Source organism: Mariniphaga sediminis, from assembly GCF_003573545.1.
Lineage (GTDB): Bacteria > Bacteroidota > Bacteroidia > Bacteroidales > Prolixibacteraceae > Mariniphaga > Mariniphaga sediminis.
This window is the reverse complement of sequence record NZ_QWET01000005.1, coordinates 230687-346029: the sequence shown is the minus strand read 5'-3', so window position 1 is coordinate 346029 and position 115343 is coordinate 230687. Positions and strand designations below refer to the sequence as shown.

Genomic DNA, 115343 nt, shown 5'->3' with positions numbered 1-115343 from the left:
CTGTTCCATAAACATGTACCTTCTTCTCTCCGTTCTCCATTATTACATTTCCATCTTCATCACGTGCGTACAAGGGAATTAACTGGTTTTGACCATTAATAAAACGGAATATATTTGCTACTGCCGATCCCGGGTTACGTCCCCAGCGTGTGGCAGGAGATTGAGTTTCGCGGTATGAATACGCAACATTGGTTCCTACCTTTATCCATTTGTATAATTGCGCATTTAATGTAGTACGTCCGTTATAACGTTTAAACTGGGAGCCACGTATATAAGATGGATCTTCCAGCAACCCTAATGAAACAAAATAATCGGATTTTTCAGTACCCCCACTGGCCGAAACATTATACTCCTGCCGCAGGTTACTTTCCATTAAATACTTATCGTAGTTATCCTCGTACAACAATTGAGCTTCGGGGTTCAACTTCCCATCTGTGTTTATCAGATAGGCACCCGACATGGTTGCGCTTGCAGTGGCTCCGGAACCTGTTGGAGTATATACAGCCCCAGGAACGTAATATGCCATCCAGTTTCCAAGATTATTTCGCTGAAAGGCGTCTGTTGCAGAGCCATTGTAATCAAATAAATGGGCGCTTGCAAATTCAGCCGCTTCCTCATGGCTCATGTTTGGGTTCTGTACATTTGTAGTGTAATTTTTAGCTGTACCTGAACCATTCACTCCATAACGTACCGAATTGTAAACCGTTTGCCATGCATACTCATAAATATCTTTGGGAGCTGAGATTTTATCGTATTTATACGGGCCTACCTGATTGACGCCCCAGCGTCCTTCAAACGAAATTCTTGTTTTGCCGGTATCCCCTTTCTTAGTAGTAATCAGGACTACACCGTTAGCTCCGCGCGATCCGTACAAGGCAGTAGATGCCGCATCTTTTAAAATAGTGATATTGGCAATATCCCTAGAATTAATAGTTGACAGAGGATTTGCATGTTGTGCAGGCACACCATCAATTACCACAAGCGCATTTGAGTTGTTTTGGCTGGCAGAGCCAACACCACGCAAACGGATACCCATATCTAATCCAGGTTGCCCGTCAATAGCAGCGACCTGCAACCCGGCAACAGCACCTTCCAGGGCACGCGAAACAGTTGAATTTGCCTGAGTAGTCATCAATTGGGCATCTACCGTACTGATAGAACCTGTTAAATCCTTCTTCTTAACCGTACCGTAGGCTACAACAACAACCTCATCAATACCTACGGCATCCTCTGCTAATACAATATCTATCCGGTTTTTGCCTTCGGTGCTTATTTCCTGACTTTTCATCCCCACAAAAGAAAATTGTAAAATGGCATTTTCGGGGATATTGTTCAGAAAATATTCTCCGTCTGCATTGGTCACTGTTCCCTGCGTAGTTCCTTTTACCACTACGGTTACACCGGGCAGGGGTTGACCACCGGAATCAGATACTTTCCCGGAAACGGTTTTTTGCTGAGTTCCGTCAGAATTAATTTGCAAACCAAACTCTTTCTCCTTATGAATAACAATCAAACGGTTATCCAATGTGTATGTGATGTTGCTGCCTTCTAAAACATGATTGAGTATTTTTTCAACCTGCTCGTTTTCAAAATCAACATCTACTTCTTTACTAAGATCAACCTGTTTGAGATTGTAGAGAAATGAAAACTCCGATTGATCTTCAATCAGTTCAAACACCTTCTCCAGCGTTAAGTTCTTACCAACAAGGGTTAGTTTCTTCGTTTGAGAATAGCTGTTGGCCGAAACCTGCAGCAAAGCGACAAACATGAACAGACAAATTAGCTTCATAGTTCGATAAAGTTTTGGAATGTTGCCAAACGGGCAACAACTCCCCGTAATTCGTTTTTTTTTCATAATTTTGAAATGTTAATACGATGATTAATATTATGTTGATCGTCGAAGGTGGTTTGTCCTGCCCGACAGCCACCTTTCTCTTTATTTACATAGGCTTATATATTATTTCAAACTTTCGGAACCCCAGTCTCTTGTAATCTATTGGAGTAGTTAACTTTAAACCGTCCAGCACCTGCCATATCGTTTCATGGTTCCTGAAATTACCGCTGTACAACATTTCCTTCAGCTCCGGCGCTGAATAAGAAAGCCGAACATCGTACCACCGCTCCAGGCGTTTCATTAAATCAGGGAAAGCAATTTCTTTAAACCGGAATTCACCATCTTTCCATGAAGATTCCATGTCAACATCCCTTTCGGATACCCTATATCTTCGTTTCTCTTTATCTAAATAAAATTGCTGCCCGGGAACAATATCAACCACTTTGTCCTTTTGCCCAAATAAAACCCCTACATGCCCCTCCAAAAGCGACACATTTGAAAAATTGTCGTCGGTGTAAGAACAAACATTAAATTGAGTTCCTGTTACCTGAACATCAAAATAGTTGGTCTTTACAATAAAGGGGTTCGCTTCGTCTGATATGACTTCAAAAAATGCTTCGCCGTTAAGACTTACTTCGCGCTTTCCATCAACAAATGTTACGGGATATTTTAATTCAGAACCGGAATTCAATATAACAGTGGTTCCGTCAGGCAAGTTTACTTCCGACCGGGAACCAAAAGGAACCTTAAACGACATCATCGCAGCCTCACTCCTCACGTTGGGGGTTTCCACTGACAGCATATTCAAAATAAAAATACTGACCAGACCAATGACAAAAACCGCAGCAATACCGGCTACTACTTTCCAGAGGCGGAGAACTTTTGTCGAGGTTTGCTTCTGTAAAGCCCGTTGCTTGTAAAATTGCAGTAAAGCTTCCCTTGTATTATCTTCTTTTTTTAACGATGCGTCCCAGACATCTTTAGTCCTGTAAAATATTTTTTGATTCTCATCTGATTGTGATAACCAATGCTTCAATTCCTGCTGGTCGGTAATACTGCACTCTCCATTCAGATAACGAATGACAAGTTGCTCTATGTCTGTTTTATGGTTCATTTATAATCTTCTCTTCTATTACTATTACACCTTCATCCTAAAAACTACGTCACCCAAATGGAAAAAATTATATTCTTTGTACAAAAAAGAAACAGGGCGAAGACATAAACAACTGTATATTAATGTCATGTCAAACATAAATTGTCTTGTGCTGTCATTTTGAAGTTGACGACACTACAGTATAAAAACACATGCATCACATGACGCATCATTTAAAATTTGGAGTAAATAGTTGAATGTGCTACCTCCTTACAGGTTCCCCTACCAGATTCATCAGAATAAAAATCTGATTTCCGGTTAAGACCTTTCGTAAACCGGACAAAGCCCTGAACAATCGTGTTTCCACCGTTCGCAGCGGAATTTTTAATTTTTCAGAGATCTCTTTATTTTTTAACCCCTCGAACCTGCTCAGCTCAATAATTTCCTTATAATGAACCGGTAATGAATCGATAGCCGAATAGATTTTTCCCAAATCTTCCTTTTCAATCAGCGATGTCTCCCCGCTTTTATAAAAATTCAGTTCGTAAAGTTGCAGGCCCCATTTTTCATTTTCAGCATGCTTATTTATTACAGATTGATGACGGATATAATTTAAGCAGCCATTTCGGACCGAATTAAACAGGTAAGATTTTAGATGTGTTTCTTCCAGTTTATACTTTTGATTCTCCCAAACCGTAGTAAAAACTTCCTGTAAAACATCGCGAACATCATCCTCGTCTTTTATGAATTTGAGGCCATATATTAGTAAAGAGCGGTAATATTTCTGAAATATTTGTTCAAATATAGCCATTCAATGATGTAAATAAATTCAGCGCAGGATTGTTATTTTTATTCCCCTTCATGCTAAAACATATACTTTTTATTACAGCCCAAAAAATAATAGAAATTTTTTAGATTCATTGGTTACATTAGTACTATTTATTTTTTTGGATTCAGCCAAGTTATTTTTAGTTTCACTACAAAGCAAACAAAGATATATATTTCTAAATTTAATCTTAAAATTCCCGAAAAATCATCATTTCCAATTTGTAATATTTCTGGTTTATTCGAATGAATGAGTATACTCACTCCCAAGGCACAAATAATATTACAAGATCCAATTATATAGTTTTAATTTCATTTCAATCCTGAATTTTATCACTTCAGTAAATTTCAGGGGTGATAAAAAAAACGGAGCCCTTACCTTCGATTGATTTTTCAGAAAACATAAAAAATCTCAGTTCAAAGATTAACACATTTTTAGCTATGAAACGAACATGAATTTTAATTCTTTAAATTACAAACAAGAAGAATTAAAATTGACTTAGGTCGAACTTCGTTTCATCGGGAGTTGCATCGAATACAAACGAAATAAACAATTTTAATGAGAAAACTTTTAAAAAACAGTGTGACCTATCTATTTTGTCTGGTCTTGTTGGCGGGTTGTTCCGGCAATAAAAACGGGCAAAACAGAATCGTTCGAAAAGTAAAAATTGAACCAGTCCAACAGGCCGACTCCATTGTGGTAAGGTCTTACCCAGGAATTATCAGGGAAGCCGGTGAGGTAAATTTGGCATTCAGAGTTGCCGGTCCTATCCAAAAAATTTGGGTAAAAGAAGGTGATTATGTAAACGCGGGGCAAGTAATAGCCCAAATGGATACACGCGATTACGAAGTGCAACTGGCAGCGGCACAGGCGCAATACGAACAGGTGAAGGCCGAAGCTGACCGGGTAATTGAATTACACAACCGGCAGAGCGTGGCTGGCAACGACTACGACAAGGCGGTTTCCGGGTTGAAAATGGTAGAGGCCAAACTTAAAAATGCCAAAGACCAACTCAATGATACCAAACTAACGGCACCGGTTTCGGGCTACATTCAAAAGGTAAATTTTGTAGAAAATGAGCTGGTGGATGCCGGCATGCCTTTAGCTTCCATGATTAACGTGGGACACTACCAGGTGGAAGTCGAAATCCCGGTTTCGCTGTATGCAAACCGCGACGCCATTATTTCTTTTTCCGCTGTTCAGCCTACTGTCTCAGAGGAAAATTTCCCATTGCAATTACTGAGTTACAGTAAAAAAGCCAGCAATAACCAATTATATAAAGTGCAACTGTACATAAACCCCGCCAGTCAGCCGAAACTGGCACCGGGAATGGATGTGCAGGTAAACTTGCAGATTAAAAGCAATACCAGCCCGCTGGCCTGTGTGCCATTATCCGCCTTATTCAGCGAGGAGGGTAAAATATACGTATGGGTTTACCAATCGGATGGTACAGTAAAAAAGCGTAAAGTTATTACCGGCAAACTCACCGGCGACGGCAGAATCCGGGTTTTCGACGGACTGCAGGTGAATGAAAAGGTGGTAGTTGCCGGGGTAAACAGCTTAAACGAAAATGAACAGGTACAACCGTTGGCACCGGTTTCTGAAACCAACGTGGGAGGATTGTTGTAATGGTTCTTACAGAATTAACCTTCCGCAGAAAAACCATCATCTGGTTTTTGCTCTTTTGTATGGTGGCCGGTGGTATTCTCGCTTTTCGCTCCATCAGTAAACTGGAAGACCCGGAGCTAAAAGTGATGATGTCACAAATTGTAACGGTGTATCCGGGGGCAACTGCCCACGAGGTAGAAATGCAGGTGACCCATATCATCGAAGAAGAATTGAGTACGCTGGGCGATGTGGAAACCATCCGGTCTAAATCAATGCCGAACCTCTCGATCGTAACAGTGATGCTCGAACTTACAGTACCACAAAAAGAGATTGAACAACGCTGGGATTTTCTGCGCCGCCGGATGAACGAAGTTGTGGCTAAATTACCGGAAGGCGCCCGGACACCTTTAGTTTATGATGATTTTGGCGACGTTTACGGCATGTTTTATGCCATGACAGGCGACGGCTACTCCTACAAGGAGATGAGCAAGATGGCACAATTCATCAAGCGCGAAATGCTGGCGATTAAAGGTGTGGCCCGTGTAGAAATATTCGGGGAACAGCAACCGGTTACCGAGATTGTTTTTAATCCGGCAAAAATGGGTGAACTGGGTGTTTATCCTTTTCAGGTAATTGCTGCATTGCAGGCTGAAAATACGCCGGTTTTTCCAGGGATGCTGCAAACCGGAAACCAACTGCTTGACATTTCGGTAAACGGGAAAATTGCCCGTGCATCCGACGTGGCCAATGTGATGATAAAAGGCCTCGACGGCAGCCTGTTTAAACTTTCGGATATTGCCGAAGTGAATGAAGTTTACGCCGAACCTTCCCGCAATAACATACAACTCAACAATAAAAAAGCCATTGCCATTTCGCTTTCCATGGAATCGGGCGAAAACATAGTGGAAGTAGGCAAGCGCGTGGAAGAACGACTGGCAGAGCTTAAAAAAGATATTCCAACGGGCTACGAGTTTAATAAAGTTTTTTTTCAGCCCGACCTGGTAAGTAATTCCATTGACGGATTTATGTGGAACCTGGTTGCTTCGGTACTTATCGTAATTATTGTACTGATGATTTCCATGGGGTTGCGCAGCGGATTTATTATTGGCGCCGGCCTGGTGCTTACCATTCTGGCCACATTCCCCATTTTACTGGCTGCCGGCGGAACGTTACAGCGTATCTCATTGGGAGCTTTTATTGTAGCCATGGGAATGCTGGTGGACAATGCCATTGTGGTTCTCGATGGTATTCTGGTAGATTTAAAGAAAGGCATAAAACGGGAAAAAGCGCTCACTCTTTCGGCCACGCGAACGGCATGGCCACTTTTTGGAGCGACGTTCATTGCGGTGGCTGCTTTTCTTCCGGTTTACCTTTCTAAAGATGCTGCCGGCACTTACGCCCGCGATTTGTTTGTGGTATTGTGTATCTCACTGTTTATAAGCTGGGCGCTCGCCATGACACAAGTTCCGCTTTTTTCAGAACAACTGTTGAAACGGAAAAAGAAGAAGGAGGTAAAAGAACTTTATGGAAGCTGGGCCTACCGGAAATTCAAAAAAGTTCTGGATTTACTGCTGCACTATAAAACCGCTACACTGATTGTTGCCCTCTTGCTGCTTGCCGTAGCTGCATTCAATTTCGGGAACATCAAAAAAACCTTCTTTCCCGATTTTAATTACAACCAGGTTTATATTGAATACAGGCTTCCGGCCGGATCTGGGCCGCAAAAGGTAAACGAAGATCTGCAACAGATAACAAAACACCTTCTTTCACTTGATGAAGTAAAACAGGTAGTTACCAGCCACGGACAAACGCCTACCCGCTATTGTCTGGTGCGGCCCATGGGCGAAGCGGCTGATAACTACGGAGAGTTGATTGTAGATTTTGAAGATTACGAAACCATGTCCCGGATGAAGCTGGTGCTAAGTGATTACCTGCACAGTCATTTTCCCGACGCCAGCACACGCATTCGGAAATACAACCTTTCCATTAAAGCAACCCACACAGTAGAAGTGGAATTTTCGGGACCCGATCCGGCAGTGTTACGCGATTTAAGTGCCCGCGCCCGGGAAGTTTTCAGAAACAATCCGTTTGCTGACCCTTACACTATCGAAGATGACTGGGAGCCGACAGGGCAGGCCCTTGTCGCAAACTATGTACAACAGGCTGCAACGCGGGCAGGGACTTCCCGATCCGACATTAGCAATGCCATTCTGGCTGCCACCGACGGATTACCCATTGGGGAATATTTTGAAGGACAAACCCGTGTGGGAATAATAATGAAATTGCGCAACAATGATGGTTCAAAAATGGAAAACCTGGAAGATATTCCGGTATGGAGCATGATGCCCAACCTTTCAGGGATGGATGAAAACACCCTGCAAGAGTTACTGACCGGAATAAAATCATTGGACGAACTGACCGGTGAACTGGTGAGTCCGGTGCCGTTAAGTGCCGTAACCCGGGGAATAGAACTCGACTGGCAGGAACAGGTTGTCCGGCGGGTAAATGGGCAGCGGGCTATTCAGGTACAGTGCGAACCATTGGATGGCTACAGCCCGGCCCTGGTGCGTAAAACCATGTTGGAAGAGATTGAAAACATACCGATCCCCAACGGTTACAAGGCCGTGTGGGTAGGAGAACAGGAGCTTCAGGGCGATGCACTGCGTAACATTTTCAGTTACCTGCCCATCTCCATTATGCTCATTATTTTCACACTTATTTTGTTGTTCAACGATTTCAGGAAACCTCTTATCGTACTAAGCTGTATCCCCATGGCTTTCATAGGCATTGTGCCCGGAATGATCTTGGCCGGACAGCCCTTCACTTTTATGGCTATTATTGGCTCCTTCGGACTAATGGGGATGATTGTTAAAAATGCCATCGTACTGCTTGACGAAGCCGAAATGCTTATTTCCGATGGAATGGAAAAATATCATGCGCTAATCAATGCCACTATCTCGCGCACCCGTCCTGTATTACTGGCCTCATTCACCACAATCCTGGGAATGATTCCGCTGCTCACCGACCCGATGTACGCCAGTATGGCTGTGGCCATTATTAGCGGATTGCTGGTGGGAACACTTATTACCCTGGTTTTTGTTCCCATCCTGTATGCAGCATTTTACGGTGTTAAACGAATGAATGAACCTGAAAACAAAACAGAATTACCATCATGAAGACAATCAATTATACCACACTTTTCATTTTTCTGATTTCCTGGATGCATGGCGCAGGACAGGAAAAAATGACGTTAAATCAGGCCAGGGGAATGGCGCTCCATAAAAACGAAAACCTGAAAATGGCCGCCAAACAAATAGAAAAGGCGGAGGCACAAAAAGCAGCTGCCCGCACATTGCGTTTACCTTCCTTTTCGGCAACAGGAATGGGCATTTATCAGGACAAAGATTTTGAAATGGAACTAACCCTGCCCACCCAGAAACCGAATTTGCAAACAGGGGAGTTGGAGCCCAACATTATGATGAACCCTGTAACCGGCGAGCCCGTGGTGGGTCCCGACGGGAATCCGGTATTTAACATGTATGCCTGGTTGCCGTTGAATATCAGTTTAAGCGGGGCTTACCTGGCCGGAGTAACGCTGGAACAACCGGTTTACACCGGCGGAAAAATTGGCGCAGGAAACAAAATGGCCGACATTGGAATTGAAATGGCCGACGAAAACAAAACCCTGCAGGCAATGAATACGATTGCCGAAGCAGATAATGCATACTGGACTTACGTTGCGGTCTTCCAAAAAGTAAAACTGGCAAAGCAGGCAGTCAACATGCTGGACGAACTGGTAAAAAAAGCCCGCAATGCCCACGAGGTGGGAATGGCTAACCGAAACGACCTGCTGAAAGCACAGGTAGAACAGAACAGTGCCAAACTCAATCTGCAAAAAGCGCAAAACGGATTTGAACTCAGTCGGATGAATTTATGCCGCGTGACCGGGTTACCATTCAATACGGCAATAACAGCTGTAGATACCGCTATTTACGTAAAACAGCCTTTACATGGCGAAATGGGAAACGAAATGGTACAACAACGGCCGGAATACCGGTTATTACAAAAAAATGTAGAATTACAGGAACAGCAAATCCGGATGACGAAAGCCGATTTTTTGCCTACGGCAGGTATTCAGGCCGGGTATAACCACATTGGCGGCATTGAGTTCAGCAGTACCGATTTTTCCAATACCAGCCTGAACGTTCTGGCATCAGTAAAAATTCCGGTCTTTCATTGGGGAGAGGGAGTCAAAAAAATCAACGCAGCCAAAATAGACAAGGAAATCAGGGAGCTCGAACTGGAAAAAAATAAACAGCTTCTGCAACTGGAAACGGAGCAAACCCGGTTAAACCTGGAACTGGCCTGGGAACGGATTCAACTTAATGAAACAGCGCTTGAACAGGCCGAAGAAAACCTGCGGGTTACCCGCGACAGTTATGAAGTGGGCATGGAAACCATTACCGAACTGCTAATGGCGCAGACCAACTGGCAACAGGCTTTCAGTAACCTGATTGACTCCAGAACCGATTTCAAAATAAAAGAAACGGCCTGGCTGAAAGCAACGGGAAAGCTGGGTGAGACTGTCAACTGGCAGCCACAATAATCAGGATGTCAAAAAACTTCATTTTGTTTGTTACATTTGATAATTCATTCAGGTAATAACTATGAAAAACAACAAACTCCATTTTCTAAGCGGACTTTCAGCATACACCCTGAAAAGTTTTTTCATCAGAACGGCGTTGGTGAGCAGTGTGGGGTTGTTGTTTCTTTTTCTGTCCATAAAAATTGCAGGAGATTCAAACATAAAAGTTACCGCACTGGAATATTTCCAGGTAGTACTTATTTTCAACTTAATCAGTGAAATCAACGTACTTATAGATCACGTGGCTGAACGATTTTTGCCTATTCCCGAAAAAATAAGTCTGCGCGTGGTGTTGCATTTTTTTATAAGCCTGCTCGTTGCATCCGGAGCTGTTTTCTATTTTTCAAAGGCTGTGAAAGAAGCCCTCTTTTTTTCGCACCCCATAGTACAATTGATGATGCTTCTGGGGCTCATTTACATTTTCATTATCACCATCTTTTCTGTTTCTCTCCGCATTATTGAAAAGTGGATTTTTTCTGTTCGCCAACTGGAAGAGCTAAAAAGCCTGAAACTGAAAAGTGATTACCACTCGCTGCAAACCCAGTTGAACCCGCATTTTCTTTTTAATAACCTAAGTGTGCTGAAATCGATGATTACCTTCGACCCGGAGGCTGCGATCCATTTTACCCAAAACTTTACCGATGTTTACCGCTACGTGCTGCAGAGCAGAGATAAAACTACCGTGAAACTGGCCGATGAGCTGGAGTTCATTGAGGCATACACAGGTATCCACAGAGAGCGTATGGGAAAAGCATTTAAGGTGATTACCGAAGTAAGCGAACTTGCCCTGAAAAAAGAAATTCCGCCGCTTGCCCTGCAGTTGCTGGTTGAAAATGCCATAAAACACAACATTGCCGTAAAAGATGCACCATTGATCGTACATATTAAATCAAACGACAAAATGGTTGTTGTCAGCAATAATCTTAATCTGAAAGAATCCCCCTTTTCAGAAAAAACCGGGCTAAAAAACCTGAAGGAGCGCTATGCCCTGCTAACCGACAAACCAGTGAACATACACCAGGGAAAAGAAAATTTTGAAGTTGAAATTCCTTTGCTATGAACCAAACAGTTAAAATTATTCTGGTAGAAGATGAACTTTACAACCTCCGGTTGCTGGAAGGCATGATTAAAAAGCTGCGGCCCGAATGGGAAATCGTTCAAACTTTTGATAGCGTAAAAGAGAGTGTGGATTGGCTCCGCAATAATGTTCACCCCGATCTCTTTTTTATGGATGTCCAATTGGCAGATGGGCTCTGTTTCTCCATTTTTGACCAGGTGGAGATAAAAAGCATGGTAATTTTTACCACGGCCTACGATAATTACGCCATCCGCGCTTTTAAAGTAAACAGCATCGATTATTTGCTGAAACCATTTAAAGAGAAAGATTTGGTGGCGGCCATCCAAAAATTTGAAAATTTGGTAGCCCTGTCCACGGGGAGGGTTCAAAAACAGGATTATTCGGAAATACTGGAAGCCATTCGAGGCGGAGAGAAAAAATACCGAAAACGGTTCCTGATTTCCAAAGGTGAGGCTTTTTACAAACTTCCGGTAGAAGACATTGCTTATTTTTACAGCGAAAACCGCGTTACCACTGCCGTTACTTTTAACAGGCAAAACCACGTTATCGATTTTTCACTGGAAGCACTGGAAGAACAACTGGAACCAGCGGAATTTTTCCGTGCCAACAGGCAAATAATAGTTAATATCCACGCTACTGAAAAAATTGAAAACTATTTTGGCGGAAAGTTAAAAGTGAAATTAAACCCGCCCATTGAAGAGCCGGTCATTGTAAGCAGGCTAAAAGCAACGGACTTTAAACAATGGATGGGAAGGTAAACGTTCTTCTTTTCAGACGCCCGATTACCTGTTCAATTCAGAGTATAATTGAAAAGTTTTCCTCCTTCGCTCCCCACTATAAGATTAAGGCCGGAAGAACTTTCAGAAAGCCTGCCGATACTAAATTCACTGTTTCCGGCCAAAGGGAATCCATCGTGCAATTTTCCATCGGGATTAAACAGGTAAATGCGGTTGGCCAAAGCATCTGTCACACCTACCTTTTTCAGGTCGGCAGCAAACGTGTAAATATTAGGAGGAAAACGTAACGGGTTATCCAGCTTTTTACTGAATAGTTTTTTGCCGTTCTCGTTCATCACGGTTACTTCATTTTTATCGATAAATACAAAATCAGGAATTTTGTTTCCGTCTAAATCATCCACGGTAAAAAAATGGTTTTCACTGAACCGGCCTGTTTTCTTTTCCTCAAATTTCCCATCGAAGTAAATGTAATAGACTTTCCCGCCGGTATCGGTTGTCACCATTTTGGGGCGTCCGTCAAGATTCAGTACGATCGGATTGTCCGAATTTTCAAACCTTGCCGACACAGAGACACGGGATTCGCCCCTGCGGTCCAGCACATATATTCTCGCTTTATCTTTAAACACGATATAATCTTTTCCGGCTACCCTAAAATGTTGCACGGGCTTTGTTACCTCGTGATCGGTCTGATTAAACACCCAGCCTTTAACCACCTTCCCTTCATAATCGTAAGCATATACTTTCCTATCTTCTCCGGCCACAAAATAGCGGTAATTCCGGTTGTTATCGTAATCGAAAACATTCACCCCATTGGTGGCCGGCGATCGGAGGGGAACCGGGAAATGGGCCACATTATTTCCGTTGCGATCGATAAGATATAATTTCTCTTTGGTGTTGAAAAGGTATTGTAAATTACCATTTTTAAAATAGTCTACCTGATGAATCTCTCCCAGAACAGGCCCGGGCAAGGCAATACTCCATCGTACCCGCCCCGAGTGGGTTACCTGGTGCAGGTTATTTTGCTCATCCTGAAAAATAATTTCACGATTGGCCACATCGCGGTGGTTAACCACTAACTGAGGTTTAAATTGAACGTTACTACCAACAGAACTTTGCCAGGTTGTCTGGGCTTCCTCACTAACATCTGACCGGTAAGCAACAGCCACCGAATTAAAATAGATATCCTTGTCGCGCTGCACTTGCCAGTTAACCATATCAAATTTGCGGAGACTTTCTTCGTTCTTTTCCATATGTTTCAAAACGGAAGGAGAAAAAAGTTCATTCCGGAAACTGTAAGCCTTGTTTACATCCGCAAAAACATTGATGTTGGCCCGGCTTGAACTACTTTGCCGGAATTGCTGGTAACGTATCTCTTTGGTAAGTGTGTTTCCCAGCACCATATTACGTAAATACTCGTGCAGGCCCTCTTCTGAATTGGAAAACACCATAAAGTTGTCATAAAATGAGATATACCTTGCTTCAGCTAAGGCAAAAGGAGTGCCCAGCCAGATTCCGGGGAAGGAAGGATACGGGAACCGGTATATGGTAAAACGTGTCTCATCATCCACAGCAAAGCTTGACTGAAGATCAGTGGCTTTTATCTCAGCCCGTCTGGCATAGTTGGCCAACAGCTTCTTCATTTCATCCTCCGCGGCCGATCTCCCTTCCGTCTGTACAATAAAAAAGGTGGTTTTATTTTCCGGATTTACCGGAATGGTTGTGGCTGCCACAATAACCTCGTTTTTCACTATCCCCTGAAAAACATTTCTTACGCTGGTGCGCAGGCCATTGTCAAAACGTTTAATCCGTTCCTCCCTACGGTAATAGCCTGGCGAATGGGTATAAAAATCTTCCAGTTTTTCAAAGAAGGACTTTTTATCTGAAAAAGAAAAACTGCAAAAAAACGATGTATTGCGGGGTAAAATATTTTCGGCATCAAAACGTACCGGCTGTTGATCGGCAAAAACCGAAAGAAAATGATTGAGCGAATCGTCGGCTACCGAAATACCACTTAAAATCAGGGTCTCATCTCCAAAACGAAAATCGAGTTCACTCCAGCTGGCAAAATCACTGAATTTTTCTGCAATCCCGGAGGTCCGGGTACGCACCGTAGCGCCAAACTCATCTACTCTTTCGGTAGCTTTCCCGTTCAATACATTTTCAAAAAAACCGGGTAGCCAGCTATGATTAATGTACAGTGAAACTCCCTGTGATGCTGCCGTTTTATTTGCTTCCAGAAAATAGGAATCTTTGCGGATACCCGGCGATTGCATTTGCCGGATTACCTTTTCCACCGGAATTGTTTTGGTACTCACAAGGAGTAATCCGTTTACAAAAGAAAAACACAGGAATTCACCGGTGCGATCACCGGAAATTTCTGTAACCCTGTGATTATCGTATTCCTTTTTACTGTAATTATAATTTCCGGGAGGATAAAGCGTATGAAGCAGTTTTTCAAACGCCTCTTTTCGTTTGTTGCTATCGGCCGATTTTATTATCAACGGAACCAACTCACTACGTCCGGTATAATCAAAAGCAAGAATAAACGGGCTGTTTTGTAAATTCCGGGAAAGGCCGTCGGTATGGTCAATCAGTGAGTCGGTTTTATGCAAAAAAGCAAACCATTCACTTCCAATGCCGGCATTGTCAAGTTCCCTGATTAGTGGGTTATCGAAAGGCACCGATTTCGCTGAGCTCAACTCAAAAAAAAAGGGTGAGTTTACGGGAATGGCTTTGTAAAGGGAATTATCTTTCGAAAAAGGCAACTCTTTATTTGGAAAATAAAAATAGAAATACCCGCCAGCCGCCAGTAAGAGAAGAAATAAAATTACAATCAGGTTTCGTTTCATCTTTTCCCGGATTTTCTTGCAAAACTACAAAATTGAAAATGCTGAAACGTTGTTTTTCTGAATATTAATGAAACATCTGATGTTAATAACTTCCTTCTACAACTGTTTGGCCACTTCCACTTCCTGGAAGGCTTCTACATGGTCGCCGACTTTTATGTCGTTAAAGTTTTCAATATTCAGTCCGCATTCGTAACCGTTTTTCACCTCTTTTACATCTTCTTTGAAACGTTTGAGCGAACCAAGGTTGCCGGTATAAATTACAATACCGTCGCGAATAATACGAATCTTCGAATTCCGGTTAATTTTCCCGTCGCGGACAATACAGCCCGCTACAGTACCGACTTTGGTTACTTTGAATATTTCAAGCACCTCTGCCGTACCGGTAATTTCTTCCTTGATATCGGGAGAAAGCATCCCTTCCATCGCCGCCTTAATCTCATTAATCGCATCATAAATAATGGAATACAGCCTGATATCAATCTGTTCCTTTTCCGCCAGTTTACGCGCACTAAGTGACGGACGCACCTGGAACCCAATAACAATGGCTTCGGAAGCTGCGGCCAGCAGGATATCCGATTCGGAAATTTGCCCTACGGCTTTGTGTTTGATATTTACCTGAATTTCTTCGGTAGAAAGTTTTATCAGGGAATCGGAAAGTGCTTCGATAGAGCCATCCACGTCACCCTTCACAATCAGGTTCAACTCCTGGAAGTTGCCAATGGCGATACGGCGGCCAATTTCATCAAGCGTAATATGTTTTTGCGTACGGAGCCCCTGTTCGCGTGCCAGTTGTTCCCGCTTATTTGCAATGTTTCTGGCATCACGTTCAGTCTCCATCACATTGAATTTATCACCTGCCTGCGGTGCGCCGTCAAGACCAAGAATGATGGCTGGTTCTGCCGGGCCGGACGATTCGATGCGCTGGTTTCGTTCGTTGAACATCGCCTTTACGTGACCAAAATACTGACCTGCCAAAACGATATCCCCGGCTTTGAGCGTTCCGGTTTCCACCAGAACAGTAGCAACATAACCTCTGCCCCTGTCGAGTGTTGATTCAATAACTGTTCCCACTGCCCTACGTTTCGGATTGGCTTTCAGCTCCAGCATTTCAGCCTCCAGCAATACTTTTTCAAGCAGTTCCTCAATACCTTGTCCTTGCTTTGCCGAAACATCCTGCGACTGGTATTTCCCGCCCCAGTCTTCTACCAAAAAGTTCATATTAGCCAGCTCTTCCTTAATCCTGTCAGGATTAGCGCCCGGCTTGTCAATTTTGTTGATGGCAAAAACAATGGGAACACCTGCTGCCGTAGCGTGGTTAATGGCCTCAACAGTTTGGGGCATCACGTTATCATCCGCGGCCACAATAATAATAGCAATGTCAGTTACCTGGGCTCCACGTGCACGCATAGCGGTAAAAGCCTCGTGCCCCGGAGTATCCAGAAAAGTAATTTCCCGACCGTCTTCCAGGCTCACATGGTACGCCCCGATATGCTGCGTAATGCCTCCGGCTTCCCCTGCAATAACATTGGTATCCCGTATGTAGTCGAGCAAAGACGTTTTCCCGTGGTCAACGTGTCCCATTACCGTTACAATGGGTGGACGTGGTTTCAAATCCTCTTCCGTGTCTTCTTCAGCTTCAATGGAATCCTGAAGGTCGGCGCTTACAAATTCCACTTCGTAACCAAACTCCTCGGCCACAATGGAAAGTGTTTCAGCATCAAGCCGCTGGTTGATGGAAACGAACAGCCCTAAACTCATACAAGATGAAATAATCTCGTTCACGTTGACATTCATCATGTTGGCCAACTCACTCACCGAAACAAATTCGGTAGCCTTCAGTACTTTTTTCTCCTGATTGTGTTTTTCGATATCAGCTTGCCGTTTCTCACTAATGGCAGCCCTTTTATCCCGACGGTGTTTTGAACCTTTTGACTTTCCTTTTGAAGTCAACCGGGCCAGAGTATCCTTTATCTGTTTTTGAACTTCTACCTCATCTACCTCTTTCTTCAGCGAGATTTTTTTCTTCTTACCCGTCGGCTTTTGCGTTCTCTGGTCGCCTCTGTTTTGATCTCCCGGTTTGTCTTCAAATTTTACACGACCGGTTTCTTTAATCCGCTTTCTGCGCTTTTTGCGCGCAGCCAAATCGGTAGACTCCTTTTGTTTTTTCACTTTTTTCTCCGGAAGCTCAATTTTTCCCAACACGGTTGGTCCGTTGAGCTTCTCAGCCCTCGCCTTAATGATTTCCACTCCGGCTCTTGGCTTTTCTTCCGATGTTCTTTCCTGCTCTTTTCCAGCAGTCTGTTCTTCGGTTCTGACAGAGATAATCTTTTTCTTCCGGCGTTCTTTGCGCTCTTTCTCTTTTTCTTTTCTCGATTTTTTGGCGGGCCGGGTTTTCTGATTCAATGAATCAAGGTCGATTCTTCCGACCACTTTCAATTCTTCCACTTTCGGGACTTCAGTTTCAATAGTTTTTTCTTTAGATTCTTCAGGTTTCTCTACAGGTTCCACCTCTTTTTCAGAAGGCTCTTCAACCGGTATTTTTTCCTCTTCTTTTTTAGTATCAGCAGGCTCGACAGTTTTGACGGGCTTTTCTTCTTTTTCTGATTTTTCTTTTTCAATTTTTTCCTCTGGCTTTTTCTTCTCCGGCTTTGGTGCTGGTTTATTCAAACTCTCAAGATCAACCTTGCCCACCACCTTAACACCGTTTTCTTTTTGAGGTTTCTCTACAGGGGCTTCTTCTACTTCTTTTTCCTTCTTTTTCACCTCCGGAGCAGGTGCTTTTTTCGGCGCCTTGTTCGGGGGGCTTTCTACTTCATCCTCCTCCTCTTCAAACTCATCTTCCTCCAGTTCCTGTTGTGCTTTATCATCAATAGAAATCACCTCCTGCTTTGGTCTGTGACTTTTCAGAATAATTTTTTCCGACTCTTTTTTAAGATTCAAATCGATTTTGTATTCCTTTTCCAGTAAAGCCACGGCTTCTTCAGAGATCTTCGTATTGGGATTTGAGTCATATTCAAAACCTTTCTTATGCAGAAATTCCACAATCGTGTGAATCCCCACATTGAATTCTCTTGCAAGTTTACTAAGCCTTATTGTCTTGCCTGCTACCATATAATCTTTTTTTCTTTTCCGATCTCCATGCTAAAAGTCACTGCAAGTTTAGCCAAAAGCTTTTACAGTCGTTTAAAATTAAATGTATTTTTTATTTATTCAAACTCAGCCTTTAGCACTTTCAATACCTCATCTACAGTTTCTTCCTCCAAGTCGGTACGTTTAATAAGCTCATTACGAGGAATATTCAGTACATTCTTGGCTGTATCACAACCAATAGCTTTCAGAGCATCAATTATCCAGCTTTCAATTTCATCTGCAAACTCTTCAAGAGTCACATCGTCATCGTCTTCTTCCATTTCACGATATACATCAATTTCATAACCGGTAAGCTGGCTTGCCAGTCTGATATTAAGGCCGCCTTTACCAATAGCCAGCGATACTTCCTCCGGCTTCAGAAAAACCTCTGCCTTTTTGCTATCTTCCTTTATTTTGATGTTGCTTATTTTTGCCGGGTTAAGCGCACGCTTGATATACAATTGCGTATTTGACGAGAAATTGATAACATCGATGTTTTCGTTTCTTAGTTCCCGAACAATCCCGTGAATACGTGAGCCCTTCATTCCTACACAGGCGCCTACGGGGTCGATCCGCTCATCATAAGACTCAACGGCAACTTTGGCACGTTCGCCCGGAACCCGTACAATGTTTTTAATTGTAATCAGCCCATCGAAAATCTCGGGAATTTCAAGCTCAAAGAGCCGCTCAAGAAAAACGGGCGCTGTACGCGACAAAATAATCAATGGGTTGTTGTTTCTCAACTCTACCTTATAAACAATGGCGCGAACCGTATCGCCCTTCCTGAAATAATCGGAAGGTATTTGTTCCGACTTGGGAAGAATCAGCTCATTGCCTTCGTCATCGAGTATAAGAATCTCCTTTTTCCAAACCTGGTAAACTTCTCCTGTAACAATATCCCCTATTTTATCTTTATACTTTCCATAAATATGGTCCTTTTCCAGTTCCATAATTTTACTGGCCAGATTTTGGCGTAGGTTCAAGATAGCGCGCCGCCCGAAATCTATGAGTTTCACCTCATCGGTTACCTCTTCACCCACTTCATAATCGCTGTCAATTTTCTGAGCTTCCGTAAGTGAAATCTGAAGGTTAGGGTCTTCCAACTCGGCATCTTCCACCACTGCCCGGTTTCGCCAAATTTCAAAGTCTCCCTTGTCAATGTTGATGATAACATCAAAATTTTCATCCGTGCCGTACTGTTTAATGAGTACGCTGCGAAAAACATCTTCAAGTACACTCATCATAGTCACCCGATCAATGTTTTTTAGCTCTTTGAATTCGGCAAAAGTATCGATAAGGCTAATATTTTCCATCGTAAAATTTTTATTTAATTGAAACAACAACCTTTGCGCTTTTTATATCGCCAAAGTCTATCTGATGCTCTTTTACAATCAATTGTTTTTTCTTATGTCCTTCCACCTTTTCGCGGGTGGAGGTTTCAAGCAAAATATGTCCGGGCTTCACGTCTTTCAACAACCCGGTGCGTTTTATGCCGTCAGCAGTTAAAACTTCTACCTGGCGCCCGGTATTTTTCAGGTACTGCTCTTTCACTTTGAAAGGCTCGGTTAACCCTGGTGAAGAAACCTGCAACTCAAAATCCTCGTTTTCCCTGTCAAGACTGTGTTCAACCTGCCGGCTGATTTCCACACACCGGTCAATGGTGAGGCCTTCGTAATGGTCGACGAATATTTTGATGACATTGGTTGTACTGACCTGAACATCCACTAGATACATTCTTTCGTCAAGCTGTTCATTCACCAATTCCACTATTTTCGTCTTGTTTACCATCATTTGCCTGTAACAAAATAGGGAACCTCCGGCCCCCTATTTCAGGTTTCACAAAAATCTGCGCAAAAATAGTAATTTCTTCCGGAAATACAAAAATTTAAATGCATGATAAATGCCTTAAACCGAATTAATTAAACTTTTGTATTTTTAGCCTCCGAAGTAAAAGAAAACAAGTGAGCGATTATTATTTAAACAAAAAGAAAATCATTAACGACCCGGTGTTTGGCTTTATTAACCTGCAATCGGAATTAATTTTTGATTTGGTTGAACACCCTTTCATGCAACGATTGCGGCGGATTAAACAACTGGGACTTTCATTCCTTGTTTATCCGGGAGCTAATCATTCGCGTTTCGAACATGCCCTGGGAGCAAGCCATCTGATGCGGCAAGCCATTTCGGTATTACGCCTGAAAGGCCATGAAATTACCGAAGAAGAAGCCGATGCAGTAACCGTAGCTATTTTGCTCCACGACATAGGACATGCTCCCTATTCACATGTACTGGAAAACACATTGGTGGAAATACCCCATGAAAAAATTTCACTGTTAATGATGAACGAGCTGGACCGACAATTTAACGGAAAACTCCGGCTTGCAATCGAAATTTTCAAAAATCAATACAAAAAACAATTCTTACACCAACTGGTTGCCAGCCAGTTGGACGTAGACAGGTTGGATTACCTGAGCCGCGACAGCTTTTTTACCGGCGTAGCAGAAGGGATTGTAGGAATTGACCGTATTATTAAAATGCTGACCGTGTGGAACGACCAATTAGCGGTAGATTATAAAGGAATTTACTCCATCGAAAAATTTCTCATTGCCCGCCGGTTAATGTACTGGCAGGTTTACCTTCACAAAACCGTAGTTTCGGCAGAATTTCTGCTTATTCAGGTACTGAAACGTGCACAGGAATTATGGACAGCGGGAACAGCCATTTTTACCACACCCACCCTGAAAATTTTTCTTCATAATAATTTTACAGAAGATGATTTTTTAAAAAACATTGAGGTGGAAGGAAAAAACGTACTTGACTGGTATTCCCTTCTGGACGACAATGATATCATGATTTCGGTAAAAGAATGGCAATCACACTCCGACCCCGTGCTTTCCAAACTGGCGAGAAACCTGATAAACAGACGTTTGTTCAGAATAAAAATAACAGACAAGCCCGTCTCAAAAAAATGGAAAGACCAAATGCTGAAGCAGATAACGGAAAAAGTCACGGGCGATACAGCCCTTTCGCCCTATTTTCTGGTGACAGGCGAAATTACCAACAGTGCTTACAACAGGCACACCGAAAATATTAAGATTCTCTTAAAAGACGGAAAAGTAAAAGATATGGGCAATGCCTCAGATATTAACCTCTCTGTGCTTACTAAAACAGTACGTAAATATTTTGCCTGTTATCCAAAAGAATTGGACATTAATTAGTTTAAACCTATATTTGCATCGCTAAAAAAATGATGAATGGAATTTAAAGCAAAAGACATTGCTTCATTTCTAAAAGGAGAAGTGGTTGGAAATAGCAATGTTAAAGTTTCGGGTGTATCGAAAATTGAGGACGGCCAACCCGGCACACTAGCCTTTCTGGCGAACCCGAAATATGAAAATTATATATACAATACCGGTGCATCCGTTGTTCTGGTGAACCGATCTTTCACCCCAAAATCGGAAATAAAAGCAACCCTTATTAAAGTGGACGATGCTTACCAGGGATTTGCTTCCCTGCTTGATTTATATGTACAGGCAAAAAAGAATTTGCGCCAGGGAATCGAAAACCCAAGTTACATAGACGAGTCGGCCCAATTGGGTGAAGAAATTTATGTGGGGGCATTTGCCAGCATTGGGAGGAATACCCAAATTGGGAAAGGCTCCAAAATCTTTCCCCAGGTTTTTATCGGTGATAATGTAACCATAGGCGATGACTGCATTCTCTACGCAGGAGTTAAAATATATGATGACTGTGAAATAGGGAATAACTGTATCATTCATTCAGGAGCAGTAGTCGGGTCCGACGGTTTTGGCTTTGCGCCACAACCGGATGGAACCTACAATAAAATCCCACAAATTGGCAACGTGATTCTGGAAGATAACGTGGAAATAGGCGCCAACACCGCCATTGACTGCGGTACTTTTGGTTCTACAATTATTCGCAAAGGCGCCAAAATAGACAATCTTGTACAGATTGCACACAATTGTGAAATTGGCGAAAATACGGTGATTGCCGGTCAAACAGGCATGGCAGGCACTACCAAAGTGGGCAAAAACTGTAAATTTGCCGGGCAGGTAGGCCTTGCAGGGCATCTGACCATTGGCGACAATGTGCAGATTGGGGCACAATCAGGTGTCAGCAAATCCATTAAAGACAATGAAATTCTATTATCGTCGCCGGCATTCAACTATAAGGATGCAATAAAAACATATACTATTTTCAGAAACTTACCCAAACTCCGAGAGGAAATCATACAACTTCAAAAAGATGTCAAATCCTTGAAACAGGCTGATTCTGCTGCTTCAAAGTAAAATATGGTATGGTAATACGACAAAAAACATTAGCAAAATCATTCAAAATTGAAGGTAAAGGGCTGCATACCGGCGTTAACGTAACTGTAAACTTTAAGCCCGCGCCCGAAAACCATGGGTTTAAATTTAAAAGAGTCGATTTGGAAGACACCCCCATTATCGATACCGATGTCGATTTAGTGGTGGATACTTCGCGGGGAACTTTGCTCGAAAAGGATGGAGCCCGCATCGGAACCATTGAGCATGCATTGGCAGCTCTTACCGGAATGGACCTCGACAACGTGCTGATTGAAGTAGACAACGAGGAAGTTCCCATCATGGACGGAAGTTCAAGATATTTTGTTGAAGCCATTGAAAAAGCCGGAGTGGTGGAACAGGAAGCTGAAAGAGAATATTTTGAGATTAAGGAAAAAATCGAAATCTTCGATGAAAAATCAGGAGCTCACATCATTGCGCTGCCTGATGACGACTACAGCCTGAATGTGATGATCTCCTTCAAATCAAGGGTTCTGAATAATCAGTTTGCAACGCTCGATTCCATAAGTGACTTCAAAAATGAAATAGCCAATTGCCGCACCTTCGTTTTTCTGCACGAACTGGAATTTTTGCTGAACAACAACCTGATTAAAGGAGGTGAACTAAACAACGCTATTGTCATTATTGACAAAGAGGTAGGACAGTTTGAACTGGACCGTTTGGCCGATCTTTTTCATCACGACCGGGTTGAAGTAAAACCGCAGGGAATACTAAACAACCTCGAATTACATTTCGACAATGAATGCGCTCGCCATAAACTACTTGATGTCATTGGAGATCTGGCGCTTTGCGGCAAACGGATAAAAGGCCGGATCATTGCATCCAAACCGGGACACCGCCCGAACACTATTTTTGCACAGGCACTGAAAGAAGCCTGGAAAAAATCGCAGGCAGAGGCGCCGGATTATGATCCGAATGCAACCCCGTTGCTCGACACCACGCAGATCAAAGAATATCTGCCACACCGGTATCCTTTTTTGATGGTAGATAAAATTTTATCCATCACCGAGAAAGAAGTGATTGGGATTAAAAACGTCACGCACAACGAACCCTTCTTCCAGGGACACTTCCCGGATGAACCCTTAATGCCGGGCGTGTTGTTAATTGAAGCAATGGCACAAACAGGCGGATTGCTTGTACTTTGTAAACTTGAAGGAAAGTATTCAACTTACTTCATCCGTGTTGACAATGTTAAATTCAGGAAAAAAGTTGTTCCGGGAGACACCCTGGTTTTTAAAGTCACCCTGAGTTCTCCTATACGACGAGGCATTGCCACCATGAAAGGGGTTACCTATGTTGGAGACAAGATTGTTGCCGAAGGTGAATTTATGGCCCAGATTGTAAAACAACAAACAGAGGTTGAACCCGGCAAAGTCAAAATAGAATCATAAAATGGATCAAGTCCAAAATATGTACCTAACCTGATGATGAGTAAATCATCCTAGTAACATATCCATTGAAATATTATAATACTTAAATGAGATGAAACAACCACTGGCTTATGTCCACCCTGACGCTAAGGTCGCCGAGAATGTTGTAATCGAACCCTTTGTTTCTATCGACAGAGATGTTGAAATTGGCGAAGGAACCCGCATCGGCTCAAGCGTTACCATTTTATCGGGCACTCGAATCGGCAAAAACTGCAATATTTTTCCCGGCGCTGTAATTGGCGCCATTCCACAAGATTTAAAATTTAAAGGCGAATACACCACTGTTGAAATTGGTGATAACAACACTATCCGGGAGTATGTAACCATTAATCGTGGCACTGCCTCCAAAGGAAAAACAACTGTAGGAAACAACAACCTGATTATGGCTTATGTACACATTGCCCATGACTGCAAAGTGGGAAATGCTGTCATTCTTGGGAATAACACGCAGTTGGCAGGAGAAGTGGTAGTCGACGACTGGGCTATTATTTCAGGCATGACCGGCATCCATCAGTTCTGCCGTATCGGGTCGCATGTAATGATTGGCGGCGGATCCCTGGTGCGGAAAGACGTACCTCCCTTTATCAAGGCCGGGCGTGAGCCGCTTTCTTATGTGGGTATCAACTCCATCGGACTGCGACGCAGAAACTACAACAACGAAAAAATCAGGGAAATACAAGATATCTACCGTTACATTTACCAAAAGGGGCTGAATACTGCCCAGGCGGTAGAAATCATTGAAGCAGAAATGCCTGCTACCCAGGAAAGGGACGAGGTACTTCTTTTTGTAAAAGACTCGAAAAGAGGTATCATCCGGGGATATTATCCGGATTAAAAATACAGAACAGTCATACTTTTTTCTCTCAGAGCTTAAGGTATGACTGTCCTGTTTATTATAACTGAATTAACCTAAATGTTTCCACCCCTGGGCCTGTAACGGAACTTCCGAACCTCCCGTTGTAATCAGGTTAACTCCTTTTCCGGCATCCACTATTTCTCCGATAACCGTAAAATCCGGGTCGTTTTTTATTTTGTCAAAGTCATTGGGAGACAATGTAAAAAGCAACTCATAATCTTCGCCGCCATTCAGCGCTGCCACCAATGGATTAATATGAAGTTCCTCTGCCATATCTTTTGTTTGGCTGTCCATGGGCACCTTCCCCTCATTCAACCGACACCCCACTTTTGAATTTTTACATAAATGCAGAATTTCGGAAGACAGCCCGTCAGAAATATCTATCATGGCTGTAGGTTTCATTTTTAGTTTTTCAAACACCTCAACGATATCAGCCCGCGGTTCCGGTTTTAATTGTCGTTCCAGAATATAATCATACCCCTGCAATTGTGGTTTCATACTCTGATTTACCTTAAATACCTCGTTCTCCCGTTCCAGCAGTTGAAGTCCCATATAAGCACCGCCCAAATCGCCTGACACGCAGAGCCAATCGCCAGGTTGTGCCCCGCTGCGGTAAACCAAATCTTCTGTATTGGCTTCTCCCAAAACACTTACGCTAATAGTCAGCCCGGTAAGCGAACTCGTGGTATCACCGCCCACCAGGTCAATGCCATAATTTTCGCAGGCAAGGTAAATCCCTGAATAGAGCTCCTCCACGGCCTCTACTGAAAACTTGTTCGATAGAGCCAGGTTCACAGTAATTTGTTTTGGACGGGCATTCATGGCATAAATATCCGAAAGGTTCACCACCACAGCTTTATAGCCCAAATGTTTTAACGGGACATACATCAGGTTAAAATGAACGCCTTCTGTAAGTAAATCCGTGGAAAAGACCACACATTTGCTGCCATAATCCAACACAGCAGCATCATCCCCGACCCCCTTTATTGTGCTTCTGTTTTTTAGCTCAATTTTTTTTGTCAGCCGGTCAATCAGACCAAATTCTCCCAGATCTGAGATCTTCGTTTGTTTTCTTTCTTTATTCATTGTTAATAAAAGACAAAGCAGTATTTAATTAATCTTTCAAAAAAACAAATTTACCTATACTTTTATATCTTTGCAATTTATTGAGTAAACAGTCTGGGCAAACGATTGTTGTTAATGGAAAAGAGAAAAAAATGACAGATCAGGATAAAATATTAGCGGAAGTAACGCAAAGCGATTATAAATACGGGTTTTTCACTGACATTGAGACCGAAATCATTGAGAAAGGTTTGAATGAAGATGTTATCCGTACAATTTGGGAGAAAAAAAACGAGCCTGATTTCATGCTGGATTTCAGGCTTGACGCATACCGGAAGTGGCAAAAGATGAAAATGCCCAACTGGGCTTATCTGAAAGTTCCCCCTTTTGATTTTCAGAGTATCAGCTACTATGCAGCGCCAAAGAAAAAACCAAAATACCAAAGCCTCGACGAGGTAGATCCGGAATTACTGGAAACTTTCAAAAAATTAGGTATTCCTTTGGATGAGCAGAAACACCTGGCAGGAGTTGCTGTAGATGCTGTAATCGACAGTGTTTCAGTAAAAACCACCTTTAAGGAAGTACTTGCCGAAAAAGGAATTATTTTCTGCTCCTTCAGTGAGGCGCTCCAGGAACACCCCGAATTGGTGCGAAAATACATCGGACAGTCAGTACCGGTGGCCGACAACTTTTTTGCGGCACTTAATTCGGCCGTTTTTAGCGACGGATCATTTTGCTACATTCCCAAGGGCGTTCGTTGCCCCATGGAATTGTCCACCTATTTCAGAATAAATGCGGCAAACACAGGGCAGTTTGAACGTACGTTGATTGTTGCTGACGACGACAGTTATGTGAGTTATCTCGAAGGTTGTACAGCTCCCATGCGCGACGAAAACCAACTTCATGCAGCCGTAGTCGAAATCATTGCCCTTGACCGGGCAGAGGTGAAATATTCCACGGTACAAAACTGGTATCCCGGCGATAAAAACGGGAAAGGCGGGGTTTATAACTTTGTAACCAAACGGGGAATTTGCCGCGGGGAATCATCGAAAATTAGCTGGACACAGGTAGAAACAGGATCGGCAATTACCTGGAAATACCCCAGTTGCATTTTACTTGGCGACAACTCAATCGGAGAATTTAACTCGGTGGCAGTTACCAACAACCATCAGCAGGCCGACACCGGTTCAAAAATGATTCACATTGGAAAAAATACCAAAAGTACGATTGTTTCCAAAGGGATTTCGGCAGGAAAAAGTGACAACTCCTACCGCGGACTGGTAAAAGTTATGCCCGGTGCCTCCAACTCCCGGAATTTTTCGCAATGCGACTCCCTGCTGCTAAACGATACCTGCGGGGCGCATACCTTCCCGTACATTGAAGTTGGCAACAAATCGTCCATTGTGGAGCATGAGGCCACCACTTCAAAAATTGGGGAAGACCAGATTTTTTATTGCAACCAGCGTGGTATCGATACCGAGAAGGCCATCGGGATGATTGTAAACGGCTATGCCAAAGAAGTGCTGAACAAGCTTCCCATGGAATTTGCAGTGGAGGCACAAAAACTGTTGCAAATCAGCCTCGAAGGCAGTGTAGGATAAAAATCACGGAGTGACATCTCAAAAAAACATTGTTAAATACGAGTAAAAGTGTTTGCACTTACTACTCAAAATCTTTTTACTAAAAATGCTGTCAATTAAAAATTTATATGTTTCCATAGAAGGAAAAGAGATTCTGAAAGGAATCAACCTGGAAATTAAGCCGGGTGAGATCCATGCAATTATGGGTCCGAACGGGTCAGGAAAAAGCACGCTGGCGAATGTGCTGGCAGGGAAAGAGGAGTATGAAGTTACGGAGGGAGAAATTACATTTATGGGAGAAGACCTCCTGGAAATGGCGCCGGAAGAACGCGCCCTGAAAGGAGTTTTTATGAGCTTTCAGTATCCGGTGGAGATACCCGGTGTACCCATGGTCAACTTCCTGAAAACGGCGGTGAACGAACTGCGTAAATACCGCGGAGAAGAAGAACTGACTGCAGGTGAATTCCTTAAACTAATGCGCGAGAAAAAAGAGCTGGTGGAACTTGATACCCAGTTAACCAACCGTTCTGTAAATGAAGGGTTCTCCGGAGGGGAAAAGAAGAAAAATGAAATTTTCCAGATGGCCTTGCTCGAACCCAAGCTGTCTATTTTGGATGAAACAGACTCCGGCCTTGACATCGACGCGCTTAAAAGGGTCGCCCACGGAGTGAATGCTTTACGGAACCCGGAAAATGCTACGATTGTAGTAACCCATTACCAGCGACTTCTGGAATATATTGTTCCCGACTTTGTGCATGTACTGTACCAAGGGAAAATAGTTAAATCGTCAGGCAAAGAGCTGGCATTTGAACTGGAAGAAAAAGGGTACGACTGGATTAAACAAGAAAACGGATTATGACATGAGTGTAGTTGCAGAAAAAGCAGATTTATCGTTAAAATATACGGCACATTATAATGAGGTAAAAGAAGGGTTGCTGGAGGATTCTGCCGATATTCTGAATGCTCCGAGAAATCAAGCTTTCAGAGATTTTGTATCGCAAGGTATCCCCACACGGAAATTTGAGAACTACAAATATACCAACCTGCAGCCGGCATTCATCCCGGAATACTCATTTATGCACCGGCGGGAACCGGTTGAAGTCGACTTGAATAATGCTTTCCGTTGCGATGTTCCCCAGCTGGATACTCACCTGGCCTACATTTTTAACGGATGGTTTTACGATAGAGGCAGCCAGGTTGGGAACCTGCCTGAAGGGGTTATTCTGGAAAGTATTGAAAAGATTGCTCATGAAAAACCGGAACTCCTCGCGAAATATGCCACCCTGGCAAAAACCGGCGACGACCCGCTCGTAGCCCTGAATACCGCCTTTGCCAAAGACGGCTATTTCCTTTACGTTCCCAAAAATACTGTACTTGAAAAACCGATTCAGCTCATAAACTTTTTGCAGGCTGAAAAGGATGCTTTTGTTACTCAACGGAATTTCATTTACGTTGAAGAGGGTGCAAACGTCCAGGTAATTTCATGTGACCACACATTGAATTTAAACACCTACCTGAACAATTCAGTTACCGAGATATTTGTGGGGCCTAATGCCTCTTTCGAGTTTTACACTCTGCAAAACCAACACAACAGTACCACCAACCTAAATTCGGTTTTTATTAGCCAGAGCAGGGATTCAAAGGCCACTACCCATTATGCAACTCTCCACGGGGGATTAATTCGCAATAATCTGAAATATATCCTCGATGGTGAAAATGCCGAAGCCAACCTGTTTGGCATGGCATTTATCGATCGCAAACAGCATGTCGACAATTTTACACAGGTAGTTCATGCAAAGCCACATTGCCAAAGCAACCAGTTTTATAAAAATGTACTGGACGACGAGGCGACCGGCGCTTTTGCGGGACGTATCCATGTGGTGCGTGACGCACAAAAAACCAACGCTTTTCAGCGCAACAACAACCTGTTGCTCACAGACAAGGCCACAATGCAAACCAAGCCTCAGTTAATTATTGATGCTGATGATGTAAAATGCAGTCACGGCGCAACGGTAGGACAGATTGACGAAGAGGCCTTGTTTTACCTGCGTGCACGGGGAATTGAAGAAAGCAAGGCCAGGCTCATGATGATGAATGCGTTTGCTTACGAAGTAGTTCAGCGAATAAATATCGAACCGTTACGCAACCGGATCAACGAACTGGTAGATAAAAGGCTAAAGGGTGAAGTAGCCCGCTGCCATGATTGTGCCTATAATTGTGACTGTTAACATATTATGAATTACGACATTCATAAAATACGAAGCTATTTCCCGGTACTCAAACAAAAAGTGTACAATAAACCGGTTATCTATTTCGACAACGCCGCATCGGCTCAAAAGCCCGTTCAGGTTTTGATGCAGCAGGAACGGCTTCACAATGATTTTTACGGCAATATTCACCGGGCCTCACATTACATGGCTGACAAAGCCACTGAAGAATTTGAAGGTGTGCGTGACAAGGTACAGCAATTTATTCATGCGGAAAACCGGGAAGAAATTATTTTTACAAAAGGTACTACCGAAAGTGTTAACCTGGTGGCGACATCTTTTGGGGAGCAGTTTCTCTCACCCGGTAGTGAAATCATTGTTTCCGAAATGGAACACCATTCCAACATTGTTCCCTGGCAAATTATTGCGCTAAATAAAGGGGCCAAAGTGGTGAAACTCCCTTTTTCTGACTCAGGCGAATTACAAACAGGCCTGTTGCCGGAACTCATCAATTCGAAAACAAAACTTATTGCCGTCGCCCATGTTTCCAATGTGCTTGGAACGATTAATCCGGTGGCGCAGATTATTGAGACAGCTCACCAGAGAGATATTCCCGTTTTTGTGGATGGGGCACAGGCCATACAACATATTCCGGTGGATGTACAGGCACTGGATGCCGACTTTTACGCCTTTTCAGCGCACAAAATGTATGGCCCCAACGGGGTAGGCGTTCTTTACGGAAAGAAAAAATGGCTGGAGCAAATGCCACCCTATCAGGGAGGGGGTGAAATGATTTCTGAAGTTTCTTTTGAGAAAACCACATTTAGTGAAATCCCCTTTAAATTTGAAGCCGGAACTCCCAATATTACAGGAGTTATTGCCTTCGGAGCTGCCATCGATCTATTGCAGGAAACCGGACTTGAAAATATTGCCGGGTGGGAACAGGAACTGTTGACTTATGCCACCCGGAAATTAAAGGAGATACCGGGAATGCAGATTTACGGGGAAGCGCCGCATAAATCTGGTGTTATCTCATTCAATATAGAAGGAATACATGCCTTCGACTTGGGAACGATGATAGATAAAATGGGCGTTGCTTTGCGCACAGGTCATCACTGTGCCGACCCTGTAATGCAACGATACAATATTCAGGGGACCGTACGTATTTCATTTGGCATGTACAATACCATTGAAGAAATAGACCTGTTTATAAAAGCGCTGAATAAGGTAAGGCTTATGTTCGGGCAGGTGGCAACTTAGCTGTCAAAGCAATCAAAAGTCGACAATACAATAATACAAATGAAAAAGTACCGGCCTGACTGGTTCATTTCCGGTTTATTCCTTATGCTGGCCGCCGCCTGGGCAAAGCCAGGTATTGCAATGGATTGGGATCCGGTTAACCTTGGGTTAATTATTGACATCGGCATTGTACTTATTTTTTTCTTTTACGGATTAAAGCTTGATCCTGCCGCGCTGAAAGCAGGAATGCGAAACTGGCAAATGCATACCGCCATTCACCTGACCACATTTCTGGTATTTCCCTTGCTTATTTTACCGTTTTATCCCTTAGTCCGCGGAACCGACCTAGAAATTTTCTGGATGGGCCTGTTTTTTTTGGCCGCCCTTCCGTCTACTGTCTCTTCTTCGGTTGTTATGGTGTCCGTTGCCGGAGGCAATATCCCCGGCGCTATTTTCAATGCCAGTATGTCGGGAATTATCGGCATTGTGATGACTCCGTTCTGGATGGGATTGTTCCTTACAAACCAGAATTCCGGATTCAATTTTTCGCATGTTTTGCTTCAACTCATTGTACAAATCATTTTGCCGGTAGTTGCGGGGCTCTTCCTGCGCCGTTTTGTTGTGCGCTGGACGGTTCGTCACCTCATACAACTGGCCACATTCGATAAAATTATTATCCTGCTCATCGTTTATCAATCGTTCAGTCACTCGTTCAGGACAAATGTTTTTTCAGAGGTAAACTGGCTGGTATTGAGCGGTCTCTTTTTAGTTTCAATCTTACTCTTTTTTGTTATTATGGGGGTTACCCGGTTCCTGGCACAACGAATGCACTTTTCCCTTCCGGACCGCATTACGCTTCAGTTTGTAGGGTCCCAAAAATCACTGATGCATGCCTCGGTTTTTGCAGGCATACTGTTTGGAGGAATTGGCGGTGCCGGAGTGTGGCTGCTCCCGGTAATGATCTACCACAGCTTTCAACTTTTTTTTACCAGTCTGATAGCCCGGAGGCAGCAAAATACATAACAGAAATTTGCTGACGTACAAAAAATTCCGACATTTGTATCCTTTAATTCTGATTCAAAACCATGACAATAGAAGAAATACAAAAAGAGATAATTGAAGAGTTTTCAGTTTACGATGACTGGATGGACAAATATGCCTATTTGATTGAACTGGGCAACCAACTGGGACCATTGGATCCAAAGGACAAAACCGACCAGAATCTCATTAAAGGTTGCCAGTCGCGGGTATGGTTTGTAACGGAGATAAAAGACGGGAAAATCCATTTCAGGGGAGAAAGCGATGCCGTTATAGTAAAGGGACTGGTTGCCCTACTGTTGCGGGTTGTTTCCGGACGGACACCGGAAGAAATTATGAAGAATGACCTGCATTTTATCGACGATCTCGGGCTGAAACAACACCTCTCACCTACCCGCTCAAACGGACTGCTTGCCATGGTGAAACAAATCAGGCTGTACGCTGTTGCTTATAACAGGATTGAAAGTTAAGGAGGAGCAAAAGATGGATAAAAGGATAGATCAGATAATAGCAAACCTGAAAGAAGTTTACGATCCGGAAATTCCGGTGAATATTTACGACCTGGGATTGATCTACAACATTGATGTTGATGAAAATAATAATGCCAACGTTGTAATGACCCTCACAGCCCCGGGATGCCCGGTGGTTGATGTTTTGATTGACGATGTAACCCAGGCAGCACGCGCTGTGGAAGGCGTTGAAAACGTTAATGTGGATCTCACATTCGATCCGCCGTGGGACAAATCAATGATGAGTGAAGAAGCCCGCCTGGAGTTAGGGTTCTTCTAAAAAATCTTATGGCTGAAAAGTCAGTGAATCAGCATAAAATTACCAGGAGCCAGGCAAGCTTCAATACAGTATTTTAACGGGGATTAAATTCCTACAGCCAAATAAAAACAACCACACCACGAACTGTTTAAACCCGATGAGCAGTTGCAAATCTTCTACTACACTCATCGTTTGAGTCAACATTTTTCTTTCGGCTCTTTCTTGTTCCAACCAAAAATATTCTCGCGTGCGTTTATTTTCTGTCATTGAGAGGATCAGAAAATAAGAGCCTGTTCGTACCATCCTGATGTTTCAAAGTATCCTCCAACAGAGAAAAGTACTTTTCCGGTTTGAAAGCCGAAAAAAATTTGTTTATTATTATCGAAGTAATACGAAAAAGATTAATGGGTAACGTTTCATCTCTGATAAAAATAATGGCTTACTTTGGTCGGAACCAAAGGGAACTGTGTGGAGCAAAAATGTATACCGGGATGCTCTGAAGGAAACGCCCAACATTTAGGAAAAATGTCCAAATCGAAAGAGATATCACAACGCATAAAGGAACAAGCGGTATTGCTGGGTTTTCTGGAATGCGCCATCGTACCTGCCGGATTTCTTGTAGAAGAAAAAAGCCGGTTTCAGGAATGGCTTGACGCGGGCATGCACGGTGAAATGGGCTACATGGATCGTAACAAGGAAAAACGGCTTGATCCCCGATTACTCATCGAAAATGCAAAGACCGTAATCGTCGTGCTTCAGAATTATTTCCCTGAAAAAACGCAGGAATCTACTGAGGCGCCGGTACTTTCTAAATATGCTTACGGAACCGACTACCATTTTGTAATGAAAGACAAGCTGAAAAAATTACTTCACTTTATCCAGGAAGAAATTCAGCCATGTAACGGACGTCCGTTTGTTGATTCGGCACCGGTACTGGAGCGGGCCTGGGCACGCCAAGCCGGATTGGGATGGGTGGGAAAAAACAGCAACCTGATTTCGGTTCGCCATGGCAGTTATTTTTTTATTGGCGAACTCATTCTTGATACCGAACTACCCTTTGACACCCCCAGACCTGTTGCCGACCATTGCGGCACATGCACCCGCTGTATTGATGCCTGTCCCACCAAAGCCATTGTAGCCAACCAAGTGGTGGATGCCCGGAAATGTATTTCATACCAAACCATTGAAATAAAAGGCGATTTGGATGAAAACCTGAAAGGACAGTTTGAAAACAGGGTGTTTGGCTGCGACATTTGCCAGGATGTGTGCCCCTGGAACCTGAAAGCACACCCTCACGAAGAACCGGCCTTTACCCCCAACCCAAAATTATTGAAACTCACGCACGAGGATTGGCATAATATGGACAGGCCGTTATTCAACGAACTGTTTAAAAATTCAGCCGTAAAACGCGCCGGGTTTAAAGGACTAAAACGAAACCTTCAATTTCTCCGCCCCGAACAAAATGAATAAAAAGTTTGAATACAAAACCATTCTTATTCATGGGCCGCAGCGGGGCGTATTTGCAGAGTTCCCGTTTGAAAGCGCCAAAAAATTTGGCACACGCAAAGCCATTCCGGTGAAAGCTACTTTCGATGGAAAAATGTACCGGATGAATTTACTTCCACACGGAAACGGAACACACTGGTTGCACCTGAAGCAGGAAATCCGTGAGGCCATTGGCAAAACTGAAGGCGACCTTGTCCACATTATAATTGAAAAGGATGAAGTGCTCCCGGAAGTTAGTATTCCGGAATATTTGCAGTGGTTGCTTGAAGACGATCCTCCAATGAAAAAAGCATTCTATAATCTTACATACCGAAACAAAAAAATCTGGATTGAATTTATTGAAGAGCCAAAATCTGATGACACAAAAGTTCAACGAATAAACCAGCTATTTAACCACCTTCGGGAAAAACAATAAGAGCTTAATCTGAATTCAGATTTGAGAGACGACAAACAGCCGCCAGATAAATCAGGCAAGGGCCTGCTCCATATCGGCAATCAAATCTTCTACATTTTCAATCCCCACCGACAAGCGAATCATCGTATCACGAATATTTGCTTTTGCCCTTTCTTCTTCCGAAAACTCAGCATAAATGGTAGAATACGGATGAATGATCAGCGTTTTATTATCATTGAGGTTAGTAGCCCGGCGAATAACGTTTAACTTGTTCATAAATTCAAAACAGGCTTCTTTTGATTCGAGATCGAAACTCATAATGGTACCGGGCACTCCGCAAAAGTACTTTTTCGCAAGAGGGTAATCCGAATCCGATTTCAACCCGGGGTAACCTACCGCCTTTACCTTGGCATGTGACTGCATAAAAGCGCCCAGTGCCAGGCAATTTTGATAACATTTTTCGACCCGGAGTTCCAGGATGTCCAGCCCCTGAATCATAAACTTTGCGGTTTGCGGCGCCATGCTTCCACCTGTATTCCGGTAAATATTTTTGCGCAGCCGGGCAATAAATGCATTCTGCCCATACTTTTCAATATACTTCGAAAAATTGGGATTTAGTGACCAGTCATAATTTCCATGATCGATAATAACCCCGCCAAATGAAGTGGCCCCACCCGAAAAATATTTTGTAGCGGAAACCACCTCAACATTCACCCCGAATTTTGAAGCCCTGAAAACATTGGGCGGTGTGAGGGTACTGTCAGCAATAAGCAACAGGCCGTGCTTTTGGGCTACCTCCGCAAGCATCTCAATGTCGGCAATTTCCAATTGCGGGTTGGTTACTGTTTCAAAATAAATGGCCCTTGTATTTTCATCCACCAGCATTTCAATTTCCTCTTTCTTTTTTAGGTCAGAGAACCGGGCTTCCAAACCGAATTCGCCCAGGGTTTGCGACAAAAGCGCATACGTGTGGCCAAACAATTGATGTCCCGAAATAATATTGTCGCCCGCTTTTGTGACGGACAGCAACACATCTGCAATGGCAGCCATTCCAGAGCTAACGGCCAGCACACCTTGGCTTTCGGTCAGTGCTTTTAATTTCAATTCAAAATACTCTACCGTTGGACTCGAAGAACGCGAATACACATGGGCTGCATACTCGCCCCTGAAGTTGGCTTCCATTTGCTCTGCCGATTCAAAATCAAAAGCTACAGTCTCATACAAAGGCATTTGGAGACTGTTATGAGGATCATTTTTCGCATAAGGAACGTTTAATGCCAGCGTGGTAAATCCTGTTTTTTTCAAAGCATTCATCATAAAAAGGTTTATTCTTTCAAAAGAACGGATTTCTCGCCAAAAAGATTAAAGAAATACCCGAATCAGTGATTTTTTTAAACTTCACCCATTTTAGAACAAGATTTTTTTTAACCTTTATAACTGAATTATAACAGATCAACCGGAGGAACAAAAAGCTTTCCGGTACTTTTACTCCGAAGCCATAAAAGAAAATACTACAGAAAATGAATTGAAAAATAGAAAATAGCAGGGAAAAATAATTTATCCCCTCTCTTTCGTTTATAAAATATATTTTTGCAATAAACAATATTGAATGTCAAATCGTACCGTAAAAAAGAAAAGCACACCAAAAAGGAAACCGGGCAAAAAAAAGAAACAGCCGCGAAGCACACGCAGGCGCATTTTTATTCTTTTGCTACAGTTTTTTTTAGCCGGACTTATCCTGTTCTCACTCTTTTTTATGGCTGTTTACTTCGGATTTACCGGGCATGTTCCTACCACCGCCCAGCTTTATGAAATAAAAAACCCACAGGCCTCCGAGGTATTTTCGGAAGACGGCAAATTGCTGGGCCGCTATTACATCGAAAACCGCAGCAACGTCAGGTTCAACGAGATTTCCCCCAACGTCATCCATGCTTTAATTGCAACGGAGGATGCCCGGTTTTACGAACACCGGGGCATTGACGAAATTGCGCTGCTGCGCGTATTGGTAAAAACCATTTTGTTAGGGGATCGAAGTGCCGGGGGCGGAAGTACGCTTAGTCAGCAGATTGCCAAAAATCTTTTCCCGCGAAATGATGTAGGCATCCTTTCCCTGCCGGTGAACAAACTACGGGAAGCCATTATCGCTTACCGGCTGGAGCGGATCTATACAAAAGAAGAAATTCTGACACTCTATTTGAATACCGTTCCTTTCGGAGAGAATATTTTTGGAATTGAAGTGGCATCAGAACGGTATTTCGGCAAAAAACCCGGGGATCTTTCTGTTGATCAGGCAGCCGTGCTGGTAGGAATGTTAAAAGCCAACAATGCTTACAACCCACGCCTTTACCCCGAACGGTCAACGGAGCGACGTAACATTGTTATTTCATTGATGGTAACCAACGGCTACCTGACAGAGCAAGAAGGCCAAACGTTGAAAGAAAAACCACTGGGACTCCGGTACACAAAAATTTCGTTTAACGAAGGGCCCGCGCCCTACTTCCTGGAAATGCTGAAACCGGAGTTGCTGGAATGGTGCGCCAATAACACAAAAGAAAACGGGGATCCCTGGAATCTTTATACCGACGGGCTGCGTATCGAAACAACCCTCAATGCCGACTTTCAGTCTTATGCCACCCAAGCGGTTTCGGAACATTTAAAAAACCTACAGGGAGTTTTTGACAGGCACTGGGAAAATGCCGATCCGTGGAGGAAAGACAACAACATATTGCTGCGGGCCATAAAACGCACCGACCGCTACAAAAACATGCATGCCGCCGGAATTTCGCAGGAAGAAATAGAAGAGGCTTTCAACAAAAAAATAACAGCCCAACTGTTTACCTGGAACGGACTCGAACAGGTGGAAACCACTCCACTCGATTCGGTAAAACATTACCTTCGCTTTTTGAATTCCGGTTTTTTGGCGTTGGATCCTGCCACCGGCGATTTAAAAGCCTGGGTGGGTGGTATCGACTTTCGCTTTTATAAATACGACCATGTACTTTCACAGCGACAGGTAGGTTCTACTTTCAAACCGTTTGTTTACCTCTCGGCATTGGAAAACGGACTGAGCCCTTACGACTATTATCCGGCAGAACAAAAGATTTACGAAAAATACGATAACTGGTCGCCCTCCAATTCAGATTACAACCACGAAGGATTTTATTCCATGGAAGGGGCCCTCTCCCAGTCAGTCAACACGGTTGCTGTGGATGTTTTAATGCAAACGGGAATCGAAAATGTCATTCCGACGGTAAGGGAACTGGGACTGAAAACCGATCTTCCCAAAGTTCCTTCACTCGCCCTGGGGGTGGCGTCTATAAGTCTGAAAGATCTTCTTTTTTCCTATGCCACTTTAATAAACAGTGGTACCCGGGTAGAACCCTTTTACCTGAATTCCATTTCCACCGGCGAAGGCGAATTACTTGAAGAGTTTGAACGGCCAAACTCCCGGCCAACTAATTTAAACCCAGTAAACTGCCGTATCATAAGGCATATGATGGAGACAGCCATAAATGAAGGAACCGGGACCAAAATCCGCACGGTTTATAAAATCCCCGGTGACTTTGCCGGAAAAACGGGTACCACTCAAAATCAATCCGATGGCTGGTTTGTGGGCCTTACCCCCAGGCTTGTAACAGGATGTTGGGTAGGGGCCGAGGATCCCGGCATCCATTTTCGTACCATTACCTATGGTCAGGGTTCATTTATGGCCTTGCCCGTTGTGGGTAAGTTTTTCCATAAGCTTTACAACGACCCACGATACAAGGAAATGCGACGGGCGCAATTCCCTGAATTAGACCAACAATTACTGGCCGATTTGGATATTGCCCCTTACAAGCGAATGCTGGAAATGGAAAGGAAAGAGAACTTTATTGATCGCTTGTTTACCGGAAAAACCAAAGAAGAAAAGCTGCGGGAAATTCAAAAGCCGGAAGAGGCTGAAGAGAAAAAAGGCTTGTGGAAGTCAATTAAAGGGATCTTCAAAAAGAAAAAAAGGTAAAAACCCAACGTGCAGAAGCCATAAACTCCGCTCCTGCTTTTTGAACTCCCAACATGCTCAAATACTGAAATAACCGTGCTTTATGGCAAAAATAACCAGGTTGGCTGTATTTTTCGACTGCGTCTTTTGCAGTAAATTTTCGCGATGTTTATCAACAGTACGTTTGCTGATTGAAAGGATATCGGCAATTTCGGCATTCGATAATCCTTTGCAGATGTGATAAAGAATTTCAATCTCCCGCTCCGTCAAATCGTCAAAAGGTTCCCCCTGTGTTTTCCGGTTAAGCCGCAAAAGAATGGATTGCATAATCTCCGTTGAAAAATAATTCTTCCCTTCCCAAACGTCGAGAATGGCTTTCCTTACTTCGGAAAAGTTGGAATTCTTCAATAAAAAGCCGTATGCTCCGGCATCAATCATACTTGAATAATAGTTTTCATCCGAATACATTGACAGGGCAATTATTTTAATATCCGGCCACATTTTCAGGGCCTGTTTGGCAGCATCTATTCCGTTCATCAAAGGCATTTCAATATCGAGCAAAACAATATCCACGGGCTGCTGTTTCAGGGTCGAAATAAACTGCTCCCCGTTTTCGGCCTCATATATTTCATCAATAAAATCGAGATTTGACAACAAAAAGTGCAGCCCTTCCCTAAACAGGGAATGATCGTCCACAAGACATATTTTTAATTTCCTCATCTTAACGGAATATGAATCGTTACAACTACTCCATCTTCCGGTTTTGTATGGATATAAAGCCAACCATTGAGTGACTTAATCCGCGAACGAATATTCTCCAGCCCCATTCCACTAGTACCTTTCTCTGTCTGCTTTTTCTGATCAAAACCACAACCATCATCCCTGTATTCCACGCGGAGTAAATTCCTTTCCTCGCTCATCTTAAGCTTCACACACTGCGGTTTGGCATGTTTCAGACTGTTGTTCATCAATTCGGAAATTACCCGGTAAAGACTGATTTCCAAATCATAGTAATAACGTTTCTCCCCAATGTCCGATTCCATTTCAAAACGAATGAAACTATTTTCAAACAACCGGCCTGCAAATGTTTCCAGAGCCTTCGTTAATCCGTAGTTTTTCAGCAGGTGCGGACTGAGGTTATTGGATATTTCTTTAAGCGTGGCAATCACCTCATCGGTTGCTGTACATGAACGTTCAATAATTTTTTTGTTGGTCTGATCCAGTTTCGTCAAATCCACCGCGCTAACTGTCATCTTAATGGACGATAAAAGGGGACCAAGCCCGTCGTGAAGGTCGCGGGCAAAAACCTGCCGTGCTTTTTCTTCAGCCTGAATAACAGCCGAAAGTGTTTGCATCTCTCCTTCTTTTCTGATTTGCTCAACCCGATCCTGCCAATTAAAAATCTGGCGAATAAATATTAACCCAAAAAAAAGCAACAATGAAATAAAAACCCCAATCCAACTGTTGACATCTTCTTTCGACACCAGCTGCGTTTCCCAAAACAAGGTTGAAAACTCAAATAACCGTCGGGCAGCCATTAAAACAAATCCGGAAGAAATCAGAATCCATGAAACATTATAGCGTGTCCGGCGAATGAGACTTACCGCAATAATGGCAGCCCCCAACTGGATCAGCATGGAAAGCAGCAAGGCAACTTTTAGCAGCATCTTATGGTTTTTGAACAAAACTACAATTTTTTCCTGCGAAATCCATTGAACTTTCCTCCCTGTTTCTCTATCTTTATGAAAAAAGAATATGGTAAAAAAAACACCGAAACTGATTCAGGACGATATATGGCTTCAGCCCTATTCCAACGTAATTTTAAACAGGATAGAAGCAGCTCTTAAAAAGGAAAAGGAACTGGCCGGAAGCAGCTCTCTTTACGAATTTGCCAGCGGACACCTTTATTTCGGATTACATAAAACTGCCGGAGGATGGGTAATGCGCGAGTGGGCGCCCCATGCTACGTTTATTTACCTCACAGGCACATTCAATAACTGGGAAGAACAAAAAAAGTATGCTTTTGAACCTGTCGGAAACGGAGTTTGGGAACTCCATCTGGATGAAAACGAGTTGCATCACGGCGATCTTTACGCGCTTTCCATGCACTGGGCGCTGGACTACGGAAAACGTATTCCCGCCTGGGCTAACTATGTTGTGCAGGATCCGGAAACCCATATTTTTAATGCACAGGTTTGGCGCCCCGAAAAAATTTATACGTGGAAAAACAACGAGTTCAACGGTATAACAGAACCTCCCCTTATTTACGAAGCACACATTGGCATGGCCGGCGAAGAGGAACAAGTACACACCTACGATGAGTTTAGAAAAAACATGCTGCCCCGCATCAAGGCCAATGGGTATAACACCGTGCAACTGATGGCCATTCCGGAACATCCCTACTACGGGAGTTTCGGGTATCATGTTTCCAGCTTTTTCGCTCCCTCGTCGCGGTTTGGAACGCCCGACGATTTGAAGCGCCTTATTGATGATGCACATGGTATGGGACTGGCAGTTATTATGGATATTGTGCATTCCCATGCGGTGAAGAACGAAGTGGAAGGCCTTGGAAAATATGATGGCACCCGTTACCAGTTTTTTCATGAAGGAGGAAAAGGCGAACACCCGGCATGGGACTCCTACTGCTTCAATTATGGAAAAAATGAAGTACTGCATTTCCTGCTATCCAACATTAAATTTTGGCTCGAAGAGTACCGGTTCGACGGATTCCGGTTCGACGGTGTAACCAGCATGCTCTATTTCGATCACGGACTGGAAAAAGCATTTACCAGTTACAACGATTATTTTAACGAAAACGTGGATGGGGAAGCCACCACTTTCCTGACGCTGGCCAACAAGCTGATGAAACAGGTTAAGGTTCACTCGATATCCATTGCCGAAGACATGAGCGGGATGCCGGGATTGGCTGTTCCGCTGGAACATGGCGGAATTGGGTTCGACTACCGCATGGCCATGGGTGTTCCGGATTACTGGATTAAACTCATAAAAGAAAAAGATGATAACGACTGGGAAGTGGGAGACATTTTTCATCAGCTTACATCCAAACGGCTTGATGAAAAGGTGGTGAGTTACGCTGAGTCGCATGACCAGGCGCTGGTTGGCGACAAAACCATCATTTTCCGGCTTATCGATAAAGAGATGTACTTCAGCATGCGGAAAGACCAACCCAATCTAATTGTAGATCGTGGCATTGCCCTGCATAAAATGATCAGACTGATAACTGCCACCACGGCCGGTGGGGCTTACCTCAATTTTATGGGGAATGAATTCGGTCATCCCGAATGGATCGATTTCCCCCGCGAAGGAAATGGATGGTCATATAAATATTGCCGGCGGATTTGGAGTATTTCTGAAAACTCCGATCTGAAATACCACTGGCTGTATGATTTTGACAGAGAAATGATACAGATCATGCGGGAACACAAACTACTCACCATCCCGTCAGTCGATTTGGTGATGGGAAACAAACCCGACAAAGTACTTGCTTATCACCGGGGGCTGTTCCTGTTTGTTTTCAACTTTAATCCCACACAATCATTTACGGACTACGGTATTCCCCTGGGGCCCGGGAAATACCAGGTTGTTTTAAATACCGACTCCGGCCGGTTTGGCGGGCACGACCATGTGGATGAAGACATTCCATACTACACCTTGCCCAGCAGCGGATTAACCAGTCAGCATTTCCTGAAACTTTACCTTCCGGCCCGAACGGCCCTGGTTTTCAAAAAAATCGACTTTCCAAAAGTGAAATAAAATGGGTTCAACGTTTTTTACTAAAGTACAAATACCTTCATTTGAATGGAAAACAGATTACAAAACTCCCTGCCTTTTTACGGGTTCCTGCTTTACTGAAAACGTGGGAGGGAAAATGGCGGGACTGAAATACCCTGTGGACATTAACCCATTTGGCATTTTGTACAATCCGGTATCGGTAGCGAACGGGTTACGTTTTCTTTTGCAAAAAAAGAAGTTTACCGAAAATGATTTAATCCGGCATGACGGACTGTGGCACAGCTTTTTTCACCACAGCCGCTTTTCTTCACCCGATTCAGGGAGCGCACTCCAAACCATTAACAGCCGAATTGAATCATCGGCAGCCCTGCTAAGAAATGCAGGCTTCCTTTTTCTCACCTTTGGCACCGCATGGGTTTACGAATACAAACTTACCGGGCAAACAGTTTCAAACTGCCATAAAATTCCGGCAAAAGAATTCCGGCGTTTCCGGCTTACCCCAGGCGAAATCGTGGAAAAGTATCGTCAATTGCTTTCCGAAATCCGGGAAGTCAATCCCCGGGTGAAAGTAATCTTTACGGTAAGTCCTATCCGCCACTGGAAAGACGGCGCCATAGAAAACCAGCGAAGCAAGGCCACGCTTATTCTCGCCATCGACCAGTTGGTTCGCGATTTTGGAGATGAATTCTGTAACTACTTCCCGGCATACGAAATTGTGATGGATGAACTGCGCGACTACCGTTTTTATGAAGAAGACATGATTCACCTTTCCGGTTCGGGGATAAACCATATTTGGAATGTATTTCAAACCGCATTCATAGAAGAAGAGAGCCTAAAAATTTCAAAAGAAGTACAAAAAATAATGGCGGCAACAAGCCACCGGCCATTCAATAAATTTACAAAAGAGCACCTGCATTTCTTAAGACAAAGTTTACAAAAGACAGAGAGGCTTGAGGAAAAATTTCAGTATCTTACCCTGGCAGTTGAAAAACGGCACCTGCAAAAGCAGATCGCAGAGATAGAGAAACATATAAGAGATTAAAAATCATACAATGAGCTACCTCAAATTTGACAAGGAACATTTAATTAACCTGGAATACTCACTCCACAGGGAGATTTTAAGGTCAAACCGGGCAGGCTCTTACATCAGCACAACACTGAACGGCTGCAACACCCGGAAATATCACGGCTTGCTGGTATGCCCGATTGGCAATTTCGGTGGAGAAAAGCATGTACTGCTCTCGTCGCTCGATGTGTCAGTCGTTCAGGGAGAAGAAGAGTTCAAACTGGGTATTCATCGTTACCGGGGAGGAGTTTACGAACCCAAAGGGCACAAATACATTCAAAATATTGAGTTCAGGCATATTCCCAAAATTACATACAGCATCGGTAACGTTTACCTTACTATGGAAAGGGTGCTCAGTGAAAAGAAGGAACAGGTACTTATTCGTTACACACTTGAAAACTCGCCGACACCAACAACCCTTCGTTTTAAACCTTTTCTGGCATTCAGAAACATCCACAGTCTGAGTAAGGCAAACCTGTTCGTAAATACTAAATTCAAGGCGGCAACCAATGGCATCAGCACGCGGCTTTACGACGGTTACCCGGATCTTTTTATGCAATTCAGCAAAAAAAATGAATTTGTGCCGGTACCCGACTGGTATTATAACCTTGAATATTTAAAAGAACTAAACCGGGGATATGAATACCTGGAAGACTTGTTTGTTCCGGGTTATTTCGAATTGGTGATGAACCCGGGCGAAACCATAATATTTGCCGCAGGTACCGGGGAAGTATCTCCCCTGGCATTAAAACAACGATTTACCAAAGAACAAAACAAACGCATCCGGCATTTCACCTTTATGAGTTCCCTGAAAAATGCCTGCGGGCAATTCATCTTTCAGAAAAAAAGCGGAACGGATATTATTGCCGGCTTTCCCTGGTACGACAGCATTTCAAGACAGTCATTGATTGCATTGCCCGGTCTGGCTCTGGCAACCAACAAAAATACCTTGTTTTCAGAAGTACTGGGGACTTACAAGAAACACTTCCGTAACGGCCTCCTCCCGGATAATATTCACAGCACCAGCCCGGTATATCATTCTGCCGATGCGCCACTGTGGTTTATTTGGGCCGTACAGCAATATGCCGGCACACAGCGTTCTCCGCGGGGAGTCTGGCTGAATTACTACACCACGGTAAAAGAAATCCTTGAAGCTTACCGGAAATCAAATACCGGAGCAATACAAACTACCGAGGACAATTTAGTTTTTGCTGAAAAAGAAAATACTGCGCTCACCTGGATGAATTCTTACGTAGAAGGAAAGCCGGTTGTGCAGCGTGCGGGGTTAGCTGTGGAAATCAACGCCCTCTGGTACAATGCCATCGTATTTGCACTGGAAATGTCGCGGCTTTCGGGAGATAAAGCGTTTATTCAAAGATGGAAAAACATACCGCAACAAGTCGGAAATGCTTTTTTACGCACCTTCTGGAGCGAAGAAAGAGAATATCTTGCTGATGTTGTAAAAGACGGAGTGGCTGATTGGGCAGTCCGTCCTAATATGGTAATTGCTGCAGCACTAAAGCATTCACCCCTTTCAAAAGAACAAAAAAAACTGGTTTTAAGCGCCGCCAAACAGAAACTACTCATCCGGCGCGGATTGCGCACTTTGTCGCCCGACCACCTGCGTTACAAAGGGGTGGTTGAAGGAGACCCAGCCCAGCGGGAGGCTGCCATACACCAGGGAGCAGCCTGGCCCTGGCTGATACAATTTTTTGTGGAAGCCTACCTCGACATTCACGGAAGAGGAGGATTGCCTTTTGTCGGGCAACTACTTGATACGTTTGAAGAAACCATGACAGAGCATTGTGTGGGAACTCTCTCTGAAGTGTACAACGGAGACCCCCCGCACAAAGGGAAAGGAGCCCTTTCGCAGGCATGGAATGTAGCCGGGGTTTTTTATGCGTTGAACAGAATTCATAATTTCAAATAGAAAACAGACGATGATGAAAGTATTAATGTTTGGATGGGAATTTCCTCCCCACATATCAGGAGGGCTTGGCACCGCTTGTTACGGGTTGACCAGGGGTCTTGCCGGGTTAAAAGATGTGGAAGTACTTTTCGTCATTCCGAAAGCTTTTGGTGATGAAGATCAGTCCACTATCCGTCTCATTGGCGCCAATAAAATACCGGTGGCCTGTAAAGAAATCGTATTTGAGGGAAAAGAAAAAAAAATGGATTCCCTTGAAGTCCAATCGGAAATTATTCCTTACGTAAATGAAGAGGAATTCTGGAATTTAAAAAGCAAGCGTTACGCGGCTAAAACACAATTCGTAAAAACCGATGAAGGGATGAAAATCGATTTCAGCGGAACCTACGGCCCCAATCTCATGGAAGAGATAAAAAACTATGCCCTGGTAGCCGAAATCATTGCGAAAGAAAACAATTTTGATCTGATACATGCACACGACTGGCTGGCATATCCGGCAGGAATCGCAGCCAAAAACATTTCAGGAAAACCATTGGTTATTCATGTGCATGCCACCGATTTTGATCGTAGCGGAGGGAATGTGAACCCTACGGTTTACGCAGTGGAACGCGAAGGCATGGAAGCAGCCGATAAAATCATATCTGTCAGCAACTTTACCCGGAAAGCCATCATCGAAAAATATGGCATCCCGCCTCAAAAAATTACAACTGTTTACAATGCAGTAGAACCGGTCTCCGCTGATCAAAAACCGCTATTCAAAAAAGGGGTGAATGAAAAGGTGGTAACCTTTTTAGGAAGAATTACGATGCAGAAGGGGCCCGAATATTTTATCGAGTCGGCCTACCTCGTACTAAAAAAAATGGACAATGTACGTTTTGTCATGGCCGGGAGTGGCGACAAAATGAACGAAATGGTGAGCCGGGTTGCCCAGTTGGGGATGGCCGAAAAGTTTCATTTCACAGGGTTTCTGAAAAGCGGAGATGTGTATCATATGCTGCAAATGACCGACGTTTTTGTGATGCCTTCGGTTTCGGAACCTTTCGGGATTGTACCATTGGAGGCCATGCAGGCCGATGTGCCGGTTATTATTTCAAACCAGTCGGGAGTTTCAGAAATCCTTAACCACGCCATCAAAATTGATTTTTGGGATACCTACGCCATGGCCGACTCCATTTTCGGACTCCTGAATTACCCTGCCCTGGCCGGTTTCCTGAAAAAATCGGGAAAGAAAGAGGTAGGAGGACTAACCTGGCACCATTCCGCCAAACAGGTACTCGAAGTGTACCAGAATTTACTGAATATGTAACCATATCAAAAGCGAAAAAGAATGAAGTCGATATGTTTGTTTTTCCAGGTTCATCAACCGTTCCGGCACCGACGGTACCGGTTTTTCGACATTGGAAACGACCACTATTATTACGATGATTATGCCAACGAAACTATCCTGCGAAAAGTAGCTGAAAAAAGCTACCTGCCTACCAATAAACTGCTGCTGAAACTGATCAAAAAAATGAAAGGGCAATTTAAGGTAGCTTTCTCCATTACCGGCGTTGCGCTGGAACAGTTTGAACTGTATGCACCGGAAGTTATCAAATCATTTCAGGACCTGGCCCAAACAGGTTGTGTGGAATTTCTTTCGGAGACTTATTCCCACTCCCTTCCGTCGTTAAAAAACAAAGCTATTTTTGAACAGCAGGTGAAACTTCATGATCAGCTCATTTTTGAACTTTTCGGGCAACAACCTCAGGTTTTCAGAAACACGGAAATGATTTATTCCGACGAAATCGGGGCCCGGGTTTATCAAATGGGATACAAAGGAATACTCACCGAGGGAGCGCGGCATATCCTGGGATGGAAAAGCCCTAACTTTCTGTATGTAAATGCGCTCAACCCGCGCATGAAAGTACTCATGCGCAATTTCAAGCTGAGCGATGATATTTCGTTTCGTTTTTCCAACTCCAACTGGTCGGAATACCCGCTAACGGCAGAAAAATTTACCGGCTGGCTGAACAAACTCGACCCAAAAGAGGAAGTGGTAAACCTGTTTTTAAGTTATGAATCGCTGGGAGAACGCCAGCCCAGAGAGAGCGGTATTTTCGAGTTTATGGAACATTGGGTGCATAATGTGGTAAATAGCGACACATTAAAATTTGCTACCCCTTCGCATGTGCTGGAGGAGTTGCAGCCAATATCGGCAGTGAGTGTATTGCACCCCATTTCATGGGCTGATGAAGAACGGGACCTGACTGCCTGGCTGGGAAACGAGATGCAAAAAGAGGCCTTTGAAAAACTGTATAAACTGAGTTCACGAATGGAACGATGCAGCGATAGCGAGCTTAATAAGGATTGGAATTACCTTCAGGCGAGCGACCATTTTTACTACATGTCAACCAAATTTTTCTCCGATGGTGAGGTACACAGCTATTTCAACCCTTTTGATTCTCCTTACGAAGCATTTATCAATTTTATGAACGTGTTGAGTGATTTTAAAATACGACTTAATGCCATGGTCCCTCATGAAGAAGAGGATCAGGAACTGGCGGCATTACACAAAATCATTGACGAAAAGGATAAAAAAATAAAAAAAATGGAAGCAGAACTACAGAGGCTCCGAAAGTCAAAACTACAGCAGAAACCGGCAGCAAAAAGAAGATAGTCAGGGATTACTGCGCATGTTATTTCATGGCCGGATAATGAAATTAATATCTAATTTCCGGGCACTTATCAATAGAAAATGTATTTTTGCACACTATCTTTTTAGGCAGGAAAACACATTAGAAAAAAATGAAAACAGAAGGAAAAAAATATATCCATTGGCAGGAAAATGCACAACCGGTTTGGAAAAAAATAGTTGTTGAATCGCACCTCCCGGACAGCCTGGCTCCCTTACGCGAGTTATCGAAAAACCTTTGGTGGGTTTGGAACACCCCGGCAGAAAAACTGTTTGAATACATTGACAAGGAAATGTGGAACGAATGCGCCCACAATCCTGTTGTAATGCTCGACTTAGTAAGTTTTAAACGCTTCAGGGAATTGGAGAACGACTCCCGGTTTATGGCCGACATGAACCATGTTTACGGTCAGTTCATGCAATATCTGGAAGAAAGGAAAGATCCGGGCAATATGCAAATTGCTTATTTCAGCATGGAATACGGACTGCACGATTCCCTGAAAATATACTCTGGCGGATTGGGAATGCTGGCCGGCGACTACCTGAAAGAGGCCAGTGACATGAAAGTAAATCTTGTTGCCGTAGGCCTGCTTTACCGTTTCGGTTACTTCAAACAGGCATTGAACCTCCACGGGGAGCAGATGGCCAATTATGAATTTCAGGATTTCTCAAAAATACCGGTACAACCGGTACTCGACGAAAAAGGCGGATGGCTTAAAATTGAAGTGGACCTTCCCGGTCGCAGGCTGGCCGCCCGTATATGGCAGGTGAATATTGGGGCGATTAAACTTTATCTGCTTGATGCCGACCTCCCGGAGAACCAGGAACAGGATCGCCACATAACACATCACCTTTACGGGGGCGATAATGAAAACCGGCTGAAGCAGGAAATACTGCTGGGAATTGGCGGTATCCGTGCACTGGAAAAACTGGGGCATCATGCCGACCTGTATCATTGCAACGAAGGGCATGCTGCTTTTATTGGTATTGAGCGGCTCGCCGGCATCATGGAAAAACATGGTCTGAATTTTACAGAAGCCAAAGAAGTGGTTCGTTCATCGACCATCTTCACCACTCATACTCCTGTTCCGGCAGGCCACGATTCCTTTCACGACAACCAGTTCAAATATTACATGGAATCATTCCCGGGCAGGTTGGGACTCGATTGGGAAACCTTCAGCAAACTTGGTAAAGCCAAATCCCACGAGGATCATTTCAACATGAGTTACCTGGCATCCAACCTTTCACAGGGAATTAACGGTGTAAGTAAACTTCACGGTGCTGTAAGCAAGACCGTTTTAAAAGAGCTCTACCAGGGCTACCTGAAAGAAGAACTGGAAATTGGCTATGTGACCAACGGTGTTCATTATTCTTCATGGACAGCACAGGAATGGAAAAACATTCACAAAGAATACTTCGGAGAAGAGTTCCCCAAAAACCAGCTCGACTTTGACGTATGGAACCACATTTACCAGGCACCCGAAGAAAAGATATGGGAGCTACGGAAAACATTGAGGGCGAAACTAATCAATTATATCAAAGAACGCTTTTCCGATAGTTGGGTGAAACGGAATGAAAATCCGAAACTTATCACCGAAGTTAAAAACAAACTGGACCCCAATGCCCTGACCATCGGTTTTGCCCGCCGTTTTGCTACTTACAAAAGGGGTTACCTGTTATTCAGAGACCTCGACCGGCTATCGAAAATTGTAAACAATCCGGAACGGCCGGTACAATTCATTTTTGCAGGGAAGGCCCATCCGGCAGACAAGGCAGGACAAGACCTGATAAAATACATTGTTGAAATTTCGAGACGTCCGGAATTTGTCGGGAAAATCTTATTTATTCAGAATTATGACATCAACCTCGCCAAAATGTTGTTGCAGGGAGTGGATGTGTGGCTGAACACCCCAACCCGCCCCCTGGAAGCATCTGGTACCAGCGGAATGAAAGGTGTAATGAACGGCACCCTGCATTTTTCTGTACTCGACGGATGGTGGGTGGAAGGTTACCGCAAGGATGCTGGCTGGGCATTGCCGGCAGAACGCACCTACGATGTGCAGGATTTTCAGGATGAACTGGACGCCGAAACCATTTATAACATCCTGGAAGAAGAGATAGTAGAAACGTTCTACGACCGGAACAAAGAAGGGGTCTCAGCTGAATGGGTAGACATCATAAAAAATACCATCGCTCAGGTAGCGCCACACTTTACCACCGGCAGGATGATGCAGGATTACCATGAACGGTATTACCTCCCGCAGTTTGAACGGAGCCGAAACATGGTAAACGAAAATTTCAAATGGGCAAAAGAACTGGCGGCCTGGAAACTAAAAATAAGTTCCGTTTGGGATCAGATTGAATTGAAAAAAACCGAAGTGGCCGATGGGGCGCATAACGTCATGAAAATAGGCCAGGATTATCCTGTGCGGGTCGAAGTGGATTTGAAAGGATTATCGTGTGACGAAGTAGGACTTGAATTGGTAATTACGGAAAACGGAACCCGGGAAGAACCCCAAATAGTAGAAATACTTCATTTCGAAGCGGATGCGTGTGAAGGTTCTGTTTGTTGTTTCAAACTAAATTACCATCCTGTTCATCCCGGCTCGTTTAATTACGGATTCAGACTTTACCCCAAAAACGAAGGATTACCCCACAGACAGGATTTCAAATACATAAAGTGGTTGTAAAAATTTCAAAAAATGAGCAAAAACAAATTGGGGAAAAAAATCAGGGAGTTTCGTGAATTCAGGCAAATCTCCAGGGAGGATTTGGCCCTGAATGCCAATCTCGACAAAGATCAACTGGAAAAAATCGAAGAAAAAAACGTGATGCCTTCGTTGGGGCACCTCATAAAAATCTCGCGGGCGCTGGGGGTGCGAATAGGCACATTCCTGGACGATCAGGATCAGTTAGGTCCCGCCATTGTGAGAGCCGGGGAGGAAAAATCAAGCCTCAGCTTTTCCACCAAAGATGAAAGCACCCGTGAGCACCTTAACTTTTTTTCGCTGGCCCAGGACAAAGCCGGAAGGCACATGGAACCTTTTATCGTTGAAATTGAACCGTCGAAAGAATCAGATTACAAGCTTTCGTCACACGAAGGAGAAGAATTTATTTATGTTTTGGAAGGCAGTATTGAAATAAATTACGGAAAAGATCTTTACCGGATAGATAAGGGGGACACCATTTATCTGGACTCGGTGGTAGCCCACAATGTACATGCCGCAGACAACAAGCCGGCAAAAATACTGGCCGTTGTTTATACACCGATTTAAACCTGATTTTTTTCTATAACCAAAAACCAGAACGAAAATTTTATGCAGCTACTCGACTATACTTTAGGAGAAATTCTTGAAAAGTGGGCTTTTGAAACGCCCGAGAAGGAATTTATCGTTTATCCCGATCGCAATCTGCGTTTTACTTATAAACAATTTAATGAACGTGTAGATGCACTTGCAAGGGGATTATTGTATACTGGCGTAAAACCCGGCGATAAAGTGGGAATCTGGGCTAAAAATGTGCCGGACTGGACCACCGTAATGTTTGCCACAGCAAAAATCGGGGCCATTCTTGTTACTATCAACACCAGCTACAAACTGGCAGAACTGGAGTTCCTGTTGAAAGATGCCGACATCAACACCCTGTTTCTGATTGACGGTTACCGCGACAGCGATTATGTGCAGATGATATTTGAACTGGTTCCTGAACTGAAAGAACAACCGCGGGGAGAATTAAAAAGCAAAAAATTCCCGGAACTGAATAACGTGGTATTTATAGGTCAGCAAAAACACCGGGGCATGTTTAACACTGCTGAACTGATTCTGCTCGGGAACCACATGGACGATATTGAACTGGAAAACATCCGGGAAAAGCTAAACTGCCATGACGTGGTCAACATGCAATATACATCCGGAACAACCGGTTTCCCGAAAGGAGTGATGCTCTCACACCACAATATTTTAAATAACGGCTATGCAACAGGGCAGTGTATGAAATATACCTCCGATGAGCGATTGCTTGTTTGTGTGCCGATGTTCCATTGCTTTGGATGTGTCCTGGCTCTTTGCGCTGTTATTACACACGGCGCCACCATGGTTTTTACCGAAGAATTTGACCCGCTTACTGTGCTGGCTTCGGTACAAAAAGAAAAATGCACCGCGCTGTATGGGGTACCCACCATGTTTATTGCTGAGCTGAACCACCCCATGTTCGACATGTTCGATCTAAGTTCCCTCAGAACAGGTATAATGGCCGGAGCGCCCTGCCCCATCGAAACCATGAACCAGGTGATGACAAAAATGAACATGAAGGATATTATTATCGTTTATGGACAAACAGAGTCCTCTCCGGGTATGACCGCCACGCGCACACACAATTCACCCGAAGTACGCGCCACCACCGTTGGGTTTGAATACCCGAACGTGGAAGTCAAAATCGTAAACCCGGAAACGGGTAACGAGTGTGCGGTGGGTGAACAGGGCGAAATTTGCTGCCGTGGGTACAATGTAATGAAAGGATATTACAAAAACCCGGAAGCAACAAAAAAAGCCATTGACAACGAAGGCTGGCTCCATTCGGGCGACCTGGCCGTCAAAACCGAAGAGGGATTTTACCGCATAACAGGTCGGATTAAAGACATGATAATTCGGGGTGGCGAAAACATTTACCCACGCGAAATCGAAAATTTCCTTTATAATATGCCACAAATCGAAACAGTGGAAGTGGCCGCAATTCCCAGTCCGAAATACGGGGAGGAAGTGGCGGCTTTTATTAAGCCGAAAGAGGGGCAAACACTTTCTGATGCTGACATTACAGACTTCTGCCGTGGGCAAATAGCGTGGTTCAAAACACCTAAGTATTTTTTCTTTGTAAAAGAATTTCCAATGACTGCCAGTGGGAAAATCCAAAAATATAAACTGAGCGAATTGGGAGCAAAATGGTGTAAGGAGAAAGGGATTGAAGTAAAATAAAAACATTTTTTTTAAGCTAAAATGGTAAAATACAAACGGATACTTTTGAAATTAAGTGGCGAATCGTTAATGGGAAATCAGGGATATGGAATTGATGAGACCCGCCTGAACGAGTACGCCGAACAAATTGCTGAGCTTGTTAAACTCGGAGTACAAACCGGAATCGTTATCGGCGGAGGGAATATCTTCCGCGGACTAAGCGGTACCGGCAAAGGGTTTGACCGGGTGAAAGGGGACCAGATGGGGATGCTGGCCACCGTAATCAACAGCCTGGCGCTAAGCTCGGCGCTTAAAAACCAGAATATTCAAGCAAGAGTATTTACAGCCATTCGGATGGAGCCTGTGGGAGAATACTATTCAAAAGAAAAAGCAATCGAAGCTTTACAAAAAGGTGAGGTTGCCATTATCTCGGCAGGAACCGGAAATCCCTACTTCACTACCGACACAGCCAGCGCCCTGCGGGCAGTTGAAACAGAAGCCGAAATTATGCTCAAGGGAACCCGCGTTGATGGGGTTTACAGCGCTGACCCGGAAAAAGACCCGGACGCGCAGAAATTCGACAAAATAAGTTTTGCCGAAGTATATACCCGCAACCTTCGGATAATGGATCTGACAGCCACTACCTTGTGCCAGGAGAATAACCTGCCGGTTCTGGTCTTCAATATGGATCAGAAAGGGAATCTGAAAAAAGTGCTTACCGGAGAGAATATCGGAACAATCGTGTATTAGCGCAAAATTTTGCCTTCCGGATCATCTCCTTCAGGCCAAAAAATCAGAAGGTAAAAAGACTAAACACTACTTCCCGTTAGCCTTAAAACTTACCATCAGGGTATAGATAAGAATTTTAAAGTCGATATAAAGCGAAATATTTTTCAGGTACATCATGTCATAAGGAAGACGTTCAAGCATTTCCTCCAGATTGGAGGCATACCCGTATTTCACCTGCCCCCAGGAGGTTATACCCGGACGAAGTTTGTGCAAATGGGTATAATGGGGCGCTTTCTTTATAATCTGGTCGATATAAAACTGTCGTTCCGGCCTTGGCCCAACCAATGACATGTCGCCTTTTATCACATTATAAAACTGCGGAATCTCGTCGAGGTGGGTCCTGCGCAAAAAGCGGCCAATCCCGGTAATTCGTTCGTCATTCTCGCTCGACAACTCCGGCGTACCATTTTCGGCCCCCTGCACCATACTGCGCAGTTTGTATATTTTAAACGGTTTCCCAAACCGGCCAATTCGCACCTGATGATAGATTACCGGTCCTTTGGACGATCGTTTTATCATAACAGCCAGCACAATAAATACCGGGAGAAAGATAACCGAGGCAATCGCGGAAAGCACCACATCGATCAAACGTTTCATTTTTGCCTGCCAGGAAGGCATCAGCCCGTTCGAAATTTTAATGAGCGGACTACCGTAAATAGCAGTAGTTTTTACCGTTCCTGAAAGAAAATCATACAAATCCGGAATTCCCCAAATGGTTATTTGTCGGTTTTCCAAAATAGTCAAAATCCCATTTAAGCGCTCATGCTCACGGGTTTCAATTGCTATAATTACCTCTTCAATATTTTCGTGTTCAATAATTTTATTTAACTCATTCAATCTTCCTAACTGTGGCAGGTATTGACCGAGCAACCGGTCATCGTTGTTCTCCACTCCCACAAATCCGGCAAACAGGTTTCCTGCCGGCCTTTTCTGGCTCGACATCTCTTTGTACACTTTTTCTGCCTTTTCATTGCTCCCGATAATCAGGGTGTTAAACCCTATTTTCCGCTTATGAATACGGTGTATCGTCCGGGTAGTTAAAACGAGCCGGAACAGGTAGGTAAATCCAAAATGCAAAAGGAACAAGGTAAAAAACAGCTGATAATAATTTTTGTATGAATGAATATAATCGTCCAGAATCAAGGCAAAAAAGATGACCACCACGCCAACAACCGTTGTAAGAAAAGTTTGTCCCAGTTCCAAAAGGCGGGAACGCCTGTAAATATTATCGTAAAAACCGGTAATGTAATAAAACATTACCCAAAGTATCGGAATAAGGAGGAGCCCGAAAAAGTAACGGTTTGTAAATTCCACAGGAATATCCGTGCCGAATCGCTGCGGTTCAATAACAATTTTTCGGTACACGAAAAAGGCAGTCCAGCTAATGGCGGCTGCTAAAAAATCAAAACACAGATATTTGACTACCTGCCACTTTCTATTCATCTTCTGTCAGTTAAGTCTGGTCTAAAAGTATTGCTATTACGCAAGTGCATACAATAAACGTTCTTCTAAAAAAAATATTGCGGCAAAAGTAACTTTTTCCAATGCTTACATGGATGAAAAGCGATCTAATTTTAGATGAATTTTGTGAAGGGTTTGAAGGACAGACGAATAATCTTCGATGGTAGTAACCGGGAGCTTCTTTTGTGCCAGTGTATTCAGAAAAGTATCGGTTTCAAGTTCTTTTTTGAACGGAGACAAGTCTATGGGTGAATTGTTGCAGGAATAGTGACCTTTTAAAAAATCGAATTCCACAAACTGGTTGTGTGCATAGGTGTTTACTTTAAACACATTCTGCGTCCCCTTTTTCCCATAGTTGATTTGGACAACCGAACCGTCGCCAAATTCAAGTTGAAGATTACTAAAGACAGAATCTGCCAGAGTAGAATCAAAGGATACCGCGCTGGTTTTTTTGGGAATATTCCCGGTTATATTTTTCAACATTAACAGCAACTGAAGAAGCGTATCTGCCCCTACCGGTTCATTTTTAAAATAAGAAACCTCGACAAAAGCCGGCTTTAAAACATTCTGGCCTAACCACTGAATAGCAGGCAGGTAATAAAACGGATTGGCAATCTGAATAATTGTTTGGGCCTCCTGCGCCAGCTTTGTCAACTGTGTACATTCATCTGCGCTCAGTTCAGGATAGGTTGTGGCAAAAAAATGTTTCGATTTTTTCACCATCTCACACAACAATTGAAATGGCAGCAGCGAGAAATGGTTAATCAAAAAAGCATCCGCGCGTTCAATCAATTCTACCCTGTTAAATTCTGTTATCGTCAATCGTGAACCTGCCGGTTGCGGGCGTGTGCCAACCGAAGATTTACCGGCTATATAAACCTCCGGATGCTTCATCGCCTTTTTTATAAAAGGCTCCAGCATTTGAATATCTCCTATTAACCCAAGTTTCAGCATTTCACAAATATAAAACACTAAAGCGCCCTTTTTTGCCTTTTGCCCATGAACTTATCAACTTTAAATGTTAATATTGTAGGGAAAGAATTCTGGCTAAAACGAGCTGGTTCACCTATTTTTGCAGCTAAATTTGGATTAAAACATGGCAGAAAACGATAGCCTGAGACATCAGGGGATGAGAAAGAAGTTGGTGGATGGATTGAAAATAAAGGGGATAAAGGATGAAAGGGTACTGGCGGCCATCGGCAAGGTGCCACGCCATCTTTTTATGGAAAGTTCTTTTCTGAATTTTGCTTACAAAGACCAGGCTTTCCCAATAGGGGCAGGCCAAACCATTTCCCAGCCATACACCGTGGCCTTTCAGTCTCAGCTGTTACAAATCGAAAAAAACGATAAAATTTTGGAAATTGGTACAGGTTCCGGTTACCAGGCAGCCGTGTTGCTTGAAATGGGCGCAAGGGTTTTTACTGTCGAACGGCAAAAAGAACTTTTCCAGAAAGTCCAGTTGTTCCTCCCGGAAATAGGCTACCGTCCCGCCTGTTTTTTTAGTGATGGCAATGAAGGATTGCCTGCGTTTGCACCATTTGACAAAATACTGGTAACAGCCGGGGCTCCCTCCATTCCAGAGGCATTGAAAGAACAACTGAAAATTGGCGGCAGGTTGGTTATCCCGGTGGGAAAGGAAAACAGACAGGAAATGATGACTCTTATTCGGGTTTCGGAAAAAGAGTTCAAAACAGAAAAACATGGCGGGTTTGTTTTTGTTCCCTTACTAAAAGGAACGGTAAATTTTTGATATATGCTAAAAGTTGAAAAATTTGTTGTAAATCCATTGCAGGAAAACACATATGTTATCTCAGATGAAACCGGTGAATGTATTTTTGTAGATCCCGGCTTTTATTTTCGGCAGGAACACCGTGAGATAAAAGAATATGTGACCGATAACCAATTGAAACCGGTAATGATTGCCAACACACACTGTCACTTCGATCATATTATGGGGGTAGAATTTATCCGTGAAGAATACGAAATTCCGTTTTGTGCCCACCCTGACGATGCTTTTTGGGTGGAAAAGGCTGTTGACCAGGGAGAAATGTTTGGGTTTGAAATGAAACCGGTTGGTGCACCCAATTCCTTTTTCCATGAAAACGAAACATTGGAATTTGGGAATACTTCTTTCAGGATCATTCATGTTCCGGGGCATTCACCGGGGCACGTCGTTTTTTATGCCGAGAAGGAAAATGTGCTGATTGGCGGCGATGTACTTTTTTATGGCAGCATTGGCCGCACGGACTTACCCGGCGGCGATCACCAAACTTTGATTTCGAACATAAAAAACAAACTATTCAGCCTTCCTGGTAAAACAAAAGTTTTTTGCGGACATGGTCCTGAAACCACACTGGAATTCGAAAAAACATCCAATCCGTTTTTAACCTGAAAAGCATTCAGAATTTGTTTAAAATCATTTTTTTCAACGAATGTAAATTTTATACTTGCAACCTTTAATTTAAAACAAAAGAAATGTCTCATGATCTTTTTGTAACCCGGCATATCGGCCCACGCGAGGGCGAAATCAGGGAAATGCTTGAAACGATAGGCGTTTCGTCAATAGAAGAATTGATAGAACAAACTGTTCCAAAAAATATAAGACTGAAAGAACCCCTAAAGCTGCAGGAAGGATTGACAGAAAGGCGGTATTTCAGAAAAATTTTAAGCCTTGCCGGAAAAAATAAGGTTTTTAACACATACATTGGTATGGGGTATTACGATACCATTACCCCGGCGGTTATATTGCGAAATGTACTGGAGAACCCGGTTTGGTACACTTCGTACACTCCTTACCAGGCAGAAATCTCACAGGGCCGGCTCGAAGCACTGCTCAATTTCCAAACAATGGTTTGCGAACTCACCGCCATGGAAATTGCCAATGCATCTTTGCTTGACGAGGCAACCGCCGCTGCCGAAGCCATGGTCATGATGTATAACCTGCGTTCCCGCCAAATGGCAAAAGCCGGGGTAAATGTAATGCTGGTAGATGAAAAAGTATGGCAGCAAACCCTCGATGTGCTGGTTACCCGTGCCAACCCGCTGGGAATCGAACTCAGAATTCAGCCCAAAGATTCATTCGAATTTTCAGAGGATGTTTTTGGCGCAATAATTCAGTACCCCAACTCCGATGGAGAAATAACAGATTACGCTGAACTTGTTCAAAAGGCACACGAAAAAGATATTAAAGTGGCAGTAGCAACCGATTTGCTTTCGCTTGCTTTAATAACGCCTCCCGGAGAATGGGGAGCAGATATTGTATTTGGCAACAGCCAGCGGTTTGGGGTGCCAATGGGCTATGGTGGTCCGCATGCTGCATTTTTCACCGCCCGGGAAGAATTTAAACGCTACATGCCGGGCAGGATTATCGGCGTAACAAAAGACGTACATGGCAACCGTGCACTACGCATGGCGCTGCAAACACGGGAGCAACATATTAAACGAGAACGGGCCACCTCCAATATATGTACTGCCCAGGCGCTGCTGGCCACAATGGCAGGATTTTTTGGCGTTTACCACGGCCCGGAAGGAATCAGGATTATAGCCAATCGTGTTCATAATATTGCCGCCTTCCTGGCAGATGAAATTGAAAAACTCGGTTATCACCAACTAAACAAACATTTTTTCGACACCATCCGGTTTGCCATGCCCAGGCATGTAAAACGAGAAGATATTGAATGGCTGTCGCTTGAGCTGGAAATGAACTTCCGGTACTTCGAAAACGGAGATGTCGGTATCAGCATTGATGAAACGACCAACCGCGAAGACATGACCTGGATACTGGAAGTATTTGCCAAAGCAGCCAACAAACGATGGCCGGTTATCCATGAGTATCCCAAAGGATTTCATATTGACAAAAAATTTGCCCGCCAATCTGATTTTATGGCGCAAGAGGTATTTAACCATTACCGGGCTGAAACGGAAATGGTCCGCTACATAAAAAGATTGGAACACAAAGATATTTCACTGACTCAATCGATGATCTCTCTTGGTTCGTGTACCATGAAACTGAATGCTGCCACCGAGATGCTGCCGCTCAGCTGGATTGAATTCAACGGCATCCACCCGTTTGTGCCAAAAAATCAGGCGCGCGGATACCATGAAATGATGGAAGAGTTGCGGCGCGATTTGGCAGAAATTACAGGCATGGAGGATGTCAGCCTGATGCCCAACTCCGGTGCCGCAGGAGAATATGCCGGACTGATGGTTATCAGGGAGTACCACCAAAGCCGGGGAGAAGGGCAGCGAAATGTAGTGCTGATTCCCGAATCGGCACATGGTACCAATCCTGCCAGTGCAGTAATGGCCGGGATGAAGGTAGTAGTAGTAGCCTGCGATAAAAAAGGGAATATCGATCTGGAAGATGTCCGTAAAAGAGCAGAGGAACACAAAGATACCCTGGCGGCATTAATGGTAACCTATCCATCTACCCACGGGGTATTCGAATCATCGATTGTGGAAATGTGCGGAATTATTCATGATAACGGCGGACAGGTATATATGGATGGTGCCAACATGAATGCGCAGGTGGGATTGACCACTCCCGGAATTATTGGCGCCGATGTTTGTCACCTGAATTTGCACAAAACCTTTGCTATTCCGCATGGAGGCGGAGGACCGGGTGTCGGGCCTATTGCTGTAGCTGCGCACCTTGTTAAATTTTTGCCTTCCCATCCTATCATGAATAACGGACATGTGGGAATCAATGCCGTGGCAGCAGCTCCGTGGGGAAGCGCTTCCGTATTGCCCATTACCTATGGTTATATTAAAATGATGGGAGCCGAAGGACTGACAAAGGCCACTCAAATAGCCATTCTGAATGCCAATTATATCGCCAAAGCGCTGGAGAAAAATTTTGGCGTCCTTTACACCGGCGAAACAGGCCGGGTTGGGCACGAGCTAATCCTTGAATGCAGGCACCTGAAGGCTTCGTCCGGAATTAGCGAAGAAGATATTTCCAAGCGACTGATGGATTTTGGTTTTCATGCTCCCACCCTCTCCTTTCCGGTACACGGAACGCTTATGATTGAACCTACCGAAAGTGAATCGAAACAGGAGATCGATCGGTTTATCGAAGCGCTGAATACTATTTTTGATGAGATAAAAGAGGTGGAAAACGGAAGTTCCGATAAAAAAGACAATGTACTAAAAAACGCTCCGCACACGGCGCATGTTGTAACATCCGATAACTGGGAACACCATTATTCCCGGGAAAAAGCTGCCTGGCCACTCCCGTGGATAAAAGAGAATAAATTCTGGGTTCCGGTTGGGCGGGTGGACAATGCATGGGGCGATCGTAACCTGATTTGCACCTGCGGCTCGCCCAAAGAATATGAACTGATGAATGAAGAATAAATATTTCAGGTTCCATTGGCAATTATGATTGTATTTCCTAATGCAAAAATAAATATTGGATTACATGTGGTCTCCCGACGATCCGACGGTTATCACAACCTGGAAACCGTGTTTTACCCGGTACAGCTGACCGATGCTCTCGAGATGGCTGAAAACAAAACAACCGGGATTACATTTTCCGGGTTGCCTGTGGAAGGACCGCCCGGAGAAAACCTGGTTTTAAAAGCTTACCACCTGTTAAAAAATGATTTCGAATTACCACCGGTACAGTTTCATTTACATAAAAAAATTCCTACAGGTGCCGGGTTGGGAGGCGGCTCGTCCGATGCAGCCTTTGCATTGAAAATGCTGAATGAATATTTTCAACTTCGCCTCAGTACTGAAAAACTGAAAAACTATGCCGTAAAGCTGGGAGCTGACTGCCCTTTTTTTATTGAAAACAAACCGATGTTTGCATCAGGTATTGGAGATCTGTTCAGCCCCATGGAACTGAACCTAACCCAATACCGGATAGTCATTTTGAAGCCGGAAGTTTCAGTAAGTACTGTGCTGGCTTACAAAAATGTGGTACCTGTCCCTCCTGAATTCAATCTAAAAAAACTGTCTGGTTTACCCATCGAACAATGGAAAGAGACGGTGGTGAACGATTTCGAAAAAAGTATTTTCCCGCTCTTTCCTGACATTGAAAAATGGAAAAAGAAACTATACGAAGCAGGAGCTCTTTATGCGTCCATGTCGGGCAGCGGTTCAGCTGTTTTTGGCATCTTTCGTCATTTGCCGGCAGATTTCGACAAAATCATACCTGAGGGTGTTTTATTTGTCGGGTAAAATTCGATACTCACCGAGACTTAAGGCCCTCTTACAAACTTTTCATACTTTTTAACAAAAAGATATGTAACCTTTGTGCCCTTAATCAGTCTATCTTACTGAAAACAATTTTTAGAAAACAAGACAATTTTAAACAGAAAACAATGAAAACAAAAATGACTCGATTAAATCAGATTGTTGTTGCAGCATTCCTCGTCTTATTCTTAATGAGTGTGAATGTGGATGCGAAAGAAACACAAATGATTGCTGCCTCAGGCCTTGAAAACATTGCAGAACCCAAACTGGAAATTGAAAACTGGATGATAAACGAAACATACTGGGTTTCAGCGCAGGAAACCAATACTTTTCAGAAAGAGCAGGAAGAAAATCTTTTACTGGAAGATTGGATGGTCAATGACAAAAAATGGGGACTTTCACTTTTTGAATACCCGGGATTGGATTCAGAACCGAAATTAGTATTGGAAAACTGGATGTTGTCCGGAATATATTGGAATTAGTGAGGGAGAAAGATACCGCGATTAGTTTAGTTGAATTTTTAAAGGCTGTTGTTTCCAACAGCCTTTTTTTATGAACGAAAATTGAGTTGAAAATCCTTTTTATTGTCACCCTGAGTGCAGTCCCCGTCTACCAACAGGCAGGGACTACACTCAATATGACAAAATGAATTAAAGCTCTACTTTTGAAGCTTCTTCTTAACAGATTACGGTCATTTTCCCGTAGAATTTATTTTTTTATCCTGACGGGTCTGATTTCCAGCATCAGGAATTTCCTGGGAATAACATCATCCTTTTTCACATGAATCTTTACAATCTCACCGTCGAAAGGCATTCGCACCTGGTTTTGCATTTTCATTGCCTCAAGCAGAAGCAACGTTTGGCCTTCCTTTACCTTTTCCTTCGGTTTAACAAAAATATCGATAATAGTCCCCGGAATAAACGAGTATATATGGTTCGGATCGGGCGCTTCCCAATTCACCCGGTTTTCAAACTTCCAGGTGTAGTGGGTTTTGTAAACGGCTCCCTGAACGACTAACGTTTTAAATTCTTTTTCTTCACTCATACCTGTTTCTTTAAAGGTTTAAAACGGCGGGATGCCATGTTTTTTGTTCGGGAGAAATACGCTTTTATTTTCAGAAACCTGGAGAGCATGCAGGATACGTCCCCGCGTGTCGCGCGGTTCAATTACCTCGTCAATGTAACCCTGTGCCGCCGCCACATAAGGATTGGCAAACTTCTCCTTGTACTCCTGAATCTTCTGCTGCCTCATTTCTTCCGGATTTTCAGCTTCTGCAATCTCCTTGCGAAAAACGATATTCGCCGCCCCTTCAGGTCCCATTACTGCAATCTCGGCAGTTGGCCATGCAAACACAAAATCAGCGCGCAGATGACGTGAATTCATGGCGATATATCCTCCGCCGTAAGCTTTCCTCAGAATAACAGTCACTTTAGGAACCGTTGCTTCACTGTAAGCATACAATATTTTTGCTCCGTGACGAATAACGCCGGCATGCTCCTGATCAACACCGGGAAGGTAACCCGGAAGGTCTTCAAGTGTAACAATCGGAATATTAAAAGCATCGCAATAGCGAATAAAACGGGCCGCTTTGTCTGAACTGTCGGTATCGAGCACTCCGGCCAAAACCATGGGCTGGTTAGCCACAAACCCGACGGTGTCGCCCTCCATGCGTCCAAAACCGATAACAATATTGGGCGCAAAGTTTTCCATCACCTCAAAAAATTCAGAGCTGTCTGTGATACCTCCGATAATATCACGTATATCGTAAGGAATACGTGGGTCGCCCGGAACGATATCTTCGATTTTCCTGCCTTTCTTGGGCAGCTTCGGTGGAAACGGCATTGCTTTGGTGCCATTATTCCGTGGAATGTAACTTATAAGTTTTTTTATCTGTTCAAAACAATCCAGTTCGCTGGTGGCAAAGAAATGGGCATTCCCTGTGAGCTCAGCATGAACCCGGGCCCCACCCAGTTCTTCCATCGAGATTTCTTCTCCCAATACGGATTTAATTACACTGGGTCCCGTAATAAACATTTTTGAAATATTCTCCACCACAAACACGAAATCGGTGAGGGCCGGTGAATAAACCGCGCCTCCGGCACAGGGCCCAAGGATAACTGAAATTTGCGGGATAACCCCTGATGCCAGCGTGTTACGAAAGAAAATCTCGCCATAACCAGCCAAAGAGTTTACCCCTTCCTGAATTCGGGCACCCCCGGAGTCGTTGATACCAATAAGAGGCACACGCATCTTCAGGGCATGGTCCATAATTTTGGTTATTTTACGGGCATGCATCAGCCCCAAAGAACCGCCTGCAACGGTAAAGTCCTGAGCAAAAATACATACCGGCTTGCTGTAGATGGTGCCTGTTCCAATGATTACACCGTCGCCATGAAGAACCTTGGATTCCATACCAAAGTCTTTTGCGCTGTGTTCCACGAACAAGTCATATTCGTGAAAAGAATTTTTGTCCAAAAGGGCAAGGATACGTTCACGGGCAGTAAGTTTCCCCATTTTTGCCTGCTTTTCTATGGCTTTGTCACCACCGCCTTTTTGTACTTCCCTCTTCCTTTTCCGAAGGTCAAGAACGTTACTTCTTAATGACATAAAGTTTGTTTTAAGTTATAAATTCCCTTACTGGAAGGGCTTTCGCTTTTTTAAACCGGGTCAAAATTATAATTTTTTTCACTTGACCCCCTGAATTCCTGTTTTAGGTTACGGAATTTAATGCAGTTTGATTCAGCAGTTTCGAATAATAATATTTTTTGTTTGAATGATCATGTTGTGGCTACCTGGCCGCCCAACGGAATACAAAAAAGGCAATAATACTATACCCAAGGTTGGGAATCCATACAGCTACCAACGGAGAGGCATTACCGCTAATGGCAAAAACCGTTGAAATCTGCATAAACAGGATATAAGAGAAACTAAGCAGCAGTCCTAAGCCGAGATGAAACCCAAGTCCGCCTTTTATTTTTCGGGAAGCCAGTCCGGCGCCAATAATGGTGAGGATGAATGCAGAAAACGGCCCGGCCACCCTTTTATGCCGCTCAAGCTCCCACTCCACTGTATTTACCCCGCGCATTTTCATCAGCCGGATCTCTTTTTTCAATTCGGGCGTAGTATAGTTCTCCATCTGGTTTTTTACGATCTTATAATCTTCGGGAGTCATATTCAGGGTTGTATCCAATCTATACCCTTTTTCTATTTCTTCATAATTGTCATAAAGTGTCCGCTTCCACCAGTTATTTAGAATCCATTTCCCACTCTCCTCATCCCATCGGATATTATCGGCCGTGAGTTTTTCCACCAGCTGATGATCATCAAACCGTTCGAGGGTAAAACGATCACCCACATTGTTGGAGTTAAACCGCCGCATATAAATAAATACACCAGGTTCAATCTGCCGGTGGATGTTGATTTCAGTTGAGACTGTCTGCCGATCATTGTCGATGTAAAACTGCCTGAACTGATTAAGTGTTTCGTTTGCCGGAGGAATAATATAATTCCCTAAAACAAATGAGAAAGCCGCCAGCACCAATGCCGAAACCAAATAAGGACGCATTAGCCGTGCATAGGAAACCCCACTGCTTAAAATGGCTATAATTTCGGTATTGTATGCCATTTTCGATGTAAAATAGATAACGGCAATAAACGTAAAAAGCGGACTGAACAGGTTGGCAAAATATGGGATAAAGTTCAGGTAGTACTCAGAAATAATAGTTCCCCATGAAATCTCTTTAGACAGAAACTCATCTAAGTTTTCCGACATATCGAACACAATGGCAATACTAAGAATAAGTGCAATGGCATAAAAAAATGTACCCAGGAATTTTTTTGTGATGTATATGTCAATGGTTCTGTAAAATTTCATGTGTTTATAATTATTTATTTCTAATGGTAACACATGCCTGCCTGGCTTGCATATTCACACAGTAAAACTGCCAATATAATGCTTTTATCCGGGCAAGACTTTTTTTTATGACCTGATTCATCCCTTTTACAATCTGATTTTTAACTGTTCTACCATGTTGCTTTTCCAGCTTTTAAAATTCCCTTCTGTTATTTTTTGCCGGGCAGTCCTGACCAGCCACAAATAAAAAGCCAGGTTATGCTGACTGGCAATTTGGGCTCCCAGCATTTCATTGGAAATAATCAGGTGCCGGAGATACGCCTTCGAATACCTGTCGACAAAGGAGGCGCCGTTCTCGTCAATAGGAGAATGATCGTTCGCCCATTTTTTGTTCCGGATATTGATTATTCCTTCCGATGTGAATAGCATACCATTGCGTCCGTTACGCGTAGGCATCACACAATCAAGCATATCCACTCCCCTGTCAATCGATTCCAGGATATTTACAGGATTACCCACTCCCATCAGGTAGCGGGGCTTGTTTTCGGGCAGTTCGGCGTTCACCACTTCGGTCATTTCGTACATCACCTCTTCCGGCTCACCTACCGACAAACCTCCAATGGCGTAGCCGTCGGCATCAAACGTTTTAACATGTATCGCCGCTTGTTTGCGTAGTTCAGGATATGTATTCCCCTGCACAATAGGAAAAAGTGTTTGCGGATAGCCGTATTTTGGTTCTGTTTTATCAAACTGTGCAAAACAGCGATCCAACCACCGTTGCGTTAGCTCAAGAGACTTACGGGCATAATCAAAATCGGCATCTCCCGGCGTACATTCGTCAAATGCCATAATAATGTCGGCACCAATAGAGCGCTGGATATCAACAACCTTCTCCGGAGAAAAAAGATGATACGAACCATCAATATGAGACTGAAACCGGGCACCATCTTCTGTAATTTTACGGATATCACCGAGTGAAAACACCTGGTAACCACCACTATCAGTTAAAATGGGGCCGTCCCAGCTATTAAACTTATGCAGCCCTCCCGCTGCCTCAAGAACCGAAACCCCGGGCCTCAGATACAGATGATACGTATTTCCAAGAATAATCTGTGCTCCTATATCTTCTTTCAGGTCGCGGGCATGTATTCCCTTCACCGATCCGGTAGTACCCACCGGCATAAAAATCGGCGTTTCAATCTGCCCGTGCCCGGTCGAAATAATTCCTGCCCGTGCCCGGGATCCACTCTCTGTTGCTGTCAGTTTAAATTCCATTGCCCGCTTTTTCAGGGCGCAAATATAGCCATTAAACTTGAAATGAAAGGAAATCAAATGTCAGTCAACCTGTTAATAAATTCTAATTTGAAGCCGTGTTCTTTTATGGCCGAAAATTTTGAAATTGAGTCGAATGTTTCCATTTTTGGCGCATATTTGTCCTTTAAATCGTTTTCATGCTGAAATCTATCCAAGAAGCTATGGCCCACCTCCAAACAATGGAATGGGCGCTATTGTCCCTTTTTATTTTAATTTTCCTTCTCCGGACAATTTATCTTATTCTGTTTACGGGAAAAGTGGCTTTTTTAAAAATACAACCCGGAGGACAGCAGTCACCTCTGTCACTGATTTTACCTGTTAGAAACGAAGAGGAGAACCTGCGGAAAAATCTATCCCGTGTATTAGCAATAGATAACACAGAATTTGAAGTAATGGCAGTAGATGATTTCTCACAAGATAATTCTCTTCCATTTCTTACTGCGCTGAAAGAACAGGATAGTAGAATAGGGGTTTCAGCCCTGAGTCAGGAAACACGCTACTCAGAGAAAATGGCCCGGAATATTGCATTAAAAGCATCGCGTTACAATTGGGTAATGGTTATCCCTCCATCGGCAACAGGCTTTAGTCCTTCCTGGCTGGCCGATATTGCAGCCCGGTTAGACGATAACAGTGAAGTTGTGGTAAATTACTCAAATGCAAAAGCAAACGGTACTTTTTTCAACCTGCTGTTTCGGGTTGAATCGTTTTTTCAGCAAATTAAAAGTTACGAATTTACACTGAACGGGTTACCTTTTGTTGTTTCTGAAGAAAATGTAGCTTTCCAAAAACAAAAGTATTTTGAGGCAGGCGGATATCACGGAAAAATAACAGAACCTTTTGCCAACCTTGAGCTTGTAATCAACTCCTTTATCCGGAAATCTGCAACCCGCCTGCTTTTATCAAACAAAACCATTGTTCAAAAAGATGAAAACTCATCTAAAAACCGGTTTAAAGAATTATTGGTAAAAGAACTAAGATTAAAGAAAAACCTTTCATTTATCAAAAGATTCTGGTTAACTTTTCTCAACTGGCTTAATCTCTTGCTTCTCCCAGTATCTGCATGCACACTCTTCTTTTTACCATTTCTTTTACCTGTGATTATCACTTCTTTAGTGGTTTACACCCTCGGATACGCGCTTATCATAAAAAAAATACTTTCTCGTTTGGATGAACGTAAATTATTCTTACCTTCGTTATTGTTTGCTTTGCTTTTACCTTATTTAAAGCTGTTTTTCCGCACAAGTTATTCCGATTACGGAAGAGAAAAAAGATGGAAGGGGAAAAAATAAATTTATCAGAAAAGGCCCGTCTGGACTACGAATTAGTACAAAAAGCTCTGATGGGTGATGAAAAAGCTTTTACCCGGCTTCTTTCACGTTATAAGGATGCCATCTATTTTATGTTACTTAAAATGGTGAACAACCGCAACGATGCCGAAGACCTGACCCTTGAAGCTTTTGGCAAAGCATTTAAAAACCTGCACCAATATTCTCCTACTTACGCCTTTAGTACCTGGTTGTTTAAAATCGCATCAAACAATTGTATCGACTTTTTACGACGAAAAAAAGGAACTTACGTTGCCATTGAAAACAACGGTGATTCGGGAGACAACAGTGAGGCAGTGAAGTTAAAATCCAAAGAACCCAATCCCGAAGAAAAACTTATCCGACAGCAAAAAGCCATTCTCCTGCACCGGATTGTGAGACGGTTGAAACCCCGGTATCGCACATTAGTGGAATTGAGATACTTCCGTGAATTCTCCTATGAAGAAATTGCCAAAGAGCTCGACATCCCACTCGGCACAGTAAAAGCCCAACTTTTCAGGGCGCGCGAAATGCTGTTCAAATTGATTGAAAATACTGAAATGAGAAAAGAAGACTGACCGGAAGATGGAGATAATTCAAAAATATTTTCCGGGGCTGACTCCGGAACAAACAGCACAATTCAAACAAATGATGCCGGCTTATGCCGAATGGAACGCCAAAATAAACGTGATCTCACGAAAAGATATTGAAGCGTTGCACGAACGGCATGTTCTGCACTCCCTAAGCATCGCCAAATTTATCCGTTTCAGGCCCGGCACTAAAATTCTGGACGTGGGAACCGGCGGTGGATTTCCTGGCATTCCGCTGGCCGTTCTTTTTCCGGAAACTCGATTTCACCTGATTGATTCCATCGGGAAAAAGATAAAGGTGGTAAATGCCGTAGCCGAGAGCCTTGGCCTAAAAAATGTGACTTCGGACCAAATTCGTGCGGAGCAGTTAAAAGAAAAATATGATTTTGTGGTAAGCCGGGCTGTTACCCGCCTTCCCGAGTTTGTGGGATGGGTGCAAAAAAATATTTCGCCGAAACAACAAAATACAGTTCCAAATGGCGTGATCTATTTAAAAGGAGGTAACTTGGCTGAAGAAATAAAGCCCTTCCGGAAAAAAGCCTATATCCAAAACCTATCTGAATATTTTGAGGAGGAATTTTATCAAACCAAAAAGCTGGTGTATCTGTCGCTATAGTTTTACAGGTATTCATCCCCAAAAGAAACCCCCATCTTGCGGGCCTTTTGGATAAGAGGATCATCGGTGTCCACCAGCCGCAGCTTCCCTCCCACTTCACTGAGCGGAACTGTTGTCAGTTCGTTCTGTCTCATAGCCACCATTGTACCAAAACACCCTTCGGCAATACACTGGGCTGCAAAAGCACCGTAACGTGTAGCCAGAATACGATCCATAGGAGTTGGGCTTCCACCACGCTGAATATACCCCAACACCGTTTTCCTCGTTTCAATCTCTGTGTACGTTTCAATGGCCTCAGCAATATGAGACGCCGCCGACCTGTTTTTAGGGTGGTCAATTCCTTCTGCCACTACCACAATAGAATAGGGTTTCTTCTCCTCATAACGCTTTTCGATTTTTTTACACACCGACCGGATGTTGTAAGGCAATTCAGGCAACAGGATAATGTCTCCTCCACCTGCCATTCCGGAATATAATGCCAGCCAACCGGCATGGTGCCCCATTACCTCAATAATCATTACCCGTTGGTGCGAGTTGGCTGTGGTATGAAGCCGGTCGATTGCGTCGGTGGCTATTTGCACTGCCGACTCAAATCCAAAAGTAACGTCCGTTCCCCACACGTCATTGTCAATGGTTTTAGGAATACCGATTACATTCAGGCCTTCTTTTGCCAGCATGTGGGCGGTTTTCATGGTTCCGTTACCGCCAATACAAACTACGCAATCCAGTTCAAGGTCAGTATAAGTCTGCTTAATCATTTCAGGCTTATCCGTTTTTTCCGCCTCGCTGGATCCATTCTTTACAATTTTATAGGGTTTCTCACGGGAGGTACCGAGGATGGTGCCCCCTACTGTTAATATCCCTGAAAGCTGGGATTCCTTCAATACAATATAATCTTTATTGATCAACCCAAGATAACCGGCATTAAAACCATACACCTCCATGCCATACTCAACAATAGCGGTTTTCCCCACTCCCCTGATGGCAGCATTCAAACCGGGGCAATCCCCGCCTGCTGTTAAAATTCCTATTCTCCTGGGTTTGGCTGATTTGTCCATAGAATTTTGAATTATTTAAATCCTTCCATTCGGAAAGAAATTCATTTCCGAAATTACAAAAGAATATCCAGAAAACTTCCTTTTGCCGGGAGCAATTCCTCAATGTCTGTCATAAATTAAGGATTTTTTTAAATGTTTGGCATGTCGCAATTTTCAACTATTTTTGTATAAAGAAGATTCAAAATAATTATTATTTAACCAACTACTAAAAGAAAAAAAATGAAAAAAATTCTTTCGTTCCTTTTCGCAGGTGCCTTGATTTTTGGGATTTCATGTACCGGTGGCCAGAAAAAATCGGCACAAGAAACTACCGAAGAAAAGTCGGCCACAGTGGAAGAAATCGGTCCTAACGAATTATCCCAGCAAGAAAAAGAGGAAGGCTGGACATTACTATTTAATGGCCAAACCAGCGAAGGCTGGCTTGGAGTAAACAAAAGTCATTTCCCGGCCGGATGGGAAGTGGCAGAAGGAACATTGCATTGTAAAGGTTCCGGAATGGGGGAAGCAGGTTCTGAAGATGGAGGTGACATTCTTTACAACAAAGAGTTCTCGAATTTTCATCTGAAAATTGACTGGAAAATAGGTGAAGGCGGAAATTCAGGGATTTTCTATCTTGGACAGCAAGTGGAAGACTGGCCAATCTGGAAAACAGCGCCCGAGTTTCAGGTTCTGGATAATGATAAACATCCCGATGCCCTGCTCGGAAAAGATGGCAACCGCAAGGCAGCCTCTCTGTACGATCTGATTCCAGCCGACCCACAAAATACGAAACCGGCCGGAGAATGGAATTCTGCTGAAATCCTGGTTTACAACGGAACAGTGGTTCATAAACAAAATGGTGAAACAGTTCTGGAATACCACCTTTGGACAGACGACTGGAATGAACTGGTTGCCGGCTCCAAATTTCCGGGATTAAATCCTGACTGGGCAAATGTGGCAAAATCGGGTTACATTGCGTTGCAGGATCACGGCGACGACGTGTGGTATCGGAATATTAAAATCAGGGAATTGTAAAAAATTCAATCATATTTTTGGAAATGGGGTATCTCTTTAAGATTTACCCCATTTTATTTTTCTTAACCTTTCTAAAACTTTTTTAAAGACTTTTTCTCTTAGGTTTGCATAAAATAAATTAATCCAAAAACTCAATTTGTTAATATTCCAAATCGAATGCAAAAACTAATTATTATCAGCCTCATTTCATTTATTGGTTTTTATGCAAACGCGCAAACTCATACCATAAGTGGCTATGTCAGGGACAAGAACACCGGAGAGAGTTTGATAAATGCCAATGTTTATGAAAAAGAAACCATGAAAGGTACAATTACCAATGAATATGGTTTTTTTAGCCTCACCCTCGATTCCGGTAAAAATCATCTTGTCTTTTCTTATGTTGGTTACACCAAAATAGAATCTGAATTGATTTTGACCCGTGACACAAATCTTGTGATTGAACTGGAACAGATGACTGCGCTGGGGGAAGTAAAAATTTATGGAACCGAAGCATCAAAAGTAACTCGCACCCAAATGAGTATGGTGGAAATCCCGACTGCTACGCTATCGAAAGTTCCGCTTTTACTTGGTGAACCCGATGTACTGAAAGTGATTCAGCTACTTCCGGGTGTGCAGTCAGGAACCGAAGGCACAAGCGGTATTTATGTTCGTGGTGGCGGCCCCGATCAAAACCTGTTTTTGCTCGATGGCGTTCCTGTTTACAATGCCAATCATCTTTTTGGTTTTTTCTCTGTTTTTAATCCCGCTGCGGTTAAAACAGTTAAGCTGTATAAAGGAGGGTTTCCGGCCCGGTTTGGCGGGAGACTTTCTTCGGTAATTGATATTCGAATGAAAGAGGGAAACATGAAAGAGCTGAAAGGTGAATTTTCCATTGGTCTGATTTCGTCCCGGTTTTCGCTGGAAGGCCCCATTGTAAAAGACAAAACATCTTTTATTGTTTCCGGAAGAAGAACTTACCTTGATTTGCTGGCACGCCCGATTATCGGGATCGTCAACCGCTCAACCGACGGATACGATTACAAAGGGGGCTATTATTTTTATGATTTGAATGCCAAAATAAACCATATCTTTTCAGACAAAAGCAGGCTCTACTTTTCGTCGTACCTGGGCCTTGACAAGGCTTATACCATTGAAGAAGGATATTTTGTTGAAGATCATATCCGCTACAACGACAAATTTGAATCGGGACTCAAATGGGGAAATGTGACCAATGCCTTAAGGTGGAATTATGTCTATAACCAGAAACTTTTCAGCAATGTTACGCTTACGTACAGCAAGTACAATTTTAATGTGGGGAGCGAATCACTTAAACTAAATACCCGTGACAATAAAAAAATAGAAGACATTTTTGATTACGATTCCGGAATTGAGGATTTTGCCGCCCGCATTGACTTTGATTATTTTCCCTCGGCACGCCATTCCGTAAAATTTGGAGTCGGTAATATTTACCACACTTTTACTCCCGGTGTGAATCACTTCAAATTTGTTGATGAAGAAGATGTTGTGGCTCCGCGAGACACCACATTTGGGAATAATGACGTGGCGGCCAATGAAATCAGGATTTTCGGAGAGGATATTTTTGATATTTCAAAAAAAATCCAGGTAAATATTGGAGCACATTTTTCTCTTTTTACAGTGCAGGGCAGAAATTACACCTCCTTTGAGCCCCGTGCTTCACTCCGTTTTCTGGGATCCGAAAACTGGTCGGTAAAAGCATCGTATGCCAAAATGAGCCAGTATATTCATTTGCTTTCCACATCAACCATAAGCCTGCCTACCGATTTGTGGCTACCCGTTACCAAAAAAGTTGAACCGCAAATTTCGCATCAGGTAGCGCTGGGGGCATTTTATAAATTACCCAAAGGTTTTGATTTATCTGCCGAACTGTTTTACAAAACCATGGACAACCTGATTGAATACAAAGAAGGCGCCTCATTTACCGGAATTGGCGAGGGTTGGGAATCAAAAATTGAAACGGGCAAAGGTTGGTCTTACGGACTGGAACTACTACTTGAAAAAAACGTTGGAAAAACCACGGGGTGGCTGGGTTACACCTGGTCGAAAGCTGACCGGCAATTTGAAAACCTGAATTTTGGAAAAATTTTCCCGGCGAAATATGACCGCCGGCACGACATTAGTTTTGTACTGACACATCAATTTTCGGAGAACGTAGATGTGGGAATAACCTGGGTTTTTGGTACAGGAAACGCCACTACCCTGGGACAGCAAAAATATTCGTCCAACAATGTGAATATCTCCAGATGGGGAGGAAATACAATCGAATATTATGGGGGAAGGAACAATTACCGGATGCCTTCCTACCACCGGCTGGACTTGGGAGTGAACTTTCACCGGCAAAAAAAATGGGGCATTCGCACCTGGTCAGTCGGTGTGTACAATGCATACAACCGACAAAATCCATTTTATCTGTTCTGGGGGCACAATACAACTTCCGGATACAATGAAGACGGCATGTATTACGAAGAGTCCAAACCTGCATTAAAACAATTGAGTTTATTTCCTCTAATTCCATCCATTTCATACACCTTTAAATTCTGAAAGATGAGAACCATTATTAAAATAATATCCCTGCTATTTTTGCCGGTATTCTTCTTTTCCTGCGAAAAAACCATCGAGTTTAAAGAGAAGTATGTTCAGCCTAAAATTGTTGTGAATGCGATAATCCGTCCGGGTAGTCATTTTATTATAAAGATAGAATCCAGCAGGCATATTTTGGATGAATCAACTTATTTTGAGTCATTAACCGGGGCTAAAGTATTGCTTTATGAAAATGGAGAGTTCGTATCGGAACTGGACTATATCGGCCGGATAGATACCGCCTATCGCTACCTCGCTTATGGTGTGGAGAAAAAAGTACCTTTTGAAAACGGATATTATCGGGACACCAGCCGGGTTGCCAAAGCTGGCTCCACCTACCGGTTGGAAGTTTCAAAGGAAGGTTTTGAACCTGTGTGGTGTGAAACTACCGTTCCGGAACCGGTTCAACTGGGAGATTTTACGTGTGAAATGGAAAAGGAACTTCATGACTACTATGATGACTATTACCTTCTAAACATGAACCTGGAAATTCTGGATGATAGAAGCGAAGACAACTTTTACCGGTTAATGGTTTATAAATACAGGGGAACAGAGCTTGATACAAGACGAAAAGGGGGTTACTACAGCCCATATGGTGGTCATAGTTATTATAGTTCCAGCGATTCGGATTCCATTGTACCGACAGATACTATTGTTTATGAATTAGAATACAGAAATGATGTTTTCTCAAACGATCCGGCATTAACCCTCTATGGAAACTCCGAAATTCTTGAAACAGATGAATCAACCGTAGAGTTATTTACCGATGAACTTTTGAATCGTGACGTGTATAATCTCTCCTTTTGGGGGCAGACCTATCGAAATATAAATTATGAATATGGCGAATACCTGGACGTAATAGCAGTGGTTGAAACGCTGTCAAAAGAATTTTTCCTCTTTAACCGGTCACTCGAGCAGCATGATTTGGCTCAGGACAATCCGTTTGCCGAGCCAGTTCCTGTCTATTCCAACGTGAAAGGAGGGCTGGGAATTTTCGGTTCTGTATCCATGAAAGGTATTGGTCATCTTTTTGGAGAGTATCCTTTGGAAGACAAAACGTATATCGACATAGCAACTTACCAGCAACTATATCAACCTTACTCTTACTAAATACTATTCAGGATAATAACCGGAGTCATTTAAAATTTGCTGGTAGTTGGTATTTTTCATTAACTCCGCCATTGTCACTTCCTCATGCTTTTTCATGTACTGACGTACAATCTGCCAGCCAATCCAGGTCCCGGTACGCGCCGGCGATTCAGTAGGAAAGCCGGTAGTGTATGGTCCGTCGTTGATAAAGCGTAAAATATCCATCCGTTTGGTTGAGTACAACATTTTTTGTTCGACCAGAAAATTCCACATTTGTGGTTCGTTGTTCCGGCACCATTGCAATTGTCCGGCTGTGTAGCCAATTTTCAGCGAATCGTGCATTTCGGGTAGAAGGGCGTCAGCAAAGTACATCAGTTTCCCCTGGTGCACAATGTTATCGAGCACTGACGTAGCCTTTCCCTGATCGTTAAACTCCGTCAACCCCCAGGCATAAACCACATCTGAAACCAATTTTTGTGGGTGCATGTTTTTTATTTTGTATAATGGCACATTCCTGAGCTGCCTGTAATATCCGCAATCCTCCCCCAAATATTTATCGAGGCCGATCCCAATAATATTTTCGGCAGTCACTACCGACTGGTTAAAACCGGAAATCATGGTAAATATGGTTGGAAGGTCTTTATCCGGAAAATGATATCTGTAATACTTAAAAGCCGTAATTAAATGCTCTTCCGTTTCATCAAAGTCTGCAAATTTTTCGTCTGCCAACGATTTCACATTTACAATTAGGGTATCGGTAAAAAAATCTCCCATAATCTCCGGGAAATGTTCCTCTTCAATTCCGCCCACTCCAATAACTTTCCAGGTGAACAGATCAAAAAATTCAGGATATTCATTCCTCAATTGTTTTAATTCGGAAAGTGTATCCTGCATGGGCAATGCAAAAAGCTCCTTCTCAAAACGTACAATCGTAACTTCTTCTTTAATTTCGGAAATGTCCACTTTCAGCGGGTTTCTGCTACAGGAGAAAAAGGTGATAATTGTTATTAGTATCAAAAAGTATGTTTTCTTGTTCATTTCATTTATTTATCAATTCAATACGTGCCGCAATAAATTTTATTGCGAAATTGCCCCAAAAATAAGACATTTGCACTTTAAACTTTCACATAAACATTAAACACTGACTATGAAAGTTGCACTGGCACAGTTAAACTACATCATCGGTGATTTTGAAGGAAATGCCGCAAAGATTATCGGAAGTATCGAAAAAGCAAAAAATGCAGGAGCTGATTTGGTTATCTTCTCAGAGTTGTCCGTAACAGGATACTACCCGCACGATTTACTGGAAAAGAAAGAATTTATACACAAGGCGGAAGAAACGGTAAAAAAAATTGCAGCATCCTGTCGGGGAATTGCGGCAGTTGTGGGTGCTCCGCGCATCAATAAAAACGAACGGGGCAAAACACTCTTCAACTCGGCATTTTTTCTTACAGATGGTAAAATACATTCGGCACATAATAAAACGCTGCTGCCCACCTACGACATTTTTGATGAATACCGCCACTTTGAACCCAACCGCGATTTCGGAGTTGTGGAGTACAAAGGAAAGCGTATTGCCATTACAATATGTGAGGATTTGTGGGACGAACAGCCCACGGCCAACGAATTTGGCAAAAATAAGCTCTACCAGGTTTCTCCTATGGAAGAGCTTGCAAAATTTCAGCCGGACTTTGTTGTAAACATTTCAGCCTCCCCTTTTTCTTACAACCAAAAAAACTGGCGGAAAGATGTGCTGGCTACCAAAGCCCAAAAGTACAAGCTCCCCATTTTTTACGTAAATCAGACAGGGGCGCAAACCGAATTAATTTTTGACGGAGGTTCGGTTTTTATTGACGAGCAAGGTGAAACTGTAAAAGAAATGAAATATTTCGAAGAAGACTTTCTGGTTCTTGATACCCGGAATATAGGAGAAAAAAGTCTTCAGCGGGAGACCGACCACATTGAAAAGATTCATGATGCCCTGGTTTTGGGTATTCGCGATTACTTTAGGAAAATGGGTTTCAGACAGGCTACGTTGGGACTCTCCGGAGGAATTGACTCAGCAATTACCGCCGCCCTTGCGGTTCAGGCATTGGGGGCAGAAAATGTAAGGGGATTGCTGATGCCTTCCAAGTATTCATCGGACCACAGCGTGGAAGATGCCCGTCAGCTGGCAGAAAACCTGGGCATTCGCTCCGACATCATAAAAATTCATAACGTAGTAGATGCCTTTGAAAAAGAGCTGGCCCCCCTTTTTAATGGTACACCTCCCGGAATTGCAGAGGAAAATATCCAGGCACGGGCAAGGGGCATTTACCTGATGGCCCTTTCCAATAAATTTGGTCACATTCTTCTGAATACCACAAATAAAAGCGAATGTGCCGTCGGATACGGTACCTTGTATGGCGATATGAACGGTGGGTTGGCCGTGTTGGGAGATGTTTATAAAAGCGATGTATTTTCGATGGCACGATTTATAAACCGAAACCGGGAAATCATTCCTGAAAATACCATTATCAAACCCCCTTCTGCTGAACTCAGGCCCGATCAGAAAGATACCGATTCGCTACCCGATTATGCTATCCTTGATGAGATTCTGTTCAGCTTTATTGAACAAAACCTGTCGCCCCGCGAAATAGCAGCCAAAGGCTTCGACCCCCAGATGGTTGAGAAGGTAATCCGGATGGTGAACACCAACGAATACAAGCGGTTTCAGGCAGCTCCTATTCTTCGTGTCAGCTCCAAGGCATTTGGATTCGGAAGAAAAATGCCGTTGGTAGCGAGGTACTGAAATATTTTCTACTTTTACGCAATGTCTGTCATCAAGGGGATAGAGGAAGAATTTTTGATACAGCGTCTCATTAACGGCGACCAAACGGCCTTTGAGTTGCTTTTCCGGTTTTATTATCCCGGCTTGGTAACCTATGCTTCGCAAATAGTTCTAAATCCAGTTGAAGCCGAAGAAATCGTTCAGAATTTTTTTGTACAATTATGGCAGGGACGCAAAGGAATCAAAAAATCAAAATCACTCAAAAGTTATTTTTTTACGGCTGTTAAAAACCAAGCCATTAACTATCTCAAAAAGGAAAAAATCAGCTCAAAAGTCCGGGAAGAAATCCGGAATATGACCGAAAACGATCTGCTTTACGATCCCGACTTACTCGTTGTTTCCGAGCTGCAAACGCGCATAAAAAAAGCTTTCAACAAACTTCCTCCCCGAACCAACGAGATTTTTACCCTCAGCCGTTTCAAAGGTTTCTCTAACGAACAAATTGCAAAAAAACTAAACCTCTCGAAACGTACGGTGGAAACACAGATTTCAAATGCACTTAAAATATTGCGGGAAGAGTTAAAAGACTATCTTTTTTTGATGATGCTGTTTTGAATGCCTGGCATACTCTCATTCTTACCGCATTCTGAAAACACTTTCCGTCAGGAAGTACGCCGGATAAAAATTTTTCCTTTTCCCAGAGTCATCAGCACCACACCACCTATGGTAACAAATCCGCCAATAACCTGATGTGTGAGAGGGAAAGTACCGAAAAACAGGTAAGCGCCCAGCAGCACAAAAATACCTTTCAGGCTTTGTACTATAGACGATCGGGAAGCCTCAAGGTAGCTAAATGAATAATAGACCGAAAGGATTGCCAGAAAAGGCCCCAATAACGCACCGATGGCAATGTTTTTCAGCGCGGAAACAGGAATTTCCAACGACTGACGGTAAACAAAAAACATAACAATGGAAAAAGCCAGCAGCCAGGCTGAACGATTGAGTCCCAGCAATTCGGGACTCATCTTTTTTACATGTACTTTTACAACCAGCGAGGCAACAGTAGCAAAAAAGGCATTTAACAAAACGATGCCCGTACCGGGAATAAAAAGTTTCGACAACGAAGTTTCACCGGTATAGCTGATAATAAAAGTCCCGCTAAAAGCCAAAACAGCTCCTGCTGTCTCGAAAGGGCTAAATTTTTCCCCGAGAATAAAAACGCCACCCATAGCCAGCATTACAGGAAACATATTTCCCAAAAACGAAGTAACGGCAGGATCCGGAATGGTATGAATCGATAAAAAAAATGCAGTAGTGGTAAGAATTTCGAGTAATCCGAGCGTAATTAGAATTATTATCTGCCTTTTTGTAAGAAACTTTACTTGCGACAGCTTCCTTTTGTATAGGGTATAAAGCAGGATTAACAGGGTACTAACAGAGAACCAGTAAATTCCAAACTGTGCCAGATGAACCTCGTTGAGCGCTGCCTTACTGAAAATATAAACATTTGAAAAAGCAATGGTGGCAACCAATGCAAAAGAATAACCTTTAACTGTATCTGACTTCATGTAGTCTATTCAAAATACGACAACAAATGTATAAAAATTTAATTCCAAAATACGGGAGAATAGAATAGCCATGCCAACGGAAAACATGCCGTAAGTCGCAAAAAAAACGCCCCTGGAAACCAGAGACGTTCATTTTATCACTTATATCTTTTTACCTTAAATACTGTTTACTGCATTTAAGTCCTCAAATGCTTTTTGCAAACGGGCAATCATTGCCTCTTCTCCTTTACGCAACCAAACCCTCGGATCGTAAAATTTCTTGTTTGGCTTGTCATCCCCTTCCGGATTTCCGATTTGCGCCTGCAGATAATCATGCTTTTCAGCTTCATATTTTCTTATGCCATCCCAGAAAGCCCATTGGGTATCGGTATCGATATTCATTTTAATCACACCATATCCAATAGCTTCTTTGATTTCTTCTTCTGAAGAACCGGAACCTCCGTGAAATACGAAGTCAACCGGGAAGTCATCACTAAAGTTGTGTTTCTTTTTAATATATTCCTGTGAGTTTTTCAGGATAACGGGTTGAAGCTTCACATTCCCTGGTTTATAAACACCATGTACGTTACCAAATGAAGCGGCAATAGTGAAATTAGGGCTCACTTTGCTCAACTCTTCGTAAGCATAACAAACTTCTTCGGGCTGAGTATAAAGTTTAGAGCTGTCAACATCAGTATTGTCAACACCGTCTTCTTCTCCACCGGTAATTCCCAGTTCAATCTCAAGTGTCATTCCTATTTTACTCATCCGCTCAAGATATTTTTTACATATCTCGATGTTCTCCTCAAGCGACTCTTCCGAAAGGTCGAGCATGTGAGAGCTGAACAACGGTTTACCTGTTTCTTCAAAATGTTTTTCACCGGCGTCGAGAAGTCCGTCAATCCAGGGCAACAGTTTTTTTGCTGCATGGTCGGTATGAAGAACAACCCTTACACCATAGGCTTCCGCCAGGGTGTGTATATGTTTTGCACCGGCAATACCACCCAGTACAGCAGCTTGCAGTCCGTCCAGCTTCAAGCCTTTGCCTGCGTTAAAAGCGGCTCCACCGTTAGAAAATTGAATGATTACCGGGGCATTGGCTGCCTTCGCTGATTCCATAACAGCATTGACAGAAGACGACCCAACCACATTTACTGCAGGAAGAGCAAATTTATTTTTCTGGGCTACCTTAAAAATATATTGCAAGTCGGAACCCGTTACAACACCCGGCTTAACAACATCAACTATCCTTTCCATAATTGTTCTTTTTAATATATTGATTTGATAACGATTACATGTTATGCACAAATTTACAACTTTGAAGATGTGTCCTACAAAAACCAGATGTTAATGAAGACTAAATTCTTCATTTTTTAATATTGGGTGAACATACTGGCAGTTGTGCGTCATGCTAATGCGCGCTAATTAACGCTTCCAGTAACTTTAACGATAGTTCTTTGTTATTGTATAAGTCTAAACCATTATGAAGACAAAACTTTAACAAATCAGTAATATGAAAACAAATGAAAAAATTTTCAGAATTTTAATTGAGGAGGGATTCAGTAAAGGCAACGTATCCGTTTTTGACGCATATTCCTCACCAGACTTTGTTGAAAATCAATATGGATTCTTTCCACCTAATGTTGAAGGAGTTAAAAAGGCAATTAATAGTCTCCACTACGCATTTCCAGATTTTTCATTGACCATAGAAGATTTGATTGCGGACAGTTCCAAGGTTTGGGGGCGAATGACAGGACGGGGGACTCATAAAAACAAATTTGGACCTATGTATCCAACAGGTAAAAAATTTGAGATTACTGTAATAGATATTATGCGATTCGAAACTGGAAAACTAATTGAACACTGGGGTGTCCCGGATAAATTGGCTCTCATGGAACAACTTGGAATGAAACCACCGCCAAAACTTATTATGAAAATAATGAGCTTGGTTAACAAATGAAAAGAAAAAATTTTATTTTATCAGCATTAGCGATAATACCTACACTTGTATTTGCTAAAATTGAATCAATAATTCCAATGAGAACGAAAGCCGGGTTTAAAGTTATTGCAGGCGAAGCCAGATTTGGCAAGCACTACAAAATGAAAGGTGTTACACAAAACATTTTGGACATCAAAATATCTGGAAATGATACCGAAAATGATTTAGCTGTATTTGAACAAACTGGTCTCAGCCCAAATGGTGGGCCACCTTTGCATATTCATCCATACCAGGATGAATGGTTCTATGTGATTGATGGTGAATATTTGTTCCAGGTTGGTGAGGATAAATATCAAATAAAGTCAGGCGACACAATTTTTCTTCCACGAAAAGTTCAACATGCATTTATTCAACTTACCGATAAAGGTAAAATGATTGTTTCGTATTTGCCCGCAGGTAAAATGGAAGAGTTCTTTGCTGTTACTGACAAATGGACATCTCCTCCATCGAAAGAAGAAATTGCAAAGGTTTTCGAAGACCACGATATGATAGTAGTTGGGGCACCATTGAAAACAGACTAGGAAATAAAATTATAAAAGCACGAACGCACAACAATTTGCAAATTGCATTACGGGTGCAGTGGTGTGCGTTGTCTCTGCTCCTTTCTTGACCGTCATGTCCTGTCGGACACTGACGCTCTTCGAAATCCGCAACGACAACTTGCAAGTGAACGACAAATGTAACAATACCATTTTTCATGTAAAGAATATTTATCATGTCATCTTTTTCTTTTCTTATTTAGAACTATTATAAATTAACATTTTTTTCCTGTATTCCTCCCTAAACATTATTGTTTAATCTCCCCCTTGGCTGGATTGAATCTATATTTTCCAGTCAAAAATTATTAGAATTTTATACATTATTTTTAAAAATATCTATCCATGCGAAATATAAGACTTTTTCACATCGGCCCCATTCAACTCCATCTCGATCTAACCTGAATATTTGTCAAAATTGTTGTTGAAATGAACAGAACTTAAGTACATCATCAGAGCAGTTATTTCTTATAATATTTCTAAAAAAAAAATGTAATTCTAATTATTCCAACAAACAAAACAAAAATCTTTATTTTTTTACATTATGTTTATTTTACAATAATTTTTTTTCACATTCAAGTCTGGGTAAACACCTGGTAGAAAACCAATAAAAAGAACTTTTGTATATTTGGCGCCGAGTAGAGGAATCATTATTTTTTTTTATAAACACCAGTAATAAGTTTTATTTTTATGGGGAGTTGTGAGTTGTATTTAAACCAGGCATATAAATCAAAGAGAAACTATTTTAAATATATTTTGGCAATCATCTTACTACTTTTTGCGGTAAGAGGTTACACTACCATTTACTATGTAAGTTCTGCGGGTAATGATTCCAACTCAGGGACCAGCCCGGACAAGCCATGGAAATCGCTGGCAAAGGTGAACAGTTTTAATCCGGCTCCCGGAGACCAGATATTATTCAACCGTGGCGACGAATGGGTTGGCACTATTAAGGCAAATGCTTCCGGAACCTCGGGGAGCCCCATTGTTTACGGAGCTTACGGAACGGGTTCAATGCCAAAAATATATGGTTCGCAGGAAATAACAGGATGGGAAGTACACTCCGGAAATATTTACAAAGCCAAATTCAGCACCAAGGTTGAGCAGGTATTTATCAACAACAAAAGAGCGACCCTGGCCAGGTATCCCAATTCAGGGTATTTTACTATTTCTAAAAAACACAGTTCCACGCAATTTACAAGTATTGAACTGAGCGGAGGAATCAACTATACCGGTGCCAGCTGGGTAGGGAGGACTTCTGCTTATACCATGTTTTCCAGAACAATCACCTCCTCCAGTTCGCAAACCCTCACCATCAGTTCAGCTCCTTCCGACGGCGGACTACTGGCAGGAAGGGGATTCTTCCTTTGCGATAAAAAAGAATTTATTGATAAGCCGGGAGAATGGTATTACGACGCCGCGGAAAAAGTGCTTTATCTGTGGGCGCCAAACGGGGATTCGCCTGCCAATTATTCGGTAAGGGGAGCAACGGCTGAGTACGGGGTAACTATCTCAGAAAAGGACTATGTGACCATAAAAGACCTGGAAATACTCCATAGCTCGGTAGACGGAATTCTCATTGACAACGGCAGTTATATTGCGGTGCAAAACAACCGGATTATCAGTCCCGATATAGTGGGTATTCATATAACTTCAGGAAATTCGAGTAATACAGAAATTACCGGCAACTATATTTATCAGGCAAACGGCGGGGGAATCAGAACCTACAGCCACTCGGCAAACATTTCTGATAACACGGTGGAAGATACCGGGCAACTGGAAAACATTAACAAATCAACGTATGCTAAATCGGATAATTTCGGTACGGGAATATTCTCACGTGGCAGACACCTTTCTATAAAATACAATCGTGTAATCAACTCCGGCTATTGCGGAATTAACTGGAAGGGACCTTACGGCGATATCAGCTACAACTACATTAACGGCGCTTGCCAGGTGCTTGATGACGGAGGCGGAATTTATACTTACAACGGGTATGACTATAAGCAAGTGGCTTCTGCCGGCTCTGTTGTAAAAAACAATATTGTGCTGAATGTATTTGGGAATCCTGAAGGACGCGAGAATGATTATTTCAGTGGATTCGGGATATATATGGATAACGCTGTACACCGTGTTACCATTGAGAACAACACCATTGCGGGGGCATCCGGTTCAATCCTGCTAAATCATAACGGGCTTATCGATGTCAGGAACAATACCATTATGGACGCGACCCTGCTTTTACACATCCACGACGAATTTGAGAACAGTAAAATAACAGGCAATATTTTTTACACCACCGACAGGGGTGGTTATTTTAAATGGTGGGGAGAAAATGCCGACCAGAGGATTGTTTACCAGGAAGCAGGTGCCACTGCTCTCTTCGACTACAATAACTATGTCTCTCATTACAGAACAGATGGTATCTTTGTTAATGCAGATTCTTTTACTAAATGGAAATCGCTGACAGGTCAGGATTCCCACTCCACGCTCGATATATCCCCCATGGCTGAAGGAGAAACAGAACGTTTGTTTTACAACGATACGAAAAAGACAAAAACCATTGACCTTGGCAATGAAGTGTACAAAGACATATACGGGAACAAAGTATCAGAAAAATTTTCACTGGAACCTTTTACCTCTAAAATACTTATCGGAACAAATTTCGACAATATCGAAACCGGAAATCAACCACCCGTGATTTTAGATCAATTTTTTGATATTACCTCCCCGAAAATCGGCGGTGAGTTAATCGGGCAGGTTGAGGCTACTGATCCCGACACCGAACAGTCGCTCAGCTATACCATTATTGAAGGAAATGAAGCCGGACTTTTCGACCTTGATTTCTCGACCGGCGAACTCCGGGCGAAATCAGACATTGCAGCCTCTCCGTTAGAAACGGTTACGCTTGTGGTTGAAGTAACCGACAATGCAGAAAATCCTTTGTCCGCCAATTCCAACATTACAATTAATATAAGCATTTTAGACACAGGAGAAGGGAATCAAAACGAGGATACAACAGCACCGGTCATCTCTTCGTTCAGCATTCCATCGACATCAGAATCACTGACAGTGGCTGTTACTGATTTTACAGCATCAGATGATATAGCGGTTGAAGCTTTCTGCCTTACAGAAACATCAGCGGCCCCATCAGTAAACGACTTACGTTGGGTGTCCACTGCTCCGGATTCTTACACTTTTGCAAAATCTGGTACCTACACAATTTATGCCTGGACAAAAGATGCTTCCGGGAATATTTCAAATCCTCTCTCGGCATCAGTTACCATCACACTTATTGATTCCGGCAACTCCGGATTAGTAGAGTATGTTACCATTTGCGAAGGGGAAAATTACCTGGGGTGGACCGAAGAAGGTGTCTATCAGCGTACCGTTTCCGAAGATACCCCGCAAACAGATAGCAACCTGATTGAAAACGGTGATTTTTCATCCGGGACCGACACCTGGAAAACCTGGGGAGCCTACGGCTACAATCTCAACCTGATTTCGAACAAGCAAGATTTTATCTCTTCTCCAACAAGCCTCCAGGCTAACTGTACGGAAAACGACACAAAAATCTCTTCCCTGCATTTAATTGCCGGTGAAAATATTGCTATTGAAGAAGGGAAAGAATATGAACTCTCTTTTTATGCCAAAGCTTCCATCGAATTTAATATTGGCAGATTGTACGTTAACAAGGCCACTTTCCCTTGGACAAAATTCGGGGCTTTTGAAATAATTAATCCCATTATTACAGAAGACTGGTCGCAGTACAAAATCAGGTTTACTGCCACACATACAGCAAGCGATGGCCAGTTACGTTTTTACCTTGGAAACAATCTCCCGTCGGGTCAAGCACTTCTTCTGGACGACGTCGTTTTTAGTGAAAAGACAGCAGAAAAAAGTGCAGAAGACCAAATTATTACAACGTACTTAACTGTTAACCCTGTTCAGTACGCAACAGAAGAAATTACCATTACCGAAGGAGAAAATTATTTGGGATGGACAGAATCCGGTCAATATGAACGTACCCTGCTCTCTGCAGCCGGTTGCGACAGTATTGTTACTACCATCTTGTGGGTGAACCCGGAAAGCAATAAAAACTTAGCAAAAATTATCCCGTTGAAATCAGGAACAATACCAGAAAATATTTCGGATAGTGTGGCTATAAAAAGCGCAAACGTTGATCATACACTGGATGGTTCTCTTTTCAGGGAAACAGATTCAGATGATTTTATTTTATACCCCAATCCTGCTTTCTCCTATGTGAACATTGCATACTACGTTTTACCTGAAGAAGAGACGTGGATCGAAATATTAAATGGAAACGGACAGATGGTATATCAGCAAAAAGTTACCTCTGTCACGCATCAAATTGACATCAATCATTTATTACCCGGAATTTATTATCTCATTTCAAAAAGAACGCAAGGAAGAACCGTGAAAAAATTTATAATCAGCAAATAAGTCCCCCGTCATACTTCTCATTTCCCCTTTTATACCCCTGTAAATCTTACTGTTATTCAATGGTAGGAGTATTTACAGGTATAGCCACAATCAACTAAACATAATCATTCAGCCTAGAGAAATAAAAGAGCTTTATGTCTTTTATTTTATATAATTATTTTTATAAGTACTTGTGGTATTCTCATCTCAGGAAAGCTGAATAGAATTCCATAATTCACATAGTCAAATAGGTGCTTTACAACCTATTTAGGGGCCATTAAAAAAGGTACAATCAGCACTTTACCTATGCCACAATCAGCATTTATTTTTATCTGATGAGATAAACATTGTAATACTTTTGTCCTCGTACAGAGAGATCAAAATTGGACATTTACTAAATTTTTTTCAAATGAATTTATCAGGGAAATACTACACCCGTGTGGTGAGAAATGGAACTTTTTATATAAAAGAACATTTATTGAAAGGAAAGGGAATTTATTTTCTCCTGTTGACGATTCTTCTAATATTCACGTATACAGGGAATTCTGCCGTATATTATGTGAGCGCATCGGGCAACGATTCCAACTCGGGAATCAGCCCGGACCAGCCATGGAAATCGCTGGCAAAGGTGAACAGTTTTATACCTGCACCCGGAGATCAGATATTATTCAACCGCGGCGATGAATGGGTTGGCACTATTAAGGCAAATGCTTCCGGCACCTCGGGAAGCCCTGTTATTTACGGAGCTTACGGAACCGGCTCAATGCCAAAAATATATGGTTCTCAGGAAATAACCGGATGGGAAGTACACTCCGGGAACATCTACAAAGCCAAATTCGATGCTAAAGTAGGACAGCTATTTATCAACGATAAAAGAGCGACCCTGGCCAGGTATCCAAATTCCGGATATTTTACTATTACGAATGCGCTTAGTTCCACTCAATTTACAAGCACCGAGTTGAACGGGGGAATCAACTATACCGGCGCCAGCTGGGTAGGGAGAACCTCTGCCTATACCATGTTTTCCAAAACAATCACCTCCTCCAGTTCGCAAACCCTCACCATCAGCTCCACACCTTTCGACGGTAGTCTGCAGGCAGGAAAGGGATTCTTCCTTTGCGATAAAAAAGAATTCATTGACAAGCCAGGAGAATGGTACTACGACGCTGCGGAGAAAATGCTTTACCTGTGGGCGCCAAACGGGGATTCGCCTGCCAATTATTCGGTGAGAGGGGCAACTTTTGACTACGGGGTAGCTATTTCAGGGAAAAACTATGTAACAGTGAAAGACCTGGAAATACTCCACAGCTCAGTGGACGGAATTCTCATCGCCAACAGCAGCTATATTACAGCACAAAACAACCGGATTATCAGCCCCGATTTAGTGGGAGTTCACGTACCTTCCGGAAATTCGAATGCTACGGTAATTACCGGCAACTACATTTACCAGGCAAACGGCGGGGGAATCAGGTGCTACAGCCACTCGGCAACCATTTCAGACAACATATTGGAAGACACCGGGTTACTCGAAAACATCAACAAATCAACCTATGCTTCATCCGATAATTTCGGCACTGCAATATTCTCCCGGGGCGACAACCCAGACATCAGGTACAACCGAATTATTAATTCAGGCTACTGCGGAATTAACTGGAAAGGCCAAAATGGAGATATCAGCTACAACTACGTTAACGGCGCATGCCAGGTGCTTGACGACGGAGGCGGAATTTATACCTACAATGGGTATGACTACAAGCAAGTTGCTTCTGCCGGTTCTGTCGTAAAAAATAATATTGTACTGAATGTGTTTGGAAACAGGGAAGGTTACACCAACACATACGATGGTGGATTTGGAATTTATATGGATAACAACAGCCACGACATTCTGATTGAAGGGAATACTGTTGCTTATACATCCTCTGCCATTTACCTCCACCAAAACGGCAAAATCAAAATAAACAACAACACTTTGATGGATGCAATCCTGCTTATCCGTTCAGGACAGGAAGTGGAAGATAATACCATCACAAACAACACCTTTTACCTGACCGGTAGAAGCGGGGATTTCGTATGGTGGAAAAATACGTATCAACGAATGATATATGAAGAATCTGCTGAGTCCTTGTTAGATCAAAACAAATATGTCAGCCGTTATAATTCAAATGTATTCAGACACAGTGGCAAAGACCGGATATTCAGTGAATGGAAATCGCTCACGAAACAGGATGCCAATTCAACCATAAACAATGAACCAATGGCTGAAGGGGAAACAGAGCACTTGTTTTACAACGATACCAAAAAGATAAAAACCATTGACCTGGGAAATGCAACGTACAAAGATGTACTCGGAAACCCGGTATCAGGAAAATTCACACTGGAACCTTTTACCTCCAAAATACTTATCGGAACCAATTTCGATAATGTCGAAACAGGGAACCAACCTCCGGTGATTCCGGATCAGTTTTTCGATATTACATCTCCGAAAACTGCAGGGGAGTTAATCGGGCAGGTGGAAGCCAATGATCCTGATGTAGGACAAAACCTTACCTACGCCATTGTTCAGGGCAATGAAGCCGGGCTTTTCAGCCTTGATTTCTCAACCGGCGAACTGCGGGCCAAAGCAGATATTACAGCCACTCCCGTAGAAACCGTTATTCTTGTGGTAGAGGTAACCGACAATGCTGAAAATCCTTTATCTGCAAACGCTAACGTTACAATTAACCTCAACATTATAGAAGCAGGGGGAGGAAACCAAATCCCGGACATGGCAGCTCCTGTCATTTCTTCTTTCAGCATCCCTCCCACGGCTGAATCTCTGACAGTGGCTGTAATTGACTTCACAGCATCAGATGATGTAGCTGTTGCAGGTTATTGCTTGACGCAAACATCAACTACTCCTGCTGCCAACGATCCGTACTGGCTGTCCACCGTTCCCGATTCTTATACCTTTGAACTATGCGGTGACCAAACGTTATATGCCTGGACAAAAGATGCTTCCGGAAATATTTCAACTCCCTCACAGGCTTCGACAATCATCACATTGCCTGATTCCGCCGACATCGTAACATCGGTTGAGCATGTTGCGATTTGTGAAGGAGAAAGTTACCTGGGCTGGACTGAGGGAGGTGTATACCAAAGAACCGTTCCCGGAGATACCATTCAAACAGGCAGTAACCTGATTGAAAACAGCGACTTTTCAACCGGGACCGACACCTGGAAAACCTGGGGAGCTACCGGATACAACATCGATCTGGTTACAAACTCACAGGATTTTATCTCTTCTCCGGCAAGCCTTCAGGCTAACTGTACCGCAAACGGAGATAATGTTTCTTCATTGCACTTAATTACCGGGGGAAACATTGCACTGGAAGCCGGGAAAGAATACGAATTCTCCTTTTATGCAAAGGGCTCTGTCGATTTTACCGTTGGAAAATTGTACCTCAACAAAGCCACTTATCCCTGGACAAAGTTCGGTTCTTTTGAAATACTTAGCCCGGTTATTACAAAAAGCTGGGACCAGTATAAAATAAAGTTTACTGCCACACATACCGCCAACGATGCCCAGCTGCGTATTTATCTTGGCAACAGCCTGCCGGCTGGTCAGTCACTGTTTCTCGACGATGTTGTTTTTGCTGAAATAATACCGGGGGGAAATGCCGAAAATCAAATTATTACAACCTATTTAACCGTTAATCCCGTTCAGTATGCGACGGAAGAAGTTACCATCATGGAAGGGGAAAATTATCTGGGGTGGACAGAAGCAGGACAATACCAGCGGACTCTAACCGCTATTACCGGGTGTGACAGTATTGTAACGACCAATCTACAGGTAACTGCCGCCGCTGTTCATACGGTGGAGAATATTACCATTTATGAAGGAGAAAATTACCTGGGATGGACTGAGCCGGGGCAATATGAGCGTGTACTTACCTCATCTGCCGGGGGAGACAGCATTGTAACAACTAATTTGTTCGTAACTGTTGAGACTCCGACATCTGCAGAGTATATTACCATTTGCGAAGGAGAAAGCTACCTGGGGTGGACGGAAGCCGGGGAATATCAACACACGATTCCCGGAGATACTATTCAAACAGGCAGTAACCTGATTGAGAACAGCGACTTTTCAACCGGAACCAACACCTGGGAAACCTGGGGAGCTACCGGATACAACATCGATCTGGTTACAAACTCACAGGATTTTATCTCTTCTCCGGCAAGCCTTCAGGCAAACTGTACGGCAAACGGGGTTGAAGTTTCTTCTCTGCACCTGATCACCGGGGAAAACATTGCACTGGAAGCCGGGAAAGAATACGAACTCTCCTTTTATGCAAAGGGCTCTGTCGATTTTACTGTTGGTAAGTTGTACCTCAACAAAGCCACTTATCCCTGGACAAAGTTCGGTTCTTTTGAAATACTTAGCCCGGCTATTACAAAAAGCTGGGACCAGTATAAAATAAAGTTTACTTCCACGCATACTGCAAACGATGCCCAACTGCGCATTTATCTTGGCAACAGCCTGCCGGCTGGTCAGTCACTGTTTCTGGACGATGTTGTTTTTGCTGAAATGATACCGGGGGGAAATGCCGAAAATCAAATTATTACAACCTATTTAACCGTAAATCCCGTTCAGTACGCAACGGAAGAAGTTACCATCAAAGAAGGGGAAAATTATCTGGGGTGGACAGAAGCCGGACAATACCAGCGGACTCTTACCGCTATTACCGGGTGCGACAGTATTGTGACGACCAACCTACAGGTAACTGCAGCCGTCGTCTATTCGGTAGAAGATGTTACCATTTGTGAAGGAGATAATTACCTGGGATGGACTGAGCCGGGACAATATGAGCGTACGCTGACCTCATCAACCGGAGGAGACAGTATTGTAACCACTGTTTTATCAGTAAATCCCATTCAGTATACTACCGAAGAAGTGACCATCGTCAAAGGAGAAGATTACATGGGATGGAAAAAAGAAGGGTACTACGAACGTACCCTCACCTCCGCAACAGGTTGCGACAGTATTGTAACGACTGTATTAACTATTGAGAACAAAACAGCAAATAATAATTCCTCGACGAAATCAGAAAATGTTACCACATCGTCGTCAGAAACGGAATATGTGGCCAATGAGTTTATACTCTATCCCAACCCGGCAAAATCATCCATCAATATTGAATATAGTTACTTGCCGGAGATGGACACCACTATAGAAATTTTAAACGGAAACGGGCAGACTGTTTACAGTGAACGAGTTGAGTCAGTTGCCATACGCATTGATATAGATCATTTAATATCCGGTATGTATTTCATTCGGTCAGTAAGTAACAATCAGTCTACTGTAAAGAAACTAATAGTGAGGTAGCTCTAATACTCACTCTATTAGTAGTCCAATTTTGAATCTCACAGGGTCGTTGGGCCCTGTGGGTATTCAATGGGATTCAGCCCGATTTCGGGCTTTTCTCTTGTTCTTCATTTTCAACAAACATTTTATAAATCTTTTCCCATTCCGGAATACCTAAAATGTTTCTGTCGTCAATATATAAATCGGCATAAATTTTTCTGCTGTAGGTATTATCAAACTCCTCCCCTTCAAAATTATTATTGACAGCATGAAAATGTAATCCTCTCTTTTCACAAAACTTAACGGCTTTATCCAGCTCTTTTCCGGACCGGTATGTCCATAAAATTAATTTATGGCCTTTTTTCTGAAACAACTTCAATGTTTCTATTGCATAGGGTATTTCTTTCCCTATGGCCGGATATTTATGCTTTACTATGGTACCGTCAAAGTCAACAGCAATTACCATAAATCACAATTTTTCAATGTTTTTATTCCTTTTGGAAAGCTCAACGATTAAGAAAGCATCAGGCAATACTCATTTTGTTCCTGTATTCACCATATCCTTTCTTCCAGTATTTATTTCCATAGCCATATCCCCGATCGGGAGCTTCGTTTATAATAATGGCAGCACGCTTTATTTTATTAAAATCTACCATTTTATTGATCTGTTTTATTTGCTCTTTGTGGCTGTAATTCACTCGCAAAACAAACAGGCTTACGTCTGAAATCCGGCTGGTTAGTATGGAATCAGGCACTAATAATAACGGAGCTGTGTCAATTACAATATAATCAAACATTTTCCGGGTGTGCTCAATCAGGAGCTCAAACTTTACAGGGTCTATTAAATCGGAAGGATTTTGCGGGATAGGCCCTGCCTGAATGAAGGACAAGTTAGGCACTGAAGTGGGCGAAATTATTTCGTCTATGCCAATTTCATCCAGGAGGAAGTTACTTAGCCCGAACGACTCTTTTACTCCCAAATAATGGTGCAGGGTTGGCTTATGTAAGTCGGCTCCTACCAGCAACACTTTTTGGTTGGCCTTTGTGAGAATGGCAGAAAAATTTGACGAAATGAATGATTTGCCTTCTCCCGGTATCAACGAATTTATTGATATCACTTTAGAACCGGGTTCTTCCAAAATGGCATTCAGATTGGATTTCATTCCCCTGAACGATTCGGTAATTCCGGAGCGGGGATGAAGAATCACCGGTAACTTGGTCTTGTACTTATGCTGAACAATACCTTCCAAAACAGGGATAGTACTCCACTTTTCAATTTCTTCCCGTGTTTCAATTTTATTATTGAAGAAATTGATTAGTGTGATAAAAATAAATGGTATCATTACCCCGAGTACCGTTCCGGCTCCCAGACTTTTCACCATGCTGGGGCCGACTTTTGCGGCAGCTTCCACAATGGCCGAATCGATTACCTGCACCTGTGGCGCAATCGATGCTTTTGTGATGGAAGCCTCGGCTTTCTTTTGAAGCATATAAGTATAAAGATCATTGTTCAAGTCAAATTCGCGCTCAATCCCGATAAGGTTTTTTTCAGTCTCAGGTAACTTTCTTACCCGCGCCTGAATTTCATTGTAGCGTTCCTCCAGACTTTCCAGTTTCGACTTGGTAATTTTCAACTGATTTTTTAACGTCTCCTCCAGCCCGTCTCTTGTAATCTTAATTTCCTGTTCCAGCATTATAAAACTCGGATTTTTCTCCTGCACGCTCATCGAAAGCTGTTCACGTCTTGAATAAAGTTCCGTTATTTTTGACAGCAATCCGTTTAAATCAGAGTCATTGATTCCAATAACAGAAGGATTGACCATTTCCCCAATTTTATCTGAGTCGTAGAGATATTGCTGGAGTTCAGTATAGTAGTCGACCTGCAACTGGGTCAGATACTGATCATTTTCAATCTCTTCCAGTTTCTGATAAATAACCTGGGCTTCTTCTCCGAGATTCATTACCTGGTGTTCTTTTCGGAAGTCACTGTATTTTTCCTCAGCAGTACCCAAAGATTGTTCAATCCTGGCCAGTTGCGAATCAATGAACACCATCGATTTCTCTGAATTTTGGTATTTGTTTTCCATTCCAAACTGAATAAAAACATTGTTGAGTTCATTGATAAAATCTGCTTCTTTATGAGGGTTCTCGCCAGTTATCTGAATAGAAATCAGATCCGAATTTATCTCTTCCAGGCCTATCTTCGTCTTATTCATATACTGACTGGTTAATGCATGCAGATTATTAAACCTCAGAAGATAAGTTTGACCCGTTTCTCCATTTCGCATGTTTAATGTAAAATTGAAAAATTCATTTGCAAAGGGCTGACCAAATTTTGCAACCTGCTCAAAATTAACTTCCTGCAAATAGCCATTCATTCGCGTTTCTCCACTCGCCTCAATCCTGTATGTTTTATTATCTAATGCCACAATCTCAAGAAGAACACTTTCTGCATTTTTTGCAGTCGGTGGAACAACTAAATCAAAAGGCTCATTATTATACAGTTCTGCATCGTATAAAAGTTCCTTCCTGAACCAGGAGTACTTCCAGTCAAGATTTTCAAGCGCTTTTCTGAACAAAGTATACGATTGAAGTATTCCCAATTGATTTTCAATGGCAGCTCTCCGCCCCATATTCAGCACGGAGTTTTTCATATCGAAAACAGAACCAAAAGCATTTTCTTCATTCTCGATCAAAATCCGGCTCTTCACCTGGAAAATATTGGGTGAGTTTTTGTAGTAAAAAAAACCAATACCTCCGCCAAGCATACAGAATATCAGGAACAATGGCCACTTCCTCAAATATTTAAGAAAAATATTCTTGGCCTCCTTTTTCTCGTGTGATTCTATCAAACTGATAATTTCGTCCATCTTTTCCATAAAATTGCTTTTAAAATTTTAGAAGAAATTATTGTTGATTACGGTTCCGGCAACCAGCAACGTTGAAATTGTTGAGAGTATCAGAGAATAAATATTGGTGTTTTCACGTGTTCTTTTAAACCGGTTGGGCTGAATATAGACAATATCGTTGGGTTGAAGATAAAAAACATCAGAGTAGTACACGCTTTTGTCGCTAAAGTTTATGCTATATGTTTTGGTTTCGTTCTCGTTGTGCCGTATCACCAAAACATTTTTTATGTCTGCAAATTCCGTAATGCCATTTGCCATGCTAATAGCATCTATAATATTTAAACTGCCTTCATAGTTGTAATATAAACCCGGACTTTTCACTTCTCCGGTAACATTCACTTTAAAATTCAGCACTTTCACTTTTATATTGGGGTCTTTCAGGTACACTTCTGCCTGTTCTCTCACCTGGGCCTGGGCCTCAGATAAGTTCAAACCGGCCACCTTAACTTTTCCGATAACAGGTAAGTTTACGGTACCATCTTCCGCTACCATATAGCCGTTGATATACTGGCTTGCCCGGTCGCCAAACAATTGTTGCGTTCCGGAGCCATAACCATTCCCCATGGTAGGATTAAAAAGCTGATTAATTTCTTCATCGAGAGTTAGCACATTTAAGTAGAGATTGTCAAATGGTTTTATAATGTATTCGGGAGCATCTCCGGGAATTTCAAAAAGACTCTTTTCGTCATGCATATCAGCAAACATCGTGAGTTCTTTTGAGCTTCGGCAGGATGTTTGAACTACTATAAAACCCATTAATAAAAAATAAATTACATAAGACCTTTTCATCATTGTTAATTTTTAAAATTATCTTCCCGTGTTCATAATTTTTTGGTTGTTTGTTTTATTCGATGAAACATGCCTGCCATAATCAGATTCCTGCTTTTCGATAATTTATTTCGGGCTTGTTTCATTGTATATATTATTGTCCGTCCCTGGCGAACAGGACTTTAAATGTTTTCAGCATAATCATAAAATCCAGCATAAGCGACCAGTTATCGATATACTCCATATCCATTTCCATCCACTTATCGAATGGTATATTGTTCCGCCCCGAAACCTGCCAGGTACAGGTAATTCCGGGATTAATGCTCAAACGCCGGTTGAGTTCCCGCTTATATTGTTTCACTTCAGAAGGAACTGGCGGCCTTGGTCCAACAATCGACATGTCACCTATCAAAACATTAATAAACTGAGGAAGTTCATCCAGCGAAGTTTTACGAAGGAAACGACCCACCCGTGTAATGCGCGGATCATTCTTAATTTTGAAAACGGGTCCCTCTTGCTCATTCAAATCCATCAACTTCTCTTTTAACTCTTCAGCATTCGCAACCATCGTCCTGAATTTAAGACACTTAAACAACCTCCCGTGCCTTCCTACACGTACCTGTTTGAAGAATACCGGCCCCCTGTCGTCCAATTTTATGGCAAGCGCAATTCCCAGCATCAGTGGCGATATTAAAATGAGAATGAATATGGACAAAAAGAAATCGATGGTCCCCTTTACTTTTAAGGCAAAGTAGTTCTCGGGTGTATTTCTGAATGAAATAAAAAACTGATGATTCAGGAAAAATAACTTAGGGTTTAACCCGCTAAACGTTAAAACCTTGTTGTGGATATGGAAACTGACACCTACTTCGCGGCATTCCCTCACAAGCTTTTTTATCGTTCGTGTATTAAACTCCTGCTTGCAGTAGAATACCTCATCAAACACTTTCTCATCAATAAGTTGTGCAAAGTTTTCCTCTCCGGAGTATACCGGGATTCTATCCTCGAATTCCCACTTTATTTTTTCCGAATCGGTCATAATTCCCCAGATCTTGTATCCCCAATCACCGGTTTCAAGTATCTGATTGATAAAATCAGATGATGAGTCATCAGCAATTATCAGAATCTGCCTCGTATTATACCCTTTTCGGCGAAAATAACGCAACATCATTCTGCTGGCCAGTTTTTCAGAGGTCAGCACAACAAAGGTTAACACAGAAAACTTCAAGGTCATTAGAGGTGTAAGCCACTCATATCCGAGCACTTCTGCGAGCAATGTAATGGAAATTGCACTGAGCGATACAACCATTGCATATTGTTTTATCAGGTTCAGGTATTTTTGAATCCTGGCCATTGAGCCCAACTCGAAAAGCTCGAGTAATCCGAACCATATGGGTATTATCAGAATGGCAATTACCAATGGTTCTTTGTTTTCTGCAACAGACCCGGAATTAATAATATCCGAGTACCATAAGGTAAACAGAAAACACAATAATGTTATACCTACCTGGAACAGGACGCTCATTCTTTCCAGTGCAGGTTCTCTTTCTTTGATCATAATAGTTGCTTTTAAAAGGTTATTGAATTTTTTTAAATAATATTTGTTATTGACGACGCTTTTGTAGAATACAAACTATGAGACAGGCTCTATTTTATTAAAATAAGTGTTTGAAATGAGGAAGTATATTCCACTGCAGCAATGGAATATACGGTAGTACATGGCTCTTTCTGTAAAAATGAATCGGAATACCAACCCAGAATCTGTGGTTTACTCTGACCTTTTACAATCTTGGTTTTCAACTTCTTATCAAGAATAAGATATAAAAGGTTTCCTTCTTCATCATTTATCTGAAAATTTATCGGGTTGTTTTGTTTCAACACTGCTTTAGGGTGCAGATGAAAGGGAAGCTCCACAAAATAAAACCCTGCATTCAGGCATTTAATGGTGTCATTTATCCGAATCAGCTTTTTCGATTTCTCAAAAATTACTTCCCGAATATGTGTGACTCCCTGCTTTTTGTATCCGTCATGCTGAGCTTTTACCACCATCCGGTCTTCTTCCAAAACAGTATCCAGAATGGTTGTTTGGTATGGATTCTGCCATTGAGCGGGACCGGCAATTTCTGCCTGGTCTTTTAAATTAACTTTCACGGTGTTGTGTGCCAATGTCCCCATAAAATATTTCCGCCAGTCGTAATCCGTATGAAAGGAATAGGTGCCAGGGTCAACAAAAATCGGGTTCCCGTCAATGTGAAGTACAAACGAAAGCGCATCGGCGTGCCCGTGAGAGGCGGAAGAAAGAAATCCCAACGGCGCCGCATTAAAATGCATGTAAATTTCTCTCCCGGAATTATAAGAGCGAAATACAAAATGTCCTTCTTCTTCATAAAAGGCAGGCCCTGGTTTAATTTCGGACCCCCCGGTTTTTTCAAAGTTTTTAATCATCCTGTTTCCCATAAGAATCTTGTTTTTTATATCCATTTCTTCTTCGGAAGGAAGTGCGGGGTCTTTAAACAGAACAGCTCCTGAGGCTACAATGGATTTAAAATTGTTAAAATCCTCATCTTCTGTAAAAAGAAGGCACCTGCTATCGTCTTCATCTCCATACTTCGGGAAGTTCCCTTTCACATCCAAAAAATGATGGATATAATGAACTATTTTCCGGAGCCTGCTACCATATTCTTTGCTAAAAACACAATTTATCCTTTTACCGATAATAAAGGGGATTAAAAAGAGATCGGCCGTAAACTGGACGTATCCGGCAGCTTCTTCTTTATTTATCCCATTGGGGGAGTTTTGTCTTGTAATTTCCTCTTCCAGTCCCTCTTTGGCATACTGAAACCACATTTCTGATTTCGGAAATTTCCAAAGGGAACTGGCCAAAAACAATGCAGTGTACTCCGAAATCAAATGATTGTTGGATGAAGAATACTTCGATTTGCTTTGAAAAGAATAATAACAATGCTGGTAGATACAAGGCAACCACTTTTTCTCCACAAACTGCTTGAAATCATCGTCTTCTTCCATCAATTTTTCAACGTCAAGAATATTCCAGCAAAAAAACCACACTATCAGCCTAATGTTTACTTCAAGATTACTGTACCAGTTAATGCCCACCATATAAGGGTTTTGGGCAATCCATGAGGTAATAGTACTTTTAAAGATTTCCAAATCCTTCGGATTCTTCTTCAATTTATAATTTATGGCCAGAATAGTTAAAAACTGCATCCGGTTCTTTCTCCAGACAGCCTTAGCCGAAATATTGTTTTTATTTCTGAGCTTAATCGATCTGGAAAACTCCTTTGGGAACTGTTTCTGTGTAAAAACATCGGCATGCCAGTTAATATTCTTCTTGTAATATTGAAAAGGCTTCCCAAATATTTTTATCTCTCCACTGACTTTGTAGTCCTTGATCTTCGGAATTCGGATCGGGATACTGTTGAAGCTTACCTCCGGCATTTTCGGAGGATAATTCCTCAAAAAGACTTTCTCGTAATATTCCTGAAACATTCGTTCTTTCGGGATAAATTCTTTTAAAAAATCCATAACATTAACCTGATGTGTTGTTGGTGTGTCTGGTAAAGCAAGGTCAATGAGTTTACAATAATCCTTTTAAAGGCAGGATTCAATCAGTGACTTGGTTTCCTGAATGTGCGGCTTAGAAGAAGCGCCGAAAAGTACCGACTCAATTTTAGGGAACTGCCCAAGATATTCAATGGCTTCTTTGGGCCTGAGAGCCCCGGCTGCCAGAACCTGCATGGCAATCGGCCTGAATTCACGCTCTTTCAGGTATTTCTCATACATCTCTTTGCCTCCCGACATCCTGAACCCTATTTTGTTGATAGAGGAGCAGATGATAGGGTTTTCAATTCCTACCGAGTTAAGGGCATCGAGCAGCGCCGGCATGTTCATGGTAATGTACCCTGGTTCACTGTTATATTTTTTCCGGATATAGGCATCGAACTCTGCAAAAACCCGGTACATTTTCAACCCGAGAATCATATCCACCAACACGTTCTGGATAAAAATTACAGGCGTCTGAATACCGGCAAACATTTTCATTTCGGCATCAATGAGCAGTTGCATCAGCTTTATAAAATCTTTGTTCAGGTAAGCCAACCCTCCTTTGGCAAATGTGCCGAAAATATTACCGGGAACATATTGTTTTATGGTTCCTACAATCCCCAGTTCGGTAACTGCATTTGCATATTTATGGGCATAAGGCATACAAGGATATATTTTAAACCCATTGTAATCAGCCGGATTTTTACGAATGTGGTCGCAAATATTGGCTATACGGTCGTGCGTGGTGCACATAAACGTGTCAATTCCAAGCGATATCGCCTGATCCAGGACCCGAATAATAGACGCATCGTCTTTAAAACGGATTGATTGCGCCCTTGACTTCTCGTCAGAAAGGTGGTTTACAGCAAAAAACTGATTATCTCCAAAAAGTACTTTCTCCATGTTAATTCGTTTTCGAGTGGTTAACTATCATTTCAATCACTTTGTCAGTGTAAGCCGCTTGTTCAAATGTATTGTATTCCGACTTCCTTCCGTTACTTATACAATCAACAAAATAGTCGATCTGTGCGCTGTACTCTTCTCCGCGCAGGTAAAAGCCAACAGGCAAGGCCAAATCAGTAATATACTTTATTGTCCAGCCCTTTTCCAGTTTTTCGGATGGAACGGCCTTTTTGAGGTATATTTTTACCTCGGTAGCATCGCAAATAATTTTTCCGTTTTTCCCCTGAACAGTCAGGGAAGTTGACATTTTCCGGTAGGTTTCGTCGCTCCAGTTTACCAGAAGTGTTCCTGACAAACCATTATCCAGTCTTAGCAACGAATAAACAGCATCTTCCACTCCTTTGGAATAAAAACTCTTTAAAAGCGCCCCGTCAATTTTCTCCGGTCTCCCGATAATTTCCTGAATGAGATTGATAACGTGCGAGGCATAATCATAAAGACAACCGCCCCCTTCTTCAGGATTGGACCGCCAGGTACCTCCTTTTTCCTTTGTTACAACCGGGCCGTAGCTTTCGCCGCTAAAATGGAAAACTTCGCCTAACACATTTTGGGAGAGTAGCCGTTTCAGTTCCCTGAACGTACCAATAAAATGGTTATGAAAACCAACCTGATTTACCAGTCCTTTTTGGTTGGCAAGTTCTGTCAATTCTTCTCCCTGACTGGCAGTAAGTGTGAACGGTTTTTCACAAAACACGTGCACTCCTCTTTCCAGTGCATATTTCACCATGGGATAATGGTACTTGGTTGGCGTTGCAATCACAACAAACTCCGGCTTTTCACTTTCCACCATTTTCTCGAAGTCGGTATACGTTTTTACACTGCTGAATTTATTGAAGGCATTCAGCACTAACGAAGAAGCATCGCAAACGGCTACCATTTCTACTTCCGGGTGTGCGCCCAATATGGCTGCATGCGAAATTCCCATTTTCCCTAGGCCTGTAATCGCTCCTTTAATCATGAATTACTGTTTGAGATTAACAATTAAATTTTTGATTGTTCTATACGATTCAATCCCTTCATTAAGTACGGACGAATCATTTTTTATCGATGTTTTATCTTCCATTTTTGCTTTGATTTCTTCATAAGAAATTGTTGGGTTTATTACCAAACAACCTCTTTCTACCAAATAGTTGTCTACCATCAGCATTTCTTCCTGGTAAATTGAAATTACCGGAATTCCCAGAACAGCCAGTTCCCGTGTCATTGATCCGCCCGCCCCGATAAAAAGTTTACAGGTATTGACAATTTCTTTTAGGGTAAGCGGTTTTTCGGCCACTGTAAGCTTCCCAAATTTCTGCTGGTTATAGTGGTCTGTCTGGTTTTTATCGCGAGGCAAAACCACCACCTTATATTCGGAAGCCAGCTGAAGCAAAATGTCATCGAAAAAATTCAACGGCCCTTTGTAATATTGCGCCGACCACGGTTCCGGCCTGAAATAAACAACATCCCTGACAGTCCCGTTCATTGACAACAAACTGCTTTGCTGCGAAAGATAAATGGCTTCTTTTACGCTGGGATAAAACGAAACTTTCGATTTCAGCATCCGTTTTTTCACAAACGTTTCATGTTGAAAAGCCACTGGCAGGATAACCTTACTTGCAAACCAAAAACCAAACAAGTTGCCTTTTGCATGCTCGTTGTCGTTGGTATATAAGCAGGGAATTCCCAGAACCCGGCTAACTATCGGCTGGTAAAAACTGCTTTGACTGGCTGCCATATCGGGCCTGTTTTTACGCATAAAAGCGTACAGTTTGAACAACCTTTTTGGAAACAACAACATTTTTTGCCACCTCCCTTTCCCGGCGCCCTCGCCTATCACATGGAACTTTAACCCGTTCAAGCGGAGTAAAGCCACTGTATTGCCCGAATCGCGGCAGGTAAGGATAAGCTGGTGGTTTTCCTTTTCAAACTCCCTGATAAAAGGAATCCAAAAAGAAACCTGTGGTGTATTAATAAAATCAATCCAAATCTTCATCTTCCCTTTGTTTCATTGTGTTTGCTGAAGTACCATGAATAGGCATAAAACATCCATGCCTGTGCCCACCTCATATACGGTATTTTAGACGATATGCCTTGTTTCATCTGGTAATAAAAAAAGCCTTTTGCATGTTGCATGTTGGCTACGGTCCAGTTTAAAACCCGGTTGGTTAAATCAACCCGTGACTCCAGCAACCCTGTTCTTGCCAATGTTACTGCCAGTTGGGCAGGCGAATGAATATCTACCGGATAGGTTTTGTTGTGGAAATATTTTGAGACCCCGTTTTCAAGAAAAAAATTATCGAGATAAAACTCCATTCCTTTCCGGAAAGAATTTAGGGGAGAATTATCGCCGGTATATTGCATATATTCCCAAATACATTCAAGGTTAAAACCGGTATGAAAACTGTCGACCCACTGCTGATTCCAGGCAGCACCATACACCCACGAACCCTCTGGCTGCTGAACATCGAGGCATGCATTTACCACCTGCCCAGCCAGCTCCCGGTAATCCTCATTCTTATCATACTGGTAACAACGCGCCAGCAGCCGGGCTCCCAAAAGGGAGGCATTGTAAACCTGGGAATGATCCAGGGGTGAGTAGGAAAAAAGAAAATTCCCTCCACGCCCTGTTCTGTTCAAATCATTCATCAGGAAACTGGCAGATGACAGTGCGGTTTCAAGGTACTTTTCCTCTCCGGTAATATCATAGGCATTAAATAAAGCATCGGCACAAAACGAGGTGGCCACTACCGTAGGAGTGTACCGGGGCTGAAAAAATACCCGGTTCTGCCAGTCGAAATTGTACCCCCAACAAGCGCCGGAATACCCCCTGGATTGAATATGTATTAACAACTCTGCCAATTCTTTAATTTTTGCCTTAATTTCTTCACTTGTTCCGAACCGGTTGTCTCCTTTTTCCGCCATTTTGTGCAAGTTACAGTAGCCTGTAAGAAACAACCCAATACCTTTTGAATTGTAGTCTTTATTAATTAAAACCAGCTTCCGCAGATTTACCGGATTACGTTTAAATACCTGAATCCAGGCCAGCCTGGCAAGGCTCCAACGCTTCAGTGGCGTAGACTGAAAAATCTCTGAGTTAAGCCCGTCGTAAGGATCCCAGCCTTTATAATTTTCATTTTCGCAATACTTTTTTAGTTGAAGGAATGAATCCAACAGTTCAAACTTCGGCTGGTTCTTCATATTCTTGAAACGATTTTACAGCTTTTACAGATTCTATATAATTTTTTGCTACTTTCCCGTCAGTTAATTCTGATGCGGTGTGAATGGCGTTGTTTGAAAGTGTCAATAACTCATTGGCAGATAAACCAGAAATCTTCCTTAAAAGTTCTGCCAGTTCACCATGATCTCCCGCTTTAGAAAGAAACCCATTCTCTCCGTGCCGGATTACCCCGTCGATTCCTTCCCCTTTTGAGCCGATGGTGATACATCCCATGCTCATGGCTTCGAGGTAAACCAACCCAAATGTTTCGGGCTTGCTTACCATGATAAAGCAGTCGGAATCTTTCATCATTTCAAACACTTCTTCACGGGATAAACGCCCCGGCAACGATACTTTCTCTTTAATGCCTAATCTCCCTGCCAGGCTTTCAATATTTCGTTTTTCTCTTCCCTCCCCTACAAAAGTGATGTGGAAGTTTTCTCCCGGGAAAGCATTGTTTACAGCTTTAACCAACGTTTCAGGGTGCTTACGTGGAATAAGAAACCCCACGAAAAGAAATTTTTTAATCCCATTTTCAAATGTCCTTTGCGGCGGCTTTGTATTACGTTCCGGGATACCGGAATAACAGAGAAACGATTTGTTTACTTTTCCATATTCACTTTCAAACCTGTTCTTTATTTCAACAGAACGAAATCCCCATATATCAATCGTATCGATCATTTCTTTCGCCTTTTTCCCATACATCTTGTCAATGGTTTCAACATCAGTGTGCATCACCATACAGGCAGGTACCCGGTAAATTTTCGCCAATTCGCTCACCAAAAACAGTTGCGGATTGGGCCAGTGGCCAATAATAACATCAGGAGAAAAATGCTGAGACTCAACAAGCCTTATAATTTTTTCAAGTTGTCTCTTTTGCCTCTTCTGCGTGTACAACGATTTGGGGAACCTTTTGAGAATAGGTAGCCGGTGTACCTTTACATTGTCTAATGTGTAGTGCCTTTCCTCTATTTGCCCTTTTGTATTGAAGATAAACTTATAATATTTTGATATGATATTTTTAAATAAGTTGATCAGAAAATATACAATGCGCGGATAATATTTATGGTTATGAATAACCTGCACATTATATCCCTGAAGAACCCATTCCTTTGCAAAATAGTGGACAACAGGCGTTGAGTCCTTGGAAAAGTCTTCTACAGGATAAACAGAAGTTAAAAGTAAAATGTTTTTCATATACCTTTTATCAATGGTTGTTTTGGGGATTCATTTCAGTATAGCAACGGGCCATTGTTTTAAAACTCCCGTTTCGTTTATTAACCCTTTTTATCAGGTTTTTAAATGCCTTTTCGTTAAAAGGGCTTTTAGGATGAGCTATTAAAACAACGTAATTTCTTTCTTTAGAGAGTTTATTATCGATATAGTTAAAAAAACGATGGTGTAAGCCAGTACCGTAAAGAAAAAAGTCCCAGGTGAACGACTCCTTCTCCCAAAGAAATTTAATCTTCTCGCCATACGACATTTTTCCCGTTTTCGATTTAGACAATGAACTGGTTGCCGGTTTTGTACTTAAAAACATGGACTTGAGCCGGTGATAATTGAATACTTTTCTCCAACGCCGGTCTTTCATTGCAAAAATGGGAACCTCAAGTATTTCCCGATGATTGCCTGACATTTGGGTCATATCTTCAGGATTGGCCCACCAGTAATCGAGTTTGTCCGACACAAAACGGTAATCATAATTCGACAGTTCTCCTTCTTCATAACCACCCGGAAATACAGAACTATCAAGTTTTAATCCGGTCTTTTTCATGGCCTTGTAAACAGTATCGGAAGGCATAATATTATATCCGCCTGCCCTCAACGCAATACATTCGTAATCAGGCAAGACCGGACAAATAATGCTCTCAATGGTTCTTTTACCCTCTTCCAGCAAACGTTCAATGGTATATCCTCCTGTTTCACGAAAACTGCCCAACCTCCAGTTTGAAAGGTCAACTTTCCATTCCTCGTTCTCATACCGGGCATCCACCCATTGCGGATGAATATGTAACTGAATATCATGTCCGTTTACGGCAGCATCCTGCAGCTGTTTTTCGATGGCTTCCACCGGGTTGTTTTGATACCCCATCGTATTCCCCCGGTCCCATTCCTGCTTTAGTTTCAGGTATTCAACCACCTCCAGAAACAGGGTGGTTTTAATACCGTATTTATCGCAAATTTGCAATACCCGGTTTGTCGGTTCAATCATGTGCCGGAACACATTTCCCGAACCATCTCCAAATAACTCGTAATCGAGGGTCAAAACAAAATTCATAGCTTAATCTTAAAAATGGAGTCGCCGTCATTCTTATAAACAACTTCAGGTTTCCTATGTTGAAAGATTCCGTGGTATCTTATGATTCTAAGCCCCTCGCTAAACCCAATCTTTTCAAGAGATTTTATAGACGCAATATTTTTCTTGTTTACTGAGGTAAGAAAATACCTTATGGATTCGGGAACGCTCCTGATTAAATATCTCTTTTGAGCCTGATTAATTTTTTTCCCTCTCTGGGATTTGATTACGAATGAAGGTCCTGCCCAGCATTGTTCAGGTGAAAGTTTAATTGTGCACACACCTGAAATACAATGAGAATAAAAATGCATCCATGTAAATGAAACAGGAACAGAAGAGCTAAATCCAATGATGGCCAAACTACCTTTCTCAAACCATTTCCTGTGGTTTAAAACTTTTATTCTGTCAAAATCAATCTTTTGCAAATCAGACACATTTTTAATCGTTTTAAAAACAACCGATGAATTTTTTATCGTATAAGTATCATTTAGATGTTCTCTATCCAAAAAATAAAATATCGTTTCTGATTTGTAATAAAAAATCTTTTTAACTCCAATAAAGGCATATTTAGCAACCTCCAAAAAACCTCCACTTTGGAGATAGATGTAAATCTTTTTAATCATTATTCTATTTAATAATCTGGTAAAAAAATGGTTTTAAATCATTTATGTCCCAAATGTCATGCTTGGAGGTAAAAAACTGCAGCAGATTTTTTATGTCTTTTTTCTGTATCCGCGCTTTTACATCGCGTCCTACATTAATCCAGGAAATGGTACCGGAACGACTCTCCAGTTCCGGAGGATTGTCAATATGCAGCAACACCTCCTGCAGGTTACTGAATTTTTTATTTAATACGCTGTGAAGTCCACATGCCCGCGTATTTACTTCAATAAAATGAAGGTCTCTCGTGTTTAAATCATATATAAATTCGAGTTCACAGAACCCGGTATACCCGGTGTTACTAAAAAACGTCCGGGTCTTTTCAGTTACCATCGCTAAAACGTCAGGCTCTTTTACCTCTTTCAAAAACGAGGTGATTCCGCTTGATAATCTCCGTTCCTGGTAGCACAAAAAACAACCTTTCATTTCCCCCTGGTGCAGATAAGCCTGAATAGAAATTTCTTTAAACTTTTCAATGGTAATGTATTCCTGCACCAGAATATGCTGAAAATTATGCCTCTCTATCTTCAGCATAAAACGGGTTAGCTCTTCTTCCGATTCTATTTTTTTCGTTTTAAAAAATAAAGGCACTTCTATATTACGTTTCAGAATTACCGGAAAGCTCAACTCCCCGCTTACGTAATCTCTTAGTATGGTATGTTTTGCACAGTTCAACCCTTTTGACGCTGCAAATTCATACATTTTCTTCTTATTCGACAACATTTTGATTAACTCCAGCGGACCCGATTGCACTTCACACAAATCATAAAGTTCAGGGTAACCGTTTAAAACAAAAGACAATAATTCACCGGAGGTTATGATACAATGAAGCTTTCCTTCATACTCACCTGTGATCTTTGTAATACGTGTTTTTAAATCTTCAATGGAATTAAATACATACTTTTCACCATACTTACTTCCGTACCCTACTGCGCTTTTCGTATTCGTAAAAGCAATCACTTTATATCCTGCTCTTGACAAAAGCCTCAACATTGATAATCCCTGGGGAGTTAACCCAATTAAAATAAATGGTTTCATATTTTACAACTGGTGCAATACGTTTGTGTTAACCGGGTCCATTTCTCTCTTATCCATCCTGTATTGTGTTTAATCGTTTGACTTTAAGTACCAGATTTTAGGGAATATCAATCTTAAATGAATGGTAAAATAATGAAACATTGCCAAAGGCAATCCCATATATTTCCGCTGAAAAATGAAGGTTGATTTTGGCCTGCCTCCCAGCGGACTTTTAAAACTTTTCCAGCGTGCCAGCAAAGAATAGGCCGGGTTACACCACCGGGGCAATTCACTGTGCCGTTCACACACTCCCACAAAACCTGAACTTACCCATGAGTTTATTCCCACCTTTTGGGCCCGCAGACCATAGTCGAAATCTCCCTGCCCGTGATGAAAAACCGGGTCCATAAATCCAACTTTTTCAAAAACCGGTGTAGGAATAAGAACCACATTCCCGTTAAAATAATCACACAATTGCACCTCTCCGGTGGGTTTTACCATCCTTTTTTTTCTCAGGCTGACATAACCGCTGTATGTTGCTTCTCCCGTTTGCGAGCAGCATGCCCCCACAACGATGGCTTTCTGCGTGCCGGTTTTCTGAAAATCCTGCATCAGCATTTCAATGGAATCTTCGTGTAAAACCACATCGTCGTTCAACCACAGGTAAAAATCAAAATCCTTTCTTTCGGCAGCGGTTTTCCAGGCCAGGTTCATTCCCCTGTTCCAAAAAAGATCCCCATTGCCGGAAATTATATTTACCTGCGGGTACTGTTCTTTTACCGCCTTGCCTGTGCCATCGGTTGAACCATCATCTACCAAAAACACCTCGGCAACATACGGTTCGGGCATAGAAGCTCCAAATAACGAGTTAAGGCAACTTAACGTTTTCTCGCGCCGGTTGAAGCAAGTAAGCAACACGGCGATTTTATGCGTATTTTCCTGTATTTCAATCAAAACGATGCAGATTTAATCCGGGTATATTCTTTGGGAAACTTTTCTTTGATATATTCCATGTACCTGATGTACCTTTTATCGAAAATACCCCGTGCCCATAATTTAACTTCAAGATTGCTCATTTTCCTAAAAGATTCGGAAAAGCAAATCCCAATCATAATCCAAATAGTAAATGTGTTCATATCAAACAAATAAGGGTCTTCAACCCAGGCATACATCCAGCGAAAAGCCACGTATAACCCGATTAATTTGCTGTAGATATTATTTGATTTGTTAATGGCCAGCGCCGAAGCTTTGTAAAAAAGAAAGAAGAATGCAGCCAAACCAACAATACCCGTCCAGGTAAAAATATTCGGTACATTTGCTTCATTTCTCAGCCGTTCCCTTCGGCCCGTTATTTCCACCATCTTTTCTCCAAAAGCCTTGGTTTCATTCCCCCTCGCCGGACTGCGGCCAAACCACCAGTAATTATTCTTTTGGGCAGATTGTAAAACCTCTCTGTACATAAACGTACGCGAATCATCTGTTATATTTTGCTTTTTTACCTCTCCCTCAGTGGTAGTTGTTTCGGCCACATAATCTGCTTTTAAATACTGTTTTATATCGAATACGTTAAATATTCCCGTAACTCCTAACACAAAAAGAAACCATGGTAAAATCATAAATACGTTGCGGGCCCCTTTAATAATTAATTCGGTGGCGATAAAAAACCGAAAATAGTACAATCCCAAAAGAAGCACCGGAATGCTGAATTTGATAATACTGCTTCTGGCTGAAAATTCAAGAATACCGATTAATGTCAGCACCGTCAAAACGACCTTCCAATGTGTTTTAACCACCGGAAAAAACAACATTAAAAGCACGACAGGGAACAAATACAGCTGCCACGTTCCGAAAGGCAGCGTAATTGTAATAAGAAGCGAAAAAGGCAAAACAAATTTGATGTAAAACGATAACAACGACTGCAATATCCTCTTATCTGATACGATGTATATAATTACCGGCAGAAGAAGCGCAAATGCATTCACAATCAACCCTTTCCAATCCCAATATATCTCCGCAACAAAAACGCCCCTTACAATACTGATTATATTCCAAAGCATTAAAAGATGTACCGCAAGAATTGAGCGCTTGTTTTCTTTCTTAAAAAACATAAACGCGGCAATAAAGTACAATACCAATATTAAAAACTGAACACCCCACCAAAAAGCAGTGCCGCCAATTGGCCGCGGCAACGAAAAACGCTGTAGCGAAAAAATGGAAATTGGCAAGAGCGTAAATAAAATAACTTTGGTCAGAATATTTCTAATAAGCATATATCCTTGTTTTAATTTGGGGAGGCAACAATCTTCGAATATATCCTGTAAAGGCTTGCTGCATTCTCTTCTTTATTATGACGCTGAGAAGCAGAAACCCTTGCATTCGAAGAGATTTTTTGCGCCAGGCTATCATCTCCAAATATTTTACAAATATGGGAAGCCAGCATTTCAACTTCCTCAAAACGGTACAACAACCCGGTTTCGCCATGCTCAATCAAGTCGGGTGTGCCGCCTACATATGATGCAACACAGGGTACCCCCAGCAATTGCGCTTCGCCTATGGAATTGGAGCTATTTTCTATTGCTGAAGGGCAAACGGAAATATGCGCATCCAAATACTGCCGGCACATCTTCTCTTCTGATAAAAATCCGGTAAACTCAATGTGCCCGGAAACTTTGTATTTTTTTATTAATGAATTTATATAATTACCGTAGCCGTTTAGCCTTATTCCCCTGTTCGAAAAATAATTTGTTCCGGCAACGTAAACTTTCGTTTGGGGAAAATATTTTAACACAACAGGTAATGCCTTTATCAACTGATGAAAACCCTTTATCGGGTAGTTTGCCTGGCTGACAAAAATACTGTACCGGGTACAATTCTCTACAGACCATTTGTTTTCATAGTATGAAGACCTTAACGTTTCATTGCAAAAATGGTAGGTAGCATCCGGGTTTATTGCCCAAATGTGCACCCGGTCCCATGAAGTCCTCCCAATAATATGGTTCGTTTTTTCTATGAGCATTTTTTCGTGTTCCCCTCTTTTTTGCATGTTCCTGCGTTTCGAAAAGAACGTATCAAACCGCACCAAATCCCGCGGTGTTGTGTACTTTATCAGATCCCCTTTAGCTATATTTCCGTAATAATACCGATCACAAACACTTACCAACCCCTGGATGGATAAAACCACCTTTTCAGGCCCACAGGCTTTTACCCAGGAATAGGAATGGAAATATTCAGAACCATGAATATGTATAACGTCGGGTTGAAAATCCGCTTTTATTTCCTGCCAGTATGTATCGCCGTCGCTGCGCGCTGTAAACCGGAAACTGCTGGAAAGGAGGTAATGGGTAATTCTGTTTTTAACCAGCTTCTCCAATCTTTTCCCATTATAAAAGGAGACCACCGCCAATTCTATTTCATCGTTTTGCTGAAGCAATGCGTTTGCCGAAGAATATATCAAGCCTTTTGCAGCGTCTTTCAGCTTTAAATCACTGGAGACATCGGGAAAAGGAGAATTCGTAATCCAAAGTATCTTCATAATCTTAACATGCTATTTATTCCAAATCCCTTTGGCTGTTTTGTTCAACAACTTATATGTTTGTGTGGGCTGAATGACCGCCCCGATTGTGTGCGTACAAATGATGGCTAAAACTATTCCGGTACTGTTTTTAAAAATATTTCCAAAAACATAAATTAGAATCAAATAAGTGGCAATCCCCACAAAAGTAAGGGAAAGCGTTAATTTCAATTTTCCAATTCCATTTATAAAACTAGAATAGGGCGCCACAAAAATTTGTAAACAAGAATAAATTCCAAGTGTAACCGACAGGCTGAACGGGACTGTAATCTTGTCCCCTACCCAAATACCATAAATCCAGTCGCTTATTCCTACCATCAAAACAATTCCTGCAATAAAAAGTAACGACAGGACATTCAACTGTTTCAATGTTCTTTTCATCCACCCGTAATCCGATTTTGTATAAGCGTCTGTTACCGCAGACCATATCGGGCTCATTACAATTGAAAAAACCATTACCGGAATCTGAAAGTATTTAAAAGCAACGTTGTAAACAGCAACTTCCCCGGGACCATAAAACTGCGTAATAAAAATATTGGAAGTAGAAAAAACCACGATATACGCAATTTGTAAAAAGAAAAATTTAGCCCCAAGATTTATCAACCCGTTACTCAGCTTAAAATCAACTGCTTTTACCGAAGGCTTCAGCGCTTTGTACCGGGTATTAAATGACGTTATTGAAACCACAACAAAAAGCAACACCGGAACAGCACTTATGATAGTACCCAACAGAACAAGATCGCCTTTTAAAGTAAGCCGGGTAAGTATTAAAACAATAATAAATGCCACCAGGTTTCCACCCGTATTCATCATTTTTGTCGCCGATGGCTTTTGGTCGGCCAGGTATATCACCGAAATTAACTGGACAATAAAACGAAAAATAAAAAAGGTAAAAACAATGGATGTCAGAACATATAGTTCGCTGTTATCAATCGTTTTCGTGTTAAGTATCGAATTCCAGTTTAAAAAGAAATTGCTCAAATGGAATACCACCAGCACCACGCTGAATATGCCAATCAGGATGGCATAAGTTGTACTGATGTATTTTTTTCCTAAATCCTTGTTCCCTTTAGCCAGGGCTTCGGCCAGTTTGTTCCGGAGCCCGTTTCCCAACCCAATATCGAAAAAGCTGAACCAGCCTAAAATGGAAGTGAGTGTTATCCATATTCCGTATTTCTCCTGTGTTAGAAAATCCAGCAACAACGGTACATAAAGCAAGCCAATTAAAACGCTCAGAATCTGGATAAAAAATGAGTAAACTATTTGCCTCTTGGCCTTTGCTCCCCTGGTATTCCCTTTAAACGTTAAAATGAGATTATTTAAGCTAATATCCATTCGAAAATAAATTTATCCGGTCAGGCCTACTTTTCTTAACGACCGGTAAACCAGGTACACAAAATTACTCGGCATATAGAATATCGTTCTGATTAACCTGTCCGAATTCAACTTTTCTTTCAGATAAATGCTAAATATATTTTCTTCCTTTATAAAGTCGTTAACGATTTTTCTTCCGGCAACTGACTTTAGCTGGATGAGCGCCCAGAAAGCGTTCAGTGAAGCTTTTCTTTTAATTTCCGGATCGTTTGCCTTTTCTTTAAGTATGGCATCATAAATATATGGCAGCGTAAACCGGTATCGTAACATATTGTTTTTCGTATCCTGCTGGTCGTGCTGCCTGAACTGGTAAAGCACCCTGGAATCGCCGTAAAAAACAAACTTGTCTGCATTATCGTAAATCCATACCCAGTCATTACTCCCGGAATATGCAGTATAAAAACCAGTAAACTTTTCTCTTTTTATCGAGCTGTTCAGATAAGGGAAGCCTAATTTATACTTTACGGCATACTCAATTACCTTCTGACCGTTTTTCATATATCCGAACGGAAGCACATGCCGGTGAGGCAATTTTCCGTTGGGTGTATTCCGAACAAAATCAGTAAAAAACACGTCGATATCGGGATGTTTTGTATGGGCTTTCAAAAAAGATTCCACATAATTTGGAGCTAAAATATCGTCATCCTGTAAAGTCATTACATATTCTGTTCCTGCCAGTTCAAAGCAGCGGTTGAAGTTCGGGTTCATCCCGATATTGGTTTCATTCCGGTAATATGTTATCCCTTTTTCTTCACAAATATTTTTAAAGTAGTCATGAGAAGAACAGTTATCCACAACGATTATCTCGCATTTTACTGTTTGGTTTATTGCGCTTTCCAACGCTTCCAAAAAGTAATCTTTCCGCTCGTAAACGGGCATCGCGATGGTTAACAGATTCGTATAATCCATAATTGATGTATTTATAAAGTTTAACTTCTGAGTTAAATCGAACCAGAATGATGAGAATTACTCCCGGGCCAAAAGCCTGGAATTCTCAATGGTGCCAGCCAGTTCCTTTGAAACGAGATACACCCCGGTTGAATTCCAGTGGGTATCATCGAGATGGTAAAGCAATTTATCATTCGACTCTCTGTAATCATTATATAGTTTCAATGTATTCACGGTTGTTATCCCCTCAGCCCTCAGCATTGAATCCAGTTTAAAAAGATAGTCGGGCTGCTCTTTAAAAGGTACATATTCATAATAAACTGTTGCTTTATTGGGCATTGGAAGAAAAAGGAAATCGATACCGTTTGCATCGCAATATTCCTTGTAGGAAACAATATTGTTTTTTGTCCTTTCCAAATCTGTGTCAGTGTTGCGAACAAGGTTTGGGTCGTCTTCCTGGGCGGCGGTATTAAAGAAAAACATTCCGCTCCCTTCCACTCCGGGAACCCCGTCTCCGTTTTGGTTGGTTAACCGTGCCTGCAGCCAGTTTTTCGAATAATGCCGTAATGCCTTATCCAAAAAAACGCTAATTCCCGAAAACGTAGAATTATTTTCAAACAGCTTTTTCAAATCTGTTTTTAAGGAACGTGAATCCTTGTATTCCTCCAAAGACTTCGGAACATACCTTTCTGACTTGGAGTATACTATCAGGTCGGGTTTTTCGATTATCCCGCTACTTAAATAATAGTCGGCCCTGGAAAATTCGCCCGGCGCAATGTTATAAATTTTCGTTTCATCTCCCAGTTCAGACTTCAACAGGTTGGTAATCGTTGAATCCTGGGTAACACAGCACCCTGCCATAAACGAATCACCGATAATCAGAACATCGGGGTTCTGGATAAAGGTGTCATTCCGGTTTCCCAATTTGTCCGTTTTCCAGGTTTCCTCTTTTACTATGGCATGTGGTGTGTGATGGCACAACTGCCCTACCGCTTCCATCTGAACCTTCTTATTGGGATAAAAAGTCCGCTCGAAATCGAACTTTGTTTGAAAATCAAGAGCCTCCCATGGCCGGTAAGTAAATGTAAAAGAAGGAAGAAAACCTTCAACAACATACAGGCCCAATACAGGAATAACAAAAATGATTATTTTGAAGATAAATTTATTCATCTTGTTTAAAACTGAAAATAAATGAATTGCTTGTAGCTACTCTGGTAGTAAATAATAGCCACCGCCAACAAATAATAGATACTCCAGCGAAATGCCCTGCTTGTTTTCATATCCTGAAATTGCAGGGCGTGCTCTTTGTTGCGCTGAAACCATCCGAAAATAAGCATGACAATACTTAAACCCAGCATAATTAAAAGATGCGGATTTACATTTATCCCTTCCATCCCCGCAGTTGAAAAAGAAAACAAGGGGTTGGACAGGATGGATAAAAAGTATCCCCAGGCATGGCCAATATTGTCGGCCCTGAAAATAATATTCGCGAGCATCACTAATAAAAAGGTTGCTCCCATATTCAAAGATTCTCTGAAAGAGGGCAGGACTTTGCCTTTTGCTATTTTCTTCCTTTTATTCATGGTTCCTCTCAAAATGAGGGGAATAAAATAGCAGCCGTGCAAAAATCCGAAAACCGCAAAAGTCCAATTGGCGCCATGCCAAATCCCGATCAAAACGAAATTAATCAGAATAGCTAAAATCAATCCGAGTTTGCCATAATCCCTGAACGCAATGCTTAAAGGTGTAAATACATATTCTGTAAGCCAACTGGTTAGAGAGATATGCCACTTGCGCCAAAAATCCGCAATATTCTGGGCAAAAAACGGGAAGTTGAAATTCTTTGCAACATTAAATCCTAATAATCGGCCCAACCCGATTGCCATATCAGAATAGCCGGAAAAGTCGGCATAGAGCTGAATTGTATATAAAAAAGCACCTAACAGTAAAGTACTGCCGGATAAACTTTCGTAGTTGCTAAAAATCTGATCGGTGTAAACAAGGATGTTATCTGCAATAACAACTTTTTTAAACATTCCCCACAGTATCTGACGCATTCCGTCAACTGCCAGACTGTATTCAAATACCCTTTTTTTCTGCAACTGGGGAACAAAAGCCCTGGCTTTATCAATCGGCCCCGACAATATGGTCGGGAAAAACGATACATAATTAAAGAAAACCAGCCAATCTTTTGTCGCTTCTATTTTTCCCTTGTATACATCCAGAATATAACTGATGGTTTTAAACGTAAAAAAACTGATGCCAAGGGGAAGTAATATTTGCAGGGTTCTTACATGAACATTGAAATGCAAAGACTGTAAAACCTCGTTAAACGAAGCGATAAAAAAATTGAAATATTTAAAATATATCAATCCTCCCAGTCCCTGGATTAATCCGACATTAAGCAACAAACGTTTCCTGAGTTGATTCTCTGTTTTTTCAATGTAAATTCCTAAAAAATAATTTAAGGCTGAAACAGCTACTAAAAAGGCAAGAAGGCGCCAGTCGGCCAAGGCATAAAAAAAATAACTTCCCGCCAGCAGCAACAGATTCTGTATTCTCAGATTTTTGTTTGTAACAAACCAGTAAAGCAGGTAAAATAGGGTAAAAAAGATTAAAAATGATGTCGATGTAAAAATCATATTTAATATTTTATTCTTCAATCAATTCAACCAGATGCCCTTCGGGTGTAAACAAAAACACACACGGTTTTCCCTGAAATGCTTCCGAATTGAAAATACTCAACGCCTTATAGTTCTCTTCTTCCAAAACCTTTATGGCATTCTGCACATTTTTCACCTTATATCCTACGTGGTAATAACTTATTCTTTTTTTTAGCATTTTAGTCACGACCGAATCTTCACTCAGCGGTTCCACCAGTTCCAGGAAGCTCCTTTCCCCGTTTTTCACAAAACAGACTTTTACTTTTTGAGACGAAACGGAATAGACTTCTGAAATACTTTCGGCGCCAAATATCCGGGAATAATGGGGCAGCGAATTTTCAATACTGTTAACTAAAATGCCGGTATGATGAAATTCCAATT

Annotated in this window: 87 protein-coding genes (2 of these 87 running past the window's edge); 45 read left to right on the top strand and 42 right to left on the bottom strand. The window is 42.4% G+C overall.

Annotation, left to right across the window (positions count from 1 at the left end; translation table 11 throughout):
* From D1164_RS08990 to D1164_RS08980, 3 genes are all read right to left on the bottom strand, one after another.
* Positions 1-1789 carry the beginning of a TonB-dependent receptor gene (locus D1164_RS08990; RefSeq protein ID WP_172594394.1) on the bottom strand. Its footprint begins 1940 nt before the window's first position, so the window shows 1789 of its 3729 coding nt (coding positions 1-1789); its start codon is at positions 1787-1789; its stop codon lies off the left edge, out of view.
* Positions 1790-1940: 151 nt separating this feature from the next.
* Positions 1941-2948, bottom strand: coding sequence for a FecR family protein (locus D1164_RS08985; protein ID WP_119349622.1), 1008 nt, complete (start codon positions 2946-2948; stop codon positions 1941-1943).
* A gap of 241 nt (positions 2949-3189) precedes the next feature.
* Positions 3190-3738 carry an RNA polymerase sigma-70 factor gene (locus tag D1164_RS08980; RefSeq protein ID WP_119349621.1) on the bottom strand — a complete coding sequence of 183 codons (549 nt, stop codon included), beginning with the start codon at positions 3736-3738 and terminating at the stop codon, positions 3190-3192.
* Positions 3739-4311: 573 nt separating this feature from the next.
* On the opposite strand from D1164_RS08980, the gene D1164_RS08975 reads away from it, so the two are divergent.
* The 5 genes from D1164_RS08975 to D1164_RS08955 all read left to right on the top strand — a co-directional run bounded on the left by D1164_RS08975 (position 4312) and on the right by D1164_RS08955 (position 11842).
* A complete protein-coding gene (locus D1164_RS08975; RefSeq protein WP_119349620.1) occupies positions 4312-5382 on the top strand; it encodes an efflux RND transporter periplasmic adaptor subunit in 1071 nt (356 codons plus the stop codon).
* On the top strand, positions 5382-8537 hold the full coding sequence (locus D1164_RS08970; protein WP_119349619.1) for an efflux RND transporter permease subunit: 3156 nt from the start codon (positions 5382-5384) through the stop codon (positions 8535-8537). Before D1164_RS08975 ends, D1164_RS08970 begins: the two co-directional genes overlap by 1 nt.
* Positions 8534-9967 (top strand): TolC family protein, encoded by a 1434-nt coding sequence (locus tag D1164_RS08965; RefSeq protein ID WP_119349618.1) that lies wholly within the window; start codon positions 8534-8536, stop codon positions 9965-9967. The genes D1164_RS08970 and D1164_RS08965 overlap by 4 nt, the downstream gene beginning before the upstream one ends.
* Positions 9968-10028: 61 nt before the next feature.
* Complete coding sequence (locus tag D1164_RS08960; protein ID WP_119349617.1) at positions 10029-11066, top strand: sensor histidine kinase; 1038 nt, start codon at positions 10029-10031, stop codon at positions 11064-11066.
* Complete coding sequence (locus D1164_RS08955; protein ID WP_119349616.1) at positions 11063-11842, top strand: LytR/AlgR family response regulator transcription factor; 780 nt, start codon at positions 11063-11065, stop codon at positions 11840-11842. Before D1164_RS08960 ends, D1164_RS08955 begins: the two co-directional genes overlap by 4 nt.
* Before the next feature lie 32 nt (positions 11843-11874).
* Here the strand turns inward: D1164_RS08955 and D1164_RS08950 are convergent, their stop codons facing one another.
* From D1164_RS08950 to rimP, 4 genes are all read right to left on the bottom strand, one after another.
* Complete coding sequence (locus D1164_RS08950; protein WP_119349615.1) at positions 11875-14670, bottom strand: hypothetical protein; 2796 nt, start codon at positions 14668-14670, stop codon at positions 11875-11877.
* A 96-nt stretch (positions 14671-14766) separates the two neighbouring features.
* Positions 14767-17781 carry a translation initiation factor IF-2 gene (gene infB, locus D1164_RS08945; protein ID WP_119349614.1) on the bottom strand — a complete coding sequence of 1005 codons (3015 nt, stop codon included), beginning with the start codon at positions 17779-17781 and terminating at the stop codon, positions 14767-14769.
* A 95-nt stretch (positions 17782-17876) separates the two neighbouring features.
* Entirely contained in the window at positions 17877-19112 is a 1236-nt protein-coding gene (nusA, locus tag D1164_RS08940) for a transcription termination factor NusA (RefSeq protein WP_119349662.1), read from the bottom strand.
* Positions 19113-19122: 10 nt separating this feature from the next.
* Entirely contained in the window at positions 19123-19590 is a 468-nt protein-coding gene (rimP, locus tag D1164_RS08935) for a ribosome assembly cofactor RimP (protein WP_119349613.1), read from the bottom strand.
* Positions 19591-19760: 170 nt separating this feature from the next.
* Between rimP and D1164_RS08930 the strand changes: the two genes are divergently transcribed.
* The 4 genes from D1164_RS08930 (at position 19761) to lpxA (ending at position 24410) form a co-directional block, all read left to right on the top strand.
* Positions 19761-21017: an HD domain-containing protein gene (locus D1164_RS08930; RefSeq protein WP_241558271.1), complete on the top strand. Its 1257-nt coding sequence runs from the start codon at positions 19761-19763 to the stop codon at positions 21015-21017.
* Between the two features lie 36 nt (positions 21018-21053).
* The gene (gene lpxD / locus D1164_RS08925; RefSeq protein WP_119349612.1) at positions 21054-22109 is read left to right on the top strand and encodes a UDP-3-O-(3-hydroxymyristoyl)glucosamine N-acyltransferase; all 1056 of its coding nucleotides are present in this window, start codon (positions 21054-21056) and stop codon (positions 22107-22109) included.
* Between the two features lie 8 nt (positions 22110-22117).
* A complete protein-coding gene (locus D1164_RS08920; protein WP_119349611.1) occupies positions 22118-23536 on the top strand; it encodes a bifunctional UDP-3-O-[3-hydroxymyristoyl] N-acetylglucosamine deacetylase/3-hydroxyacyl-ACP dehydratase in 1419 nt (472 codons plus the stop codon).
* Between the two features lie 91 nt (positions 23537-23627).
* Complete coding sequence (lpxA, locus tag D1164_RS08915) at positions 23628-24410, top strand: acyl-ACP--UDP-N-acetylglucosamine O-acyltransferase (RefSeq protein ID WP_119349610.1); 783 nt, start codon at positions 23628-23630, stop codon at positions 24408-24410.
* A 69-nt stretch (positions 24411-24479) separates the two neighbouring features.
* Here the strand turns inward: lpxA and thiL are convergent, their stop codons facing one another.
* Entirely contained in the window at positions 24480-25517 is a 1038-nt protein-coding gene (gene thiL, locus D1164_RS08910; protein ID WP_119349609.1) for a thiamine-phosphate kinase, read from the bottom strand.
* 131 nt (positions 25518-25648) lie between these two features.
* On the opposite strand from thiL, the gene sufB reads away from it, so the two are divergent.
* From sufB to D1164_RS08860, 9 genes are all read left to right on the top strand, one after another.
* Positions 25649-27094 (top strand): Fe-S cluster assembly protein SufB, encoded by a 1446-nt coding sequence (gene sufB, locus D1164_RS08905; RefSeq protein WP_119349660.1) that lies wholly within the window; start codon positions 25649-25651, stop codon positions 27092-27094.
* 85 nt (positions 27095-27179) lie between these two features.
* The gene (sufC, locus tag D1164_RS08900) at positions 27180-27932 is read left to right on the top strand and encodes a Fe-S cluster assembly ATPase SufC (RefSeq protein ID WP_119349608.1); all 753 of its coding nucleotides are present in this window, start codon (positions 27180-27182) and stop codon (positions 27930-27932) included.
* Position 27933: 1 nt separating this feature from the next.
* Positions 27934-29301 (top strand): Fe-S cluster assembly protein SufD, encoded by a 1368-nt coding sequence (gene sufD, locus D1164_RS08895; RefSeq protein WP_119349607.1) that lies wholly within the window; start codon positions 27934-27936, stop codon positions 29299-29301.
* A 6-nt stretch (positions 29302-29307) separates the two neighbouring features.
* The gene (locus D1164_RS08890) at positions 29308-30540 is read left to right on the top strand and encodes an aminotransferase class V-fold PLP-dependent enzyme (RefSeq protein WP_119349606.1); all 1233 of its coding nucleotides are present in this window, start codon (positions 29308-29310) and stop codon (positions 30538-30540) included.
* A gap of 39 nt (positions 30541-30579) precedes the next feature.
* Complete coding sequence (locus tag D1164_RS08885; RefSeq protein WP_119349605.1) at positions 30580-31542, top strand: bile acid:sodium symporter family protein; 963 nt, start codon at positions 30580-30582, stop codon at positions 31540-31542.
* A 62-nt stretch (positions 31543-31604) separates the two neighbouring features.
* Positions 31605-32027: a SufE family protein gene (locus D1164_RS08880; RefSeq protein WP_119349604.1), complete on the top strand. Its 423-nt coding sequence runs from the start codon at positions 31605-31607 to the stop codon at positions 32025-32027.
* 13 nt (positions 32028-32040) lie between these two features.
* Complete coding sequence (locus tag D1164_RS08875) at positions 32041-32346, top strand: DUF59 domain-containing protein (protein WP_119349603.1); 306 nt, start codon at positions 32041-32043, stop codon at positions 32344-32346.
* A gap of 504 nt (positions 32347-32850) precedes the next feature.
* Complete coding sequence (gene queG, locus D1164_RS08865) at positions 32851-33795, top strand: tRNA epoxyqueuosine(34) reductase QueG (protein WP_119349601.1); 945 nt, start codon at positions 32851-32853, stop codon at positions 33793-33795.
* A complete protein-coding gene (locus D1164_RS08860; protein ID WP_119349600.1) occupies positions 33788-34246 on the top strand; it encodes a YdeI/OmpD-associated family protein in 459 nt (152 codons plus the stop codon). The genes queG and D1164_RS08860 overlap by 8 nt, the downstream gene beginning before the upstream one ends.
* 51 nt (positions 34247-34297) lie before the next feature.
* On the opposite strand, the gene D1164_RS08855 is transcribed toward D1164_RS08860, so the two are convergent.
* Entirely contained in the window at positions 34298-35542 is a 1245-nt protein-coding gene (locus D1164_RS08855; protein WP_119349599.1) for a PLP-dependent transferase, read from the bottom strand.
* Between the two features lie 292 nt (positions 35543-35834).
* Between D1164_RS08855 and D1164_RS08845 the strand changes: the two genes are divergently transcribed.
* A complete protein-coding gene (locus D1164_RS08845; RefSeq protein WP_119349597.1) occupies positions 35835-38225 on the top strand; it encodes a penicillin-binding protein 1A in 2391 nt (796 codons plus the stop codon).
* Between the two features lie 57 nt (positions 38226-38282).
* Here D1164_RS08845 and D1164_RS08840 read toward each other — a convergent pair whose 3' ends face one another.
* Both D1164_RS08840 and D1164_RS08835 read right to left on the bottom strand, forming a co-directional pair.
* A complete protein-coding gene (locus D1164_RS08840) occupies positions 38283-38924 on the bottom strand; it encodes a response regulator (protein ID WP_119349596.1) in 642 nt (213 codons plus the stop codon).
* The gene (locus tag D1164_RS08835; protein ID WP_119349595.1) at positions 38921-39871 is read right to left on the bottom strand and encodes a sensor histidine kinase; all 951 of its coding nucleotides are present in this window, start codon (positions 39869-39871) and stop codon (positions 38921-38923) included. The genes D1164_RS08840 and D1164_RS08835 overlap by 4 nt, the downstream gene beginning before the upstream one ends.
* A gap of 88 nt (positions 39872-39959) precedes the next feature.
* Between D1164_RS08835 and D1164_RS08830 the strand changes: the two genes are divergently transcribed.
* The 9 genes from D1164_RS08830 to pyrH all read left to right on the top strand — a co-directional run bounded on the left by D1164_RS08830 (position 39960) and on the right by pyrH (position 53320).
* On the top strand, positions 39960-41978 hold the full coding sequence (locus tag D1164_RS08830; protein ID WP_119349594.1) for an alpha amylase C-terminal domain-containing protein: 2019 nt from the start codon (positions 39960-39962) through the stop codon (positions 41976-41978).
* Position 41979: 1 nt separating this feature from the next.
* A complete protein-coding gene (locus D1164_RS08825; protein WP_119349593.1) occupies positions 41980-42999 on the top strand; it encodes a GSCFA domain-containing protein in 1020 nt (339 codons plus the stop codon).
* 10 nt (positions 43000-43009) lie between these two features.
* A complete protein-coding gene (locus tag D1164_RS08820; RefSeq protein WP_119349592.1) occupies positions 43010-44953 on the top strand; it encodes an amylo-alpha-1,6-glucosidase in 1944 nt (647 codons plus the stop codon).
* Between the two features lie 10 nt (positions 44954-44963).
* Positions 44964-46256, top strand: a complete 1293-nt coding sequence (locus tag D1164_RS08815; RefSeq protein WP_241558270.1) for a glycosyltransferase family 4 protein — start codon at positions 44964-44966, stop codon at positions 46254-46256.
* A 21-nt stretch (positions 46257-46277) separates the two neighbouring features.
* Complete coding sequence (locus D1164_RS08810; protein ID WP_119349590.1) at positions 46278-47606, top strand: glycoside hydrolase family 57 protein; 1329 nt, start codon at positions 46278-46280, stop codon at positions 47604-47606.
* A gap of 128 nt (positions 47607-47734) precedes the next feature.
* Complete coding sequence (gene glgP / locus D1164_RS08805; RefSeq protein WP_119349589.1) at positions 47735-50311, top strand: alpha-glucan family phosphorylase; 2577 nt, start codon at positions 47735-47737, stop codon at positions 50309-50311.
* Between the two features lie 12 nt (positions 50312-50323).
* Positions 50324-50896 (top strand): helix-turn-helix domain-containing protein, encoded by a 573-nt coding sequence (locus D1164_RS08800; RefSeq protein WP_119349588.1) that lies wholly within the window; start codon positions 50324-50326, stop codon positions 50894-50896.
* Between the two features lie 42 nt (positions 50897-50938).
* A complete protein-coding gene (locus D1164_RS08795; RefSeq protein ID WP_119349587.1) occupies positions 50939-52591 on the top strand; it encodes an AMP-binding protein in 1653 nt (550 codons plus the stop codon).
* 21 nt (positions 52592-52612) lie between these two features.
* On the top strand, positions 52613-53320 hold the full coding sequence (gene pyrH / locus D1164_RS08790) for a UMP kinase (RefSeq protein ID WP_119349586.1): 708 nt from the start codon (positions 52613-52615) through the stop codon (positions 53318-53320).
* A gap of 66 nt (positions 53321-53386) precedes the next feature.
* Here the strand turns inward: pyrH and D1164_RS08785 are convergent, their stop codons facing one another.
* Positions 53387-54802, bottom strand: coding sequence for a sugar transferase (locus D1164_RS08785; RefSeq protein ID WP_119349585.1), 1416 nt, complete (start codon positions 54800-54802; stop codon positions 53387-53389).
* A 105-nt stretch (positions 54803-54907) separates the two neighbouring features.
* Positions 54908-55774, bottom strand: a complete 867-nt coding sequence (locus D1164_RS08780) for a hypothetical protein (RefSeq protein WP_119349584.1) — start codon at positions 55772-55774, stop codon at positions 54908-54910.
* A gap of 142 nt (positions 55775-55916) precedes the next feature.
* Between D1164_RS08780 and D1164_RS08775 the strand changes: the two genes are divergently transcribed.
* The 5 genes from D1164_RS08775 to D1164_RS08755 all read left to right on the top strand — a co-directional run bounded on the left by D1164_RS08775 (position 55917) and on the right by D1164_RS08755 (position 61500).
* Positions 55917-56570, top strand: a complete 654-nt coding sequence (locus D1164_RS08775; RefSeq protein ID WP_119349583.1) for a protein-L-isoaspartate(D-aspartate) O-methyltransferase — start codon at positions 55917-55919, stop codon at positions 56568-56570.
* Between the two features lie 3 nt (positions 56571-56573).
* Positions 56574-57212: an MBL fold metallo-hydrolase gene (locus D1164_RS08770; protein ID WP_119349582.1), complete on the top strand. Its 639-nt coding sequence runs from the start codon at positions 56574-56576 to the stop codon at positions 57210-57212.
* 83 nt (positions 57213-57295) lie between these two features.
* Positions 57296-60175 (top strand): aminomethyl-transferring glycine dehydrogenase, encoded by a 2880-nt coding sequence (gene gcvP / locus D1164_RS08765; RefSeq protein WP_119349581.1) that lies wholly within the window; start codon positions 57296-57298, stop codon positions 60173-60175.
* A gap of 24 nt (positions 60176-60199) precedes the next feature.
* A complete protein-coding gene (gene ispE, locus D1164_RS08760) occupies positions 60200-61003 on the top strand; it encodes a 4-(cytidine 5'-diphospho)-2-C-methyl-D-erythritol kinase (protein WP_119349580.1) in 804 nt (267 codons plus the stop codon).
* A 143-nt stretch (positions 61004-61146) separates the two neighbouring features.
* Positions 61147-61500 carry a hypothetical protein gene (locus D1164_RS08755; protein ID WP_119349579.1) on the top strand — a complete coding sequence of 118 codons (354 nt, stop codon included), beginning with the start codon at positions 61147-61149 and terminating at the stop codon, positions 61498-61500.
* 226 nt (positions 61501-61726) lie between these two features.
* Here D1164_RS08755 and D1164_RS08750 read toward each other — a convergent pair whose 3' ends face one another.
* From D1164_RS08750 to tgt, 4 genes are all read right to left on the bottom strand, one after another.
* Positions 61727-62062 carry a biotin/lipoyl-containing protein gene (locus tag D1164_RS08750; protein WP_119349578.1) on the bottom strand — a complete coding sequence of 112 codons (336 nt, stop codon included), beginning with the start codon at positions 62060-62062 and terminating at the stop codon, positions 61727-61729.
* Between the two features lie 18 nt (positions 62063-62080).
* On the bottom strand, positions 62081-63625 hold the full coding sequence (locus tag D1164_RS08745; protein WP_119349577.1) for an acyl-CoA carboxylase subunit beta: 1545 nt from the start codon (positions 63623-63625) through the stop codon (positions 62081-62083).
* 181 nt (positions 63626-63806) lie between these two features.
* Positions 63807-64892, bottom strand: coding sequence for an LptF/LptG family permease (locus D1164_RS08740; RefSeq protein WP_119349576.1), 1086 nt, complete (start codon positions 64890-64892; stop codon positions 63807-63809).
* 126 nt (positions 64893-65018) lie between these two features.
* Complete coding sequence (gene tgt / locus D1164_RS08735; protein ID WP_119349659.1) at positions 65019-66146, bottom strand: tRNA guanosine(34) transglycosylase Tgt; 1128 nt, start codon at positions 66144-66146, stop codon at positions 65019-65021.
* A gap of 176 nt (positions 66147-66322) precedes the next feature.
* Between tgt and D1164_RS08730 the strand changes: the two genes are divergently transcribed.
* The 3 genes from D1164_RS08730 to rsmG are packed head-to-tail and all read left to right on the top strand — an operon-like array spanning position 66323 to position 68695.
* Positions 66323-67474 carry a glycosyltransferase family 2 protein gene (locus tag D1164_RS08730; protein ID WP_119349575.1) on the top strand — a complete coding sequence of 384 codons (1152 nt, stop codon included), beginning with the start codon at positions 66323-66325 and terminating at the stop codon, positions 67472-67474.
* Complete coding sequence (locus D1164_RS08725) at positions 67456-68067, top strand: RNA polymerase sigma factor (protein WP_119349574.1); 612 nt, start codon at positions 67456-67458, stop codon at positions 68065-68067. Before D1164_RS08730 ends, D1164_RS08725 begins: the two co-directional genes overlap by 19 nt.
* A 7-nt stretch (positions 68068-68074) precedes the next feature.
* On the top strand, positions 68075-68695 hold the full coding sequence (gene rsmG / locus D1164_RS08720; RefSeq protein ID WP_119349573.1) for a 16S rRNA (guanine(527)-N(7))-methyltransferase RsmG: 621 nt from the start codon (positions 68075-68077) through the stop codon (positions 68693-68695).
* A 2-nt stretch (positions 68696-68697) separates the two neighbouring features.
* Here the strand turns inward: rsmG and D1164_RS08715 are convergent, their stop codons facing one another.
* Entirely contained in the window at positions 68698-69753 is a 1056-nt protein-coding gene (locus tag D1164_RS08715; RefSeq protein ID WP_119349572.1) for a 6-phosphofructokinase, read from the bottom strand.
* A gap of 219 nt (positions 69754-69972) precedes the next feature.
* On the opposite strand from D1164_RS08715, the gene D1164_RS08710 reads away from it, so the two are divergent.
* The 3 genes from D1164_RS08710 (at position 69973) to D1164_RS08700 (ending at position 74475) form a co-directional block, all read left to right on the top strand.
* Entirely contained in the window at positions 69973-70767 is a 795-nt protein-coding gene (locus tag D1164_RS08710; protein ID WP_119349571.1) for a 3-keto-disaccharide hydrolase, read from the top strand.
* 156 nt (positions 70768-70923) lie between these two features.
* On the top strand, positions 70924-73326 hold the full coding sequence (locus D1164_RS08705) for a TonB-dependent receptor (protein ID WP_119349570.1): 2403 nt from the start codon (positions 70924-70926) through the stop codon (positions 73324-73326).
* Between the two features lie 3 nt (positions 73327-73329).
* Positions 73330-74475, top strand: coding sequence for a DUF4249 domain-containing protein (locus D1164_RS08700; RefSeq protein WP_119349569.1), 1146 nt, complete (start codon positions 73330-73332; stop codon positions 74473-74475).
* Between the two features lie 3 nt (positions 74476-74478).
* Here the strand turns inward: D1164_RS08700 and gldB are convergent, their stop codons facing one another.
* Positions 74479-75492, bottom strand: a complete 1014-nt coding sequence (gldB, locus tag D1164_RS08695) for a gliding motility lipoprotein GldB (RefSeq protein WP_119349568.1) — start codon at positions 75490-75492, stop codon at positions 74479-74481.
* A 109-nt stretch (positions 75493-75601) separates the two neighbouring features.
* Between gldB and D1164_RS08690 the strand changes: the two genes are divergently transcribed.
* Together D1164_RS08690 and D1164_RS08685 are read left to right on the top strand one after the other, a co-directional pair.
* Positions 75602-77245: an NAD+ synthase gene (locus D1164_RS08690; RefSeq protein WP_119349567.1), complete on the top strand. Its 1644-nt coding sequence runs from the start codon at positions 75602-75604 to the stop codon at positions 77243-77245.
* Between the two features lie 21 nt (positions 77246-77266).
* Positions 77267-77839 carry an RNA polymerase sigma-70 factor gene (locus D1164_RS08685; protein ID WP_119349566.1) on the top strand — a complete coding sequence of 191 codons (573 nt, stop codon included), beginning with the start codon at positions 77267-77269 and terminating at the stop codon, positions 77837-77839.
* Between the two features lie 47 nt (positions 77840-77886).
* Here the strand turns inward: D1164_RS08685 and D1164_RS08680 are convergent, their stop codons facing one another.
* Together D1164_RS08680 and fbaA are read right to left on the bottom strand one after the other, a co-directional pair.
* The gene (locus D1164_RS08680; protein WP_119349565.1) at positions 77887-78792 is read right to left on the bottom strand and encodes a DMT family transporter; all 906 of its coding nucleotides are present in this window, start codon (positions 78790-78792) and stop codon (positions 77887-77889) included.
* Positions 78793-78948: 156 nt separating this feature from the next.
* On the bottom strand, positions 78949-80028 hold the full coding sequence (gene fbaA, locus D1164_RS08675) for a class II fructose-bisphosphate aldolase (protein WP_119349564.1): 1080 nt from the start codon (positions 80026-80028) through the stop codon (positions 78949-78951).
* Between the two features lie 256 nt (positions 80029-80284).
* Between fbaA and D1164_RS08670 the strand changes: the two genes are divergently transcribed.
* The 4 genes from D1164_RS08670 to D1164_RS08655 all read left to right on the top strand — a co-directional run bounded on the left by D1164_RS08670 (position 80285) and on the right by D1164_RS08655 (position 91111).
* Positions 80285-80731, top strand: a complete 447-nt coding sequence (locus D1164_RS08670; protein ID WP_119349563.1) for an ester cyclase — start codon at positions 80285-80287, stop codon at positions 80729-80731.
* Entirely contained in the window at positions 80728-81291 is a 564-nt protein-coding gene (locus D1164_RS08665; protein ID WP_172594393.1) for a cupin domain-containing protein, read from the top strand. The genes D1164_RS08670 and D1164_RS08665 overlap by 4 nt, the downstream gene beginning before the upstream one ends.
* Positions 81292-82062: 771 nt before the next feature.
* A complete protein-coding gene (locus D1164_RS08660; protein ID WP_172594392.1) occupies positions 82063-85770 on the top strand; it encodes a right-handed parallel beta-helix repeat-containing protein in 3708 nt (1235 codons plus the stop codon).
* Between the two features lie 388 nt (positions 85771-86158).
* Positions 86159-91111, top strand: a complete 4953-nt coding sequence (locus D1164_RS08655) for a carbohydrate binding domain-containing protein (protein WP_119349561.1) — start codon at positions 86159-86161, stop codon at positions 91109-91111.
* 76 nt (positions 91112-91187) lie between these two features.
* Here D1164_RS08655 and D1164_RS08650 read toward each other — a convergent pair whose 3' ends face one another.
* The 21 genes from D1164_RS08650 to D1164_RS08550 all read right to left on the bottom strand — a co-directional run.
* The gene (locus tag D1164_RS08650) at positions 91188-91556 is read right to left on the bottom strand and encodes a BT0820 family HAD-type phosphatase (RefSeq protein ID WP_119349560.1); all 369 of its coding nucleotides are present in this window, start codon (positions 91554-91556) and stop codon (positions 91188-91190) included.
* A 58-nt stretch (positions 91557-91614) separates the two neighbouring features.
* Entirely contained in the window at positions 91615-93969 is a 2355-nt protein-coding gene (locus tag D1164_RS08645) for a GumC family protein (protein WP_119349559.1), read from the bottom strand.
* Between the two features lie 18 nt (positions 93970-93987).
* Positions 93988-94704, bottom strand: a complete 717-nt coding sequence (locus D1164_RS08640; protein ID WP_172594391.1) for a polysaccharide biosynthesis/export family protein — start codon at positions 94702-94704, stop codon at positions 93988-93990.
* Positions 94705-94921: 217 nt separating this feature from the next.
* A complete protein-coding gene (locus tag D1164_RS08635; protein WP_119349557.1) occupies positions 94922-96325 on the bottom strand; it encodes a sugar transferase in 1404 nt (467 codons plus the stop codon).
* Positions 96326-96414: 89 nt separating this feature from the next.
* Positions 96415-98313 carry an alginate lyase family protein gene (locus tag D1164_RS08630; RefSeq protein ID WP_119349556.1) on the bottom strand — a complete coding sequence of 633 codons (1899 nt, stop codon included), beginning with the start codon at positions 98311-98313 and terminating at the stop codon, positions 96415-96417.
* A gap of 66 nt (positions 98314-98379) precedes the next feature.
* Positions 98380-99234: a hypothetical protein gene (locus D1164_RS08625; protein WP_119349555.1), complete on the bottom strand. Its 855-nt coding sequence runs from the start codon at positions 99232-99234 to the stop codon at positions 98380-98382.
* Position 99235: 1 nt separating this feature from the next.
* The gene (locus tag D1164_RS08620; protein ID WP_119349554.1) at positions 99236-100252 is read right to left on the bottom strand and encodes a Gfo/Idh/MocA family protein; all 1017 of its coding nucleotides are present in this window, start codon (positions 100250-100252) and stop codon (positions 99236-99238) included.
* Between the two features lie 3 nt (positions 100253-100255).
* Entirely contained in the window at positions 100256-101269 is a 1014-nt protein-coding gene (locus D1164_RS08615) for a DUF354 domain-containing protein (RefSeq protein ID WP_119349553.1), read from the bottom strand.
* Positions 101266-102474, bottom strand: a complete 1209-nt coding sequence (locus tag D1164_RS08610; RefSeq protein WP_119349552.1) for a glycoside hydrolase family protein — start codon at positions 102472-102474, stop codon at positions 101266-101268. Before D1164_RS08610 ends, D1164_RS08615 begins: the two co-directional genes overlap by 4 nt.
* A complete protein-coding gene (locus D1164_RS08605; RefSeq protein ID WP_119349551.1) occupies positions 102452-103690 on the bottom strand; it encodes a glycosyltransferase family 4 protein in 1239 nt (412 codons plus the stop codon). The genes D1164_RS08610 and D1164_RS08605 overlap by 23 nt, the downstream gene beginning before the upstream one ends.
* 10 nt (positions 103691-103700) lie before the next feature.
* Positions 103701-104771, bottom strand: coding sequence for a polysaccharide deacetylase family protein (locus D1164_RS08600; protein ID WP_119349550.1), 1071 nt, complete (start codon positions 104769-104771; stop codon positions 103701-103703).
* The gene (locus tag D1164_RS08595; RefSeq protein ID WP_119349549.1) at positions 104768-105412 is read right to left on the bottom strand and encodes a hypothetical protein; all 645 of its coding nucleotides are present in this window, start codon (positions 105410-105412) and stop codon (positions 104768-104770) included. The genes D1164_RS08600 and D1164_RS08595 overlap by 4 nt, the downstream gene beginning before the upstream one ends.
* Positions 105413-105416: 4 nt before the next feature.
* Complete coding sequence (locus D1164_RS08590; protein ID WP_147372111.1) at positions 105417-106487, bottom strand: hypothetical protein; 1071 nt, start codon at positions 106485-106487, stop codon at positions 105417-105419.
* 69 nt (positions 106488-106556) lie between these two features.
* Positions 106557-107420 (bottom strand): glycosyltransferase family 2 protein, encoded by an 864-nt coding sequence (locus D1164_RS08585; protein WP_172594390.1) that lies wholly within the window; start codon positions 107418-107420, stop codon positions 106557-106559.
* Positions 107417-108736, bottom strand: a complete 1320-nt coding sequence (locus D1164_RS08580; RefSeq protein WP_119349546.1) for a hypothetical protein — start codon at positions 108734-108736, stop codon at positions 107417-107419. The genes D1164_RS08585 and D1164_RS08580 overlap by 4 nt, the downstream gene beginning before the upstream one ends.
* 11 nt (positions 108737-108747) lie before the next feature.
* Positions 108748-109998 (bottom strand): glycosyltransferase family 4 protein, encoded by a 1251-nt coding sequence (locus D1164_RS08575; RefSeq protein ID WP_119349545.1) that lies wholly within the window; start codon positions 109996-109998, stop codon positions 108748-108750.
* Positions 109999-110010: 12 nt separating this feature from the next.
* Positions 110011-111372 carry a lipopolysaccharide biosynthesis protein gene (locus D1164_RS08570; RefSeq protein WP_119349544.1) on the bottom strand — a complete coding sequence of 454 codons (1362 nt, stop codon included), beginning with the start codon at positions 111370-111372 and terminating at the stop codon, positions 110011-110013.
* 12 nt (positions 111373-111384) lie between these two features.
* The gene (locus D1164_RS08565) at positions 111385-112320 is read right to left on the bottom strand and encodes a glycosyltransferase family 2 protein (RefSeq protein ID WP_119349543.1); all 936 of its coding nucleotides are present in this window, start codon (positions 112318-112320) and stop codon (positions 111385-111387) included.
* Between the two features lie 57 nt (positions 112321-112377).
* Positions 112378-113469 (bottom strand): alginate O-acetyltransferase AlgX-related protein, encoded by a 1092-nt coding sequence (locus D1164_RS08560; protein ID WP_119349542.1) that lies wholly within the window; start codon positions 113467-113469, stop codon positions 112378-112380.
* Between the two features lie 5 nt (positions 113470-113474).
* Positions 113475-114941 (bottom strand): MBOAT family O-acyltransferase, encoded by a 1467-nt coding sequence (locus tag D1164_RS08555; RefSeq protein ID WP_147372109.1) that lies wholly within the window; start codon positions 114939-114941, stop codon positions 113475-113477.
* Between the two features lie 10 nt (positions 114942-114951).
* On the bottom strand, positions 114952-115343 hold the 3' portion of the coding sequence (locus D1164_RS08550) for a VOC family protein (protein WP_119349540.1). 7 nt of this gene lie beyond the right edge of the window; the window shows 392 of its 399 coding nt (coding positions 8-399); its start codon lies off the right edge, out of view — the gene reads right to left on this strand; its stop codon occupies positions 114952-114954.

Excerpts from the sequence above, each read along its gene's own strand:
- D1164_RS08635 (WP_119349557.1), bottom strand. The coding sequence starts at position 96,325 with ATGATCAAAGAAAGAGAACCTGCACTGGAAAGAATGAGCGTCCTGTTC.
- D1164_RS08645 (WP_119349559.1), bottom strand. The coding sequence starts at position 93,969 with ATGGAAAAGATGGACGAAATTATCAGTTTGATAGAATCACACGAGAAA.
- D1164_RS08965 (WP_119349618.1), top strand. The coding sequence starts at position 8,534 with ATGAAGACAATCAATTATACCACACTTTTCATTTTTCTGATTTCCTGG.
- D1164_RS08875 (WP_119349603.1), top strand. The coding sequence starts at position 32,041 with ATGGATAAAAGGATAGATCAGATAATAGCAAACCTGAAAGAAGTTTAC.
- sufC (WP_119349608.1), top strand. The coding sequence starts at position 27,180 with ATGCTGTCAATTAAAAATTTATATGTTTCCATAGAAGGAAAAGAGATT.
- D1164_RS08795 (WP_119349587.1), top strand. The coding sequence starts at position 50,939 with ATGCAGCTACTCGACTATACTTTAGGAGAAATTCTTGAAAAGTGGGCT.
- lpxD (WP_119349612.1), top strand. The coding sequence starts at position 21,054 with ATGGAATTTAAAGCAAAAGACATTGCTTCATTTCTAAAAGGAGAAGTG.
- D1164_RS08745 (WP_119349577.1), bottom strand. The coding sequence starts at position 63,625 with ATGTCATTAAGAAGTAACGTTCTTGACCTTCGGAAAAGGAAGAGGGAA.
- D1164_RS08655 (WP_119349561.1), top strand. The coding sequence starts at position 86,159 with ATGAATTTATCAGGGAAATACTACACCCGTGTGGTGAGAAATGGAACT.
- gcvP (WP_119349581.1), top strand. The coding sequence starts at position 57,296 with ATGTCTCATGATCTTTTTGTAACCCGGCATATCGGCCCACGCGAGGGC.
- D1164_RS08630 (WP_119349556.1), bottom strand. The coding sequence starts at position 98,313 with ATGGATTTTTTAAAAGAATTTATCCCGAAAGAACGAATGTTTCAGGAA.
- rsmG (WP_119349573.1), top strand. The coding sequence starts at position 68,075 with ATGGAGATAATTCAAAAATATTTTCCGGGGCTGACTCCGGAACAAACA.
- sufD (WP_119349607.1), top strand. The coding sequence starts at position 27,934 with ATGAGTGTAGTTGCAGAAAAAGCAGATTTATCGTTAAAATATACGGCA.
- D1164_RS08810 (WP_119349590.1), top strand. The coding sequence starts at position 46,278 with ATGAAGTCGATATGTTTGTTTTTCCAGGTTCATCAACCGTTCCGGCAC.
- D1164_RS08840 (WP_119349596.1), bottom strand. The coding sequence starts at position 38,924 with ATGAGGAAATTAAAAATATGTCTTGTGGACGATCATTCCCTGTTTAGG.
- D1164_RS08885 (WP_119349605.1), top strand. The coding sequence starts at position 30,580 with ATGAAAAAGTACCGGCCTGACTGGTTCATTTCCGGTTTATTCCTTATG.
- D1164_RS08855 (WP_119349599.1), bottom strand. The coding sequence starts at position 35,542 with ATGATGAATGCTTTGAAAAAAACAGGATTTACCACGCTGGCATTAAAC.
- D1164_RS08740 (WP_119349576.1), bottom strand. The coding sequence starts at position 64,892 with ATGAAATTTTACAGAACCATTGACATATACATCACAAAAAAATTCCTG.
- D1164_RS08755 (WP_119349579.1), top strand. The coding sequence starts at position 61,147 with ATGAAAACAAAAATGACTCGATTAAATCAGATTGTTGTTGCAGCATTC.
- D1164_RS08575 (WP_119349545.1), bottom strand. The coding sequence starts at position 109,998 with ATGAAGATACTTTGGATTACGAATTCTCCTTTTCCCGATGTCTCCAGT.
- D1164_RS08715 (WP_119349572.1), bottom strand. The coding sequence starts at position 69,753 with ATGGACAAATCAGCCAAACCCAGGAGAATAGGAATTTTAACAGCAGGC.
- pyrH (WP_119349586.1), top strand. The coding sequence starts at position 52,613 with ATGGTAAAATACAAACGGATACTTTTGAAATTAAGTGGCGAATCGTTA.
- thiL (WP_119349609.1), bottom strand. The coding sequence starts at position 25,517 with ATGAATAAAGAAAGAAAACAAACGAAGATCTCAGATCTGGGAGAATTT.
- D1164_RS08975 (WP_119349620.1), top strand. The coding sequence starts at position 4,312 with ATGAGAAAACTTTTAAAAAACAGTGTGACCTATCTATTTTGTCTGGTC.
- D1164_RS08800 (WP_119349588.1), top strand. The coding sequence starts at position 50,324 with ATGAGCAAAAACAAATTGGGGAAAAAAATCAGGGAGTTTCGTGAATTC.
- D1164_RS08775 (WP_119349583.1), top strand. The coding sequence starts at position 55,917 with ATGGCAGAAAACGATAGCCTGAGACATCAGGGGATGAGAAAGAAGTTG.
- queG (WP_119349601.1), top strand. The coding sequence starts at position 32,851 with ATGTCCAAATCGAAAGAGATATCACAACGCATAAAGGAACAAGCGGTA.
- D1164_RS08780 (WP_119349584.1), bottom strand. The coding sequence starts at position 55,774 with ATGCTGAAACTTGGGTTAATAGGAGATATTCAAATGCTGGAGCCTTTT.
- rimP (WP_119349613.1), bottom strand. The coding sequence starts at position 19,590 with ATGATGGTAAACAAGACGAAAATAGTGGAATTGGTGAATGAACAGCTT.
- D1164_RS08970 (WP_119349619.1), top strand. The coding sequence starts at position 5,382 with ATGGTTCTTACAGAATTAACCTTCCGCAGAAAAACCATCATCTGGTTT.
- D1164_RS08625 (WP_119349555.1), bottom strand. The coding sequence starts at position 99,234 with ATGGAGAAAGTACTTTTTGGAGATAATCAGTTTTTTGCTGTAAACCAC.
- D1164_RS08835 (WP_119349595.1), bottom strand. The coding sequence starts at position 39,871 with ATGCTGCTAAAAGTTGCCTTGCTGCTTTCCATGCTGATCCAGTTGGGG.
- D1164_RS08705 (WP_119349570.1), top strand. The coding sequence starts at position 70,924 with ATGCAAAAACTAATTATTATCAGCCTCATTTCATTTATTGGTTTTTAT.
- D1164_RS08980 (WP_119349621.1), bottom strand. The coding sequence starts at position 3,738 with ATGGCTATATTTGAACAAATATTTCAGAAATATTACCGCTCTTTACTA.
- D1164_RS08650 (WP_119349560.1), bottom strand. The coding sequence starts at position 91,556 with ATGGTAATTGCTGTTGACTTTGACGGTACCATAGTAAAGCATAAATAT.
- D1164_RS08880 (WP_119349604.1), top strand. The coding sequence starts at position 31,605 with ATGACAATAGAAGAAATACAAAAAGAGATAATTGAAGAGTTTTCAGTT.
- D1164_RS08590 (WP_147372111.1), bottom strand. The coding sequence starts at position 106,487 with ATGAAACCATTTATTTTAATTGGGTTAACTCCCCAGGGATTATCAATG.
- D1164_RS08825 (WP_119349593.1), top strand. The coding sequence starts at position 41,980 with ATGGGTTCAACGTTTTTTACTAAAGTACAAATACCTTCATTTGAATGG.
- D1164_RS08690 (WP_119349567.1), top strand. The coding sequence starts at position 75,602 with ATGAAAGTTGCACTGGCACAGTTAAACTACATCATCGGTGATTTTGAA.
- D1164_RS08985 (WP_119349622.1), bottom strand. The coding sequence starts at position 2,948 with ATGAACCATAAAACAGACATAGAGCAACTTGTCATTCGTTATCTGAAT.
- D1164_RS08615 (WP_119349553.1), bottom strand. The coding sequence starts at position 101,269 with ATGAAGATTTGGATTGATTTTATTAATACACCACAGGTTTCTTTTTGG.
- D1164_RS08640 (WP_172594391.1), bottom strand. The coding sequence starts at position 94,704 with ATGTTTGCTGATATGCATGACGAAAAGAGTCTTTTTGAAATTCCCGGA.
- D1164_RS08710 (WP_119349571.1), top strand. The coding sequence starts at position 69,973 with ATGAAAAAAATTCTTTCGTTCCTTTTCGCAGGTGCCTTGATTTTTGGG.
- D1164_RS08950 (WP_119349615.1), bottom strand. The coding sequence starts at position 14,670 with ATGAAACGAAACCTGATTGTAATTTTATTTCTTCTCTTACTGGCGGCT.
- D1164_RS08920 (WP_119349611.1), top strand. The coding sequence starts at position 22,118 with ATGGTAATACGACAAAAAACATTAGCAAAATCATTCAAAATTGAAGGT.
- D1164_RS08700 (WP_119349569.1), top strand. The coding sequence starts at position 73,330 with ATGAGAACCATTATTAAAATAATATCCCTGCTATTTTTGCCGGTATTC.
- D1164_RS08610 (WP_119349552.1), bottom strand. The coding sequence starts at position 102,474 with ATGAAGAACCAGCCGAAGTTTGAACTGTTGGATTCATTCCTTCAACTA.
- fbaA (WP_119349564.1), bottom strand. The coding sequence starts at position 80,028 with ATGGAAAGGATAGTTGATGTTGTTAAGCCGGGTGTTGTAACGGGTTCC.
- glgP (WP_119349589.1), top strand. The coding sequence starts at position 47,735 with ATGAAAACAGAAGGAAAAAAATATATCCATTGGCAGGAAAATGCACAA.
- D1164_RS08570 (WP_119349544.1), bottom strand. The coding sequence starts at position 111,372 with ATGGATATTAGCTTAAATAATCTCATTTTAACGTTTAAAGGGAATACC.
- infB (WP_119349614.1), bottom strand. The coding sequence starts at position 17,781 with ATGGTAGCAGGCAAGACAATAAGGCTTAGTAAACTTGCAAGAGAATTC.
- D1164_RS08580 (WP_119349546.1), bottom strand. The coding sequence starts at position 108,736 with ATGCTTATTAGAAATATTCTGACCAAAGTTATTTTATTTACGCTCTTG.
- D1164_RS08670 (WP_119349563.1), top strand. The coding sequence starts at position 80,285 with ATGAAAACAAATGAAAAAATTTTCAGAATTTTAATTGAGGAGGGATTC.
- ispE (WP_119349580.1), top strand. The coding sequence starts at position 60,200 with ATGATTGTATTTCCTAATGCAAAAATAAATATTGGATTACATGTGGTC.
- D1164_RS08620 (WP_119349554.1), bottom strand. The coding sequence starts at position 100,252 with ATGATTAAAGGAGCGATTACAGGCCTAGGGAAAATGGGAATTTCGCAT.
- D1164_RS08680 (WP_119349565.1), bottom strand. The coding sequence starts at position 78,792 with ATGAAGTCAGATACAGTTAAAGGTTATTCTTTTGCATTGGTTGCCACC.
- D1164_RS08665 (WP_172594393.1), top strand. The coding sequence starts at position 80,728 with ATGAAAAGAAAAAATTTTATTTTATCAGCATTAGCGATAATACCTACA.
- D1164_RS08555 (WP_147372109.1), bottom strand. The coding sequence starts at position 114,941 with ATGATTTTTACATCGACATCATTTTTAATCTTTTTTACCCTATTTTAC.
- D1164_RS08845 (WP_119349597.1), top strand. The coding sequence starts at position 35,835 with ATGTCAAATCGTACCGTAAAAAAGAAAAGCACACCAAAAAGGAAACCG.
- D1164_RS08560 (WP_119349542.1), bottom strand. The coding sequence starts at position 113,469 with ATGAATAAATTTATCTTCAAAATAATCATTTTTGTTATTCCTGTATTG.
- D1164_RS08815 (WP_241558270.1), top strand. The coding sequence starts at position 44,964 with ATGATGAAAGTATTAATGTTTGGATGGGAATTTCCTCCCCACATATCA.
- D1164_RS08750 (WP_119349578.1), bottom strand. The coding sequence starts at position 62,062 with ATGAGTGAAGAAAAAGAATTTAAAACGTTAGTCGTTCAGGGAGCCGTT.
- D1164_RS08830 (WP_119349594.1), top strand. The coding sequence starts at position 39,960 with ATGGTAAAAAAAACACCGAAACTGATTCAGGACGATATATGGCTTCAG.
- D1164_RS08565 (WP_119349543.1), bottom strand. The coding sequence starts at position 112,320 with ATGGATTATACGAATCTGTTAACCATCGCGATGCCCGTTTACGAGCGG.
- D1164_RS08960 (WP_119349617.1), top strand. The coding sequence starts at position 10,029 with ATGAAAAACAACAAACTCCATTTTCTAAGCGGACTTTCAGCATACACC.
- D1164_RS08955 (WP_119349616.1), top strand. The coding sequence starts at position 11,063 with ATGAACCAAACAGTTAAAATTATTCTGGTAGAAGATGAACTTTACAAC.
- D1164_RS08890 (WP_119349606.1), top strand. The coding sequence starts at position 29,308 with ATGAATTACGACATTCATAAAATACGAAGCTATTTCCCGGTACTCAAA.
- D1164_RS08595 (WP_119349549.1), bottom strand. The coding sequence starts at position 105,412 with ATGATTAAAAAGATTTACATCTATCTCCAAAGTGGAGGTTTTTTGGAG.
- D1164_RS08785 (WP_119349585.1), bottom strand. The coding sequence starts at position 54,802 with ATGAATAGAAAGTGGCAGGTAGTCAAATATCTGTGTTTTGATTTTTTA.
- D1164_RS08725 (WP_119349574.1), top strand. The coding sequence starts at position 67,456 with ATGGAAGGGGAAAAAATAAATTTATCAGAAAAGGCCCGTCTGGACTAC.
- nusA (WP_119349662.1), bottom strand. The coding sequence starts at position 19,112 with ATGGAAAATATTAGCCTTATCGATACTTTTGCCGAATTCAAAGAGCTA.
- D1164_RS08860 (WP_119349600.1), top strand. The coding sequence starts at position 33,788 with ATGAATAAAAAGTTTGAATACAAAACCATTCTTATTCATGGGCCGCAG.
- D1164_RS08685 (WP_119349566.1), top strand. The coding sequence starts at position 77,267 with ATGTCTGTCATCAAGGGGATAGAGGAAGAATTTTTGATACAGCGTCTC.
- sufB (WP_119349660.1), top strand. The coding sequence starts at position 25,649 with ATGACAGATCAGGATAAAATATTAGCGGAAGTAACGCAAAGCGATTAT.
- D1164_RS08820 (WP_119349592.1), top strand. The coding sequence starts at position 43,010 with ATGAGCTACCTCAAATTTGACAAGGAACATTTAATTAACCTGGAATAC.
- D1164_RS08605 (WP_119349551.1), bottom strand. The coding sequence starts at position 103,690 with ATGAAAAACATTTTACTTTTAACTTCTGTTTATCCTGTAGAAGACTTT.
- tgt (WP_119349659.1), bottom strand. The coding sequence starts at position 66,146 with ATGGAATTTAAACTGACAGCAACAGAGAGTGGATCCCGGGCACGGGCA.
- D1164_RS08770 (WP_119349582.1), top strand. The coding sequence starts at position 56,574 with ATGCTAAAAGTTGAAAAATTTGTTGTAAATCCATTGCAGGAAAACACA.
- lpxA (WP_119349610.1), top strand. The coding sequence starts at position 23,628 with ATGAAACAACCACTGGCTTATGTCCACCCTGACGCTAAGGTCGCCGAG.
- D1164_RS08730 (WP_119349575.1), top strand. The coding sequence starts at position 66,323 with ATGCTGAAATCTATCCAAGAAGCTATGGCCCACCTCCAAACAATGGAA.
- D1164_RS08600 (WP_119349550.1), bottom strand. The coding sequence starts at position 104,771 with ATGAATTTTGTTTTGACCCTCGATTACGAGTTATTTGGAGATGGTTCG.
- gldB (WP_119349568.1), bottom strand. The coding sequence starts at position 75,492 with ATGAACAAGAAAACATACTTTTTGATACTAATAACAATTATCACCTTT.